92 protein-coding genes, 12 tRNA genes and 3 rRNA genes are annotated in these 115,343 nt (G+C 36.9%); 39 read left to right on the top strand and 68 right to left on the bottom strand.

All coding sequences use genetic code 11. The features are described from left to right. Positions 1-28: 28 nt before the first annotated feature. The 20 genes from EG342_RS12610 to EG342_RS12515 form a co-directional block, all read right to left on the bottom strand. Positions 29-102: transfer RNA gene (locus tag EG342_RS12610), tRNA-Asp, on the bottom strand. A 33-nt stretch (positions 103-135) separates the two neighbouring features. Next, positions 136-209: transfer RNA gene (locus EG342_RS12605), tRNA-Asp, on the bottom strand. A gap of 125 nt (positions 210-334) precedes the next feature. Beyond that, on the bottom strand, positions 335-652 hold the full coding sequence (trxA, locus tag EG342_RS12600; protein ID WP_047380983.1) for a thioredoxin: 318 nt from the start codon (positions 650-652) through the stop codon (positions 335-337). 83 nt (positions 653-735) lie between these two features. Beyond that, on the bottom strand, positions 736-1,911 hold the full coding sequence (locus EG342_RS12595) for a cysteine desulfurase family protein (RefSeq protein WP_103293521.1): 1,176 nt from the start codon (positions 1,909-1,911) through the stop codon (positions 736-738). Between the two features lie 2 nt (positions 1,912-1,913). Continuing rightward, positions 1,914-2,381, bottom strand: coding sequence for a hypothetical protein (locus EG342_RS12590; RefSeq protein ID WP_103293522.1), 468 nt, complete (start codon positions 2,379-2,381; stop codon positions 1,914-1,916). A gap of 24 nt (positions 2,382-2,405) precedes the next feature. Continuing rightward, positions 2,406-2,993, bottom strand: a complete 588-nt coding sequence (locus tag EG342_RS12585; protein WP_103293523.1) for an HAD family hydrolase — start codon at positions 2,991-2,993, stop codon at positions 2,406-2,408. A 2-nt stretch (positions 2,994-2,995) separates the two neighbouring features. Continuing rightward, positions 2,996-3,721: an SDR family NAD(P)-dependent oxidoreductase gene (locus tag EG342_RS12580; protein WP_103293524.1), complete on the bottom strand. Its 726-nt coding sequence runs from the start codon at positions 3,719-3,721 to the stop codon at positions 2,996-2,998. Further along, entirely contained in the window at positions 3,721-5,040 is a 1,320-nt protein-coding gene (locus tag EG342_RS12575; RefSeq protein WP_103293525.1) for an FAD-binding oxidoreductase, read from the bottom strand. The genes EG342_RS12580 and EG342_RS12575 overlap by 1 nt, the downstream gene beginning before the upstream one ends. Further along, positions 5,037-5,924 carry a decaprenyl-phosphate phosphoribosyltransferase gene (locus EG342_RS12570; protein WP_103293526.1) on the bottom strand — a complete coding sequence of 296 codons (888 nt, stop codon included), beginning with the start codon at positions 5,922-5,924 and terminating at the stop codon, positions 5,037-5,039. The genes EG342_RS12575 and EG342_RS12570 overlap by 4 nt, the downstream gene beginning before the upstream one ends. A gap of 107 nt (positions 5,925-6,031) precedes the next feature. Then, entirely contained in the window at positions 6,032-6,721 is a 690-nt protein-coding gene (locus tag EG342_RS12565; protein ID WP_103293527.1) for an OmpA family protein, read from the bottom strand. 25 nt (positions 6,722-6,746) lie between these two features. Next, positions 6,747-7,238 (bottom strand): lipocalin family protein, encoded by a 492-nt coding sequence (locus EG342_RS12560; RefSeq protein ID WP_103293528.1) that lies wholly within the window; start codon positions 7,236-7,238, stop codon positions 6,747-6,749. Between the two features lie 125 nt (positions 7,239-7,363). Further along, entirely contained in the window at positions 7,364-9,052 is a 1,689-nt protein-coding gene (locus EG342_RS12555) for a S8 family serine peptidase (protein WP_103293529.1), read from the bottom strand. Positions 9,053-9,133: 81 nt separating this feature from the next. Continuing rightward, entirely contained in the window at positions 9,134-9,754 is a 621-nt protein-coding gene (locus tag EG342_RS12550; RefSeq protein ID WP_394338003.1) for a WbqC family protein, read from the bottom strand. Positions 9,755-9,811: 57 nt separating this feature from the next. Then, positions 9,812-11,458 (bottom strand): signal peptidase I, encoded by a 1,647-nt coding sequence (lepB, locus tag EG342_RS12545; protein WP_103293530.1) that lies wholly within the window; start codon positions 11,456-11,458, stop codon positions 9,812-9,814. Between the two features lie 129 nt (positions 11,459-11,587). Then, positions 11,588-12,289: a 4-hydroxy-tetrahydrodipicolinate reductase gene (dapB, locus tag EG342_RS12540; protein WP_103293531.1), complete on the bottom strand. Its 702-nt coding sequence runs from the start codon at positions 12,287-12,289 to the stop codon at positions 11,588-11,590. Between the two features lie 61 nt (positions 12,290-12,350). Further along, complete coding sequence (locus tag EG342_RS12535) at positions 12,351-12,989, bottom strand: DUF5683 domain-containing protein (protein WP_103293532.1); 639 nt, start codon at positions 12,987-12,989, stop codon at positions 12,351-12,353. Next, positions 12,989-13,879, bottom strand: a complete 891-nt coding sequence (locus tag EG342_RS12530) for a ParB/RepB/Spo0J family partition protein (RefSeq protein ID WP_103293533.1) — start codon at positions 13,877-13,879, stop codon at positions 12,989-12,991. The genes EG342_RS12535 and EG342_RS12530 overlap by 1 nt, the downstream gene beginning before the upstream one ends. A gap of 69 nt (positions 13,880-13,948) precedes the next feature. Further along, entirely contained in the window at positions 13,949-14,722 is a 774-nt protein-coding gene (locus EG342_RS12525) for a ParA family protein (protein ID WP_103293534.1), read from the bottom strand. A gap of 165 nt (positions 14,723-14,887) precedes the next feature. After that, complete coding sequence (locus EG342_RS12520; RefSeq protein WP_103293535.1) at positions 14,888-15,736, bottom strand: energy transducer TonB; 849 nt, start codon at positions 15,734-15,736, stop codon at positions 14,888-14,890. Positions 15,737-16,023: 287 nt separating this feature from the next. Then, entirely contained in the window at positions 16,024-17,310 is a 1,287-nt protein-coding gene (locus EG342_RS12515; RefSeq protein ID WP_103293536.1) for an adenylosuccinate synthase, read from the bottom strand. Between the two features lie 412 nt (positions 17,311-17,722). On the opposite strand from EG342_RS12515, the gene EG342_RS12510 reads away from it, so the two are divergent. The 3 genes from EG342_RS12510 (at position 17,723) to EG342_RS12500 (ending at position 19,876) form a co-directional block, all read left to right on the top strand. After that, positions 17,723-18,307, top strand: a complete 585-nt coding sequence (locus EG342_RS12510) for a hypothetical protein (RefSeq protein WP_103293537.1) — start codon at positions 17,723-17,725, stop codon at positions 18,305-18,307. A gap of 19 nt (positions 18,308-18,326) precedes the next feature. Next, positions 18,327-19,259: an alpha/beta fold hydrolase gene (locus EG342_RS12505; RefSeq protein WP_103293538.1), complete on the top strand. Its 933-nt coding sequence runs from the start codon at positions 18,327-18,329 to the stop codon at positions 19,257-19,259. A 98-nt stretch (positions 19,260-19,357) separates the two neighbouring features. Further along, entirely contained in the window at positions 19,358-19,876 is a 519-nt protein-coding gene (locus tag EG342_RS12500; protein ID WP_103293539.1) for a HEAT repeat domain-containing protein, read from the top strand. 120 nt (positions 19,877-19,996) lie between these two features. Here the strand turns inward: EG342_RS12500 and EG342_RS12495 are convergent, their stop codons facing one another. Next, complete coding sequence (locus tag EG342_RS12495; RefSeq protein ID WP_103293540.1) at positions 19,997-21,586, bottom strand: ABC-F family ATP-binding cassette domain-containing protein; 1,590 nt, start codon at positions 21,584-21,586, stop codon at positions 19,997-19,999. 195 nt (positions 21,587-21,781) lie between these two features. Between EG342_RS12495 and EG342_RS12490 the strand changes: the two genes are divergently transcribed. The 5 genes from EG342_RS12490 to EG342_RS12470 all read left to right on the top strand — a co-directional run bounded on the left by EG342_RS12490 (position 21,782) and on the right by EG342_RS12470 (position 25,472). Continuing rightward, on the top strand, positions 21,782-22,336 hold the full coding sequence (locus tag EG342_RS12490) for a phosphoribosyltransferase (RefSeq protein WP_103293541.1): 555 nt from the start codon (positions 21,782-21,784) through the stop codon (positions 22,334-22,336). Between the two features lie 151 nt (positions 22,337-22,487). Beyond that, positions 22,488-23,066, top strand: coding sequence for an adenylate kinase (locus EG342_RS12485; protein ID WP_103293606.1), 579 nt, complete (start codon positions 22,488-22,490; stop codon positions 23,064-23,066). A gap of 63 nt (positions 23,067-23,129) precedes the next feature. After that, positions 23,130-24,113, top strand: a complete 984-nt coding sequence (gene obgE, locus EG342_RS12480) for a GTPase ObgE (RefSeq protein WP_103293542.1) — start codon at positions 23,130-23,132, stop codon at positions 24,111-24,113. 153 nt (positions 24,114-24,266) lie between these two features. Further along, a complete protein-coding gene (locus EG342_RS12475) occupies positions 24,267-24,755 on the top strand; it encodes a DUF6438 domain-containing protein (RefSeq protein ID WP_103293543.1) in 489 nt (162 codons plus the stop codon). Positions 24,756-24,851: 96 nt separating this feature from the next. Next, entirely contained in the window at positions 24,852-25,472 is a 621-nt protein-coding gene (locus tag EG342_RS12470; RefSeq protein WP_103293544.1) for a porin family protein, read from the top strand. Between the two features lie 140 nt (positions 25,473-25,612). Here EG342_RS12470 and EG342_RS12465 read toward each other — a convergent pair whose 3' ends face one another. From EG342_RS12465 to EG342_RS12455, 3 genes are all read right to left on the bottom strand, one after another. Continuing rightward, positions 25,613-26,779, bottom strand: coding sequence for an autotransporter outer membrane beta-barrel domain-containing protein (locus EG342_RS12465; RefSeq protein ID WP_103293545.1), 1,167 nt, complete (start codon positions 26,777-26,779; stop codon positions 25,613-25,615). A gap of 95 nt (positions 26,780-26,874) precedes the next feature. Then, positions 26,875-28,677, bottom strand: a complete 1,803-nt coding sequence (locus EG342_RS12460) for a 3-coathanger stack domain-containing protein (RefSeq protein WP_103293546.1) — start codon at positions 28,675-28,677, stop codon at positions 26,875-26,877. Between the two features lie 20 nt (positions 28,678-28,697). Beyond that, complete coding sequence (locus EG342_RS12455; RefSeq protein ID WP_103293547.1) at positions 28,698-29,867, bottom strand: hypothetical protein; 1,170 nt, start codon at positions 29,865-29,867, stop codon at positions 28,698-28,700. Positions 29,868-30,140: 273 nt separating this feature from the next. Between EG342_RS12455 and EG342_RS12450 the strand changes: the two genes are divergently transcribed. Then, positions 30,141-31,445 (top strand): DEAD/DEAH box helicase, encoded by a 1,305-nt coding sequence (locus EG342_RS12450; protein WP_103293548.1) that lies wholly within the window; start codon positions 30,141-30,143, stop codon positions 31,443-31,445. A 59-nt stretch (positions 31,446-31,504) separates the two neighbouring features. Here EG342_RS12450 and EG342_RS12445 read toward each other — a convergent pair whose 3' ends face one another. From EG342_RS12445 to EG342_RS12415, 7 genes are all read right to left on the bottom strand, one after another. Then, a complete protein-coding gene (locus tag EG342_RS12445; protein WP_103293549.1) occupies positions 31,505-32,266 on the bottom strand; it encodes a TatD family hydrolase in 762 nt (253 codons plus the stop codon). Between the two features lie 4 nt (positions 32,267-32,270). Then, positions 32,271-32,804: a DUF4269 domain-containing protein gene (locus EG342_RS12440; protein ID WP_103293550.1), complete on the bottom strand. Its 534-nt coding sequence runs from the start codon at positions 32,802-32,804 to the stop codon at positions 32,271-32,273. Continuing rightward, positions 32,805-33,755 (bottom strand): GSCFA domain-containing protein, encoded by a 951-nt coding sequence (locus EG342_RS12435; RefSeq protein ID WP_103293551.1) that lies wholly within the window; start codon positions 33,753-33,755, stop codon positions 32,805-32,807. A gap of 76 nt (positions 33,756-33,831) precedes the next feature. Then, positions 33,832-34,803, bottom strand: coding sequence for a polyprenyl synthetase family protein (locus tag EG342_RS12430; RefSeq protein WP_103293552.1), 972 nt, complete (start codon positions 34,801-34,803; stop codon positions 33,832-33,834). 105 nt (positions 34,804-34,908) lie between these two features. Continuing rightward, positions 34,909-36,051, bottom strand: a complete 1,143-nt coding sequence (locus EG342_RS12425; protein ID WP_103293553.1) for an inorganic phosphate transporter — start codon at positions 36,049-36,051, stop codon at positions 34,909-34,911. A 13-nt stretch (positions 36,052-36,064) separates the two neighbouring features. After that, positions 36,065-36,703 carry a DUF47 domain-containing protein gene (locus EG342_RS12420; protein WP_103293554.1) on the bottom strand — a complete coding sequence of 213 codons (639 nt, stop codon included), beginning with the start codon at positions 36,701-36,703 and terminating at the stop codon, positions 36,065-36,067. 151 nt (positions 36,704-36,854) lie between these two features. After that, on the bottom strand, positions 36,855-38,558 hold the full coding sequence (locus EG342_RS12415) for a DEAD/DEAH box helicase (RefSeq protein WP_103293555.1): 1,704 nt from the start codon (positions 38,556-38,558) through the stop codon (positions 36,855-36,857). A gap of 227 nt (positions 38,559-38,785) precedes the next feature. Between EG342_RS12415 and EG342_RS12410 the strand changes: the two genes are divergently transcribed. The 7 genes from EG342_RS12410 (at position 38,786) to EG342_RS12380 (ending at position 46,722) form a co-directional block, all read left to right on the top strand. Then, positions 38,786-40,096, top strand: coding sequence for a TolC family protein (locus EG342_RS12410; protein WP_103293556.1), 1,311 nt, complete (start codon positions 38,786-38,788; stop codon positions 40,094-40,096). 3 nt (positions 40,097-40,099) lie between these two features. Then, entirely contained in the window at positions 40,100-41,371 is a 1,272-nt protein-coding gene (locus EG342_RS12405) for an efflux RND transporter periplasmic adaptor subunit (RefSeq protein ID WP_103293557.1), read from the top strand. Between the two features lie 85 nt (positions 41,372-41,456). Then, a complete protein-coding gene (locus tag EG342_RS12400; RefSeq protein ID WP_103293558.1) occupies positions 41,457-42,206 on the top strand; it encodes an ABC transporter ATP-binding protein in 750 nt (249 codons plus the stop codon). Between the two features lie 26 nt (positions 42,207-42,232). After that, positions 42,233-43,462, top strand: a complete 1,230-nt coding sequence (locus EG342_RS12395; protein ID WP_103293559.1) for an ABC transporter permease — start codon at positions 42,233-42,235, stop codon at positions 43,460-43,462. 83 nt (positions 43,463-43,545) lie between these two features. Then, positions 43,546-44,211 carry a DUF2461 domain-containing protein gene (locus tag EG342_RS12390; RefSeq protein ID WP_103293560.1) on the top strand — a complete coding sequence of 222 codons (666 nt, stop codon included), beginning with the start codon at positions 43,546-43,548 and terminating at the stop codon, positions 44,209-44,211. 231 nt (positions 44,212-44,442) lie between these two features. Beyond that, positions 44,443-45,237 (top strand): FkbM family methyltransferase, encoded by a 795-nt coding sequence (locus EG342_RS12385; RefSeq protein WP_103293561.1) that lies wholly within the window; start codon positions 44,443-44,445, stop codon positions 45,235-45,237. 9 nt (positions 45,238-45,246) lie between these two features. Then, positions 45,247-46,722: a lipopolysaccharide biosynthesis protein gene (locus tag EG342_RS12380; protein WP_103293562.1), complete on the top strand. Its 1,476-nt coding sequence runs from the start codon at positions 45,247-45,249 to the stop codon at positions 46,720-46,722. Between the two features lie 42 nt (positions 46,723-46,764). On the opposite strand, the gene EG342_RS12375 is transcribed toward EG342_RS12380, so the two are convergent. The 4 genes from EG342_RS12375 to EG342_RS12360 form a co-directional block, all read right to left on the bottom strand. After that, on the bottom strand, positions 46,765-47,811 hold the full coding sequence (locus EG342_RS12375; RefSeq protein WP_103293563.1) for a hypothetical protein: 1,047 nt from the start codon (positions 47,809-47,811) through the stop codon (positions 46,765-46,767). 150 nt (positions 47,812-47,961) lie between these two features. Continuing rightward, entirely contained in the window at positions 47,962-48,816 is an 855-nt protein-coding gene (locus EG342_RS12370; RefSeq protein WP_103293564.1) for a glycosyltransferase family 2 protein, read from the bottom strand. Between the two features lie 74 nt (positions 48,817-48,890). Next, on the bottom strand, positions 48,891-50,291 hold the full coding sequence (aspA, locus tag EG342_RS12365; RefSeq protein ID WP_103293565.1) for an aspartate ammonia-lyase: 1,401 nt from the start codon (positions 50,289-50,291) through the stop codon (positions 48,891-48,893). A 72-nt stretch (positions 50,292-50,363) separates the two neighbouring features. Continuing rightward, a complete protein-coding gene (locus tag EG342_RS12360; RefSeq protein ID WP_103293566.1) occupies positions 50,364-51,389 on the bottom strand; it encodes an N-acetylmuramoyl-L-alanine amidase in 1,026 nt (341 codons plus the stop codon). A gap of 135 nt (positions 51,390-51,524) precedes the next feature. On the opposite strand from EG342_RS12360, the gene EG342_RS12355 reads away from it, so the two are divergent. The 10 genes from EG342_RS12355 to EG342_RS12310 all read left to right on the top strand — a co-directional run bounded on the left by EG342_RS12355 (position 51,525) and on the right by EG342_RS12310 (position 57,643). Further along, positions 51,525-51,609, top strand: a tRNA-Ser gene (locus EG342_RS12355). A 14-nt stretch (positions 51,610-51,623) separates the two neighbouring features. Further along, positions 51,624-51,698, top strand: a tRNA-Pro gene (locus tag EG342_RS12350). A 31-nt stretch (positions 51,699-51,729) separates the two neighbouring features. Continuing rightward, positions 51,730-51,803, top strand: a tRNA-Arg gene (locus tag EG342_RS12345). A 292-nt stretch (positions 51,804-52,095) separates the two neighbouring features. Beyond that, positions 52,096-52,944 carry an AraC family transcriptional regulator gene (locus EG342_RS12340; protein ID WP_103293567.1) on the top strand — a complete coding sequence of 283 codons (849 nt, stop codon included), beginning with the start codon at positions 52,096-52,098 and terminating at the stop codon, positions 52,942-52,944. 171 nt (positions 52,945-53,115) lie between these two features. Further along, positions 53,116-54,036 carry an alpha/beta hydrolase gene (locus EG342_RS12335; RefSeq protein ID WP_103293607.1) on the top strand — a complete coding sequence of 307 codons (921 nt, stop codon included), beginning with the start codon at positions 53,116-53,118 and terminating at the stop codon, positions 54,034-54,036. A 77-nt stretch (positions 54,037-54,113) separates the two neighbouring features. After that, positions 54,114-55,040 carry an alpha/beta hydrolase gene (locus EG342_RS12330; protein ID WP_103293568.1) on the top strand — a complete coding sequence of 309 codons (927 nt, stop codon included), beginning with the start codon at positions 54,114-54,116 and terminating at the stop codon, positions 55,038-55,040. Positions 55,041-55,096: 56 nt separating this feature from the next. Beyond that, positions 55,097-55,504, top strand: a complete 408-nt coding sequence (locus EG342_RS12325) for a cupin domain-containing protein (protein WP_103293608.1) — start codon at positions 55,097-55,099, stop codon at positions 55,502-55,504. A gap of 9 nt (positions 55,505-55,513) precedes the next feature. Then, positions 55,514-56,152, top strand: a complete 639-nt coding sequence (locus EG342_RS12320) for an SDR family oxidoreductase (protein ID WP_103293569.1) — start codon at positions 55,514-55,516, stop codon at positions 56,150-56,152. Between the two features lie 256 nt (positions 56,153-56,408). Next, positions 56,409-56,597 carry a hypothetical protein gene (locus EG342_RS12315; protein WP_123868090.1) on the top strand — a complete coding sequence of 63 codons (189 nt, stop codon included), beginning with the start codon at positions 56,409-56,411 and terminating at the stop codon, positions 56,595-56,597. A gap of 227 nt (positions 56,598-56,824) precedes the next feature. Further along, positions 56,825-57,643 (top strand): 5'-nucleotidase, lipoprotein e(P4) family, encoded by an 819-nt coding sequence (locus tag EG342_RS12310; RefSeq protein ID WP_103293570.1) that lies wholly within the window; start codon positions 56,825-56,827, stop codon positions 57,641-57,643. Between the two features lie 115 nt (positions 57,644-57,758). On the opposite strand, the gene EG342_RS12305 is transcribed toward EG342_RS12310, so the two are convergent. The 6 genes from EG342_RS12305 to EG342_RS12280 all read right to left on the bottom strand — a co-directional run bounded on the left by EG342_RS12305 (position 57,759) and on the right by EG342_RS12280 (position 61,788). Then, positions 57,759-58,073 carry a transposase gene (locus EG342_RS12305; RefSeq protein WP_103293571.1) on the bottom strand — a complete coding sequence of 105 codons (315 nt, stop codon included), beginning with the start codon at positions 58,071-58,073 and terminating at the stop codon, positions 57,759-57,761. An 18-nt stretch (positions 58,074-58,091) separates the two neighbouring features. After that, a complete protein-coding gene (locus tag EG342_RS12300; protein WP_103293572.1) occupies positions 58,092-58,538 on the bottom strand; it encodes a transposase in 447 nt (148 codons plus the stop codon). A 161-nt stretch (positions 58,539-58,699) separates the two neighbouring features. Next, positions 58,700-59,536, bottom strand: a complete 837-nt coding sequence (locus EG342_RS12295) for a helix-turn-helix domain-containing protein (RefSeq protein ID WP_103293573.1) — start codon at positions 59,534-59,536, stop codon at positions 58,700-58,702. 95 nt (positions 59,537-59,631) lie between these two features. Beyond that, a complete protein-coding gene (locus EG342_RS12290; protein WP_103293574.1) occupies positions 59,632-60,459 on the bottom strand; it encodes an AraC family transcriptional regulator in 828 nt (275 codons plus the stop codon). Positions 60,460-60,553: 94 nt separating this feature from the next. Then, entirely contained in the window at positions 60,554-61,417 is an 864-nt protein-coding gene (locus EG342_RS12285) for a helix-turn-helix domain-containing protein (RefSeq protein WP_103293575.1), read from the bottom strand. 167 nt (positions 61,418-61,584) lie between these two features. After that, positions 61,585-61,788, bottom strand: a complete 204-nt coding sequence (locus tag EG342_RS12280; protein WP_123868089.1) for a hypothetical protein — start codon at positions 61,786-61,788, stop codon at positions 61,585-61,587. Positions 61,789-62,364: 576 nt separating this feature from the next. Between EG342_RS12280 and EG342_RS12275 the strand changes: the two genes are divergently transcribed. From EG342_RS12275 to EG342_RS12265, 3 genes are all read left to right on the top strand, one after another. Then, positions 62,365-63,210: a helix-turn-helix domain-containing protein gene (locus tag EG342_RS12275; RefSeq protein WP_103293576.1), complete on the top strand. Its 846-nt coding sequence runs from the start codon at positions 62,365-62,367 to the stop codon at positions 63,208-63,210. Between the two features lie 298 nt (positions 63,211-63,508). After that, a complete protein-coding gene (locus EG342_RS12270) occupies positions 63,509-64,975 on the top strand; it encodes a DUF11 domain-containing protein (RefSeq protein ID WP_103293577.1) in 1,467 nt (488 codons plus the stop codon). A gap of 20 nt (positions 64,976-64,995) precedes the next feature. After that, complete coding sequence (locus EG342_RS12265) at positions 64,996-65,541, top strand: hypothetical protein (protein ID WP_103293578.1); 546 nt, start codon at positions 64,996-64,998, stop codon at positions 65,539-65,541. 337 nt (positions 65,542-65,878) lie between these two features. Here the strand turns inward: EG342_RS12265 and EG342_RS12260 are convergent, their stop codons facing one another. Together EG342_RS12260 and EG342_RS12255 are read right to left on the bottom strand one after the other, a co-directional pair. Continuing rightward, positions 65,879-66,400 (bottom strand): thermonuclease family protein, encoded by a 522-nt coding sequence (locus EG342_RS12260; RefSeq protein WP_103293579.1) that lies wholly within the window; start codon positions 66,398-66,400, stop codon positions 65,879-65,881. Positions 66,401-66,554: 154 nt separating this feature from the next. Then, the gene (locus EG342_RS12255) at positions 66,555-67,052 is read right to left on the bottom strand and encodes a hypothetical protein (protein ID WP_103293580.1); all 498 of its coding nucleotides are present in this window, start codon (positions 67,050-67,052) and stop codon (positions 66,555-66,557) included. A gap of 288 nt (positions 67,053-67,340) precedes the next feature. Here EG342_RS12255 and EG342_RS12250 point away from each other — a divergent pair. From EG342_RS12250 to EG342_RS12230, 5 genes are all read left to right on the top strand, one after another. Next, positions 67,341-67,415: transfer RNA gene (locus EG342_RS12250), tRNA-Pro, on the top strand. A gap of 30 nt (positions 67,416-67,445) precedes the next feature. Further along, positions 67,446-67,522, top strand: a tRNA-Arg gene (locus tag EG342_RS12245). Positions 67,523-67,608: 86 nt separating this feature from the next. Further along, positions 67,609-67,683, top strand: a tRNA-Pro gene (locus EG342_RS12240). A gap of 31 nt (positions 67,684-67,714) precedes the next feature. Further along, a tRNA-Arg gene (locus EG342_RS12235) sits at positions 67,715-67,788 on the top strand. 52 nt (positions 67,789-67,840) lie between these two features. Beyond that, positions 67,841-68,113: a GIY-YIG nuclease family protein gene (locus EG342_RS12230; RefSeq protein ID WP_103293581.1), complete on the top strand. Its 273-nt coding sequence runs from the start codon at positions 67,841-67,843 to the stop codon at positions 68,111-68,113. Positions 68,114-68,782: 669 nt separating this feature from the next. On the opposite strand, the gene EG342_RS12225 is transcribed toward EG342_RS12230, so the two are convergent. Together EG342_RS12225 and EG342_RS12220 are read right to left on the bottom strand one after the other, a co-directional pair. Beyond that, entirely contained in the window at positions 68,783-69,694 is a 912-nt protein-coding gene (locus tag EG342_RS12225) for a helix-turn-helix domain-containing protein (protein ID WP_103293609.1), read from the bottom strand. A gap of 40 nt (positions 69,695-69,734) precedes the next feature. After that, positions 69,735-70,670, bottom strand: coding sequence for an NAD-dependent epimerase/dehydratase family protein (locus EG342_RS12220; protein ID WP_103293610.1), 936 nt, complete (start codon positions 70,668-70,670; stop codon positions 69,735-69,737). A 255-nt stretch (positions 70,671-70,925) separates the two neighbouring features. Here EG342_RS12220 and EG342_RS12215 point away from each other — a divergent pair, with 255 nt between their 5' ends. After that, a complete protein-coding gene (locus tag EG342_RS12215) occupies positions 70,926-71,342 on the top strand; it encodes an EamA family transporter (RefSeq protein ID WP_103293582.1) in 417 nt (138 codons plus the stop codon). A 317-nt stretch (positions 71,343-71,659) separates the two neighbouring features. Here EG342_RS12215 and EG342_RS12210 read toward each other — a convergent pair whose 3' ends face one another. From EG342_RS12210 to EG342_RS12170, 9 genes are all read right to left on the bottom strand, one after another. Then, positions 71,660-72,292, bottom strand: a complete 633-nt coding sequence (locus EG342_RS12210; RefSeq protein WP_103293583.1) for an MgtC/SapB family protein — start codon at positions 72,290-72,292, stop codon at positions 71,660-71,662. 149 nt (positions 72,293-72,441) lie between these two features. Further along, complete coding sequence (locus tag EG342_RS12205; RefSeq protein WP_103293584.1) at positions 72,442-73,290, bottom strand: SH3 domain-containing protein; 849 nt, start codon at positions 73,288-73,290, stop codon at positions 72,442-72,444. A gap of 21 nt (positions 73,291-73,311) precedes the next feature. Beyond that, positions 73,312-74,139, bottom strand: a complete 828-nt coding sequence (gene prmA / locus EG342_RS12200; RefSeq protein ID WP_103293585.1) for a 50S ribosomal protein L11 methyltransferase — start codon at positions 74,137-74,139, stop codon at positions 73,312-73,314. Between the two features lie 219 nt (positions 74,140-74,358). Beyond that, a complete protein-coding gene (locus tag EG342_RS12195) occupies positions 74,359-75,072 on the bottom strand; it encodes a 3-ketoacyl-ACP reductase (RefSeq protein WP_103293586.1) in 714 nt (237 codons plus the stop codon). 297 nt (positions 75,073-75,369) lie between these two features. Beyond that, a complete protein-coding gene (locus EG342_RS12190; protein ID WP_103293611.1) occupies positions 75,370-76,935 on the bottom strand; it encodes a calcineurin-like phosphoesterase C-terminal domain-containing protein in 1,566 nt (521 codons plus the stop codon). A gap of 60 nt (positions 76,936-76,995) precedes the next feature. After that, positions 76,996-78,441, bottom strand: a complete 1,446-nt coding sequence (locus EG342_RS12185; RefSeq protein WP_103293587.1) for a SusD/RagB family nutrient-binding outer membrane lipoprotein — start codon at positions 78,439-78,441, stop codon at positions 76,996-76,998. Positions 78,442-78,451: 10 nt separating this feature from the next. After that, positions 78,452-81,424 carry a SusC/RagA family TonB-linked outer membrane protein gene (locus tag EG342_RS12180; RefSeq protein WP_103293588.1) on the bottom strand — a complete coding sequence of 991 codons (2,973 nt, stop codon included), beginning with the start codon at positions 81,422-81,424 and terminating at the stop codon, positions 78,452-78,454. A gap of 419 nt (positions 81,425-81,843) precedes the next feature. Then, positions 81,844-82,590: a glycerophosphodiester phosphodiesterase gene (locus tag EG342_RS12175; protein WP_103293589.1), complete on the bottom strand. Its 747-nt coding sequence runs from the start codon at positions 82,588-82,590 to the stop codon at positions 81,844-81,846. Between the two features lie 157 nt (positions 82,591-82,747). Next, positions 82,748-85,846 carry a TonB-dependent receptor gene (locus tag EG342_RS12170; protein WP_103293590.1) on the bottom strand — a complete coding sequence of 1,033 codons (3,099 nt, stop codon included), beginning with the start codon at positions 85,844-85,846 and terminating at the stop codon, positions 82,748-82,750. Positions 85,847-86,237: 391 nt separating this feature from the next. On the opposite strand from EG342_RS12170, the gene ligA reads away from it, so the two are divergent. The 3 genes from ligA to EG342_RS12155 all read left to right on the top strand — a co-directional run bounded on the left by ligA (position 86,238) and on the right by EG342_RS12155 (position 93,831). Beyond that, positions 86,238-88,244 (top strand): NAD-dependent DNA ligase LigA, encoded by a 2,007-nt coding sequence (ligA, locus tag EG342_RS12165; RefSeq protein ID WP_103293591.1) that lies wholly within the window; start codon positions 86,238-86,240, stop codon positions 88,242-88,244. 100 nt (positions 88,245-88,344) lie between these two features. Next, positions 88,345-90,942 (top strand): T9SS type A sorting domain-containing protein, encoded by a 2,598-nt coding sequence (locus EG342_RS12160; RefSeq protein WP_103293592.1) that lies wholly within the window; start codon positions 88,345-88,347, stop codon positions 90,940-90,942. Positions 90,943-91,212: 270 nt separating this feature from the next. Continuing rightward, entirely contained in the window at positions 91,213-93,831 is a 2,619-nt protein-coding gene (locus EG342_RS12155) for a DUF7619 domain-containing protein (protein WP_103293593.1), read from the top strand. Positions 93,832-93,972: 141 nt separating this feature from the next. On the opposite strand, the gene EG342_RS12150 is transcribed toward EG342_RS12155, so the two are convergent. From EG342_RS12150 to EG342_RS12085, 14 genes are all read right to left on the bottom strand, one after another. Continuing rightward, positions 93,973-94,146: a hypothetical protein gene (locus tag EG342_RS12150; protein WP_246008781.1), complete on the bottom strand. Its 174-nt coding sequence runs from the start codon at positions 94,144-94,146 to the stop codon at positions 93,973-93,975. Positions 94,147-94,208: 62 nt separating this feature from the next. Further along, positions 94,209-95,924: an ATP-binding protein gene (locus EG342_RS12145; protein ID WP_103293594.1), complete on the bottom strand. Its 1,716-nt coding sequence runs from the start codon at positions 95,922-95,924 to the stop codon at positions 94,209-94,211. 84 nt (positions 95,925-96,008) lie between these two features. Continuing rightward, positions 96,009-97,118, bottom strand: a complete 1,110-nt coding sequence (locus EG342_RS12140; protein WP_103293612.1) for a histidine kinase — start codon at positions 97,116-97,118, stop codon at positions 96,009-96,011. Between the two features lie 289 nt (positions 97,119-97,407). Beyond that, positions 97,408-98,493 (bottom strand): porin, encoded by a 1,086-nt coding sequence (locus tag EG342_RS12135; protein ID WP_103293595.1) that lies wholly within the window; start codon positions 98,491-98,493, stop codon positions 97,408-97,410. Between the two features lie 53 nt (positions 98,494-98,546). After that, the gene (gene kdpC / locus EG342_RS12130) at positions 98,547-99,104 is read right to left on the bottom strand and encodes a K(+)-transporting ATPase subunit C (RefSeq protein ID WP_103293596.1); all 558 of its coding nucleotides are present in this window, start codon (positions 99,102-99,104) and stop codon (positions 98,547-98,549) included. An 11-nt stretch (positions 99,105-99,115) separates the two neighbouring features. After that, the gene (gene kdpB, locus EG342_RS12125; protein WP_103293613.1) at positions 99,116-101,155 is read right to left on the bottom strand and encodes a potassium-transporting ATPase subunit KdpB; all 2,040 of its coding nucleotides are present in this window, start codon (positions 101,153-101,155) and stop codon (positions 99,116-99,118) included. A 177-nt stretch (positions 101,156-101,332) separates the two neighbouring features. Beyond that, the gene (gene kdpA, locus EG342_RS12120; RefSeq protein WP_103293597.1) at positions 101,333-103,027 is read right to left on the bottom strand and encodes a potassium-transporting ATPase subunit KdpA; all 1,695 of its coding nucleotides are present in this window, start codon (positions 103,025-103,027) and stop codon (positions 101,333-101,335) included. Between the two features lie 439 nt (positions 103,028-103,466). Next, positions 103,467-104,789, bottom strand: a complete 1,323-nt coding sequence (locus tag EG342_RS12110) for a sigma-54-dependent transcriptional regulator (RefSeq protein ID WP_103293598.1) — start codon at positions 104,787-104,789, stop codon at positions 103,467-103,469. Positions 104,790-105,601: 812 nt separating this feature from the next. Then, positions 105,602-105,709: ribosomal RNA gene (gene rrf / locus EG342_RS12105) — 5S ribosomal RNA — on the bottom strand. Positions 105,710-105,851: 142 nt separating this feature from the next. Continuing rightward, a 23S ribosomal RNA gene (locus tag EG342_RS12100) occupies positions 105,852-108,618 on the bottom strand. Positions 108,619-108,821: 203 nt separating this feature from the next. After that, positions 108,822-108,894 (bottom strand) — tRNA-OTHER (locus tag EG342_RS25160). 52 nt (positions 108,895-108,946) lie between these two features. Further along, positions 108,947-109,020: transfer RNA gene (locus tag EG342_RS12095), tRNA-Ala, on the bottom strand. Between the two features lie 90 nt (positions 109,021-109,110). Beyond that, positions 109,111-109,184 (bottom strand) — tRNA-Ile (locus EG342_RS12090). A 197-nt stretch (positions 109,185-109,381) separates the two neighbouring features. After that, positions 109,382-110,898: ribosomal RNA gene (locus EG342_RS12085) — 16S ribosomal RNA — on the bottom strand. Together the 16S, 23S and 5S rRNA genes with 3 tRNA genes alongside form the textbook arrangement of a ribosomal RNA operon. A gap of 1,544 nt (positions 110,899-112,442) precedes the next feature. On the opposite strand from EG342_RS12085, the gene EG342_RS12080 reads away from it, so the two are divergent. After that, positions 112,443-115,310: a M16 family metallopeptidase gene (locus tag EG342_RS12080; protein ID WP_103294379.1), complete on the top strand. Its 2,868-nt coding sequence runs from the start codon at positions 112,443-112,445 to the stop codon at positions 115,308-115,310. Positions 115,311-115,343: the final 33 nt, after the last annotated feature.

The raw sequence follows: 115,343 nt of genomic DNA, 5'->3' as shown, positions 1-115,343 counted from the left end.
TTTTAAAAAGAAATTGAGAAAACTTCTGCGATCCGGACGGGACTCGAACCCGCGACCTCCGCCGTGACAGGGCGGCATTCTAACCAGCTGAACTACCGGATCTCAATTTTTTAAAAGTAATTGATAAACTTTATGCGATCCGGACGGGACTCGAACCCGCGACCTCCGCCGTGACAGGGCGGCATTCTAACCAGCTGAACTACCGGATCATTTTTTTAAAGAACGTCGTTTCTTTTTCGTGGTTGCAAAATTACATCTTTTTTTGTTATCTGCAAATTATTTTAGAAAAAATGCCTCCCAATACTGGAAGGCATTCATTATCAAACTTATTTTTTTACAAGTGAGCGCTTAATTTTTCAGCGATTACCTCTTTTGGAGCTACACCTACTAATTTATCTACTACTTCTCCGTTCTTAAAAATAAGAACTGTAGGAATATTTCTGATACCATACTGCATAGAAATTTCCTGGTTGTTGTCTACATCTACTTTTCCTACTATTGCTTTTCCTTCAAAATCTGAAGCTACTTCTTCGATGATTGGTCCCAATGTTCTACACGGTCCGCACCATACTGCCCAGAAGTCTACCAATACTGGTTTGTCTGATTTTAATACTGTATCCTGGAATGAGCTGTCTGTAATTTCTAAAGCCATTTTTGTTTCTTTTATTTTAATTAATATTATATTCTCGTTTAATCTTTTTGAGTATTCAAAATTACGATTTTTACATCATAAGCCTATCTATGCTCAACATTAGTTTTTTCTATAGCAAAATCCTTTGAAATTTCTTTCAACACATCCACCAACGAATCAATCTCTGATTTTGTCGTCATATGGCTGAAAGAGATACGTAATGGCGTACAATGATCCATTTCATCTTCAGAAAGAACCATCATCATCACCATCGAAGGTTTAGAAGCTCCCGAAGAGCACGCGCTTCCCTGAGAAATAGCAATTCCTTTCATATCCAGCTGAAGTCCGATTAACGGATTTTTATAAGGTAATAAAGCACTTAATACCGTATAAAGACTATTTTCCTTCTCAGCACTACGTCCGTTGAATTTTATTCCTTCAATTTCAGCAGAAAGTCTTTCGATAGCATAGTCTTTAATCTCCTGCATATGGTTCGTATATTCTTCCATATGATTCAGAGAAAGCTCTAATGCCTTTCCAAGTCCTACAATTCCGGCAACATTTTCCGTACCTGCTCTTAAGCTTCTTTCCTGTGGTCCTCCGGTAATAATTCCTTTTAACCCTGTTGCTTTTCTGATGAAAGCAAAACCGGAACCTTTAGGCCCATGAAACTTATGAGCACTGCAAGAAGCAAAATCCACCGGAATATCAGAAAGATCAAGGTTCATATGAGCCATGGTCTGTACGGTATCCGAATGGAAAAGCGCTTTGTATTGCTTGCATAATTCGGCTACCTTTTTAATATTGATAATATTTCCGATTTCGTTATTGGCATGCATTAAGCTTACCAATGTTTTTTTATCTGAAGCTTTTAATAATTCTTCTAATTTATCAAGTTCAATATCTCCTTTTTCATTGGGACGGATGTAGTTTACTTCTACGCCCTTTCTGCTTTTCATATCCAAAATACTTTCGGAAACACATTTATGTTCCAAAGGAGAACTGATGATCCTTTCTACCCCAAGATGTTCTACAGAGGATTTAATGATCATATTGTTTGATTCTGTTCCACAGGAAGTGAAAATGATCTCAGCAGGAGTTACATGAAGATAGTCTGCAACCTGTCTTCTTACATTTTCAATAAGGATTTTTGCTTCCTGGCCAAAACTATGGGTTGAAGACGGATTTCCGAAATTCATCTTCATCGTGCCCACCATTGCATCTATAACTTCATCTGCAAGCGGAGTGGTTGCGGCATTATCTAAATATATTTTATCCATTATTATTTTGAATATTTTAATTGTACGGAGGTAAATTGGTAATCAGCAGGAACGGCAAACATAAACCGGGGATTAGAAATCACCTGAATTTCCATTCCACCGGAGGGTGGTCCGGCCGGAACTTCTACATACAGGACATTGTCTTTTACGGATACACTCTTGATCTGTGAAATACTATGACTTCCTGATCTGAAACTGCCCAAATTGTATAAAACTACTTTCTTGTCTTTAGGAAATTTCGGATAATTGGATGCAGGATCTTTTCCTTCTTCTATAAGCTGAAAGCCACTATTGGCAACAGCAAGATATTCTTTTTCGTCTTTAATGATTCTAAAGCCGCTTTCCTCTGTTCCTCCCTGCCCCTGAGACACAAGAAGTTCTGCATTTTTCTGCATAACCGATGGTTTTTGAGATGATGTACTTGCACAACTCATTAGAATTGCTGCACATACTGTTAACAGGCTTTTCATTTTCTACAATTTTATCACCCAAAATTAGTGAAAAAATTGGTAATGTCCTTCATTTGCCCATTTCAACATTGGCCGATCGCCTGAAGTATCGCCAAATGCAATAATTTTATCGTACTTAGAATCGTTGATTTCTTCTTTTATTCTTACCAGTTTTTCTTTCCCGTTACAATTTTTACCCACGAAGTTTCCCGTGAAAACACCGTTCTTAAACTCTGCCCGTGTAGAAACGAGGTGCATTTTTAATTCTTCGGCAAAGGGCTTAACCCAGATATCGAGTGAAGCAGTAACTAATAAGCTTTGTGTATTATTCCTATCGATATTTTTTATAAAGTCTAATGCATTCTCCCTGACAATTTTAGGATAATGATGTTCAAAAAACTGTTTAGACTTCAATTCAATTTTCTCCTGAGTCTGTCCTTTCAGAATCGACCCGATGAAACTTTTTTTCACTTTTTCAGTTTCAGCCAGCTTCAGTTTTAATAAGATAAAGAGGGGAACATGTTTCAAAAATTGTATCCGATATCTTGTAGAATCGTAAAACTTGAGATACATAAACATTGTATCCTTATACGTTAAGGTTCCGTCAAAATCAAAACAATACAATTTTTTCATTTTTAAAGCTTTAATTTTTTGAATATAAATTCAGGGATATTTCTGATAATCATCATGATAATATTCCAAATTGGCAAAACATATGCCACATTTTTTTGCTTTTTGAAAGCTTTGTAAATGCAGGCAGCAGCTTGCTTTGGGGTTGCAGTTAATTTAGGATTTAAAGGTAAGCCTTCTGTCATTTTGGTTGCCATAAATCCCGGTTTTATGGTAAGAACATGTACTTTTTTGTCAAAAAGATAGTTTCTCAACCCACTCAGATATGCTGTAAAAGCGGCCTTTGCACTTCCATAAATAAAATTACTTTGTCTTCCTCTGTCTCCTGCCACCGACGAAAGTCCGATAATGGTTCCTGATCTGCGGCTTTCAAATTTCTGCGCAAAATAATTCATCACGGGTACCAGCTTCGAATAATTGATATCAATAATACGTTCTGTATTCCTGTTATCATAAAGACCTTCTTCTGTTCCTTCGCCCAAATATCCTACGGCACAAAATAATACATTTGAATTGATATAATCAAATCTGTTGTAATCAATTTCTTTCGTCAGATCGAGTTCAACGACTTCCGCTTGTTGTAAAAATTTCACATCAATATGTCTTGCGAACCTTTCAGTGGTTTCTTTATTTGAGGTAAAAAGATAGATTTTTTCAAATTTTTCTCCTTCCTGAAGTGCTTTTTCCACAAAAGCCTGTGCCACTTCAGATGTACTTCCCAGAACTATCATTATGAGTTGTTATTTATGATTCTTTTGTGCTGTAAAGACACAAATTTAGAACTTTGAATATTTTTCAGGTAATTCGTCAGAGACGATCTGCTCATGCTATCTTTGGTAAGATAAATTCTGCCACCAAATTCCTGAACGATGCTATCAAGCTGATCTACCAGCTTTTTTAATTTCGAATTCACTTTAAAATCCAATGCCAATGTATATCCTTCAACCGGAAATGAATTGTACGCTTGAGGATTATTTTTCCCGAAAAGTTTTAAAACAGCCAGGAACGATCCGTTTCCACTTTTGGCAATCGTTTCAAGAATTCTTTTCATCCCTTCTTTTCCGGCTTCCTTGGGAATAACCATCTGGTATTGAATAAATCCCGATTTTCCGTAGATTTTATTCCAGTCATTAATAGCATCCAGCGGATAGAAGAAAGTTTCGTAATCTATAAAATTCTTTACTTCCTTTTTGGCTTGTTTTTTATAGTACAACCAGTTGAAAATCTTCACTGTCAACGCATTCAAAACAAATCCCGGAAAATAAAAAGGAACTGTAGGTTGTAATTTTTTCTTTAACCTTAAAGGTGTTTTTCCTAAATTCTGTGGAAGTTCATGTTGAAAAGCATGTTCTCCTCTCATCAGAATACTTCTTCCGATATTCTGACCTTTCTGAAGACAATCAATCCAGGCCACCGTATACGTCCAGCTTTCACTTTCCTCAAACAGTCTGAAAATTTCATCAAGATTATCTGCTTTAATACTTTCCTGACGAATGTATGCAGATTCAATATTTTTAAGCTTAAATTTTGCGGTAAGAATAATTCCGGTAAGCCCCATACCACCAATGGTAGCCCAGAACTTCTCTGCATTTTCTTCCCGGGAGCAGGTAATAATTTCCCCACTCTCAGTCATTAATTTAAATTCAATCACATACTCCGAAAAACACCCTTCAGCATGATGATTTTTGCCATGAACATCGGAAGCAATCGCTCCTCCAACAGAAATAAATTTCGTTCCGGGAGTGACATATAGAAAATAGCCTTGCTGAACCGATATTTCAAGCACATCAGAAAGCAATACTCCTGATTCGCACTCTATAATTCCGTTCAAACGGTCAAAACTTATGAATTTATTTAATTTTTTAGTAGAAAATATAGTTTCTCCCAACGAAGCATCTCCGTAGCATCTTCCATTTCCTCTTGCAATAATTTCGTTGTGATTGAGTACAAATTCTTTTATCTTTTTGAAGCTGTCCTCCGATCTCATTTCCTTTTCTACGACCGGGTAATTACCCCAGTTTGTAACTTTCTGTGTGAAATTTGGCTTCATTTTTTAAAGTAAATTTGAATTAAAAATGCGGCAACCCAAAGTAATAAGGTAACCTGTATGTACCGATCTCTGTAAACAATTTTGGTAGGAGATTCGGTTCTGTTGTAAACTAAGGTTTGCTGCAGGTATCTTAAAAGCGCAAATACAACAAAAACCACTGTGTAAAATACTCTTTCATGAAATCTTGCCTGAACTTCGGGTGACAGAGTAAACATCAGATAGCAAACTATAGCAAGCGTGATAGAGATGGATAAAGCAATATCAGCAAACTGAACATTATATCCATCCAACGCTTTTCTTGTTTTTCCTGAAACCTGTGCGTTGATAAGTTCTCCTCTTCTCTTTCCTATTGCCAATACCAAAGCCAGCACAAAAGTAAGTAAGATAGCCCATTGTGAAATACTGATTCCGGTAATGTAACCTCCCGCCAATACTCTTAGTACAAATCCTATCGCAATGATAAAAATATCGATAATAGGAACATGCTTCAGCCTGAAAGTATAGGCAAGATTCATGACCACATAGAAACCAATGATGGTAGCAAACTTCCATAAAAACTCATGGAAATACAATTGGGCAAAGAATACCAGCGCAATATCTGCAATAACCAATCCGATGAGAATTGCGATTGCTTTTGATTTTGAAATCGCTCCGCTCGCCAACGGGCGTCTTCTTTTCTCAGGATGTTTCCTGTCTGCTTCAATGTCATTATAATCATTAAGAATATAAACAACACTTGCAGCAAGCGAGAAGATGATAAAAGCAAAGATACTTTTGGTCAGTAAATCTAAGTTGGTAATATTACCAGAAAAAAATAGAGGGACAAATACAAACAGGTTTTTCACCCATTGCTCCACCCGGAGCAGCTTAAAATATTTCTTCATTTATGTTATTTCAAATACAAAAATAATAAATTCAAAATTTCCAGCATAAAAATACAAAAAAAACCGCCGGGGCGGTCTTTTACGAAAATATTTATATGTTAAATTAATTACTGCCCTTGCTTGGCATCATTAATCATTTTTTCATTGGCTGTAATAGCGAACTCAACTCTTCTGTTTTTAGCTCTTCCTTCGTCAGTATCATTGGTTGCAACCGGCATATTTTTACCTTCACCTTTCGTGTACATTCTGCTACCTGCAAGTCCTTTTCCTACTAAATATGCTTTTACAGCATCCGCTCTTCTTTGAGAAAGCGCCATATTGTAAGCATCTTTACCTACACTGTCTGTATACCCGTAGATGTTGATATTGGTATCCGGGTTATCATTTAATACTTTAGCTAATTTATCTAAGTTAGTTTGTGCAGTAGAAGTAAGGTTTGAAGAATCAAAAGCAAAGTTTACAATACTTTCGTTCATTGTAACTTTAATACCGTCTCCTACTCTTTCTACCTGAGCTCCAGGTAATGTTTCTTTAATATCTTTAGCCTGCTTATCCATTTTGTTACCGATAACGTTACCTGCAACTCCACCGATAATACCGCCTAATACCGCTCCAATCGCTCCATTTCCTCCTCTACCTACGTTATTTCCAAGGATACCTCCAAGTACAGCTCCTGAAGCTACACCTACAGCAGTACCTCTTTGCTGGTTATTTGAATTCTGAACCGCCTCACAACTTGTCAATAATAATGCTGATGACAAGAAAAGTGCTGCTACATATGTTTTAGTAAATTTCATTTTTTTTATCTTTTATGTTGATTAATTATTTCATTCCAGTTCTTTCGAAGTTGTAAACAACTTTTACATTTCCACCTTCAAAAGGAACATCCTGCTGAAGTGAAAATTGATCTTGAGCCTGATTGATTAATGTTAAAGTATAACCTGCGATATTTTGCTTAGCTTTCGTGCCTTGCATCACTTTTTTAAACATAAAAGTATTACCGCCTTTTACTTCAAATTTGATTGGCTGTGTAATTGCCGGACAACTTCCTCCTCCATTTAATGTATAAGCGCCCGTCCAGTTATTAGGAATAAGTCTCCAATGACTTCCTACAAAACACTGAGCATCTGCTCCTTCGTCAAAAGGTTTAATTTTAAATCCTTTATCGTAATCTATGCTTACAATCTGCCAGTCACCTTTCATTTTAAGAAAGTCTGCCTTTTGATTCTGAGATGTGGCTGCGTTATTCACCGAGGAACAAGACACTGCAAAAAGTGATGTTCCTAACATCCCTGCAAGTAGTAACTTTTTCATTTTGTTGTTTATTATTTTGTTACAATAAAGTTACAAAAAACCGTGCCAAAATTGAAAATAAAAAATAAAAAAGTCCGAAAAAATTCGGACTTTCTATAGTTTCTCCTTAAACACAGGAAGATAACCTATTTTTTAACAGCCTTTTTTGTGGATTTCGAAGGCTTAACTTTTCCTGAAGCTTCTGCTTTACCGTTATAGAAGTGAGTATAAGCATATTCTGCTGCCTTTTTCAAATCGATTACTCCTCCTGCCTGTGAATAATCTGTAAACCCGTTTGTTGCATTTGCATTGCTTGATTTCACAAGTGATTCAATGATCTGATACGGTTTAAGATTTGGCATATAGGCTAGCAATACCGCTGCACCTCCGGCAACAACCGGTGATGCCATAGAGGTTCCCTGAAGGTATTTGTATTCGTTTTTAGGAACTGTAGAATAAATTTCTTCTCCCGGAGCGAAAACATTAACCATTTTTTTATTATAGTTTGAGAATCCAGCTCTTAAAGCATCATTTTTATTGGTGCTAGCTCCTACTACAAGAACGTTCGTAACAAATGGTTTGTCATCGGTAACGTTTTTAAAGTTGGTAGGATAAGCCAAATGCTCTGCTACATCTTCGTTTTCATTACCTGCTGCTTTTACCAGAAGAACTCCTTTATCTTCTGCATATTTGAATGCATCCCATACCACATTTTTACCTGGCGAAACAGGTTTTCCAAAGCTCATATTCAATACTTTCGCACCGTTATCTACGGCATATCTGATCGCATTCGCAACATCTTTATCTCTTTCATCCCCATTTGGAACTGTTCTTACAGACATGATTTTAGCTACTTTAGAAGCGACACCATACTGAACTTCTTTTCCTTGAGGAAGTCCTGCAATAATACCTGCCACATGAGTCCCATGTACTGCATCCGGACCTTCATAATGGTTGTTTCCGTAATTTTTTTCAGAATAGTCATCATAGTTGTCTCCTACGATTTCTTTTCTCGGATCATAGCTTAAGTCATATTGTTTTGATTGAGGAGTATAGTAATCAATGGCTTCTTTCATCTGATCTTTAATCGCTTTTTCAAAATCAGCTGATGACTTTCCTTTGAATTCCGGACTTTGTGATACTTGCCCTAAAACCTGCAAAGCAATCGCATCTTTTTGATCAGATGGAGCTTTAATAGCAGAAATTGTTTCCGCAGTTACCGGTTTTCCTCCTAATAATTTTACCATATTAGGAATCACCTCATTAATCATTGTATAAGTCTGAAGGCCTTGTTTTGCCTCAATACTTTTTTTATTAAAAAGCTCTTTAGCTTTCATGTACATTGCAAATTCCTCGGACATTTTAGCCTGATTCGCCTTATTTTTTGCAGAATCATCTCCTTCGAAAACAGGTTTATATTTTGCAACAACTCTTGTTACCTCCATGTTATCGATATCGATGTCTCCGTTTTTACCACCGATAAAGTTCCATCCGTGTACGTCATCGATATATCCGTTTCCATCATCATCTTTGCCATTACCTGGTATTTCATTTGGATTGGACCAAACATTATTAACCAAACCTGGGTGGTCTACCTGTACTCCGCTATCTAAAACCCCAACAACAACTGTTTTAGGTTTCAACCCTTTAGATTCAAGATATTTATATGCATTTGCGGTATTTACGCCATATACTTTTGTAGTAGAAAAGTCTTTATGATACCAAGTCATCAGATCTTTATCTTCTTTTGGATCAATGCTCTTTGCTTTAGACTCCTGAGCATAAGAGAAACTAAAACCTGCTAAAAAAACAGCAGCTAATAATACCTTTTTCATATGTTGATATTTATTTTTATAAGATGAAACAAAACTGCCAACTTTATCTATTTATACTAAGCAACAGTGGCAATTTCCAAATTATTTTAATTTAATACTTTTTATATAAGTAAGAGATTCGGGGCCTTTGTTACAAATAAGATCCAACACCGACAAATCTTCCAAAAACCCAAGCTTATCTGAGAAAGTCTGATAATATTCCTCCATTTTAAATTCTGAAGGTTTTTTTGCAGAAAATTTTTCTCTGAAATCAATACTTTCAGGATTTTTGATATATTCTTCATTCAAAGAGTGTGCCTTTTCCGTTTTCAGTATTTGTTGGATGACATCTAACCCTTTAAGGTTAAAATCAAGAAGAAACTTTTCTTTCAAATCGAACATTTTTCTGAATTTATCTTCATAATATTCGAAATAAGGGGAACTCTGATAGGCTGTTTTAATTGATTTCCAATGAAGGATTCTCCAATCTTCACTGTAAGAAATCTCAATATCTTTAAATTCTCTTTTCCCGTTATGATTCATAGGAATAATCAGAGATAGCTTTCCATTGGCTCCATAGATGTTTGCTCTGTTTCTATAGGTCTGTTTTGGAAAGTTTTCAAACTGTTCAAATACAATTTCGTTTTCAGCATCTAAAAATGGTGAAAACCATGAAACCGGGGGCATATAAAAAACCGGTAATAATACATTCTTCATATTCATAATGCAAAAATGAAGTATTTTTTCAAATACTTCATTCTATTTTAAGTTTAATTTTATCTATAATTCGTCTTCAGTTTTTTTCTTTCTGAATAGTTTCACGAAATACTCCCATCCGAAGAACAGTATCAAAATCATTGCTGCAATCCACCAGTAAGAAGTTTTGTTGGCTTCTCCTGTATTCGTTGCTTTAAACATTCTTTCCCAACGGATTTTGAACGGAGCCTGATACGTAGAGCTATTGTCTGCGAATGCTCCCTGAAGGCTCATCCATGTAAACATTGGTTTACCAACGATATTCTCTTCAGGAACAAAACCAAAAAATCTGGCATCTAACGAAGCATCTCTGTTATCCCCTACCATCATATAATAGTCTTGCTGGATGGTATATTGATTCGCTTCTTTTCCATTGATAAAGATTTTCCCGTCTTTCTTTTCTAAACTATTGTGTTCGTACTCAGAAATAACCCATTGGTACATTGGAAGTGTTTCAGCATTAATGGCTACTACATCTCCTTTTTTAGGTATTCTTAGTGGGCCATACCAATCCTGGTTCCAAGGTTTGTTGATCGGGAATATAGATTGTGTTGTATCAATTTTTGTTTTGGCTTCATCTCTATAATATACAGCTGCTTCTCCTTTTGGTGAAACTTCTTCCTTCATGTCAATTACCTGAGGAAGAGCTTTAATCTCTTTCGCTGTTTTATCAGTCAATCCCTGGAAGCCATATAAGTATCCATTATTGGTCTGTACTTCCTGTACCGGTAAAAATCCATAGGTATTATATAATGCAGGAATATCCAATTGACTTCCTGTAGTCACCGTATATCTGTGCTGTACTTCCTGATCCCCTAAAACAGTTTCCGGTTTACCGTTCACGAAAAGTCTTCCGGCTCTCATTTCAAATGTGTCTCCTGCTGTAGCTACACATCTCTTTACATAAGGATCCTTTCTGTCGATAGCTGTATGCACGGAATCCTGAGGATAGTTGAACACCACTACATCATTCTTCTGAGGCTTATTAAATTGTAAAATTCTTGTATAAGGTAATTTAACTCCATCTACATAAGATTTAGGATCGTCTTTCGGATTTCCTTTTTGTCCCGTATCCATAATTGTTCCCTGAAGGAAAGGAATTGCCAGCGGACGCATCGGAAGTCTGTAACCATAGCTCCATTTGTTTACGAAAAGGAAATCACCTACCAGTAAAGTTCTTTCCATGGAACCTGTAGGAATCCCGAACGGCTGGGTTACAAAAACGTGAATAATAGTTGCAAATACTACGGCAAAGGTAATAGACCCCAAAAAGGTATCTTTCTTTTTTGCATTTTTTTCTTCGTCAGTAAGAAACAGTTCGTTGGCATTTTCATCTTCCAGCTCTACATCTTTAGAATAGTTCACTGTTGCCATATAAATAAATGGCAGAATCACGGTAAGAATCTGATCTTTGAAAAGAGTCTTCCCGAACTTTTTCATTAAATAAAGATGAAAAACAGACATCATAATTGGCCCTACAATCGGGAGATAGGACAAGATTGCCCACCATTTAGGATGTTTGGTTTCTTTCAGAATAATGAAATAATTATAAAAAGGTATAAATGCAAATAAAGGGCTGTACCCCATTTTTTTGAACAACTTCCATGTTGAAATCCCCATTAATATGGATAAAACGAGGACGTACACTGTATAAGTTAAAAAATAATTCATAAATTTTTTGTGCCTATTCTAAATATATAAATGACAAATGATGAGTAATAAATGATTAAAGCGTTCTGCTACAATTTACTATTCATCATTTCCTGTTATTGGTATGCAATTTAAAGAATTTGTTACAAATTAAAGCCCTAAAACATCTTTCATTTCGAAGTTTCCTTTTTTATCTTTAATCCATTCTGCTGCAACTACAGCTCCTAATGCAAAACCGTTTCTGTTGAAAGCGGTATGTTTGATCTCAATCTCATCTACTTCGCTTCTGTAGAAAACGCTATGAGTTCCCGGAACTTCATCTTCACGGATCGCAAAAATCCCCAGTTGCTTATTTTGAGTTTCATCCAGCTTCCATGCATCAAATTTTGAATTGTTTTTGATAATTCCTTCAGCAATAGAAATGGCGGTTCCGCTCGGTGCATCTTTTTTATGGATGTGGTGAATTTCTTCCAACTGGCAAGAATATTCATCAACATTTTTCATTAAAGCAGCTAACTTTTCGTTTAAAGCAAAAAATAAATTTACGCCTAAACTAAAATTTGACCCATATAAAAATGCAGTACCATTTTCAACAGTAAGCTTTTCTATTTCTTCTTTTTGTTCCAGCCAGCCTGTTGTTCCGCAGATTACAGGGATTTTATTTTCAAGGCAGGCTTTGATATTATTAAACGCAGCTTCCGGTAAAGAAAACTCAATAACAACATCCGGATTATTCAGATTTTCAGTAGTTGGTGTTTCCTTCAGGCGGGCAACCACTTCATGACCTCTTTTCTGTGCGATCTCATCAATGATCTTGCCCATTTTGCCGTACCCAACTAATGCTATTTTCATATGTTTTTATGCTATTTTAATCACACAGAGATTGGAATTGCCTGTGTATTTTGTTTGTTTTTTAAAATCTATAACTTAAACTGAATCCCGTCTTTGGGGCATCATACCCATACTGATCCTGAATAACAGAAGGTTTAAAGGTAAGATCAGGGTCATGACGACTTTCGTAAAGATGAGCATCTACCACGGCATCTACAATATTAAGGATATAGATTAATCCGGTAATAGCAATAGCGTAGTCTCTCTGTCTTTTGGCTCTGTCCTGTACATTTCCTAGTGCTTTTTTGTCTAACCATGGACGGCTGTCTACGAATTCATTAGGAGTACCGTTCAGTTTTGCAACGTAGTATTCACGGTACTTCTTATACTGATTATCATTCCAGATTGCAATACCGACTCCTGCTCCTACAGCACCCCAAACAATAGGAATTTTCCAATATTTTTTATTGTAAAACTGTCCTAATCCCGGAAAAACTGCAGAATACAGTCCAGCCCTGGTAGGATTCAATTTAATTGTTTTCCTGGTTGGGCCGTTGGCTTTTTCCAGATCAGCAATAATTTTGGTTTCGGTTTTTCCAGGTTTTACTTTGGGACCTTCTTCTTTAAGAGAGGTCTCCACATGAACAGTATCGATAGGACTGACTTGTGAGTAAGCCAGTGCCGTGATACACAGGAAAAATGTGAAAAGTATTTTCTTCATTATTTAATATGGGATAAAATATACTCCAGCTCTTCTTCATTTTTAAAGTCCAGAACAATTTTACCTTTTTTACCATTTCCAGAAGCTTTAATCTCCACTTTTACATCCAGGATGTCGGAAATCGTCTTCTGAGCTCTTTTATAGTTATTCGAAAGCTCGGCATTCACTTTTTTAGCGGCCTGAGACTTTGGATTCTTCAATGCAGCAGCTGCCTGCTCGGCTTGTCGAACGTTTAATTTCTCTTTGATGATCAGACCAAACAAAATCTGCTGATCTTCTTCACTTTCAAGGCTGATGATTGCTCTACCGTGTCCGGCAGAAATTTCACCACTTCTTATGGCATTCTGAATATCCGGATTCAATCGTAATAAACGGATTGAATTAGTGATGGTACTTCTATCTTTTCCTATTCTCTGACTCAGATTTTCCTGGGTAAGACCAATTTCTTCCAAAAGTCTGTGATAAGTCAAAGCAATTTCGATCGCATCAAGATCTTCTCTCTGAATATTTTCAACAAGAGCCATCTCAAGAAGCTCCTGATCATTAACTAAACGGATATAAGCCGGAATAGTCGTTAATCCGGCAATTTTAGTTGCTCTATAACGTCTTTCTCCTGATATAATTTCAAACTTTTCACCATCCTTTCTTAAGGTAATCGGCTGGATTACACCTAAGTTTTTAATAGACTGTGCAAGTTCGTTTAATGCTTTTTCATCAAAATAAGTTCTCGGCTGCGTCGGGTTCGGATAGATATCTTCAAGGGCTACTTCTACAATATTTCCCACAAATTTATCTGCTCCTTCATCAGTAGCGGAATTAACAGATGCTTTTGATTCTGCACTTAAAATGGCTCCCAAGCCACGTCCCATAGCTCTTTTTTTGTCCTTCATAGATATAATTGATAAATGATGTTTGTTAAGTGATGACTAGCATTCACTTATTGGCCATTTATTATTAATTTAATTCTTTACTAAATTTTCGTTCTTCAAAAGAACTTCTTCTGCCAGTTGAATATACTGAACAGCTCCTTTGCTCTCAGCATCATAATTCAAGATGCTTTCTCCGAAACTTGGTGCTTCACTTAATCTTACGTTTCTGCTGATGATGGTTTCAAAAACCATTTCAGGGAAATGCAAATTCACTTCTTCCACCACCTGGTTGGATAGTCTTAACCTGCTGTCATACATCGTCAAAAGAAGACCTTCTATTCCAAGGTCCTTATTGTGAATCTTCTGAACATTTTTAACAGTGTTCAAAAGCTTACCTAATCCTTCTAATGCAAAGTATTCACATTGGATAGGAATAATTACAGAGTCTGCCGCTGTTAAAGCATTCACTGTAATAAGACCTAAACTCGGTGCACAATCGATAATGATATAATCGTAATCATCTCTTACGGTAGCAAGTGCTTTTTTCAGCATGTATTCACGATCTTCTTTATCTACCAATTCAATTTCTGCAGCGACTAAGTCGATGTGTGATGGTATAATATCCAGGTTGGGAGTCGCAGTTCTTTTGATACAGACTCTTGTTTCCGCACTGTGTTCAAGCAGATTATATGTAGAATATTGAACATCTTCCACACCCAGACCTGACGTCGCATTCGCCTGGGGGTCAGCATCGATGAGTAATATTCTTTTTTCTAATATTCCTAACGCTGCTGCCAAATTTACGGCGGTGGTAGTTTTACCAACACCTCCTTTTTGATTAGCAATACCTATGATTTTCGCCATTACTTAGAACTTTAAGTTTCAAAAATACACTTTTTTCTTTGCTCTCGGTGGGTGACGAAAATCAAAATTGAGTTAAAATATTGTTAATAAGCATTTTAACCGTTAAAAAAATTATCCACAAAAAAAATTCTTTGTGGATAACTATTTAAATTTTGTTTTTCAGTATTAATTATCAAACTTCATTGAGATTGGAAATTTGAAGTAACTTCTTACTGATTCGCCTTTTTTATTTTTGGCAGCAATCCATTTTCCTTTGTTGGAAATCAATTTAATTGTTCTGATTGCTTCGTTATTAAAATCGGCATTGGTGCCATTAGCTTTTACCCCTGAAATCGTTCCGTCTGTTTCTACGATGAAGGTAACTGAAGTTTTCATGACGTCTCCGGATTCAAATCCTGAACTATCAAAATTGTTCATCACCTTATTTCTGAATGAGTCTATACCTCCTGAAAAATTGGCTTCAACACTAAGCTCTGTTTCGATTTTTTTAGGATCTGTAACTTCAACTTTCGGTTCCGGTTTCGCAGTAGGTATTCCCTCTCCTCCAATTGCTCTGGGAACAATCGGAATATAAGTATCCTTTGTAGTTTCTTTACCTTCTGATGTTTGTGTACTTGCCACTGCATTTGTTTTATCTACTGCTTCTATTTTCTCATTGATAGGATGAGCTGTTGGCTCAGGCAGTCTATCATCATAAGTTTTTACACTAGGAGGTGGAGTTACAGGCATTATGGTTTCAATTGGTGGTATCACCTCTGGTGTATCCACATTTTTAATGTCAATTGGCCCAAAATCACAAGAAATAATTTGTTTTGTAATACTTGGTCCTTTTAATGCAGAGATCACAAACGGTGTAATTGATACTGCAGCCATTAAACTTACTCCCACAAAAAGTGCTTTGGTTAAAATTCTATCTGATTCGTTTCTTAATGCGTAAGCACCATATTCTTTGTTGCGGTGCTCAAAAAGAACTTCGTTGAAACGAAATTCCTGGTTTTGATTCTGTTGTTTCATCACTATACTCTTTAAACTGTTAAAAAATGATTATTAGTTTGTTAGTTCTTATCGATAAGCAATGTTTCAATATCAAAAGATCTGCCATAATTTTACGAAAACAACATAATATTAGAAAATTTTATGATAAAGTTTAAAATTTAACATTTTTAATTGGAAGTGTACACAAGAAAAAGAGTTATTTCTTTTTGAGCCTTGTAAGGTTTAAAACCTTGACAAGGCCCTGTAAAACAAAAAAAGAGACCATCAAAACTGACAGTCTCTTTCTATTTTATTTTCTAAGAATATTAGAATAGTTCTTTTCTGATGATGTTCTGACTTCTTTCAGGACCTACAGAAACTAAATAAACATTGATTCCTAAGTATTTCTCGATAAACTCGATGTATTTCTGAGCATTATCAGGAAGTTCATCATAGCTTCTCGCTTTTGTGATATCTTCCTCCCAACCTGGTAAATCCTGGTAGATTGGCTCGTAATTGTATAGTTTTTCTGTTGACGAAGTAAAGTAATCGATAATTTTTCCGTCTTCAGTTTTGTAATGGGTAACGATTTTAAGGTTTTCAATTCCTGTAAGAACGTCAAGTTTCGTAATCACAAGATTATTGATCCCGTTGATCATACAAGCATGCTTTAAAGAAACAAGGTCTAACCAACCTGTTCTTCTCGGTCTTCCTGTAGTTGCTCCGAATTCACCACCGATCTGTCTGATTTTCTCACCCAGTTCGTTATCCAATTCAGATGGGAAAGGTCCATTTCCTACTCTTGTACAGTATGCTTTCGCCACACCGATAAGATTTTGTAGTGAAGTTGGTGGCACCCCTGCTCCTGAACAAACTCCACCTGTAGATGGAGAGGATGAAGTTACATACGGATAAGTACCGAAATCAATATCAAGCATTAACGCCTGAGCTCCTTCAAATAAAACGTTTTTACCGTCTCTGATGGCTTCGTTTAGCTCTAATTCAGTATCAACAATTCTGTCCTGAAGTTGTTTTCCGATTTCTAAATATTCGTTATAGATCTCTTCAACATCTAAAGTTGGTTTTCCGTAATATTTTTCAAAAAGAGAATTCTTAACTTTTAAGTTTTTCTCAATTTTATCTCTTAAAATCTCAGGGTTTAACAGATCAACCATTCTTATTCCTACTCTTGCGATTTTATCTTCATAGCAAGGTCCGATTCCTTTTTTGGTTGTTCCGATCTGAGTTCCTCCGTGTTCCTCTTCACGGTAAGTATCCAAAAGGATGTGGTAAGGCATAATCACATGCGCTCTTCTGCTGATAAAAATGTGGTCTGTTCTCAAGTTTTTGCTCTCGATCTGACCAACTTCTCTAATGAAAGACTTAGGGTTTACCACTACTCCGTTTGCAATGATACATTTCCCTTTGCATTGAAGAACTCCTGAAGGAAGAAGGTGTAGAACGAATTTTTCTTCACCAACATACACCGTGTGACCAGCGTTGTCTCCTCCCTGGAAACGCACTACATAGTCCGATTTTGCTGATAAAACATCCGTTATTTTTCCTTTGCCTTCATCTCCGTACTGAAGACCTACAACTACATAAGTTGACATATTGTACTTTTGTTTTTAGATTCGTGCAAAATTACTTTTAAAAAAAATGACGACCAAATTATAGGGGATATTTATTTTGAGTTGGGATGAAAATCATGAGATTATAAAGTTTTTTATTCACATTTAACTACCATAAAAGAAAGGCAAAAAGAATTTTCCTTCCCTATTTCATAATTTCACTGAGTTACTTTATTGAGCTTTCATAGCACCTCAAAAATAAATACCATATCAAATCAAACATGCAGTTTGAAACAAAATTTCTAAACAGAGTTTCTATATGGAAAATAGAGAATCACAAAGGAGAAATATCTACTAATAATTTTCGAAAAATTAAACTCGAAGAATTCTTAAGATAAATTTCATATCCAAACTTGTGCAAAATGAATTATATTTACTTTCAAAAACCATAAATATGAAACTTAAAGTACTCATCTTATTTCTGATAGGTCCGATATTTCCATTACAGGCACAGAGTAAAGTGAATGATTATTTGCATATTCCGGGCCCATTACAACTTGCACAAAAAACATATAATTTAGCCTGGAGCTCCCATCCCAACGAGAACTACTTTAAACAGGAATATGTAAGCTCTGATGAAAATATCAACAAGTATAACAGTATGGTTCTTATTGATTTTGTAAAGGGGGATTTTACCATTACAGACATTGTTGATCAAAAAGTAAGTGAATTGGAAAAAATGAAAAAAATCAATCCGATTGTTAATTATCAGGTTCTTGAGAACAACGGAGAATACATTTTAGATTTTCTGATTAGTGAAAACTCACAAGACGGTAAAGACATTTTGATTGCAGAGAGGAATGTTTACCGGTATAAAGCCATCACAAAAAATAATAATAAAGGTATCCTGCTTTTTGCAGTAAGTGAACGGGGATACAAAGAAAATATGGATCAATTTTTGAATAATTTGAAAAAGAACCCATCCAAACTAATTGAAACCGTTGGAAATTATCAACTCCCAGACATTGAGATAAAATAATATAAAATCCACAATTTCTATGACTTCATCTCCAAAATCAGCCTACCTACCTTCCAACGTTAATACTCATTCCAGGCTTTTCTTCACTTTGTTTTCCCCGGAAACCGTAAAAGCAACTTTATTAATTGTTCATGGAATGCAGGAACACAGCGGAAGATATGCAGACATTGCAGATTATTTTTGCAATCACGGAATCGCAGTATTGACATATGATCATCTGGGACATGGAAGATCAGTAAAAAAGAACAGAGACATCGGTTTTTTCCAGCTTAATAAACCTGATCAACGACTTATTGCCGACGCTGAAATGATGGCAGATTACCTAGCAGGAAAACATCCGGATGTTCCCCATTTTATTCTTGGTCACTCTATGGGATCTTTTATCACGCGTTGTCTTCTTCAAAAATCAAATAATAAATTTGCAGGGGCAATTATTACAGGTACCGGAGGGCCCCTAGCAGGCATTGGTATATTAAAAGGTTATTTATCTTTGGCTAATATCTTTGCTCCTCATCACCGGACTTTTTTGAATTCTGTTTTCACGAAAGTTAATAACAAGCGTTTTAAAAAAGATAAAAATTTCAGCAATACAAGCTGGCTCAGTATTAATCCTAAAAACAGAAGAGATTTTGAACGAGATGACCTTTGTGGCATTCCGTTTACCAATAATGCTTTTTATACTTTGTTTACTATTTATAAAAGAGCTACGTCAAGAAATTGGTCTGCATCTATTCGTCCATCTTTTCCTTTTTTATTTGTAAGTGGACAAGATGATCCGATAGGAGATTTTGGTAAAGGTGTAACCTCTACTGTTGACAACTTAAAGGCTGATGGCTTTCAGGATACGGATATTCGTCTATTTTCCGGTATGCGGCATGAGATTATGAATGAAGAAATAAGGGAGGAAGTACTTAGTGAAATTTACAAATGGATGCTAAAATATTGTAAATAGGTACTTTGAGACAGCTTTTCCAACAACGATTCAAGAGTGTTATATTTTTTCAAAAGGAATTTCTAAATTAGAACGTTGGAAAAATCAAAATTAACACCATGATGATAGAAGAACTTATTAAAGACAAAGCAACCAAATCAAAAGAAAAGGTTGACATCATCAGCAAATGGATTATGGCCACCTCGTTACCTGTGGATGAACTCATTGCGTTTGCTGAAAAATCAAAAGATCCGGTAAAAGCGACCTGTATTGAGGCTTTAGAATATGCCACCAAACAAAATCCTGATCTTGCAGATGAAACGGTATTCACTTTTGTAACTCATACTCTTACTGAAAAAGCACCGAGAATAAAATGGGAAAGCGCAAAGGTAATAGGGAATACAGCTCATTTATTTCCTAAAAAGCTGGATCAGGCAATCGCTCACCTTGTTGCAAATACCGAACATGAAGGAACTGTCGTTCGCTGGAGTGCAGCTTTTGCTTTGAGTGAAATTTTAAAAATGAAAACAGCACATAATACAAGTCTTCTTCCTACTCTTGAAAGCATCAGTGAAAAAGAGGAAAAGAATAGTATTAAGAAGATTTACCTTGATGCGATCAAGAAAACAAAAAAATAATCCACATATAAACAATCCCGTAGTCTTTAACAGGATTGTTTATAGGTTTTGGCTAAAGCCAATGGAAAGGGCGGGCTAAAGCCCACCCCTATTGAATTCCTATTCTGAATTCATAGTATTTCAGGATAAAATTAAATCCCTGTCAATTCCAATTTCTTCCAAAAAGGTTTCATCATGGGAAATAACCAGCAGTGTTCCATGATAATCTTTAATTGAATTTGTCAGAATTTCTACATTTTGTAAATCAAGGTTATTGGTAGGTTCATCGAGAATAATCATATCCGGGGTCTTATTGCTGATAGAAAGGCTGCATAAAAGTAATCTCAGACGTTCTCCTCCGCTTAGAAAACTGCATTTTTTGTCCCAGGTTTCTTTACCAAATAAAAATCTGGACAACAATGTTTTGACTTCTGATTCCAGCAATGCGGCATCGTTAAAGGTTTGAGCAAAATCATACACTGTTGAATCCTGATCTATCAAAGAATATTCCTGATCGATATAAATAGAATTAAATTCTGCTTTGCTTAATTTACCTTCAGAAGGGTTCAAACTTCCCAGCAATAGCTTTATTAAAGTAGTCTTTCCGGATCCGTTTGAGCCTTTAATAGAAATTCGGTCACTGCTAAGAATCTCAAAATTCAGATTATTTTTCCAAAGGTTTTCGTTATGATATTTAAAATTGAGATCTTCCGCATTAATTAAAATCTTACCTGAATGTAAGTTTGAATCATTAAAGTTCACTTTCATCTGATCTGAATTCCTTAATGAAGAACGTAAATCCCGAAGATCTCCTGAAATTCCACTAATTTTCTCGGCATGAACTCCTTTTAATTTTGAGGCATTTTTCTCTGCATTATTACGAAGGGTATTCATCATAATCCTGGCAACGCCTGATTTCTCTTGTTTCTGTTTTCCTCGTGCATCCAGCTTTTGTTTACGCTCTATCGTGTCCCGTTCTTTTTCTTTGGCTTTCTTTAAAGCTCTTTCCTTAGCATGAATATCATTATGCAGCGCCTCCTCTTCTACTTCTTTTTGTTCCACATAGAAATCATAATTACCACCATAGGTAGTGATTCCCTGGTTACTCAATTCAAAAATGGTATCGATAAGATTCAACAGAGCTCTGTCGTGACTTACCACGATCACTGTGGATGTCGTTTTCTCAATAAGATCATAGAGTAATTTTCGTCCTTCCAAATCGAGATGATTGGTCGGTTCATCCAAAATAATAATATCAGGCTGATTAATCTGAACACCTGCCAGAAAAACTTTTGTCTTTTGGCCGCCGCTTAATCCATCCAGCTTTTGGATGAGTTCAAAATTATCGAGTCCCCAGTATTGCAGTACACTTTGAGATCGTTCTTCAATATCCCAGTCATCATTCAGGGTTTCAAAATATTTTTCATCGACTTCACCATCGGTTATTTTTTCCAGTGCAAAAAGCTTCTGATCAATTCTCAGACATTCTGCAATTGTCAGATGATTAAAGTTTCCGAACATTTGAGGGACATAGAAAATTTCGCCCTGCGTATTGATAATGCCTTCTAAAGGTTGTATTTCATGAGCAATTATTTTCAGCAACGTAGATTTTCCCACGCCGTTGCTTCCTACCAATGCGGATTTTGTATGAGGTTGTATTGATAAATTGTAATGATTAAATAGCAGATCTCCTCCCGGAAACCCAAAGGATATATTTTGTAGCAAAATCATGATTTCTTTCTTAATAATGGTTAAACACCAGTAACTCGTCGGTTACCGTTCTATTGAATCTGAAAGAAATTATATCCTACATGTCTGTATTTATGGGTTTTGAAAGAACAAAGATAGTACAAATCCGGGATTAAACACAAAAAGATTTTATTCAAAAATCAAAAATCCGTAACTTTGCCTCCTACTAAAAATTTTATGGATAGCATTAGAGTTCACGACAAAAATTTCGTTCCTTATTTAACGGATGCCGAAATTCAGGAAATTGTAAAAGAGACAGCGTTAAGAATTTATGAAGATTACAAGGATGAAGTTCCTGTTTTCATTGGTGTTTTGAATGGAGTAATCATGTTCTTCTCAGATCTTTTAAAATATTACCCGGGTGAATGCGAAATTGCTTTCATTCAAATGAGTTCTTATGTAGGAACTGAATCTACGGGGATTGTATATCAGAAAATGGAACTGACTAAAGAGGTAAAAGATCGTCACATTATTCTTGTAGAGGATATCGTTGATACAGGAAACACGGTGGAAAGTCTTTTTAAATATTTCAAAGAAACCCAACGTCCTAAATCTGTAAAACTGGCAAGTTTCTTATTGAAACCTGAGATTTACCAAAAAGATTTCAAGTTGGATTATATTGGAAAGGAAATTCCAAATAAGTTTGTTCTTGGTTATGGATTGGATTATGATGAATTGGGAAGAAACCTACCTAATTTATACCAATTGGAAGACGGACAAATCAACCACTAAAACGGCTATTAGCTTCTAGCTTCTGGCTATTAGCTTTTAAATAAATATCTAAAAAAGTAAAATATTAACTAAAAAAAGCTAAAAGCGAAAGCAGGTTGCCCAAAGCCAAGTGCCGGAAGCGCATGCCAAATGCCGGAAGCGAATCAACATTATGATAAACATTGTTCTGTTCGGCCCTCCAGGAAGTGGAAAAGGAACACAAGCTCAAAATCTAATCGAGAAATTCAATTTAAAACAGGTTTCAACAGGTGATCTTTTCAGATACAACATGAAAAATGACACTGAACTTGGGAAACTGGCTAAATCATACATCGATAAGGGAGAATTGGTTCCGGATCAGGTAACAACAGATATGCTGATTGACGAAATCAGAAAACCTACCGATACCAACGGGTTTATTTTTGACGGATATCCAAGAACAACTGCTCAGACAGAAGCATTGGAAAAAATCGTTAAAGAGGAACTGAATGATGAGATAGACATCTGTCTTTCTTTGATCGTGGAGGATAAAATTTTGGTTGAAAGACTTCTGAAAAGAGGTGAAACCAGCGGAAGATCAGACGACAGCAATGTAGAGATCATCGAAAACAGAATTAAAGAATATTATACTAAAACAGCAGAAGTAGCCGAGCTTTATAAGCAACAGGGGAAATATGTAGAGGTAAACGGTGTAGGTGAAATTAATGAAATTTCCCAAAAACTTTTCGCTGAAGTAGAGAAAATTAAATAATCGAGATTCGGACTATGGAATTCACATTTTATCCCATAGCTTGCAACTCGCAACACAAACTATATGTCTAACTTTGTAGATTACGTAAAAATCCATTGTAAAAGCGGGCACGGAGGGGCAGGTTCTGCACACCTTCGCCGTGAAAAGTATATTCCTAAAGGAGGTCCGGACGGAGGTGACGGAGGTCGCGGCGGACACGTCATTATGAGAGGAAATGCTCAGGAATGGACTTTACTTCCGCTTCGATACACCCGTCACATAAAAGCTGAACGTGGTGAAAACGGAGCGAAAAACCAGCTGACCGGAGCTGACGGTTCTGATATTTATATCGATGTTCCCATCGGGAGTATTGCTAAAAATGAAGACGGTGAAATTATCGGAGAAATCCTTGAAGACAAGCAGGAAATTATTCTGATGCAAGGTGGAAAAGGTGGAAAAGGAAACGAACATTTCAAATCCTCTACCAATCAGACTCCAAGATATGCCCAACCCGGTATGGACGGTGAAGAAGGCTATATTGTTTTCGAGCTTAAAATTTTGGCGGATGTAGGACTTGTTGGGTTTCCAAATGCTGGAAAATCTACACTTTTAGCATCTGTTTCTGCGGCAAAACCTAAGATTGCCAATTATGCCTTTACTACTTTAACGCCCAATCTTGGTATTGTAGATTACAGAAATTACAAATCATTTGTGATGGCTGATATTCCGGGTATCATTGAAGGAGCTGCTGAAGGAAAAGGTTTAGGACACAGATTCTTAAGACATATTGAAAGAAACTCTATCCTTTTATTCTTAATTCCGGCAGATTCTGAAGATCATTATCAGGAGTTTAAAATTCTTGAAAATGAATTAAAGGAGTACAATCCGGAACTTATGGATAAGGATTTCATTATTTCCGTTTCCAAATCTGATCTTCTGGATGATGAATTGAAAAATGAGATTGCCGCTGAGTTCCCTGAGAACAAGCAGCCTTTATTCTTTTCAGGAGTTACCGGAGAAGGCCTTGTGGAATTGAAAGATGCGATCTGGAAACAATTGCACGGATAAAAGATATATCAGAAACAGAATATCAAAAAAATAGACAACCTCAGATTTATTCTGAGGTTTTTTGATTAAAATAATCTCGAGTAAAGATTGGAAAAGGCGATTAAAAGGAACCTTTTGGAACAATTATTGAGAGAATCTCCGAAATTGTAAACTATGAAATATTTACTAAGTCTTTTTGCATTTGTATTCTTATTTTCATGCACTTCTCAAAAAGCAGATTCAAAATATTCTAAAATTGAATATCAGACAACGCCCTGTTTTGGGTTCTGCCCTGTATTTAAAATAACTATCAATCCGGACCGAACTGCAATTTTCGAAGCAGAACATTTTAATTTTAATCATAAACCTTCGAAAGATGAGTTTTCAAATCCTCGTGAAGGAACTTTTACAGGAACAATCAAGGAAGCGGATTATCATAAATTAATCAACCTTTTAAATGGTTTGGATGTAAAAAGTTTAAATGATAAGTATGGTAAAAGAAACATCACCGACCTTTCTACTTCTTATTTAAGAATTAATTTTAATGACGGTACTTCCAAAAATGTGGAAGATTACGGAAAACGAGGCAGTGAAAAGCTCTCTGAAGTGTATCATTTTATTGAAGACCTGAGAAAAAACCAGCAGTGGACTAAGGTGAAATAAGCCTTATCAAAATATTTAGATTATCTTTGTACAACTATAATTCCTTCAAATGAAGGAATTTTTTTATAAAAATTATTAACCATTCAAAAAACAAACATGAAGAAGAACATTTTTTTCGTTTTACTGGTAGCTGCTTCCACTTTTATTAATGCCCAAAGTACTCCTATGAGTTTTGGAGTAAAGGGAGGATATACTTTATCAAGCATGAAATATTTTGGAGAAAAACTGGATTCAAAATCTTATTTCTATGCAGGTATTCTTGCTGAAAAGCCTATATCATCTAAATTCAGCGTACAGGCAGAGGTGCTTTATACTCAATTAGGTGGTAAAGATTCGTATCCCGGGGTACAATTGGTTGGTAATGAAATTGTAAGTGTAGGTGATATGAAATTTGATTATAAGCTTAATCAGATCCAGGTTCCGATTTCAGCAAAATATTATTTTATCCCTAATTTCTCAGCTTCTGTCGGGATGAACTTCGGATTTAATATTTCCAGTAAGATAACAACTGACACTATTTTTGGAGAGATGAGCGGAGAATCGGATGGGATAAAGACATTGAACCTTTTCCCTTTCCTTGGTGCTGAATATAAAATTACTGAAAAGTTTTTTGTAGATGCCCGATATAATTTCAATTTCTTTGAAGCTAACAAAGAGAATGCTGTACCTACAAAAATCGGCTTTTTACAGGCAGGTGTAGGATACAGGTTTAAATAAAATTTAAAACTTTTAAATAAAAATAAATGGCTGCCCATACCGGACAGCCATTCTCTTTACAATTAAAATAATATATATCAAATGTTCAAAAGATCTTTTTACCTGTGAGATCATTTGAAAACAGCCATTGATTATGTATGTTATTTCACTTTCTTTTCCAGAGCTTCTATTCTTTTTTGCTGCTCAAGGGTATAAAGTGTAAGTTCTTCAATTTTTTTAAGAAGAAGGATATTCATTTCTTTCAGCTCAATACCATTTTTAATAGCTTCGTCTGTTGTAGGAACTTCCGGTAGGTGTCCGTTTTTATCAATAAACTGAGCAAGGTCGTTTAATGGCATCAGTTTATAATCTTTTGCAAAAACATAATCTGCCCATCCATTGCTGGCAGCAATATCCACTTTTACTTTCTCGGTTCTGATTCCGTCTTTTACGAATAATTTATACTTTTGCCCATCTGTTGCAACTCCATCAGCCGGAAGCTGATTGGTAAATTGTCCGATACCGATCGTTCCGTTGTTTCCGACAATCCAGTTTCCGATGTTCAGTTCATTGGAAGGGCTTGTTCCAACCGCTGCAATATTATTTCCAATATAAATATTACTGTTAGCATTATTCACTAGTGGCGCAATATTGGCTCCTATTACAACATTATAATTGGCATTTACGGTTCTCAGAAATGAGTTATGTCCCATTATAGTATTATAAGACCCGTTATTGATATCCATTAATGCACTGTTTCCTATTGCAGTATTTCCTACCAAAGGAACTGAAGCAGTACTTCCCCAGGTACGCATTGCTGAAAATCCAACCGCCGTATTATATTCACCTGCAATCATACCGCCTAAGGTGTTATGACCAACGGCTACGTTATTGCTTGCACCCACTGAATTTTGCATAGAATTAATACCCAAGGCAGTATTCAAAGATCCGGTCGTACTTTTCGTCATTGTATTATAACCTAGCGCCGTATTTGATGATCCCGTTGTATTAGAGCTCATCGAACCTAATCCTACCGCTACGTTAGCATAATTAACCCCTCCTGCATTATTGGATGGAACTTCATTCCCACCTCCAATATATAAATTGTAAGCCCAGGTTTGTGAGTGAACATCAAAAAACACAAGTCTTCCATTAGGTGACAATTTCATTTTCTCAGCGCCGTTAATTTTAAAAACTAAGGGCTGATTATCAGTAGTTCCGATAAAATTGGAAGCTGGATTTGTTCCTGCATTTCCAGTAATATTCCATGATTGAGCATTTGCCTGAAGGCCAAAAATAGCGGCCATTAAGATGATAGTTTTTTTCATGTTTTATAAAGGTAATTTTTAATATCTTAATTTAAAATGATAAGATAGAGCCCATCTTTTTACCTGACTTTATCTTTGATTTGATCCACCTTTGGTTATTGAACAATAATTTTCTTAGAAGTACTTGTTCCGTTATCCAGCTTAATAACCAACAGATAAGAAGATTTTGGTAATTTTTCTACAGGTATTGTTGTATCTTTTCCATCCAGAACAACTTTTCCTGAAAGATCATAAAGCATCCAACCTGCAACCTTATTTCTACCTGAATCTATTTTAACTATTGTAGAAGCAGGATTTGGATAAATCTTCACATCAGAGAACGTCGTATTAAGATTTGTTTTGGCAAAATTGGGTTCCATAGCACCTACTGTTCTTTCTTTAAGGAAAGCTGAAATAGTACATGGGCTGATATAAGCCTTAAATACTCCATTCGTAACTGCATTAACGCTGAATCCAGGTAATAAATCAACATTTAAACCAGCTTTATAGTCTACAGTCAGATTATCGTTAATAGCCGAGGAGGCAAAAATAGATTTTCCTGCCTGGTAGATTTGAGATGATGTTACCGGTGTCGTAATAGTTAAAACATCTGGACAAGGGTTAACAGCATCACTTGATGAAGGGATCAATTGAGGAAAAGAAAATCCGTTACTTGTTCCTGCCGGCGGAGTGATTGTGCTTAATGGGTTTACAGTAGGACTCCAGACATTTGGAGTATTAATAACTCCCCAGGAATATGAAGTTGGTGGAAAGGTGGAATCGGACCCAAAAGATACTTTATAAAACCCAAATCCATCATCCTGTTGTTTAGTATTATATATCAGATAAATTTTCCCGTTTGTTGCTCTTTGCATACTCGCAGTAGTTCCGTTAAGCGGGAAAATATATTGAGAACTTGTATTGGCAGCTCCCACTAGGCTTCCAGTAGTAATGTTATACATAGATAGCCCAGACCATCCAATAATGCCAGCAGGGTAAAGACATAAACAAGCTTGAGCACCGATAAAATATACAATATTACTATCCGGAGAAAATTCTGCACTGTTTGGAGTACCACTTGCGTCATTATAGGATCCTATAAAATTATTATTGGCTACAATATTAACTGAATTAGTCACACTTCCTGTTGTATTATTAAAATCGGACAGCCACATCGCATTATACTTTCTCGTTAAAAGCTTTTTAGAATCAGGAGATATTTTAATAAAAGTACCATATTCCTTTCCAATACTTACTACAGGAGTGGTATTCAATCCACTGGCATCTAATTTATAGGATAATATATTACCGTTATTAGCAGTTACGATCCAATAAGAATTCCCATCACTCCCAAATGTAGAAGTCAAAGCATTTGTCAGGGAATTGCTAAACAATATGTTATTTTTTGAGATCACTTTACCTAAGCCGCCGTTTAAAGACATATCTACAATAGCATACCTAAGCCCATAATTGGTTGCAGGGTTCGGAGTAGGAACTGTAGTCTGGTCCTTTAGATTTCTGTCTCCATTAATATAAAACACATAATATTTTGAATTTGAGCCTGGCAAAGGTACAATCACAGAAGATTGGTCTGATGGATTTCCAATAGAAGTGTATTCATAAGAAATGGCCCCAAACAAATGGTCTCCGCCATCCATAATACCATTGTTTTTGTTATAAACATTATATCCATTAGAATAAAAAAGTAAATTTCCTGTATTTTTATCACTGATTACTGAGCTGGCATATCTTATATATGGATTTAGTCCTGTGGTTTGAATGAATCCGTTTGGCGCAACATTCGTATCAAAACGCCAGTTATTACTCCCAAATCTCCAGTTGTCATTTTCGTGTTGAGCCTGAAGAAGACCACCACCTATAAGTGCTAGAACGAATAAAAAAATATTTTTGGTTTTCATATATTAAAAGTATTGGATTACTATAATGAATTGACTTTACTTTTCAATGCTTCAATTTCTTCTTTCTGAGTTTTTAGCTCTTTATTCTGATCAATTAAATGCAAGGTAAGTTCCTCTACTTTCTTTAAAAGTAAAATATTCATTTCCTTTAATTCAATACCGTTTTTGATTGCTTCTTCCGTCGTAGGAACTTCCGGCAAGTGTCCATTTTTATTAATGAACTGCGCTAAATCATTTAATGGCATCAGTTGATAATCTTTTTCAAAGACATAATCTGCCCATCCGTTACTTGCAGCAATATCCACTTTTACTTTCTCGGTCCTGATTCCGTCTTTTACGAATAATTTATATTTCTGCCCATCCGTAGAAATCCCGTTTGTAGGTAATTGAGTAGTAAATTGCCCAATACCAATTGTTCCATTATTTCCGACAATCCAGTTTCCTATATTCAGTTCTTTTTCCGGAGAGGTCGTATTATATGGAGTGATAAGATTTCCTATGAAAATATTACCACTTCCGGAAGTAATGACTTTCGCATTAGAATATCCTACATTGATATTATCGGATCCGTTTGCCAGAGCTCTGAAAGAGTCTCCTCCTATTATGGTATTATAGTGTCCACTATTGATATATCTCAATGCACTTGCACCCAATGCAGTATTAAAATCACCACTTAAGCTTCCAGAGCCCATTGCCGAAATTCCTACTGCAACATTGCTATTTCCTGTTTGAAAATATTCTAGCGCATTCATTCCCAAAGCCGTATTATAATTTCCGGACACGCTGTTTCTCATAGAATTAAATCCTACTGCTACATTAAATGATCCATTACTAAATAAAGAAAGGGCATTATTTCCTAACGCTAAATTTCCACCTCCGACTGTAAGTTGGGTAAGGGCTCCCATTCCGAATACCGCATTGTTACTTGTAGGTGAATTATCCATTCCACCACCGAAATATAAATTTTTGTCCCACACTTGCCCTGCTGATGCGATGTTGTGGAAAATGAATCTTCCTTCCGGATTGATTCTCATTTTTTCGGTATTATTTGTTTTAAAAACCAAAGACTGGTTGTCTGTTGTCCCAATAAAGTTGGTTCCGGGAGTTGTACCTGCATTTCCGGTAAGATTCCATTGAGCGTTAGCGTGCATACCGGTTATGGCAGCAAGTAGAATGACGATCTTTTTCATGGTTATTTTTTTAGTTGTTCCTCAAATATACGCCTTACCTACCATAATTCCTTATTTAATTAGATTAAAAAATTATAAAGTTTCTATGCCGGTTATTTTAGCTCATAAAGAGACTAAATTGAAAACAATCTACAAAAAGCATAACCATTTATTTTTAAGTACATTAAACTAGATTAACTCCACTTCAATTTCTTAAAAATATTTAGATTACCTTTGCAAAATGTAATTCTTTCAGACTGAAGGAATTTTTATTTAAATTTTAAAATAATTCATTTGAATTTTACAGACTTAAACTTAATAGAACCTATTGCTAAGGCAATCCAGGAACAAGGATATACTAATCCCACCCCTATCCAGGAAAGATCTATTCCTGATATTTTACAAGGCAGAGACTTTTTAGGCTGTGCCCAAACCGGAACCGGCAAAACAGCAGCCTTTTCCATTCCTATTCTACAGAACTTATCTAAAAATAAAATTCCAAATAAGCATATAAAAGCTTTAATCCTTACGCCAACGAGAGAATTGGCTATTCAGATTGAAGAAAATATTAATGCATACGGAAAATATCTTCCCCTAAAACAACTTGTTATTTTTGGAGGAGTAAAACAAGGAAGCCAGGAAGCTGCCCTTAGAAAAGGAGTTGACATTCTAGTCGCTACTCCCGGAAGACTTCTTGACTTTATCGCTCAGGGAATTATCAGTCTTAGGAATCTTGAAATATTTGTCCTTGATGAAGCAGACAGAATGCTTGATATGGGCTTTGTACATGATGTTAAAAGAGTTATTAAGCTTTTACCACAAAGAAGACAGACTTTATTCTTTTCGGCGACAATGCCGGCGGAAATCCAGAAGCTGGCTAATTCCATTCTGAATAATCCTGTAAAAGTGGAAGTGACACCTGTTTCTTCTACTGCAGAGACCATCAAACAATCGGTTTATTTCGTAGAAAAAGATAATAAACTGAACCTGCTTTCTCATATCCTTCAAAACGATATCTCAGATTCAGTATTGGTGTTCTCAAGAACAAAGCATGGTGCGGATAAAATTGCAAGAAAGCTTCAGAAAGACAATATTTCTGCAGAAGCAATTCATGGAAATAAATCTCAGAACGCAAGACAGAATGCTTTGAATAATTTCAAATCAGGAAAAACAAGAGTATTGGTAGCTACCGATATTGCAGCAAGAGGTATTGATATTGATGAATTAAAGTTCGTGATCAACTTTGAATTATCTGATGTTTCTGAAACCTATGTACACCGAATCGGAAGAACGGGAAGAGCAGGTTCCGAAGGTTCTTCAATCTCTTTCGTTGACGGGCTTGATCTTCTTAATTTAAAAAATACCGAAAAGCTTATCGGGAAGAAGATCCCTATTGTGAAAGATCACCCGTTCCATACTGATGATCTGGTTGCACAGAAAAGAGATTCTAATAATAAACCTATGGGTGCAGGTTCGGAAAAGCCAAGATCCTCAAACAATTCAAGGCCTAATCAAAATAATAAGACAAAGCCATCTGGAGCAACTCCTTCAGTTGGATTTAAAAAGCCTAAGAACAAGAATTTTACAAGAAAAAAATAAAGACAAACCCTTTTCAATAGCTGAAAAGGGTTTTATTTTATCATTAATTGTGCGGCGAACTATTTAAAAATATTTTTCGCATTTTCTGTAGTGATACGGTCTATTTCAGAAAAATCTTTCCCATAGATATTAACCAGTTTTCCGGCCACCAAATCGAGATAAGAACTTTCGTTTCTTTTCCCCCGGTGCGGAACCGGAGCCAGATAAGGAGAGTCTGTTTCAAGGACTATCTTATCTAAAGGAATTTCCTGAAGAAACTGGTCTATTTTTCCATTTTTAAAGGTAACTACTCCACCAATACCTAAAATAAAATTAAGGTCAATAGCATGCTTTGCCTGCTCAAGATTCCCTGAAAAACAATGAAAAATTCCTCGTAACTTAGGATGTTTCTTTTTTTCCAGCACCTCAAATGTTTCGTCAAAGCTTTCTCTGGTATGGATAACGATTGGAAGATCTTTTTCTATCGCCCAGTCAATCTGCTGTTCAAAAGCTTTTACCTGTATGTCTAAGGTTGTTTTATCCCAATACAAATCAATACCAATCTCTCCTATTGCCGGAAAATGTCTTTGATCCAGATAGTTTTTAACAATTTCAAGTTCTTTTTCCCATGATTCCGGTTTTACATAGCAAGGATGCAATCCCATCATCGAAAAAATCTGTCCCGGATACTCCGTTTCCAGTTGTAACATTTTCTCATGAGATTCGGAATCAATCGCAGGAAGGTAAAATTCTGTAATTCCTTTATCTAAAGCTCTCTGAATCGATTCCTTTCTGTCTTCATCAAATTCTTCTGCGTATAAATGGGTATGTGTATCAATCATTTTCTTATAATTTCAATAGATCTTCGTAAGGATTTTCAAGATCCAGCAACATTCCGAATGCCGGCTCTGTCTTAATTCCCTGCTTTTTAAGCTCTATTATTTTTTGTTTAAATTCTTCTCCTTTTTCCTGTAATATCTTGTACTCTGCAATCATATGAAGATATGCGTTTTGCCGTGTTGTAGGTTTATTCTGTCCAAAAATTTCAACAGGAAACTCATCCAGTAAAAAGTTCAAAACAATGCTTTTCTCGCCGTTTACCATAATGTTTTCCACCTTCACATCTGTATCATGATCATATGGTATTAATCTACTGAAGGCAATATCATCTAAAAAATCTTCTTCAAATCTAAGATCTACTTCGCAGATGATATCCAGATCACTACTTTCAATATCTATTTCTATTGGAATGGTTCCGGCCAATAACGGAGAATAAGGTTCTAATTTTTCTAAAACTTTATATTTTGTAAGAACTTCATACGCTCTTTTTTGTCTTTCATTACCATTTTTCAAATAGTCAATCTTAGTAAAATCGATCATTTAAAATATTTTATGCTTTACTTTTTCGCGCTGGGCTTCAATTCTCTGATCCAACTTTTCTCTAAATTCGATAAACTTAGGATCTTTCTTATCATTTGTTTTATGCTCCAGGGCTTTAATGATTTTAAAATTTTCTTTGATAAAATCTTTGGTTTCATCAGAAAAATAGGCATCTCCGAACTTATCAAAAATATAATTGACAGCCTGGGTACTTGGATGAATCATGTCTTCTTTGTAAAAACGATAATCCCTCAGATCGTCCATCAATATTTCATAGACCGGCAGATAGTGACAATCTTCAAACATTGAAATGGATTCGTGTATGGCCGTTATTAATTTGGATTTACTTAGTTGATTTTCTACCATCCCGTCTTTGGTATGGCGCACCGGCGAAACTGTAAATAATATTTGCACCCCTTCTTTAGAGATATCTTTAAGATCCAAAATAGTATTATAAATGGACTCTGTAAGTTCCTGATGTGAAAGCAGTCTTTTTTCAAAAAACTTCTGCGGAATCTTATGGCAGTTGGCGACCAGCTTTTTCTTTGGGGTAAACTCATAAATAAAAGAGCTCCCGTAGGTGACGATAATCCAGTCTGCTTCCTGAAGAAAGGCATTTCCTTCTTCAATCGCTCCATTAATTTTATCTAAAGTCTGATGAATATACCGGGTATCAAAACTCGAATGGTGATCCAGTGAAATATATTCTTCGTTATAGATAATTAAATCTTCTTCTTCATAAAAGGCCGAATCATGAAGTATTTTCACCTCATTATAGATCGAAAAAGGGTTGAAAATCGTTCCAAAAGGGTTATTTAGAGTCTGAAGTTGTCCCTGTTGTAACAAATCCGTCATTTCGGAAGCAAAACATGATCCTATTGAAAATACTTTATCTTCAATCTCAATCTTTTTTTCGGATGCGGGAATATTGACTTCGGTTCTGAATTTCATTGGTGAAGGATTAGGATCCAGGTCATAAGGCTTAGACTATTTCCACATCCCAAGCCCTACTTCCTAATTACCTTATTTAACTTTCTCTTCTCAACAAATAATTTGCCAGCTCGATAAACGGTCTTTTCTTTTCTTCCGGAATATTAATCTTCTGAAGGTAGCTCTGACCAATTTCGTTATGCTTTTCAATTAAACGGAGTGCTTTTTCATCTACTTTTGTTCTTCTGAAGATCTTTTCAACACCGTAGATTTTATCAATATTATCGGTCTTTTTAGCATACCAGTAGTCAAGTTCTTTTCTCTCTTCTTCTGTTGCATGTTCTCTTGCCAATAAATAAAGAACGGTTTTCTTGTTTTCGTAGATATCGCCGGCATGTTTTTTTCCGAACTGTGCCTGATCTCCGAATACATCAAGATAATCATCCATAATCTGGAAAGCAATTCCGATATGTTTTCCAAAGTTGAAAATCGCTTTAGCGTCTTTAAAATCAGCTCTTGCAATCAAGGCTCCGATTTCAAAAGAAGAAGCACTCAACACTCCGGTTTTATACGTAATCATTCTGATGTAGTCATCAAAGGTCACATTCTCCTGAGTCTCAAAATTGATATCATACTGCTGTCCTTCACATAATAGAAGGCCTGTATGGGTGAAAATTCTGATACATGCTTTAAAAATTTCAGGTTCAAGATCTTCAAAAAATTTATAAGCTTTAAGCATCAGTCCGTCTCCGGAAAGAATCCCTACATTGAGTCCATGTAAAGTATGGATGGTAGGTTTGTTTCTTCTTAAAGGCGCCTCATCCATGATATCATCATGAATCAGGGTGAAATTATGGAAAAACTCTATAGCTAATGCGGGTTTTATAGCCTCTTTAAGGTCTCCTCCGAACAGATCACATGCCATCAGCACCATAATAGGACGAAGACGTTTTCCACCGTGGGAAATGATGTAATTCATCGGCTCATATAGTTCCGTTGGTTTATCTTTAAAGGTGTACTTATTGATGCCGTCCCCAACAAGTTGCTGGTATCTGTCTAAAAATTCCATAAAATCTTATAATTTGAACAAAAATACAATTTTTCAAGGCTTTATAAAACAAAAAACTTTGCCCAAATGGACAAAGTTTGTATAATAAGTTCTAAATTTTTTCTTTTAAAAAATAAAGGTTACCACAAGATAAGTGATTGCCGCTACGATAGCTGAAATCGGAATTGTTAATACCCAAGCCCAAAGTAAGCTTACTGTAATTCCCCATCTAACTGCTGAAATCCTTTTCGTTAATCCTACTCCGATGATAGAACCTGTAATCGTATGTGTTGTAGATACAGGGATACCAAAGTGGTCTGTGATAAATAATGTGATTGCTCCTGCAGTTTCTGCACTTACACCTTCTAATGAAGTTACTTTTGTAATCTTAGTACCCATTGTTTTGATGATCTTCCAACCACCACTCATTGTACCTAAAGCAATTGCAATAAATGAAACTAAAGGAACCCAGATATAGTGTTGAGCAAAATAATCAAAACGTCCTGCAGAAGGAATATTCAGATACTGAGCATCCTGAAGCATATTAACGTGATAATAAATTACCGCTGCTCCAATAATTCCCATTACTTTCTGAGCATCATTCAAACCATGTCCTAAGCTGAACAAAGCTGAAGAAACCAGCTGCAATCTTTTGAAAGATTTGTCTGCCTTGTGTGGGTTTGATCTTTTATAAAGGTGTACAATAATCAATGTGATAATAATGGAGATAATCATCCCTATAATCGGTGCCATGAAAATGAACAGGAAGATAGGAATAACTTTATCAAACTTTACCACACCCTGATGAGTCACCTGGGTGAAAGCCTCTTTAATAGTTTCCCACATCCCAAGCTCCGGCTGTGCTGCAGCCACATCATGATAATCCATCATGAAAGCATGCATAAGAGCAGCCCCTAAGAAACCTCCAATCAATGTATGTGATGATGAGGAAGGAATCCCGAACCACCATGTCAGAAGGTTCCAGGCAATAGCAGCTATAAGACCGGAAAATATAACTTCAAGAGTGATAAAATTCTCATTAACTGTTTTGGCAATTGTATTACCAATTTTAAATTCTCCAATAATATACGCAGCGATAAAGAAAGCTGCAAAGTTCCAGAGCGCTGCCCATAGTACAGCCTGGAATGGAGTTAAAACTTTTGTAGAAACGATAGTCGCAATTGAGTTGGCAGCATCATGGAAACCATTGATGTAATCGAAAATCAACGCCAACACAATAATAACTACAAGTAAAATCGGAAATTCCATTTTTTGCTGTGTATTAGGCGTATTTAATCATGATGTTCTCAATCGTGTTGGCAACATCTTCTGCTTTATCGGTTACAATTTCAAGATAGTTCAATACAGAAGAAACTTTGATGATATTGATCGCATCATTCGTTTCAAATAATTCTACCATTGAGTTGGAAAGCAAATCATCTGCAATATTCTCAATAGAGTTTACTTTAATACAAGCTTCTTTTACCTGCTCCATGTTTTTGAATCCTTTAAGATTCTTCATTGCATTCTGAATTTCAAGACATGCTTTGTGGATCAATAAAGAGAAGTCTGAATAAGCCTTCATCTCCGGAGATTTGTACAAGAAAATATATTTTGTAGAAGCGTAGATATAATCAGCGATATCATCCAATCCTGTTGCCAGAGTGTGAATATCTTCACGATCGAAAGGAGTAATGAAGTTTTTTCCCAGTTCTATGAAGATCTCATGCGTAAGTTCATCATTTTTGTGTTCGAAATCACTCATTTTCTTCAACATTGAATCGTCATTAAGATCGAAATCCTTGATTCCAGTGTTGAATTCCTCAGACATTGCAACTAGGTTTTCAGTTACCTTTTCAAAAAGTACAAAGAAGATTTTATCTTTTGGTTGAAAAGCGTGGAAAATATTACCAATTCCCATTTTTTAGTATTTATAATTCGTGTGCAAATTTCCTAAAAAAGGATTGTACGTGAAACTATATGACATTAAGTTTTGTTAACATTCGCTTATCCACTGAATATCAAATGAAAAAACCGGCATTAATGCCGGTTTTGTATAGTATAAGAAGAGATTAGTTAGCTACTTCAGCTCTCATATCTTTTCCTTTAAATTTCATCGATTGAATACTGCTCAAGACATTGTCTTTAAACGATTTTTCAACTTCGAAGAAAGAGAATTTCTCTAGAATTTCAATATCACCGATTTCAGCTCTTTTTTTGCCTTTTCCAACAGCAGTTGCCTTATTGATAATATCCAAAACATCAAGCTTTTTCAATTGATCTTTCTTTCCAAGATTAAAGAAGAATCTTACCATATTCTCATCTTTTCTTCTTGGCTTTCCACCACGATCTCTATCTCTTCCACGATCTCCTCTGTCTCTGTCACGTCCGCGATCTCTGTCTCTACTATCACGCCCACGATCTCTTCTGGAGAAATCATCATCTCTGCTGCTCAGTTTCTGTTCAGCAAGATCATTTTTATCTTTGTAATAAAGAGCAAGATCTTTCAATTGGAACTGGAGCAACTGGTGCACCAATTCTTCTTTGGTAAATTTGCTTAGATCTGGAATTAAACTATCATCAAATTCGAAAAGATCTTCGTGCTCCGTCAATAATTTTTCGAATACACCTCCTACCTGAGCTTTGATAATATCTTCACCTGTAGGAATGAATTTTTCGATAATGTCAATTTTTGTCGTAGACTTAATCTGCTTCAGCTTTCTGCTTTCTTCAGGCTTGATTAAAGCCATAGAAATACCGTCTTTTCCAGCTCTACCTGTTCTTCCGCTTCTGTGTACGAATACTTCAGGATCATCAGGTAAAGAGAAGTGAATAACGTGAGTCAGAGAGTTTACATCCAATCCTCTTGCTGCCACGTCTGTCGCTACAAGAATATCAATGTTTTTCAATCTGAATTTCTTCATTACCGTATCTCTCTGTGCCTGAGAAAGGTCTCCGTGAAGTGCATCAGCGGCATAACCGTTCTGCATCAAGAAATCGGCAACCTCCTGAGTTTCCATTCTTGTTCTACAGAAAATAATGGAATACTGGTTAGGGTTGGCATCGATTAATCTTTTCAATGCTTCTTTTTTCTGACGATACCCTACTACATAGTATTCGTGAGTAATGTTCTTCTTCACTTCGTTGATAGAACCTACTGAAATACGATGTGGCTTAGTAAGGTAATTTTTGGAAATTCTTTCCACCTCCTTGTTCATCGTTGCCGAGAATAAGAAAGTTTGTTTTGTTTCCGGAGTTTCGCTTAGAATGGTTTCCAATTCGTCTTTGAATCCCATTGAAAGCATTTCATCAGCTTCGTCTAATACTAACCAATGAATCGCAGAAAAGTCAAGTGCTTTTCTGTTGATAAGATCAATTACTCTTCCCGGAGTTCCCACAATAATTTGCGGTTTATCCTTCAAAGATCTCATCTGCTCTACAATACTACTTCCACCATAAACCGCAGTAGTTTTGATGTCTTTCATGTACTTAGAGTAATTCTTTATGTCCTTCGAAATCTGAAGACATAATTCCCGTGTCGGACAAAGCACCAATAATTGGATTTTGCGACTCGTATCGTCAATCATATCCAAAATCGGAAGCGAAAACGCTGCTGTTTTGCCTGTCCCTGTCTGCGCAAGTGCGATCAAGTCGCGAATATCTGAAAGAATAAAAGGGATAGTCTGTTTTTGGATTTCTGTTGGGCTTTCGTAGCCCAGTTCGCCAATTGCCTTAAGGATATCAGGACTTAAATTGGTTTCCGTAAATAAATTCATTAACTATTTTAAAATTTTTGCAAAGATACAATAAATATTTGACTTGTTTTTGAATAAAGTTTTAAATATACAAACTTAAATTCAGAATCTTTTAATATATTTTTAATTTTTAAAAAATTAAATCTAAAAAAACAAGCTTTGGGTTAAAAACTTGTTAAACATTGTTTTTTTTTATTAAATTGGATTGATTTTTTCTGTATTATTTATGAATTTTCAAAAATAAAGCCATGAAACGCAAATTTTTCTTTTTGATTTTCTCATTCATAACGCTCGGAACATTTGCACAGACAACCAATTATCCAACCCAATGGACTCTGGAAAATTGTATTGAATATGCAAAAGAGAATAATATTTCCATCAATTCTCTGAAGCTGTCAAAAAACTCGGCTGAACAAGATCTTCTTCAGGCCAAAGATGCTAAATATCCAAACCTTAACGGAACGGTTTCCCAAGGACTTGTTGCGCTAAATGGAGGCAACGGACTTCAGCTCAACAGTGCGCAATCACAAAATATCGGAGCCAATTCATCCATGACCCTTTATCATGCCGGATATATTAAAAACAATGAAGCTTCCAAAAACCTGTTGGTTCAAATGGCAGACCTTTCAGTACAGGAAGCTCAAAATAATATTACCCTCAGCATCACCCAGGCATTTTTGAGCATTCTGATGACACAGGAAAACATCATCTCCTTGGAAAATGTACTGAAAACTACACAAACTCAATTGAAACAGGGAGATCAGTTTTATAAAGCCGGAAATATTTCAAAATTAAATTTTCTTCAGATTCAGGCGCAGGTAGCACAAGATGAATATAATTTAATATCTGCTCAAAATACCTTAAGAACCAATGCTGTTAATTTAAAACAATTGTTACAGCTTCCTTCCAACTACAATTTTCAAATTACTCCTCCCGATAGCATCCTGGTAAATGACCAACTGCAATCTCTGCAGGAAGTACAAAGCCAGGCACAAAATCAACGTCCTGAAATAAAATATAGCGAATTGAATGTAGAAAACTCCAACACAGCTCTGAAAATCGCAAAAGCTTCTATACAACCGACCCTTAACCTTACTGGCAATATCTCCACCAACTATTCTTACGGAAACGGAAGCTACTTTAATCAGTTGGGTGACAATTTTTATATGCCAATCGGTTTGAGTCTGGGAATCCCGATATATAATAACAGAATCTACAAAACACAAATTGAGAAATCGAAAATCGCCATTGACCAGGCTAATCTGGATCTGCTAAACACCAGGACAATTCTCAATCAACAGGTTGAACAATCATATATCAGCCTCCAGAACTCTTTGTCACAATATGATTCAGCATCAAAGCAAATGGATCTCAACAAACAAAGCTATGACATCGTAAATGCCCAAATGAAAATAGGCAGCATTGATTATGTACAGCTTCAACAACAGAGATTACTCTACATCCAGTCGGTTCAAAATTATCTGCAGGCCAAATACACTGCAGTTCTCAATAAACAGATCTACGAATTTTATGCAGGTAACCCTATAAATCTAAAGTAAGCTATGAAAGCAAAGAATAAAAAATGGTTGTACTGGATTGTGGGCGGCATCATTATGCTTGGTGCAGTCTGGTTTTTCTTCATCAGAGAAAAAGAAATAAAAATCCAATTGGAAACAGTGAAGCCTGAAATGGGAGAAATTTCAAATTCCATTACCGCTACGGGAACAATTCAGCCGGTAGATACTGTTGCTGTAGGTACACAGGTTTCAGGAATCATTAAAAGTATTTATGTGGACTTTAATTCTACTGTTAAAAAAGGACAGCTTTTGGCTACTTTGGATCCGGATCTGCTTTCATTCCAGTCGGAACAGTACAAAGCTAACTTACAAAATGCCAAAAGCAATCTTGCTTACAATGAGATTAATATCAACCGGCAGTCACAGCTTTATAAGGTAGGAGCTATCAGCAAGGCAGATTATGACCTGGCCACCAACCAGTACAATGCAGCAAAAGCTCAGGTAGGCTCTGTAGCAGCTCAGCTTTCTACGGCAAATAAAAACCTGTCGCTCACCAACATTTATTCTCCGATAGACGGAACCATCCTCAACAGAAATGTAAGTGAAGGACAAACGGTAGCTTCAAGCTTTAGTACACCTACCCTTTTCAGCATTGCAAAAGATCTTACCAAAATGAGGGTTCGGGCCTCCGTAGACGAAGCGGACATCGGCAATGTAAAAGTAGGCCAGAAAGTATCCTTTACTGTTGATGCATTTCCGGACGAAACATTTGATGGCGAAGTTTCAGAAGTTCGTCTTCACCCGACGGTTTCATCAAATGTTGTGAATTATACGACGATTATTAATGCAGACAATTCAGGTTTAAAATTAAAACCCGGGATGACGGCAAATATTACCATCTTCACTCAGGTTTTAGAAAATGTAATGAAAATTCCTGCTGCCGCGACCAGTTTCAGGCCAGACAGCTTGGTTGTCCAAAAATATAAAGTCAATTCCCCTTTTGCCAATGGCAAAAAACATGAGAAAGGACAATGGAAGAAACAAAACAAAAGAAATACCCAAAATAAAAAAGAGGAAGCCGGCGTATGGATTATTGCCAAGGACAGCACCATCTCCCGCAAAAAGATAAAAACAGGAATGGACAACGATACCGAAATTCAGGTGATTTCCGGTTTAGATAAAAACGATAATATTATTACCGGTTACAAGCTTCTTTCTAAAAAATCATCCGGTGGACAGGCGAAAAGTCCTTTCATGCCTCAAAGAAGAGGTGGTGGTAACAACAAAAACAGTGGCGGCGGCGGTGGCCCACGGTAAAAATAATTTTCAACCCTTTTGAATATTGTTGGAAATAAGAATCATTCACTTTTTATTTTCAACTTTCAATTAATTACTAAAGGTTATGGCTGAAAAAATTCTGGAGATTACAGATCTGAAAAGAGAATTCAGAATGGGCGAAGAAATTGTCCATGCACTGAAAGGAGTAACCTTTTCTGTTGAAAAAGGTGAGTTTGTAACCATTATGGGAAGCAGTGGCTCAGGAAAATCTACCCTTCTCAATATTATAGGCTGTCTGGACAAACCTTCAGGTGGAGATTATATCCTTGATGGAGTTAATATCAAAAATCTTGATCGTGACGAACTGGCTGTCCTGAGAAATCAGAAAATAGGTTTTGTATTTCAGGCGTATAATCTTCTTCCGAGAACAACTGCAAAAGAAAATGTAGAACTTCCTCTTTTGTACAATGCGAAGGTCTCTACGGAAGAGCGTCATGAAAGAGCTTTACGTGCTTTAGCTGCTGTAAAACTTGAAAGCAGAGTTGACCACCTTCCCAATCAGATGTCCGGTGGGCAGCAACAAAGGGTTGCGATCGCCCGTGCACTGGTGAATGAACCCGTAATGATTCTGGCAGACGAAGCTACAGGAAATCTGGACACAAGAACTTCTTATGAAATCATGGCTCTCATGCAGGATTTAAACCGACAGGGGCGAACAATCGTTTTCGTGACCCATGAACCCGACATTGCTACTTTCAGCAGCAGAACGGTCACCTTACGTGATGGAAAGGTAATTAAAGACGTTATGAATGACAATATAAAGTCTGCTATAGATGCATTGGAAAACCTTCCGGTTAATGATGATTACAAATAGTTTTTAATTAAACAAAAACAATTGCAATGAACCTTTCAAACCTCTTCAGAATCGCCTGGAAAGCCCTTTTAAGAAACAAGCTGCGTGCATTTCTTACCATGCTCGGAATCATTATCGGTGTTGCGTCCGTCATTGCTATGACTGCTATTGGTGAAGGTTCAAAAAAAAGTATCAGCGACCAGCTTTCTTCCATGGGATCCAATATGATTACCATTCGTCCTTCCAGTAATGTGAATGTTTCAGGTGGCGCAAGGATTGGAGCTTCAGGGTTGCAAACATTGAAACCCCAAGATGCTGATGCTATTTCCAAAGGAGCGCCGGATGTTTCTTATGTATCGCCTGCCGTACAAACCAACGGACAATCTATCAGTGGTCCCAATAACTGGCCTACTCAGCTACAGGGCGTAAATGAAGATTATTTCAGCATCAGAGACTGGGGTATTGCGTCTGGTAATCTTTTCACTAAAAAGGATGTAACATCTTCAAATAAAGTCTGTCTTTTGGGGCAAACGGTGTATACCAATCTATTTCCCAACGGTGAAGATCCTGTGGGAAGCATTATCAGGTTTAACAAAGTTCCGATGAAAGTGATTGGCATTCTGTCTCCAAAAGGCTCCAACGCTTTCGGGCAGGATCAGGATGATGTGATTATCGCTCCCTTCAATACGGTTCAAAGAAGATTTTTAGGAATCACTTATGTGCAGACAATTTATGCTGCCTCTACAAATGAAAACACTTCTCAACAGGCTACAGATCAGGTTTCTGAAATTTTAAGAAAGCAGCACAAACTTCCGGTTGACGGGAGTAATGATGATTTCAGTGTAAGAACTCAGGCTGAACTTATTTCTACCATGAGTTCTACCAGCCAGCTTTTAACCGTCCTTTTATCGGCCATAGCAGGTATTTCTTTAATTGTAGGCGGAATCGGGATTATGAATATTATGTATGTTTCCGTAACAGAAAGAACAAAAGAAATCGGGCTCAGAATGTCGATCGGAGCCAGAGGAAAAGATATTCTGTATCAATTTCTGATTGAGGCCGTCATGATCAGTATCACGGGTGGTATTATTGGAGTCGCTCTCGGAATTCTGTCTTCAGAACTGGTCACTTTTTTCTTATCCTGGCCTACATTTATAACAGAGTCTTCGATTATCATTTCATTCATCGTTTGTGCTGTGACAGGAGTCTTTTTCGGGTACTACCCTGCTCTGAAAGCTTCGAAACTGGACCCGATCGAGGCATTGAGATATGAATAGTTTTTTGTAATTTTGATAGAGGTTCGGGATTTCGGAATAATGAAATCAGCAACCGGGAAACTTAACAAATACCAAACAACAATATGTCAGCCAGCATTTCTTCCAAAACATTTGATTTTTTAAAAAAGTTGAATAAAAACAACAATCGGGAATGGTTTAATGAAAATAAGAATCTCTACACTGAATCTCAGGGAAATGTCATTGCCTTTTTGGATGATTTGATTAAAGAAATGTCCGGGTTTGATGAGGAACTTGCAAAAATTGACAGTAAAAAAGCACTATTCAGAATTTACAGAGACACAAGATTTTCAAAGGATAAAATTCCTTACAAAACCAACTTTGGAGCTTCTTTAGGGATGGGAAAAGGCAATCAGAAAGGAGGATATTATCTTCATTTGGAACCCGGAAAATCTTTTCTGGCAGGCGGAATTTATATGCCTGAATCTGCTGTATTAAAGCAAGTACGCAAAGAAATATCTCTTTATGGAAATGATTTTCTTACCATTTTAAACCAAAAAGATTTCAAGAAACATTTCCCCGAACTTGACCAGGATGATAAACTAAAAAAGGTTCCTCAGGGTTTTGAAAAAGAAGATCCCATGGCTGAATATCTGAAGCTTAAAAATTTCATTGTTTTATATCACCTGAAAGATGAAGAAGTTTTGGACAAAAATGCCATAAAAAATTTGTCAAAAATCTTTAAGCTTATGAAACCATTCAATGATTTTTTGAATACTCCCTTTCTTTGATTTCCTTGCTCATCAAAAAAATAGGTGAATAATTAATTTTTCGCAAGCAGTACAAACAAACTATTTCTGAGTAAAATAATATGATCTAAAAACCCTTAACTTGTTACAACTCATTTTTCCGGGAAACACCCTCAAAACGTTATCTATTGATTTTCAATTTATTATATTTAACATTTTTTAAGATAAGTTTTGCATTTTTGTTTATCTTTGCTGTTCGTCAAAAAGTTAAGGATGTCTTTATACCAGAAAATTGCAGAAAAACTACAATATATAAGTCCGAGTTTTTATAAAAAAAGATATTTTAAGACCTTAAACCATCTTAATAAAGATAATTTTTCGGAACGCAATGTAGAGCCGGAATTGGTATGGATCAAAGAGTATTTACCCAAAAATGCTGTAATACTGGACATTGGGGCAAACGTCGGAACTTTTCTTTATCAATTGGAAAACAAGCTGGATCATGAGCATATTTATGCTTTCGAACCCAATAAAAAGCTATATCTAAGATTGAAGAGATTATTTCCTGCCATGCGGGTACTTCCTCTGGCACTTTCTGACGAGAATACGATGGCGGAATTTAAAGTTCCTGTGATCAACGGAAAAACGGTTGCATCCCGCGGAACATTAAATACTGATTACAAAGAAAAGGGCGAAGAAAAAAGCTATACTGAACAGGTAAAGGTTATAAAACTGGACGACTGGGCAGCGATAGAACATTTCAGCAGACTCGATTTTATCAAAATTGATGTGGAAGGAAATGAAATAAAAACCCTTTACGGTGCTCAGGAAACCATCAAACAGTTCTTACCAACTTTAATGGTTGAAATGGAGCAAAGACACCACCAAACACCTATCTGGAATGAGATCTCTGAAGTAAAAAGCTGGGGATATGAAGCGAAATACCTTAACAGAAACAGCTTCAACCTGGAAAGTCTTACCGAAGATATTATATCACAAAATACAAACGACGAAAAAAATAAAACTCAGTACATCAACAATATTATTTTTATACCTAAAAAACCTTAAAACAACTTTATGAGTGTAGTAGCGAGACAAGGCTTCAAATATTCCATTATCGGTTATATTGGTTTTTTGCTGGGCACAGTTTCTGCAATTTTCATTTTCCCGAATGATTTTGAATTTTACGGAAAACTCCGCTATATCCTTCCTACTGCTGAAATGTTGGTTCCGTTTGTGGTGTTGGGAATTTCTTATTCGAATGTGAAATTTTTTCATAAGGTAGAGAAAGACGGCAAAAAACAGAATATGTTATCGTTGTCACTAGCCACTGTTTTCATCAACTTTCTCATATTTACAGTTGTATTTTTTGTGCTCCCCTACTTTTATCCGAAATTCAGGCATTCCGAAGCATGGAAGATGAAAGAGATGATTCTTCCTCTAATTTTAATCCTTTCGTTCTGCGCGATTTTTAATAAATACACCTCCAATTATAAAAGAATTGTCGTTTCCAATATTTTTGACAATCTGTTTCCTAAAATAGCCAATCTTGGGGCATTTTGTCTGTTTTATTATTTTGCCTTATCACAAAAAATTGCAGCTGCTTTCTTTTTCGCAATATTTGCACTGATGCTTTTGGGATATATTTACTATACCAATAAACTTGAAAAGATCCACCTCGATTTTAATACGGATTATTTCAGGAAAAATAATTTCTGGAAAGAATTTTTCAACTACAGTTTCTTTGGATTCCTGGGAACTTTTGGAAATTATCTGGCCATCAACAGCTTTATGATCGGGGAATTCATGGGTATGGAAGAGGTTGGAATCTATTCCGTTCTCTATGCTTTGATCTCGTTAATTTCTATTCCACAATTGGGATTATTTAATATTTCGGCTCCCATCATCAACAAAACCCTTGCAGACGGAGATATGGAAGAGCTGGACAGGTTTCATAAAAAAACGTCTTTATCTTTATATTTTTTAGGTGCTGTATTGTTCTCGTGCATCATGGTCGGATTCCCTTATCTTACTCAATTTATGCCTAAAAACGGAACGATGTTGAGAGAGTACGAGCCGGTGGTCTGGATCTGGGGATCTGCAGTGTTGATAGACCTTGCAACCGGTTTCAATGGTAATATCATTTCACTTTCAAAATATTACAGATTCAACATCCTTGTTATGCTTTTATTAGCAGGATTAACGATTGGATTGAATTATTATTTTATTAAAAACACACAGCTTAAACTCATAGGAATTGCTTTATCCACGGCAATTTCATTATCTATTTACAATGTTATCAAAATCATTTTCAATTACATTGTTTTCAAGGTTTCTCCCTTGAGCATTGAAATGATCTTTGTTTCCATTATCTGCACTCTGGCAATAACGGTAGCGATTGTACTGCCAAATTTCGATAGTAATTTAATCAACCTGATCTACAAGCCTTCGGTCGTTTTGATACTGATCTACATCGGAAATTACTTCACAAAGATATTTCCTCTGGAAGATTATTTGAATATGAGATTTATTAAGAGTATTTTTAAATTTTAAGATATAAGAAGACGATAAAAAGACAAAAACAAATCTGCTATTTTAAGTAGAGATAAGGCTGCTCAACAGTTTTTCCAGTTTTTTCTGCACTTCATCTCTTCCATAATATTTTTGAAAATCATATCCTTGAATCGAAAGTTCGGTTAGTTGTTCAAAGACATTTTCTTTTTCAGCAACAATAAAATCAAGTTCAGACTGATAATTTCCAGGAAAAACAGCTAGTTTTCCGTACCCTATTGCATCACCAAGGTTACCGGTCATCTTGGTTATTCCGTAGGTTTCTTTTATACTAAAGAATTCTGTTTCCTGTTGGATCGGACACCAAAGAACATCTGCTTTCTGCATCCATTTTTCAAAATCTTTATTGGAAACTCTTTCAGAAAAATAAGTAATAGACCTATTTGAAGGTAATTTTGCAGATAAATTTTCCAGTGCTTTTAATTCACTGTCTTTTGCCTTTCCAAGAAATACAAAATCACAATTCTGATCAGAATTTAATTGTTCAATGGTTTTAAAAATATATTGGTAATCTCTTCTTTTTTGTGAAACACCACCCGGAATAACCACTACCAGTTTATCATTTTCAGATTTTTTAAAATCTCTTGTATAAAAGAGCGGAAGAAATTGATATTTTCCGGAAAGGAGCATTTCATCCAAAACAAACAGAGAAGTGGCTCCCTGATACACTTGAGAAGAATAAAACAATCCTTCTTTCCACCAAAGCTTCAACCTGTACATCATATCTCCTTTGAAAATACTTTTCATCAGATCGGATTTTGAGGCTTTTATAAAATTAAGGTTATGGGCAATAATTGCTGTATTGTATCTTTTGGTAATGGCGAAAAAGGTATTAAAAAAGCGATGAACAGTACCAATAATAATCAGATCGTAGTGCTTGGTTTTCAACTGATCCAAAATCATAGAACTGTCTGACAGAAATACAGATTCATCATTGTGACGGATCTGATCTTTAATTTTTTTTGAAAAATAATAGTCTACCTGAAAATTGTGAGATCCTCCCATAACATCTATGAATGCCTGTGCAATTTCTGCGTGTGTGTCTATTTCAATGTAGGCTATTTTTTTCACTGATTTATTGAATTGATTTTTAGATTTTGGCTAAAGCCAATTGATTTTTAATTTTTGATTTAACGGGCTTCCTTCATGAACTTCGTTCGTAAGCTTCCAGCTTATGCTCAGGATCATAGCCCGTTGCTATTCATGGTTTATCAGATTTAATTACATCTTCAGCCATTTTTTCTTCAACATTTTCCAACGTTGATCATTGACTACTTTTTGTTCTTCTTTTGAAATTTTCAATTCCAGTTTTTCTGATCTGCATCTTTCATAAGATTGAATGATATCAAAGAAAAATGCTGGTGATTTGCTCTTCATTGCTTCCTTTGAAGAGGCAATATAAGCCAGAAATCTGTTCAATCCCAGGAAATAGAAGTATCTTCCATAATAATCTGCAGGTTTTATGGTATAATCGGCTCCTTTTACTTTAATAAGCTTTACATGAAGTTCCGGTATTACAACTTCTTTCCAACCTAAATTTTCAAGTAAAATGGCATCTAAATTATCCCAGCCCAATGTTTCTCTTAAGCCGCCCATTTTAAGAAAGCATTCTTTACGATAGGCTTTCATGGGACCTCTTACATGATGTTTATTGGAATTTCCTTCATATACCCAGTTTCCGTCTTTCTCAACATACAACAATCCTCCGACAAGTCCATATTCTGGGTGATTTACAAAAGCATGGTCTATGGTTTCAAGATAGTTTTCCGGAAGAATAATATCGGCATCAAATTTACAGATGATATCAAACTCATCCAATGTCTGTGTCTGCAATCCATTCTTAAAAGCATGCACAACTTTGGATCCCGGCTGGTGTTCAGATTTTTGAAGATTAATGGTTTCAAAACGAAAATCAAGTTCTGTATATTTCCTGATCACTTCAGGGGTTTTATCTTTAGAACCGTCATTGACAACCACTATTTTAAAATCACTATGGGTTTGTTGTAATAAAGAATCCAGAGTGAATGATAGGTTCTGTTCTTCGTTATGGGCAGGAATTATGATTAAAAACCTCACGAATTATGGTATAAATGATGAATAATAAGTGATAAATGACAAAAAGCTGCCATTTACCACTTACTGTTTTTTTATTACTTGTTATGCGGTTTCAGCATGTTTTTAGGATCAAGAATTTCATCCAGTTTCTCCTGAGAAAGAATTCCTTTCTCCAAAACCAGGTTGTAAACGCTTTTTCCCGTTTCCAATGCTTCTTTAGCAATCAGGGTAGATTGTTTATATCCGATATACGGGTTCAATGCTGTTACAATACCAATGCTGTGTTTTACCATATTCAGGCACACTTCCTTATTGGCAGTAATTCCGATGATGCACTTATCATGAAGGGTATTCATGGCGTTGCAAAGGAAGTTGATATTTTCCATGATAGCATGAGAAAGTACCGGCTCCATTACGTTAAGCTGCAATTGTCCAGCTTCTGCGGCAAAGGTTACGGTAAGATCATTTCCAATAACTTTATAGCAAACCTGATTCACGACTTCCGGAATTACAGGATTTACTTTCCCCGGCATAATCGATGATCCAGGCTGCATTGGAGGAAGATTGATTTCAAAAAGACCGGCTCTTGGCCCTGAAGAAAGTAACCTTAAATCGTTACAGATTTTCGAAAGCTTCACGGCAAGACGCTTCATTGCGGAAGAATAAATTACATAAGATCCTGTATCAGGTGTTGCTTCTACCAAATCCGGTGCAGAAATAATCGGAAAGCCTGTAATCTGCGCTAAGTTTTTAGCACAAAGAGTGGCATATCCAATCGGTGCATTCAATCCTGTTCCGATTGCCGTTGCGCCCATATTCACTTCTACGAAAAGGCTTGCATTGTTATTCAGTTTGGAAATATCTTCTTCCAGTGTCGCTGCAAAAGCTTCAAATTCCTGCCCCAACGTCATTGGAACAGCATCCTGAAGTTGCGTACGTCCCATCTTAATAACATCCTGGAACTCCTGTCCTTTTGCACGGAAAGCTGTGATAAGTTTCTCAAGTTTTTCTACCAAACCGATGTTCATCTGCAACAATCCCATTTTAATGGCCGTAGGATAAGCATCGTTTGTAGATTGTGAAAGGTTGATATGGTCATTCGGTGAACAGAATTCATATTCTCCTTTATTTTTACCAAGCTTTTCCAATACTACATTAGCAATTACTTCATTCGCATTCATATTGATGGAAGTACCTGCCCCACCCTGGATCATATCTACCGGGAATTGCTCATGATATTTTCCTCCAATAATTTCATCGCAAGCTTCTGCTATTTTGAAATACAGACTCTCTTCAAGAAGTCCTAATTCATAATTGGTTTTTGCGGCAGCTTTTTTTACAAAAGCCAGGCCTTTAATAAAATCCGGATATGAAGACAAAAGCTGTCCCGAGATTTTGAAATTGTTGATTGCTCTTTGCGTCTGAACCCCATAATAAGCATCTACCGGAACGTTCAGTTCTCCCAATAGATCGCTTTCTTTTCTGAAATTTTCCATTACAGATATTTTACTGTTTTTGATCGTTTAAAGATAGCAAAAACGCATCTAAACGATGCGCTTTAATTTGAATTATTTTGTTGGATATTTTTGATTCAAAGCTTGCAGTATTGCCCATGTTTCGGCATCCATCATTCCGTCATAATTCTGAGGACGATAATGGTACTGGAATGCTTCAATTGTTTTCTTGGTTGCATCATCCCATTTTCCGCCAGCTTCTACTCCATATCCGAATTTTTGTAACGCAGTTTGGATAAGGAAAACAAAAGACGGCTCGTTATATCTTGTCGTGAAATCTTCTTGTGCAATCGCAAAAAAGTTTTGTTTAACCGCTTCATCGTACCACATACCGATCTGATATTCATCGTATAATTTTTTCCATGGGAACATTGGTCCCGGATCCTGCTTTCTTGTTGGGGCAATATCAGCATGTGCCAGAACATTGGTGGCAGGAATCTGATATCTTATAACAATATCCTTTGCCAATGCTGCTACTTTTCTTATCTGCTCGTCGCTAAATGGCGCAAAAGTCCTTTTACCGGCAGCATCTGTAGTATAACCAGCATTTACGATTTCAATTCCGATAGAGGTATCATTAAGATTTTTGTCGCTTCTCCAAGAGCTTACGCCAGCGTGATAAGCCCGCTTATTTTCATCTACAAGCTGATAAATTTCGTTATCGCCCATATTATTAACCAGATAATGTGCACTTACAGCCTGCTGGGTAAGAACTGTAATAGATTTATCATCCGGAATTGCTGTATAATGTAATATCAGATAGCGTTGTCTGAAATTTTGCGCAACGGCAGGGAAATAGGTTTTCACTACTTTATAACCTCCGGGTTTTGCGGATACAATAGAACCATAACTGGCCGTATTATCATTTTTTGTTGGGTCTGCTATATTGGTAGTAAAAAAGTCTACTCCATGATCCGATACAACTTTTGGTTTTGGAGCCTCTGGAGTTTGAGTTTTAACTGCTGTTTTTGGCTGTACCACGGGAGTTTTCGGCTTGTATGTATTTTTTTTCACATTTTGCTGGGAAGTACATGAAAAAACGATTGTGCTTAATCCGATGATATATAATGTTTTACGCATCAGTTTGGTTTTTGAATGATTTATTACCTCAAAAATACACAAATTTTTCTTGAAATTTATTTGGTAAATAAAGAAATCTATTCTATATTTGCACTCGCAATAACAGAACAACGATCATTAAAAAATAAACAAAAAGGAGGGTTGCCAGAGTGGTTAATGGAGCAGTTTGCTAAACTGTCGACGCGAAAGTGTCGCAAGGGTTCGAATCCCTTACCCTCCGCTCTCTTATATATTCGGGGCGTAGCGTAGTCCGGTCATCGCGCCTGGTTTGGGACCAGGAGGTCGCAGGTTCGAATCCTGCCGCCCCGACTGTTTTAGTAATTTTCTCAAAATTACAAATGGGTGCGTAGCTCAGCTGGATAGAGCATCTGCCTTCTAAGCAGACGGTCAAAGGTTCGAATCCTTTCGCGCTCACTAAAAACCTCATCATTTTTTATGGTGAGGTTTTTTGTTTTATATACATTTCTTAAAATCTAAAAATTTATTGCTAATACAAACGAGATAGAACATCCCGATCTATAATAGGGACGATCAAAGGTTCGAATCCTTTCGCTCACTTAAGGAGACGACTATTTGGTATTTGCCTCTTTTTTTTGCCCATAAATTACCTTATCAGTAAAATGTTTCATTCTTGCAGTAAAATGTTTCTTTAAATCCATTCACCTATTTTCTAATTTTGTACATTTAACAATCACTGAGTTTTGTAATGGACAAAATATATAACATACCATCTTTCCTGAAATACATCAATGTTAAAGGCACTAGCAGTGATACAATACAGGTTGTTCATTATGATGAACATCCCGATATTTTACTGAAATCACTTCCTTCTGAAATCGACTTTTATTTACTGGCACTGAAAGACAAAATCGAAGTACAGTCACCCGTTGAGAGTATGTCCGATGGTTATCTTTATCTTGATAAACCCGGTAATAAAATTGAATGGGATTTGAAAAATTCATTTTCCGGTTATGCGATTTTTATCAGCGAAAAACTCCTCAATAAGGTGGTTAAGGATATTTCATTTGCCAACTATGAAAGACATGAAGCCTTGTTTCTGACATCTGAAGAAAAGGAAACTTTGTATGATTTGTTTTCAAAATCTTACAAAGAGTATCAAAAAGAAAACTTTTCTAAAGAAGTATTGATTTCTTATGCTTCACTTATTATTTCATATACACAAATTTACTATGAACGTCAATTTGAAGCCCGAAGTAAAATATACAATAAAGTCGTTGCCGATTTTTACCAACAATTAGATATGTGTTTACATAATCCAAATGGATTGTCAGAGCTCCCGTCCGTTAGTTACTTTGCAGAAAAGGCAAACCTATCTACTAATTATTTTGGAGATTTGATTAAACATTTCACAGGTACTTCGCCTATTGACCATATCCATGAAGGAATTATACAATTAGCAAAGAACAAATTACGAACTACTAAGCTTTCAATAAGTGAAATTGCATATAGCCTGGGATTTGATTATCCAACCTACTTCGCAAGATTTTTTCGTCAAAAAACCGGTATATCTCCAAAAGTATTCAGAAACCAATGATAAACTATAAATATCCCTACTATACAAAGCAACCAATTATAGGGTTGCTTTTTTATTTTGCAAATCCGTAAAATGTTTCATTCTTAAAGTGATATGTTTTCGTTTACGACGTGCTGGTTGGAGTAAATTTGTTATATCAAAATGAATAACAACATTTTAAAAACCAATAGTATGTCACAGCAAAAAATCAATTTCAAAAACAGCAACAACGGAAACATTACAATGTCAGCCGTTATCAATTTCCCTGAAGGATTTAACGAAAACCAGAAATATCCTGTCATTGTGGTTTCACATCCCGGTGGTGGTGTTAAGGAGCAGGCATCAGGACTATATGCAAAAAAACTAGCAGAGCAAGGCTTTGTAAGCATAGCTTATGATGCGTCATATCAAGGAGAAAGCACCGGAGAACCACGCCAGTTGGAAAATCCGTATATCCGTACAGAAGATGTAAGTGCGGTAATAGATTACTTAACAACATTACCCTACATTGACCAGGAAAATATCGGTGCAATGGGAATTTGTGCTGGTGCCGGCTATACCGCCAATGCAGCTATCAATGACCATCGTATCAAAGCTGTAGGAATGGTAAGTGCAGTTAATATCGGTTCAATGTTCCGTAACGGCTGGGAAAACAATATAAAAGATGCAGATGCAATGCCTTATTTATTGGCGGGGGCTAATGCAAGAACAGCAGAAACAAAAGGCGAAGAGCAAACAATGCCTTTGGCTCCGATGAAAGAGGAAGATGCACCGAACGAAGAATTAAGAGAGGCTTGGGAATACTACCACACCAACCGTTGTCAATACCCTACAGCACCGGGCTGGACAACGCTGAGAAGCCTTACGCAAATCATCACTTACGATGCGTATAATAAAGCAGAAGCATTCTTTACACAACCTTTATTGGTAATTGTGGGAAGTAATGCAGGCAGTGCATGGATGAGTGAAGACCTGGTTTCTCGTGCAGCTTCTACTGACAAAACCAAATATGTAGTAGAGGGAGCCAATCATATGACCTTGTATGATGGCGAAAATGAAGTGAATGAAGCGGTTGGCCAATTGGTTCCGTTCTTCGAGAAAAACCTTGCATAATTACTACAACCTTTTAAGAAAAGCCGGACGTGTTTGGCAAACATCTTCCGGCTTTTTTAATCTTAAACAATAGAACAATGAGTACGAAAACGATAAAATTCAAGAATATAGCCTGGGACAATGCAGGAATTTTGCACTTCCCGACAGATTTTGACAAAAACAAAAAATATGCAGCAGTGGTAACAATGCACCCGATTGGAAGCTGTAAAGAACAAACGGCAGGTAATGTGTATGGTAAGGCATTGGCAGAAGCAGGATTTGTGGTACTTGCATTTGATGCTTCTTTTCAGGGTGAAAGCGGTGGTACACCGAGATACATTGAAAACCCGTATCAGCGCACAGATGATGTGCGTTATGCTATTGATTATCTCGAAACGCTGCCTTATGTAGATGCTGACAAAATCGGCATTCTGGGTGTTTGTGGTGGTGGAGCCTATTCACTGAACATTGCAATGACCGAACGACGTATCAAAGCGGTTGTATCTATTACAGGGGTTAATTTCGGTCGCTTGCTGCGTGACGGCTTTGCAGGCGGAAGCCCGATGGAAGTGCTCAACAATGTAGCTGCCCAACGTTCTGCGGAAGCAAAAGGCGGGGATTTACTGACCATCAATATGCTTCCAGATAGCGTAGCAGCAGGAAAAGAAGCAGGTATAGAAGATATAGATATATTGGAAGCAACCGATTATTATAAAACTTCCCGGGGACAAACAAAAGGCGGAGCGACTAGTGCCGTATATTCCCGTATGAGTATAGGAATGGGTTGGGATGCGTTCTACCTGTCTGAAACTTTACTGACACAACCTATCCTTGTGGTAATCGGTGACAAGCCCGGAGGTTTCGGGGCGTTTAGGGACGGATATGAAATTATACGTCGTGCAGCTTCCACAAAAAAGGATCTTGTAGTGGTCAAAGGCTTTTCGCACTATGATTTGTATGACCAGCCAGAACCTGTAAAACAGGCATTGGAGAAAGCAATTCCCTTCTTCAAAGAAAATCTTTAAAATATAATGCCAATGCCCCGTTTCGGTAAGCATTGGCATTTAAAATTGAAAATAAAATGGCAACGTATACAGAAAAAGAAATCGCAGCAATGGGGTTTGTCCCTGCGCAGCAGGAATATTTTACAGGCAAAGCGTGGTTGAAAAACTATGTGTTCCCGGATGATAAAACTGATGCCTACATAGGCGAGGTGCTATTTGAACCCGGCACACGCAATAACTGGCATACACACGGAAGCAATCAGATTTTACTGGTACGTGAAGGCATCTGCTACTATCAGGAAGAGGGCAAGCCTGTACAAAAAATAAAAGCAGGGGATTTTGTAAACATCATGCCTGGCATTAAACATTGGCACGGTGCATCTCCAGATGAAGTAATGATACATACGGCTATTGGCATCAATGCCGAAAAGGGATTGGTAAACTGGATGGAGCCTGTGACGGATAAAGAATATAACGAAGGCTAAAATATAAAAATGAAAACAATGAAAGCATTGGTATTAGGTGCAAATGGAGCAATTGCACAACATGTTATCACATTTCTTGCCACTAAGGAGAATATAGAATTAACCTTGTTTGCAAGAAATGCCGACCCTATAAAACATTTTGAAACATCAGCAACAATCATTGAAGGCGATGTATTAAACACAAATGATTTGAACGAAGCAATCAAAGGGCAGGATATTGTTTATGCCAACCTTGCGGGAGCAGTAGATAAAATGGCAAAAGAAATTGTTTCTGCAATGGATGCCCATCATGTGAAGCGTTTAATATTCGTAACCTCATTGGGCATTTATAAAGAAGTGGCTGGTAAGTTCGGTCAGTGGAATGAAAGAATGATTGGTTCTGACTTAATTCCTTACCGCAAAGCGGCTGACATTATTGAAAAATCGGATTTGGACTATACGATTGTTCGTCCGTCCTGGCTGACCAACGCTGATGAAACAGATTATGAAACCACACAAAAAGGCGAACCATTCAAAGGTACGGAAGTGGCAAGAAAGGCAGTAGCAGCCTATATTACTGGCATTATTGAGCATCCTGAAAAAGATATAAAATCAAGCGTGGGTGTCAATAAGCCGGGTGTTTATGGCGATAAGCCGGCTTTTTACTAATTCCAATTTGGAGTCTGTTCAATGGCGTGCCATTCTAATCAATAAGTAAAAGAATGTACCATACTTTCGCGCTTAATAAAAACCTCATCATTTTTTATGGTGAGGTTTTTTGTTTTATTCATTTCTTAAAATGCGAATACATGCAAGATACATCTGATCATTCTCAAATCAAGACAAAACAAAAAAAATTCACATTTATAATGAAATAAACAAAGATTTTTTATATTTGAATCACTAAAACTAAAAAACAAATAACATGAAAGCATTCAAAAAGCAACACAACACTCTTAAGAGAAATGAAATGAAAATTATTTTAGCAGGTGGTTTACCTCCCGTATGTAATCCAATGAATTGTAATAATCAATGTATATCTTTTGGTTTAGAAGGAGGTATTTGTGATTCTACCGGCCTATGTTCATGCGGTCCTTTCTCAATTAACTCTTAAACAATCGAAGTTCAATTTTAACACTGAAAAATAAACAAGCCTTGCAATTCTCATTGTGAGGTTTGTCGCTTATAATCGTCCCGCTCAACTAAAAACATTTAGTTTCCAGATTTCTAATTCTGCTCCATTTATTACACGGTACTTCAATCATCAAACTTAAATAGCGTCGAGAAATACTTGCTATAAAAATCAAATTGTTATAATTTTGTAGCTCTTATTTTATTTCAATGAAAAATTTTAACTTCATTATCGCAAGCTGTTTCTTTGTTTTGATGACATCATGCAAAACAGCGGCTCCAACGGCTTCTGCTAATAATGCTCCTTACCAGAACCTGGGACACAACGGAAAAATATATTCGGCTTTTTATCAGCAACGGGCAGCTGAGTATAAAGCTCTTTGTCTGCAGGCTTATAATATTGCCAAACTCCGTCTGGATGAGGCCTTAGCTCAAAAATCAGATAAGCCTTTGGCTATTGTTTCGGATATTGATGAGACTTTTTTAGACAATTCTTATTATGCTGTTGAGCGTTCAAAAATGGGAAAGAATTATGATCAGAAAACATGGGAAGAATGGACTGCCAAAGGCATTGCAACACCTCTTACCGGCGCACAGGAATTCTACCAGTATGCCGCAAAAAAAGGAGTTCAGGTTTTTTACATTACCAACCGCGTAGAACAGGAACGTGCAGGAACCATGAAAAATTTGAAGAAATACGATTTCCCTCTTCAAAATGAAGCCAACCTTATTCTTCGTTCAAAAGAAAGCAGCAAAGAAAACCGACGCAACGACGTTGCTAAAAATTATAATATTGTTTTGTTATTAGGTGATAACCTAGCCGATTTCGCCAGTATATTTGACAAAAAAACGGAGACAGAACGATCAGCAGCTGTGAAAAATTCGGCTAATGAATTTGGTAAAAAATTCATCATCATTCCAAATACCGGTTATGGAGACTGGGAGTCTTCATTTTATCAGTACAAATACGATTATACAGATCAACAGAAAGATTCTATGATGTATGATGCAGTGAAAGCAACTCCTTAATAATTTTAAGAATCCCTCAGGGACCATATCAATAAAACCTTACTATTTTTAGTGAGGTTTTTGTTTTGGATTCATTTAGATTGTTTTACCATTTGTATAAAAACAGATGATTTCCTTACACTTTTATCGATCTTTTCCATTTGGTAATGGTATTCCGGCTAAGGGAAAAAACTCCTGCCAATTCAAGGTTATTCAGGTTATGTTTTTTCTGATAGGTAAGGATTTTTTTTACAGCCTTTTTATTGTAAGCCTTATATTTCTGATTTTCAGGATGAGCTCCAAATAATATGGAGTTTAAGTTGATCACATCGAGGATTTCCAATTTATCTTTGCTCAAAATCTTACTGCAATACTTCTCCTTATGAGGTAGCTTTTTTTTAATGAGATCGTTATAAATTCTTTTATAATCGGGTTCGTTTATATTTTTCATTCTAACTCATTACATATTTCACAATTCAGAAGAAGACCGGTTTTCAGAGTATTTTAAGCTCCATTTATTTAAGGTAGATTTGGGGATTCTGTATTCTGTGATCACCTGATTTTTGGTCATTTCTCCACTTTCAATCTGCTCCAGGATAAAACTTATCAACTCCCGGCTATAGATATTCTTTCTGAAAACAGGTAAAGATGATGAGCTTTTCGTTTCTTTTGAATTCGATTTTGCGGATAACGGTGCATAAAGAATGAGATGATGCGAATACAGCCTGAAAAAATCATATTCAAGGAGTTTGCACCATCTGAGTAAGTGGTCTGTTGAGATATTCTGACTATCATACATGAGTCTGATTTCCGTTATCGGTAACTTAAAAAAATTAGAAATACGGTCTTCATTAATTTCCAGCTCTTCTACTTTTATTTTGATTAATTTCCCAATGTGGATCTCTTTAAAGTTCATTCGATATCGGATTTATTCATTATTAACTACGGCTCTTTCAAAAATAAGTTTAATGGCAGTTTTTAGAATATCAGATATTATTCAAATACTTTAGGATTTTATATCAACAAGGAAATTAAAACGGATTACCAGTGATCTTTAATTGAAAAAGAAAAATATAGTTACATTCCCGTTTCGCGAAATCGTTTCGGGTAAAATCCTGTTTTTCTATAGATATAAGCAGAAAAAAAAGGGATGGAGTGAAAACCCAGGTCAAGCGAGATCTCCTTAATGGTTTGACTGGTTCCTAAAAGCATTCTCTTCGCTTCCAGCACTACTCTTGAATCGATTATATCTTTGGCAGTCTGCCCCGTTTCACCTTTCACCAAAATATTAAGATAATTGGGTGTTACCGCTAGTTTGTCTGCATAAAACTTCACGGATTTTGATTCCGGAAAATGAGCCTCAATTAAGCGGGAGAAATTAGAAACGATGGGAGAAATTTTAACTTGATCAACCTCATCAATACTATTTTCATTAACCATATGACTGATCAGATTAATAATCAATTGAGTTCTCAGGCTGATTATTTTAGAACGAATGGTTTTATCCTGAATTTCCTGATTAAGCAAAATAAATTCATTGCGCAATTTATTGGATTGGCTCTCGGAAAGGGTAACAATAGGCAAATTATTAAGATGTTGCGAAGAGAATTTTGTCCCGAATAAATTCATTTCTACAAATTTCCTTGAAACAATAAGCTTATGTCCAACCGCAATTTCCGTCTTCCACGAATGGATCTGGCCGGGAAATGATATATGAATCTGATGATCTGACTCGTGATATTCTAAAAAGTCAACAGAGTGCACCCCTTTACATTTTTCAAAAAAAATAAATACATAGGAATCAGGAGAGCGAAAATTAGACATTTCACTTGCTCCTGCCACAGGAATATAGGTAATATGGTCTGTAATCTGATCTTCCCACTCAAGATCTTTTTCTATGTATATCTTATTCACCTTGGAGTCCTTATTTTTTTGTGAAAAACAATTTTTATGCCTATCCGGCGTGTGAATAATTTTAAAATCAGCTAATTTTCAATATAAAATTAATTTCAGACCTGTTTTCGATAAGCTGTGGGAGATACTCCTACGTATTTTTTAAAATATCTTGAGAAATGAACATAGTTTTGGAAGCTGTAATCGTAGGCAATATTGATAAGCAAATCATCAGAAGTAATGATCTCTTTCTTGATAACCGGAATAACGACCATATCGATCACTACAGAAGCTGTTTTCTTCAGGTGTTTTTTACAAAGTACATTCAAGTAATTGGGTGTGATTCCCAGATGGCCCGCATAGAAATTTACAGTTCTTTCTTCTTTAAAATATTTCCTGATTAAAACAATAAACATAAATAATACGGGATGTTGATCATATACCTGAAAATCCCCGGAGGTTTTTCGTATTTCCCTACTGAGACTTTGCAGGATAATTTTTGTTTTTGCATAAATAATATACTGCATCACACATGAATGCTCAAGAGTTTCAAATGCGATATCTCTGCATTCTTTTTCAAGTAAAGCAAATGTCTCTTTGGAAATATTAATAACAGGCAATTTCTGATAAACAATGGCCGGAATCTGTACACCTCCCATCAATTCTGCATATTTATGCTTAGATATAATAATGAGATGAAAATAAGTAGGCTCCGTAAACGTCAATCCATGCATTTGTCCCGGAAATACCATATGAACATGCCTTTTTTGTATAGGATGCTTTTCTGATCCAATGGTGTGAATCCCCTTCCCTTTTTTAAACAAAAAAATAGACAGAAAATCATCTTTCAGGACCGTTCCTATTTTACGAATATCCTGATCGCTGCACTCGACATATATAATATCGTTTGCTTCACTACCCTTTCCTGATAATAATTGTTTCATTTTAAAAAATTTTGATTGTACAGGCTATGACCATACGATTGACCAATGCCTTTACATAGTCAACATGTTATATTAAAAACCCGGTTATAATTTTTTACCCGATCTTACTCTTATGGTATTTTAATAAAAAATCACGGGGAGACATTCCCGTATTGTTGCTAAAAAAAACCGAAAATCCGGACAGGTCTTTAAATCCAAGATCAAACGCAATCTCCTTAATGGATTTATTAGAATTAATCAGTAATGTTTTAATTTCAAGTATCAATTCATTATTGATGATGGATGAAGCCGTTTTATTAAAATATCGTTTGCAGATAATGTTAAGATAATTGGGACTTAATGACATTTTATCTGCATAAAACTTCACATTCTTTTCTGCTCTGAAATGCAGTATGACCAATTTAAAGAATTCTGCAAGCTTTTTAGTGGCCGCATTTTCATCATCAATGAAGAAAAGCCTGCAGGCTTCTTTACTAATCATTAAAGTAAGTATTCTTATCCTCGGCAGTACAATTTCCCAGATATTTTCATTGTGCTGAAGCTCATGATAAATGTTCTGAAATTCGTAAAGAATCCTGTAAAATATCTCGGAGGAAAGCTTAAAGCTGGGATGCTTCATATAGAAAGAAAAAGGAAACATCAGATAGTTACCAAAAGTATCAAGTATTTGCCTGGAAACAACAAACCGATAAGCTTTAATACAGTTTTCATAATTACACTGATGAATCTGCCCTGGAAAAACGAGGTGCATCTGGAATTCTTTCAGTGGAAATTCAACAAGATCAATGGTGTGCGTGCCATCTGCTTTTTCGAATAAAATAACGGTAAAATAATCAGTATTCACTTCTTTCTCAAACAGGCAATTATCAATTAATTCTTGATACAATACTCCATTATAGGCATTAAGATTATACTGAAAGCTGTCTGAGACAGATTGATGATGTATTTTTTCATCCATAAAAAAGTGATTGATAAAATAATTAGACAAAAAAATATTCAAAAGAAAAATGGGGTAACAAAACAGATCATATCATCTGCTGAAATCGTACGTTGTGTGTTTTTAGAATCGTAGATGAATCACTTCGCTCTCTGGAATCTGTATTGACGCAGAGAGAGAGTATGCAATTACACCATCCTGAGCGACATTGCACTGATTATCTTTGGTTTTAGCTGATCACCAATAAGATTTACATCTGTTTTCTGAGAATCTTCTGTTATCTCTGAAGTGGCATTAAGAGTCTTCACATCTATGTCAACCTGAACTTTGTTAAAAGTCATCGACATTACGAGCAGCAGTGGAGACAGTATTATTTTTATTAAATTTTGCATACTATTTCATTTTACCAGATTGATTTATTTGAATCTCTGCATTGAGGTCAATTCAAATAGACAATCGATTTATATTGCAAAATTAGCAAGCAATCGTTCTTTGATTATTATATATATTATTCATCAATTTATTCAAATCATAACATCGTTTGTCATTTTTATAATAAAAATTAACGATTTTATAAAAACATTTACAATCAAGTCTTCTATTTCATTGGTGAATCACAATCGATTCCAGACCATCAGCCTTTTATTTTTTTGATTATCTCCAGTTACAAAAACCATTTATCTATAAATTCTATAAGTAATTAAATAATTCCATATCTATTCCCGAAAAACTAATCATTTATTTTTACAATCCAAATCTTCCGACACTACGTTCTACAGGTAAACATTTGAAAAGCCCGGCTTTGCATATTCCTATGAAACCCCTGATTATTAAAATTCTTTATCAGCTTACATCATAGCATTATTCTTATGTAGATCCTGAACTGCGCTATCTTATAACGATTGCACTGAAAGTGAATTATTCAATTCAAATGATACTTTCCGGAAAAAAAATGTAAAAAATATTCTATGCAGACATTTAAATATCTTCAGGAAACACTACAGTCATCATCTGAGGTTTTATATTTTAAAACAATAGGAAATACCCATCAGTATTATGATTTTATCACTTACGATTACTTTATTCTTATGCTTTTTGAAAAAGGTAACGGTCTCAATGTTATGGATGAGGTATCTTACAAAATCAATCCTTTTCAGATGCATCTTTACTTTCCGGAACAAACATTATTCTATCAGTTAAGTCCGGATGCTATTGTTCACGAAATACATATTTCTAATGAGCTTTTCAGATTAGTAAGCCAACATCTGAAACATTCTTTTGCGTATTATAAAAAAAATCCGGTAATCAATCTGACTCCTGAGGTGTTCAGTAAAATCGTAAAAGAATGCATCGGAATCCGGGATGAGCTTAGTATGGAACTAGGAATACAGCAAATCATTAAATACCGCCTACATATTATTTCAATGATGATCAGCAGAGAAATTTATGACCATCTGCCAGGGAACGACGGCCAGCCTCCCCTACTTCTTAAAAAATTTCTAAAGCTGGTTATTCTTCATCATAAAGAAAACCGTTCAGTTACGTTTTATTCGGAACAACTTGGTATCACCTCCAATTATCTGACTATTCTATGTAGAAAGTATTACTCCAGCACCGCTACTGCAGTCATCAACGGAGAAGTCATACAGGGCATAAAATCATATCTGGCTAATACGCGAATTCCCATTAAAGAAATCGCCTTAGAATATAGCTTCTATGAAATGTCTACATTTTCCAGTTTTTTCAAAAAACATACAGGAATGCCGCCTTCAGGATATCGGGAAAAACATTTTGTATCGCGGACTTTAATATAAGTCATTCGAGACCTGTAAGTCATAAATATCTTAACAACGCTCAATATTTTTCTCTGATGAAAATCCTGAACACCGGGATTTTCATTTTTTCTTAAAACAAATCTACAATAATTCCACATATACCTATTATTCAAATAGTTGCATATTTTATAATTTCTATTAACAGCCCTAAAAGATGGTATAAAATCCATAACAATCTGGATAATTTGCTAGCATGTATCCACAAAACAATCCGATACTTTTGTCACGTTTTAAAACAATCATCAATAGATTCCTCTACTAAATTCATTTACCAATTATGGATAGAAAAATACCGATTCTTCTCTTGTTATCAATAGGTTCTTTATTCCCTTTATTTGGCCAAACAGCTCCCAATCTGGAATTTGCAACTGCATCAGGTGACGGAAATCCTACCGGAAATGGGCCGGTGACTTCTACTGTCATTAGCTTTAATAAAAATACGAATAACCCCGGCGGAGATACATTTTCTTTGTACGCTCCCCAGTTAAAAGCAACATTCACTATTTCCAATATGCAGTATAACTCAGCGGCCAGTATCGGATCTGCGATTAACAATGCATCAGCACCTATTTTTCCGTTGTTAAATTCAATAGGAAGCCCTGCCAATAACAATTTCACTTCTTCCGGTGCCTCAACAGGAACGGGTATAAATACCGGGTTTAACAGAGGGATTGGCTTATTTGTCAATTCTTCAGTACTGTCCGGACAATCTACCAATGGTACTTATCAAATGGCTGATCTTGTTATTACATTCAACCGACCAGTTGATAATCCTATTCTTCATATAGGTGGCATGGGTGGTGTACAAGGTTCTATGGGGCTTACTGCAGGTTTTGAATACGTATCTTCAAATATTCCTGTAACATTCTCAAGGCTTTCCGGAAACTCAAATAATTTCATGGTAACCTCTACTACCATTCACAATACAGCCCCAACGCCTTCTACTTCAGGAGCCAATTCCGGATCAGGCTCAGTGCTGGTGACCGGGAAAGGGATTACAAGTCTTACTCTAAGGCTCACGATGCGTGGATCCGGGCAACAGGCTAATTGGCAAAGCGGAACCGGCGATCAGGTGATGATGGGAATCTCTTTATTGGAAAGTAATCTTTCAATAACAAAATCAGTAAACAACCCTACTCCTAAAAGCGGTACTAATGTCATTTTTACACTAACGGCTCAAAATAGCGGAGCATCAAATAACACCAATGTTAAAGTTACTGATCAGTTACCGGACGGTTACACTTTTATCAATGCTTCAACCGCTACCGGTTCTTACAATAATTCATCAGGGGTATGGACTATCGGAAATTTAAATGATGGAAGTTCAACCACCTTAGATATCACAACAAAAGTGAATTACGCCGGAAATTATACGAACACAGCAAATATTACGGGTGATATAAACGATCCGGACACTTCGAATAACAGTTCCTCATCAACACCAAATGTCCAAACCGTTTGTTACGAAGACAAAAACTCAGTCTCAGCAGGTATCAATTCTAAATTCGGAATAACAACATTAAAAAGAGCAGGAAATAATACATGGCCTACCACAAGAAATTCGGCGCATATGGTATTGGAGTCCAATAATAAAGGATTTGTAATCACTCGTATAGAAAAAGCTTCTTTAGGTAATATCACCAATCCTGTGGAAGGAATGATAGTGTATGACCTAACTGATAAATGTCTTAAAGTATTTGCAGATGGAGTATGGAGCTGCTTTTCAAAACCAACATGTCCATAATTAAAATCTTGTATTAATATATGAAAAAGCTACTTATCATTATATCTGCGGTGATATCACAGACCATATTTTCACAGGTAATCATTGGCGATACTACAGGCTCTGCATCCAATAAAACATCTGTTTTACTTGAATTTCCGAACGGACAAAATAAAGGAATTATACTTCCTTACACGCGCACTCTGCCCTCTTCTCCAACAGAAGGCACCCTTCTTCTTGATGCGGCGACCAATACCTCTTCAAGGATAAAATATTACAACGGATCATGGATTGATCTGAGCGGACAGGATGCTGATCTAACTTCAGTTCTTTCTGATCAACCCACAAACGCTCAGATTTTGGAAGAATCGAATGCAAAGGTGATTATCGGTTCCAACAATTCCACAGCCAGCGGAGTATTGGTGTTGGAATCTCAAACAAAGGCCCTCTTGCTTCCTTCAGCAGAAAGTACTGATGAGATTCCCAACCCTTCTCCCGGGATGATCATTTTCATTCGTAAAAACGGGGCTAAAAGGTTAGCTGTATTCAATGGAAACAAATGGTCTTACTGGATGGCCGGTAATTAGACTTTCTCACAATAAAAACACGAAGTTCAAATATACCAACCTCATTCACAGACACACAAATAATGAAAACAACCGGGAAAGAACATTGATCTTTTCCGGTTTGTTTTTTCCAATTTTATGGTAATTTCCATCAATCATTGGTATAAAAAAAGCAACATATTGAATGATTGGGACAACCTTTAAAACAACAGATCAAAGTACTTTTGTAAAAATCTGGATGTAATCGTTTTTAAGTTTTGATTAATACATAAGTTCCAGGTTTAATTACATTTATTTCATCATGATACCGGAGGGTCTGTCCTCCGGATTTTTTAGGATAAAATCCCTTCATCAAAAATTAAGCAGCTCCTTTAGTTTTTAATTGATCTTTAGCCAATTCATTTTTCTTATTTCTCAATTCCCGTTTCATTTTTCTGTATTCCCAGGGAGCAACGGCATGTACATCCTGCCATAGACCAATCTTTTCACGTTGGGCATTCTCCTGCAGTTTTCCTAATGAAGTATCTTTAGAATAGGAAAAATACCACCAACCCATACCCGCCTTAATCAACTCTTTAGAAAGGTATTTTCCGTTATCATAATATACTTTGGCAATGGAACGTCCGTAACGGTCTGTACTCGTTTCAGTAAAATTAATCATCTTTCCAAATACCTGAGAAGAGGTAAATTGTTTGGCACTTTTTCCGAATGGCTGCCCGCTTTCAGGACAATCGACTTCGGCCAGCCTGAGTTTTTTCTGTTGGTTTCCTTTTAAGAGGATGGTAATGGTATCCCCATCTGAAATTTTAATTACTTTTCCGGTAGTTTGAGAAAACATAAGTAGCGGAAAAAGTAAACACACAAGCATTAATCGTTTCATGAGGCAAAGATAAAGGTATGTAAACAAAATCCCAACCTCTCTATGAACGAAAGGTTGGGATTTATTATTGAATTGTTAAGGATTTATAACCCATAAACCTTTCAAAACTCAAGTTAAAATTGCAGTTAAAAACTGGTAGTTCAATATCATAAATTTAAAAACCTGAAGTCCATAGTAAGTTATTTAAAGTAAACCGACCAATGATAAAATCATCAGGATAGTCTTTAAATCCCATCATCTTTTTACAATTATTGACAACATCATTAGCTTTATATTCATTTAAAAATACTCCAAGGGTTCTTTCATCATCTAAATAAGTATCAATAGTACAAGCATGGCTAACCTGAAAAATATATTCTAAGTTCAACTCTTTTATAGACTTGCTTTTTTCAGTTATTATATCTTCTTTATGTAAATAGTCTCTTCCGATTTCCCCTACAACACCATCAAATCCATTTCGCCAGTGAATTTTGTTTAATTCATACTTTCTAGTAACCATTCCATCAGGATAGGTACTAAATCCAGGTAGCTCTAAAGCGATTATTTTTGATTTTTCGAGCATTTCCATATCATCAAAATACCCTAAAAACTTGAAAGCCGTGTGAGTTTCATCTCTATAAATATGCTCGAGTCCATATACAAAGTAATTCATAGTAGTAGTTTTTCGTTAACAGGGTTAATTTTAAAAGTATCTGCTCCAATACAAGGGTGAAAATTGTTTTTGAAATAAAGTTTTTTTAAAGTGGAGATCAATACTTAAAAATTTTTTTTTCTTTTCTTAAATAAGATAAGTCAATGGTTATGAATTGGGTAAAGTTAATAAAAAAGTCGTCACGAAAAATTAATTAAAAATTATCCTATAATTTATTTTTTTATTCCAAAAAGTATTGTACCTTTGCAACCGCAAAAACGAAGTAAAATTCGTTATTGATGGCCATCTCGGGGCGTAGCGTAGTCCGGTCATCGCGCCTGGTTTGGGACCAGGAGGTCGCAGGTTCGAATCCTGCCGCCCCGACTGTTTAGTAATTTTCTCAAAATTACAAATGGGTGCGTAGCTCAGCTGGATAGAGCATCTGCCTTCTAAGCAGACGGTCAAAGGTTCGAATCCTTTCGCGCTCACCAAAAGGCTCACAGTTTTTGTGGGTTTTTTTGTTTCAAAAACATTGTATTTTACAGTTGTAAAAATATCATTGTTATGATGACTGCCTCGGGGCGTAGCGTAGTCCGGTCATCGCGCCTGGTTTGGGACCAGGAGGTCGCAGGTTCGAATCCTGCCGCCCCGACTGTTTTAGTAATTTTCTCAAAATTACAAATGGGTGCGTAGCTCAGCTGGATAGAGCATCTGCCTTCTAAGCAGACGGTCAAAGGTTCGAATCCTTTCGCGCTCACTAAAAACCTCATCATTTTTTATGGTGAGGTTTTTTGTTTTACATTAGCCTAATGTGTTACTGTTATATCCTTTATTCAAAATCCTTAAATAAATATTATATCGGACATTCTTGTGAAGACCTACAAGAAAGGTTAAGAAAGCATATGTCAGATCACAAAGGATTTACTGCAAAAGTTAAAGACTGGATTATAATTTATACAGAAGAATTTAGCTCAAAAAAAGACGCATACAAGAGAGAACGAGAAGTGAAATCATGGAAAAGTAAAGCTAAAATCCTAAAACTTATTGATAATACAAGCGAGATAGAGCATCCCGATCTATAATCGGGACGGTCAAAGGTTCGAATCCTTTCGCGCTCACTAAAAACCTCATCATATTTTTATAGTGAGGTTTTTTGTTTTATGTACATTTCTTAAAATCTAAAAATTTATTGATAATACAAGCGAGATAGAGCATCCCGATTTATAATCGGGACGGTCAAAGGTTCGAATCCTTTCGCGATCACTAAAAACCTCATCATTTTTTATGGTGAGGTTTTTTGTTTTACATTCATTTCTTAAAATCTAAAAATTTACTGCTAATACAGGTAAGATAGAGCATCCCGATTTATAATCGGGACGGTCAAAGGTTCGAATCCTTTCGCGCTCACTAAAAACCTCATCATTTTTATGGTGAGGTTTTTTGTTTTATATGTATTTCTTAAAATCTATAAATTTATCGCTAATAAAGGTAAGATAGAGCATCCCGATTTATAATCGGGACGGTCAAAGGTTCGAATCCTTTCGCGCTCACTAAAAACCTCATCATATTTTTATGGTGAGGTTTTTTGTTTTATGTACATTTTTTAAAATCTAAAAATTTACTGCTAATAAAGGTAAGATAGAGCATCCCAATTTATTATCGGGACGGTCAAAGGTTCGAATCCTTCTGCGATCAATGAAAGCACTCGTAACTTTTGTAAATCTTTTTTACAGCAATAGAAAATCAACAAATCAATTAAATGTTGCTCTAAATTCCAATGGAGACAAAGAAGTACGGTTTTTAAATAACCTGTGAAAAGATTGTGGATGCTCAAATCCCAATTGATAAGCAATTTCTGAAACCGACATTTCCGTCGCAGACAGCATTTCTTTTGCTTTATCGATCAGTCGGTTCTGGATATGCTGTTGCGTGGTTTGCCCTGTTTGTACCCGAAGCATATCACTGAGGTAATTTGCGCTCAGGTTCAATTGATCTGCTATAAATTGGACAGTCGGAATACCGGTAAGAATCAGTTGATCATTCTTAAAATAATCATCCAACAGAGCTTCCAGCTTTGAAAGCAGGTCACTATTAACCTTTTTTCTGGTTAAAAACTGGCGGTTATAAAAGCGATCACAATATTTCAGCAGCAAATCCAGATTAGACACTATTAAGTCCTGGGTAAAGGAATCCATATTGGCATGTATTTCCTGCTCTACATTACCAATAATATCCATGATGGATCGTTCTTCTTTTTCTGAAAGGTATAACGCTTCATTGGAAGAATAAGAAAAGTATCCGTATTCTTTAATCTTTGTTGCCAAAGAATGACCGTATAAAAAATCAGGATGCACCATCAAAACAAATCCCTTTACATCATTCAGAAGAATATCTTCAAATTGCAATACCTGATGAGGAGCAATAAAATACATGATCCCTTCATCAAAATCGTAATACTGCTGCCCATATCTGCACTTTCCTCCCGCACAATCCTTTTTTAAGGTAACAACATAAAAGTCGGTTGTTATGGTATTGAGAATTGTTTCCTGCTCCAGTTTCACCTCATCGAAACTGAATACACTGATCAACGGATTTGAAGGCTTCTTCAATCCCAGAAAGGTGTGCAGTGCATGAATCGATGAAACTTTCTCCGGAGTTTTCATAGGTTGGCTTTCGGATGTATTCATCACTAATTTACTGATTTTATTTTTCTTGAAGCTGCTCATTTTTAATCTGATTAATTCCCTCCTTATAGGTTGTCACCTTAAATTCCGGGAACCTGCTTCTGAATTTTGAATCATCAAAAATATTGTCATGCTCATATCTGGGCAGCAATTCTAATAATTCTTTTAATTTTTCATTAAATAAAGCTCCCATTTTAAAGACAAATTTAGGAATGACCGAATACTTCAGATCCTTTCCATAGATTCCGGATGCTATTCTGATAAATTCCTGATAAGTTGGGTGACTTTTATCGACAGGAAGATGCCAGGTTTGCCCAAATGCATCTGGAGTATTTCCTATCAGTGCTGTTGCGCGGCTGGCATCAGGAGTCCATATTAAACTTCTTTTTTTTGTAATACTTAATGGCACCCTCAGTTTTTTACGGTCTCTGATATTATTAAAAATCAAGGTATTGGTAATGCTTTGCGTCTTACCGGGGCCATAAAATTCGGGTGCCCGACAGATAACCGCTTCAATCTCTCCCAATTGCATTGCTTTTAAGACCATTTCTGTCATTCGTTTTCTTACTCTTCCCTTTCTCCCAACCGGAGCAAAAATGGTATTTTCGGTTAAAATTCTGTCATCCTGAGGATACATATAAGTGTTATCAAAGAACACAAGTTTGGTTCCGTTAATTCTACAGGCTTCTATCACATTTTTCACAATCAAAGGAAACTGCTTCTCCCAAAGGTCAGAACTTATCGGAAGACCTAATGTAAAATAGGCGATCTCAGTATCTTTAAGTGCTTCAATGGCTTTTTCACGGATGGATAAATCTGCCGGGAACAATTCGTCAGTATCGTTTACTTTTTTTGCATCTCTGCTGACAATGCGAATAGCAGAGGTAAAATTTCTTTTTAATTCTCTTGCCAGCTCTTCACCAATCTGTCCGTTGGCTCCTAATATTGTTTGCATATTATTTTTAATAAGGTTAAACATATTATTTTTTGGTATTACAAAGTTCAGAAGAATTAAACCAAAGAAGGTATCTCAATTAAGGGAGGTTGTAACAGAATCTCTGTTTTCCAAATGAAGATATATCATTCCCTTTTAATTTTATAAAATCTATAGTTTTTATTCCTAACTTTAATTAACTAATAGTATGGTTCCAATCAACTATTCGGACGACTAATAATGGTACAGATCAATAATTTTTAAAACTTAAAAAATATGTGGTGGGTATACGCAATTCTTTCAGCTTTTTTCGCTTCACTGACAGCAATTTTCGCTAAAATCGGAATAACAGGAGTGAGCTCAAACCTTGCTACCGCTATCAGAAGTATCATCATTTTACTGGTTGCATGGGGAATCGTATTTGCCCGAAGTGAATATAAAGGAATTCCGGCACTTTCCCGCCATAATCTTATTTATATCGTTATTTCCGGTGTTGCAACAGGCCTTTCCTGGATATTTTATTTTAAAGCATTACAAATAGGTAAAGTAACACAGGTAGCTCCTGTAGATAAATTGAGTGTTGCTTTAACCATTGTGTTATCGGTAATTTTTCTCGGCGAATCTTTAACCTTAAAAACAGCTATAGGAGCTGTCCTGATCATCATAGGAACTGTCATCCTTATTTTTGAGTAGATCAAATCGTCATCCACAAAACTCTGCGATACGTTTCATGGAGTGAAAATTCCGGTTCACTGTCCAATTTTGCGGTGTCAGCTTAACTTTCACCTTCACAGCTAAGAATTCCTAGTAGATTTACATTGTAAACAGAGATCAATAGAGAAGTTAGTTTAATTGATTTAATCAAACATTGATTAAGGGTCAATAAAAATCTTTTTTGTGCACTGTAAATTCCTTATAGCCATCTAATGGCTAAACTATACACTTAATCATGTTTGGTAGGGTTGGTTGATACCAATCCTATTTTTTTTGCTAAATATCGAAAGTATTCTTTAAAATTTAAATTCTTCAATCGTCTTATCATTAAGCAAAACTTTTGCACAGCTTGCATGATTTTGAGCAGCTCCCTGAACAAGCCATACAATGGTAAATTTTTCACCGCTTCTCATCTGCTTTCCTCTTCTGGACTGTAAATGATGTTCTTTAAAAATATTTTCATATTTCTCCACGGCATCTTCATGATAAGGAAGGGTCACCTGGTAGGTATAGCGGGTACTTATCCTATCGATAACATTCTGAACGTACTTGAATACAATAAGCAATAAAAACACTGCCACAGAACCAATAATAGCTTCAGTATAATATCCGGCTCCTATCGTCATTCCTAAGGAGGCACAAATCCATATGGTAACAGCGGTTGTCAATCCCGAAACCCTGTTTTCTTCTTTAAAGATAACTCCTGCTCCTACAAAACCAATTCCTGTAATAATATTGGCAGCGATACGATCCGGGCTGGATCCCGCGCCAAGACTCGCAGAAAGCATCGTAAACATACAGGAACCCAAAGTTACCAAAATCATGGTTCTCAAACCAGCCGACTTCAGCTGATATTCTCTTTCAATCCCAATGATACCTCCTACAAAAATGGAAAATATAATCGGTAGCAAATCGTCAATAAAGCTCATCTGTTCGTTTTTTATCTCATGTAAAAATAAAATCTTTCCACTTGATTTGCAAATTAACATTTTACTTCCCAAGCCTTTACAAGAAAGACTTTGAGGCACAAAAAAACCACTGCATTATACAGTGGTCTAAAGTCTATTTATTTTAAAACTTATTTAAGTTTATACAAATTTCCGTTCCATAGATAGGTTTTGGAAGAGCGTTTTTTTGTTTCGCTATTCTTTTCATCTGTCTCAGCATCTTCTGTTTTAAGGATAAATGCATTGGGAATACCTCCTTTATCATTAGGAAAAACATAGGTTTCGCTATGATAGAACACTCCGGCATCACCAACATTCATTAATTGAGGAAGTGCAATTAATTTTTTATCTTTAAAAAGGATATATTGATCATATGTCGCAATACCACAAGCTTCGCCGGAAACCATTGCTTTTAAGGTAAATTCAACATTTTCCAGTTTGTGATTGCTTTCAATAGTAAAAGCAGCAGTATTAAGCTCTTCTCCTCTTCCGGTATTAAAATAAACCTCATCCAGCAGCGTATTTCCTTCCATCACTTTTACCCCTGCGATATTCTGTTTTTCGATGATATCGGCAAACTCTTTATTCTTCCGGTCCACGGTTTTTGAAAGTCCAAAAAGAAAAGCATAGCCATTTTTATTGCGATAGCCTACACAAAGATTGCCACCCCAAACATATCCTTCAGAAGTAACATCACCCTTTTGGTAGGAGATTTTATACCAATTGGCTTTCCTTTCCCCCAATTGCAAAACGGGAACGGCCTCCTCTTTCTTAAGAATCATTACCTGCTGGTTGGTAGATAAGGAATCTAAAATCTGAGCGTTAACACCAGGTTCCTTTCTGATTCTCGTCCAATCTGTAAAAATTTTCTGGGCTTTATTGTCTTCAAACCCAAAAACTCCGTCTGCATATACTTCATTTTCCTGAGCTGCAAAAAAGTGCAACGTCATTACAAATAAAGCTGTCCATAAAGTTTTCATATTTGTTATTTTGTTTTTGTATTATTTTTCAAGCAGAAGGCTTACCCACTCTTCACGTTGCAGCTGTTTTTTCAATTCAAGTCCGTTTTCTTTACAAACTTCAAGAATATCATCTACATCAAAGAAACATAGTCCTGAAAGCAATAATTTTCCACCTTTATTCAGTACAGAAACATAAGTCGGGATATCAGAAATAAGGATGTTCCTGTTGATATTGGCTAAGATAATATCATAATTTTCTTTTCCTAGGTTATCAGCAGTTCCCTGCTCGATATCAAGCTCAACACCGTTTCTAACCGAATTTTCTTTTGAGTTTTCTACGGACCATTCGTCGATATCAATCGCTTTAGTATCTCCTGCTCCCTGCTGTTTTGCATAAATCGCCAGCACAGAAGTTCCACATCCCATATCCAGCACTTTTTTACCGTTGAAATCGATGTCCATCATCTGCTGGATCATCAGGTGTGTTGTCGGATGATGTCCTGTCCCAAATGACATTTTAGGTTGGATAATAATTTCATGCATTCCCGGTACAGACTCATGGAATTCTGCTCTGATCAATACTTTATCATCGATATTGATGGGTTCAAAATTCTTTTCCCATTCTTCGTTCCAGTTGATATTAGGCATTTCCTTGAAACTGTATTCTATTTTCACGTCTTCATTTTGAAAAAGCGGTAAAGCTTTCAAGTCCTCTTCTTTAAATACATCTTTCTGAATATATCCTAAAATACCTTCCAGCTCTTCTGTGAAACTGTCAAAACCTATTTCGATAAGCTCTGCCATTAAAATTTCGTTCCATGGTTGAAGCGGAGAAATTTTGAAATCGAATTCTAAATAATTTTGCATGTGAATAATTTGTTGCAAAAATACTAATGTTATTATTGTTACAAAAATGGAAAGGATAAGTTTTGGCCAAAGCCGGGAATTCTTATGTGTTTTTATTGAATGATTCGTTTGAATTTTTAAGTTTTGGCTAAAGCCAATGGAAGGGGATTCAATAAGAAGAGCGGGCTAAAGCCCGCTCCCATTGATTGTATCTTACAACTGAAATCAATTTTCAATTTATTAAGGATTTGTAGAGAAAATAGAACCATTGGCAATTAATGCTCTTCTGTTCATTTTCAAAATATCTCTTACCCATTCTGCAAAATCTTCTGGCTGAAGTACTTTATCAGGGTTTCCGTCTGTAAGGCCTCCCTGGATAGACATATCTGAAGCAATGGTACTTGGAGTTAATGTAATCACACGGATGTTTTGTTTTCTCCATTCTGCCATCATAGATTGTGATAAAGAAACCACGGCTGCCTTGGAAGCTGCATATGCTGACATATTCGGGCCTCCTTTCAATCCGGCTGTAGAGGCTACATTGACGATATCACCTTCTCCTTTGGCTTTCATGAAGGGATGAACAGCTTTTGCAGCATAATATACTCCGAACAAATTGGTTTTAATGACCTGCTCCCAAGTTTCAGAAGGCATATCTTCTATGGTTCCGAAATCGCCGATTCCAGCATTATTAACCAGGATATCCACTCCGCCTAATTTTTCAGCTAAAGTTTCAATACCTGCTTTTACAGCAGCTTCATCATCAATACTGAATATGGCATAGGCTGAATTCACTCCCAGTTTTTGGATTTCTTCAACTGTATTTTTAAGATTTTCTTCGTTTCTTCCTGTGATGGCTACATTCACTCCTTCATGAGCTAAAGCTATTGCTACAGCTTTTCCTAAACCTCTTCCACCACCAGTTACGATGGCATTTTTTCCGTTTATATTCATAATCTAATACTTTTACGTCTTACAAAGTTACGAAAGAACATTTTTACAGAGTGGGGAGAACAGATATTTAATAGTTTTTTAATGACTATTCTATAAAGTCCTTTTCAATTTCTGACTTTATATTCAAAGTCTCAACATTTATTTTATTCTGAAAATAATACATTAACAGCAAAACCTGGATTCCCAGATTGCGGAGAGACTTTTAAATTAAAATTAAAAATAGACCGTAACAACAAAACCGGCTCAATACGAGCCGGTTCCAAAATCTAAAAAAAGTATAGTAAAAAATTAAAAGTCTTAAGGAATCTGGATAGAATTCTGTACTTCAAATTCTTCTGAAGCTGAAAACTCATTTCCATACCTATCTATAGCTCTTACCTCCACTTTATGTTTGCCCAAAGCTAATTTTTTAGGAAAATCTCCTTCCCAGATATGCTTTGACATCTCAGGATTGGAAGGTCTTCTACCGGTTAAAATTTTCTCCGTTGTATCCCATTTGAAGACAGAAAGGGCAAAATTTGGATCTATCGTTTCATCATACTCCATTTCTTCCCATTTCCCGTTGTCTATCCTGTATTCTACTTTGTCATTTTTACTTCCCATGAAGAAATTAGCCAATACTTTTGCCGATGTTTTTGATGGGAAAGGAATGACTTTCGGAACATATAATCTGATCTGATAATCTTCAGGTTTTCCGGCCGTTTTATACTTCACTTTATATTGGTTATCTGTGAAGCTGATGAACGAATATCCCTTGGCCGTGCCATCTCTCATGGTTGAAGTTGGCAATCCGATTTCATCCGGGGTACCGGAATACCAGTCGCCACAAGTGGTTCCCACATTGTACTCATGAAGATCTTTCATCCCTTTCCAGCCTTCTTTTTTACCATAAAAAATCTGTTGCTGAATATGGGTATGGGCAGATAAAAGTAATACATTTTGAAATGGATTCAGGAAATCAAATAATTTCTGACGGTCTGCATTTCTGAAACTGTCTTCATTTTTATGCTCCAACGGAATGTGGAATGATATAACGATCAGTTTATTTTTATCGACGAGTTTCAAATCGTTTTCAACGAACTGAAGCTGATCTTCACGAAAGCCACCCCAGTATCCTTTGCCATCTCTCGGATCTGGATACAAAATATCATCCAAAATAATGAAGTGTACATTTCCATAGTTAAATGAATAGTTAGCCGGACCAAAATTGGATTCAAAAGTTTCGTCTGATAAACGGTCTTCTTTGGCATCGTAATTCATATCGTGATTTCCCATTACGTTGTACCAGGGCAGTCCGACTTCTTTCATAACATCTGCATAGGGTTTCTGCAGGCTTAAGTTATCTCCTACAAGGTCTCCTAAACTGATTCCCAGTACTGCATTTTTCTTGGTATTTTTCACCTCGTTAACGATTCCTCTTTTGAAGTAATCAAGTTCTTTTTCGGTATAAGGCTGTGGGTCACCAAAAACCAGAATATCAAAATTTTTATTTTCATTCTGTTGGTAAAGCGGGAAATTCAGTTCCTTGGGAAGTTCTCCAGTGGGTGCCACTCCTTTATATTTAAAATCTGCCGGCGAACCTTTTGGTTTATGATGATAGTAAAACTGGGGCAGATTGTTGTTATTCAAAGCAGTTTGGTACCCTGAAGGTTTGATGACAAAAATGGTTTGATCCTCCTGAACCGGAAGACTGTACCGTCCGTTTTTATCTGTTAAAACCACCTGAACTCCGTTGGAAACGGCAACTCCTTCAATTCCTTTTTCGCGGTTTTCTTTCTTTTGATTCTTATTGCTGTCCTCGTATACATATCCTGAGACAGACGATTGTGAGAATGCCATTGCAGAAATCAGCAGACATGGCATCAAAAATTTTATTTTAGGACTCATCTTTATCTTTTATTTTTATTTTTAATTCTAAAAAAACTATTTACTCCACCACATTTTTACATTGATATTATCACCACCCATTTGCTGAACAGCTGCCTGATAGTTTGTGGTGTTCAGTACCTTTGGATTCGGTGGATACATTAACCTTTGAGGAAGATCGCCGTTATTTAGCAATCCTCCGTTGTTTGGTAATATCGGGAAGCCTGTTCTTCTTTTTTCAAACCATTGCTGCTGATCCACAAAGAAGAGTGCAATATATTTCTGAAGCATAATTTTCTTAATATCTGCATCGTACGCAACCTTAGGATTGTCGAAATAATTAGCCGGAACCACAGCTCCCCATTGCTCGATGGATGCTTTCACCCCATTTTCATAGAAAGTTTTTGCACTTCCAGTTATAATTCCTTTTAAAGCCAATTCTGAAAGGGTCAATTGAAGCTCAGCGTAAGGATAAACAAAAATCTTTAAGGGGGCTTTTGCCAGATTCTGGTTAAGATTTGATGGCTGGTAATTGAAGACTGTTCCGAAAGGATATCCTGAAGGAGCTCCTACGTAACCGATATTTACATTTTTTAAATCCTTAGCCTGAGTGAAAAACATAGCCATACGGGGATCATTATTTCCCTGTACAGTCTGAACAAAAAAATCTGAAGCCGCTCTTCCTGTTGTAAAATCCTGCGGTCTTGCAATAGGAGGCATTAACGGAGAGACTCCTGAAATATCTACCTTGGTTGCATCTGCATTACTTTGGAAAATAGGAAATACCGTCGGATTGTTTACAATTTCCTGGATTCTTTCTTTCACGTTCACTTCTCCATCCTTACTAAGAATCCTTGTCAAAAGTCTTAAAGAAAGAGAATTACAGAATTTCTTCCAATTGGCAATTCCATTAACATCACTATCGGATTTGTAAAAAAGGTCTCCACCGGAAAGCATTTTATTGGTAACAAAAAGTGAATTTGCGGTTTTTAAATCATTAAGTAAACTCACATAAATCTGTTTCTGTTGATCAAATTTAGGTTGTAAAATACCATCATCCAGTCTGGAAGCTTCGGAAAAAGGGACATCCCCGTAGGTATCGGTAAGATTAGAATAGATCCATGCATTTAATACCATCGAAATAGCCTGGTAATTTTTATCACCTTCAGCAATCGCAGCTTTTTTCAGATCATCGACCTGTTTCAGCCAGCGGTAAGAATTATTCCAAAAACCTGCGCCTGTATTTTCTGTGATGTAATAGCGGCTTAACGAATTTCCTTCATTGGGAAAGTCTAAGGAAACCTGCATGATATCAAAGGTAAAGTCATTGGCTCTGTTGTAGCCTACCGATGTCATATTATACTGTATTGGAACCAGTAATGAACTGGCCACAGGCTCATTAATTCTACTCGTATCTTTATTGATCTCATCAAGGCTTCTGTCACACGAAACAGTTGTACTTACAAGTGCGAGGAATGAACATATATAGATTAACTTTTTCATTTTTCTGATTTTAAAATTTTACATTTAACTGAATTCCGACTGTTCTGGCGGTAGGCAATTGCCCCATTTCCACCCCTGGTGTAATGGTAGAATCATCAAGGGTAGCGGCTTCCGGATCAAATAATGGGAACTTTGTCCACATCCAAAGGTTTCTTCCAAATAAGGCCAGTGTGATATCGGTCATTTTTAGAGATTCGGTTACTGATTTCGGGAATGAATAGGATATTCTTGCATCTCTTAACTTGATAAAAGAGGTATCAAATGAGTTGGTTTCCACGTTAGCTCTTCTGTAATAATCTCCATAGTAAGTTGAAACAGGAATTCCTTTTGTATTCGGAGAAAAAGTTCCGTCAGGATTCTGAACCACACCCTGACCTACGATCAAACCACCCGGGTTATCTCTGCCCTCAAGAGTATGTACAAGCTTACCCTGTTCAGACATTTTATGATGGGATTGTGAATAAGCCATTCCTTTATACTGCCCATCGAATGAGAAACTGACGGTGAAATTTTTATATTTAAATTCATTCTGCAGCCCGGCTCTCCATTTCGGATAGGCATTTCCTATTTTTTTCATTTCAGTTGGCTTTGCTGTCAAGCCATCACTACCGTAAATCACTTTGCCATCCGGTGAATACATCAGGCCGTAACCATACATATCTCCTAGAGAACCTCCTACTACGGCGTTATAATACACTACTCCTCCTACACTTGCCATGGTATAAGGTTGTCCCTGGAATTCGTCCGGAAGAGATATAATTTTATTTCTGTTCATCGACCAGTTGGCATTCACACTCCATGAGAAGTTTTTATTCTTGATCGGATATGCATTTAAAGTCAGTTCAATTCCTCTGTTTCTCAGTTCGCCTGAATTGATAATCCTTTTGTTGTAACCAGTTTCATACAAAACAGGAATTACAATGGACTGGTTTTTAGAATTGATCTGGTAAGCGGTAAAGTTTAAGGTTAATCTGTTTTTTAGAAGGGTAAAATCCATTCCTCCCTCAATATTGGTAATCATTTCCGGTTTAAGGTCCGGATTCGGATAGAGCAGAGGAGATTCTACAGAACCTGAAAAAACACTGTTTTCATAATACTTATCAAGCATATAGTTGTAAGTATCATTCCCTACTTTTGACCATGAAAGCCTCAGTTTCCAAAAGTTGAAATTATCTGATTTTACTTTAAAAAGATCCGACAAAATAAAAGATGAAGACACGGATGGATAAAAATAAGACCTGTTATGACTTGGAAGCGTACTGCTCCAGTCATTTCTGGCCGTTACATCCACGAAGATCATATCTTTATAACTGAAGTTGGCTAAAGCATACATACTGTTTACCTGATTATCATTAGGCTTTGGCAGTCTGTTGTCTAATGACGTTGCATTGGAAAGCTGGTAAAGCCCTGCCTTATTAAGCCCGATGGCGCGATAATCACTCAAAGTGGATTCATAGTACCTGATACTTCCTCCGGCAGAAGCCGTTACCCCAAAATCTCCGAATTTATTTTTGTAGGTTAATAAGAGATCATTATTCAAATCCAGGTATCTTATGTAGGATTCTCTGTAATATCCTTTCAGATAATTGGCAGAACTCCATGGTCTTCTTTGAGTACGCATTTCGTTACTCCACTCTAATCCTGATTTATAGGCTATTTCAAAGTTCTTTGCCAGCTGATAGCTGATATTTAGATTTCCTGTAAGAATCTTTTTATTGGAAGTATTTACATTTTCATAAGCAATAAGGTAAGGATTGTCGATATACGAGCTGAAAGGATGAATCTGATCGACCTGATCCTGCCCTTTTCTCCAGATTGGTTTATACCATTCAAGGTCCACATTCGGGTTCTGGAAAATCATGAAATAAGAGATCGACTGGTTATTATATCCTGTTGCCGGAAGGTTGTCGCTGGTAGTCTGGCTGAAATTGACTTTGGTGCCGATTTTTATTTTATTACTTAATTTATGATCTAAAGATATGGCTGCGTTCAACCTGTTAAAGCCCGTATTAGGCATCATCCATTCATTTTTCAGGTAAGAAAGTGATGTTCTGAACGCTGTTGTTTCATTAGAATGTGCTATTGATAAGCTGTTTGAATAGGTCGCTCCTGTTTGCCAGAAATCTTTAATATTATTTTTATAGGGTCTCCAAAGCTGTCTTTCCAGGCTTTGTCCTTCAATGGTTGGATCGTACTGAAAATAATACTGTCCGCCAAATTTCGGCCCGAAAGCGCTGCTGGTAGAACCGGTATTTACTCCATCCGGAGAAGCTCCGTAGGAATAGTAATAATTTCCGTTCTTATCTTTCTGTTGGGTTCCCTGACCGTATTCATACTGATAATCCGGCCATTTCAGGACTGTATCATAACTTGAGTAGGAGTTTAGGGTAACCTGAATTTGTCCCTTTTTAGTTTTTCCTGATTTTGTGGTAATCATAATGGCTCCCCTGGAACCTCTGGAACCATACAATGCAGATGCAGAAGGCCCTTTAAGGATACTTACAGATTCAATATCGTCAGGATTAATACTGTTGAAACTATCTCCATAGTCAATTGGCAAATCTCCTCCCGAACCTGCTCCGTACGCACTGGTACCGGTTCCTGTTTTTTTATCACTCAAAGGAACGCCGTCGACAACAATCAGTGCCCCATTATTTCCCATATTCATTGAGATGTCTCCACGAAGGGTGATACGGCTGGTTCCAAGAGGTCCGGCTCCGGCGGTCTGAATTTTCAAACCGGCCACTTTCCCTTCTAAAGATTGTGCCCAGTTGTTGTTCTGAGTCTGTAAAATTTCATCAGATTTAACGGTTTGGGTAGAATACCCTAAAGACTTGTCGTGCCTTTTGATTCCCAAAGCAGTTACTACCACCTCATCGAGTCCTTTAATCGTATCTTTTTTAGCTTTCTGCTGAGCTGTCAGATTGACGCTGATTAATCCTAACAGCGACAAAACCAATAGCTTTTGTGTCTCTTTACGCATTTCCTTTTTGTTTGCGCAAAATTAGAACGACAGTATGACTACGGTTTTAATATGATTTTAACATTTCTTAAATATTTATTAAATGGTATGTTAATTTTTTCTTAACAATATCAAACAAACAACTGGTTAATAACCTTTTAACCAATTAAGCATTTTTAATACCTTTTTACAGATTAATTGACGTATCTTTATTGTCTTCCCCTGAGATAATATAACAATAAAATCATAATTAAATGATTTTCAATCAATTAAAATCAATTCAAAATACTCTTTAGGTTATCACTTTTCAACAAAGCAAATTCCTATGCAAAAAATAACAGTCTGCCCCTTGGTAAGAGACAGACTGTTGTTTTTATTGTTTCAATAAATCTCCTATTTTCACTTGATGGAGGAAGGGATTTCTGATAAATTTTTGAAGACTATTTATTTTTTAGCTGTTCAGGAATATTGGTCGTTACAAATCCGATTCCCTGCTTTTTCAATTCATCATATACTGCAACGTCATTGACAGTCCATGCGTTGGTAATAAGACCTAATGCTTTACCTTCAGCAATCCATGTCGGATTTTTCTGGAAGACACTGTAGTGGTAATCCATTCCGTCCAATCCTTCTTTTTTGATTTGTTCCGGTGATAATTCTCCGTTCAGATATTGTACTTTGAAAGATGGAGCCAGTTTTTTAATCTCTTTACAGATGTTTAAGCTGAAAGAAATAAACTCACTTTGTGATTCCAGCTTCAGATCTTTAATCATTTTGATCGTCTTTGCGGTAATCTCATTTTCCAGTTCCGGAGTTTTAGCAGGCTTGATTTCCACAATCAGCTTTACTGACGGATCTTTTTTCCCTTGTTTTAAATAATCTTTTAATGTAGGGTATTTTTCACCGTTTGATAATTTCAAAGCTTCCAGTTCTTTAAAAGAAGTTTCAGAGATTTCCATTTTTCCATGGTGCTCATCGTGGTTGATGACCAAAACTCCGTCTTTTGACATTCTCACATCAAACTCGGAGCCGTATACTTTTAATTTCTGAGCATTCTCTAACGACTTAATCGAATTTTCAGTCGTAGGAGGCTCTGCCTGGAAATACCCTCTGTGGGCAATAATCTGGGTTTGTGCTTTCATCAATCCTGTACTTAAAACTGCTAAACCTAAGATAAAATTTTTCATAATATAATGTAGATAATTAAAACAAAGTTTTTAAACTTTTTGATAAAGGTAGTTATTAAAAAATGTAAATAACAAAAGACACAGAAGATTTTCAGGCTCAATTAAGGTTGAAATCAACTTTAAATCCTCACATTTCTATGATTATAAATTGGTTGGCTTAAAAGCTATACTTCGCACCAATCTGAATCTGATATGGATTCCCTGAAAGAGGGACTAAACCGTTACCGCTGATATTTTTATCGTATTCAAACTGTTTGGTTACCTGATTGAATCCTTTTATTCTGTATAAAGCGGTATTTCCGTATGATTCATTAACTCCCCAGCTTTTGTTCAGCAGGTTGGCTACGTTGAAAATATCTACAGAAAGTTCAAATGCACCAATTTTATCAAATTTAATTTTCTTAGCGATACGAACATCCCAAACTCCGTAGAATCCGTTTTTACCACCATTACGTTCTGCAATTTTACCATTGTAGTCTTTTACATAATCTTTCAATGCCTGCCCTACCTGCGGATCATCCAGAATAGATTGAGCAATATTCGGGAAGATATACGCCAGGTCATTGCTGTCTACAAAGTCACCATTAACGTTTCCTCCAGCAGTCATTGAGAAACGTGTTCCTCCGATTCCTGAATATCTGATTCCTAAAGTAAATCCTGCAATAGTTGGTGAGTTACCATAAATAACCACTTTATTACGGAACTGGTTGTCAGAATACGTCATTCTTAAGTCTCTCGGATCACTCTGAACCATTGTGGATAATGTTGCCGAGTTGGCTACGTTACCATTGTAGGAAGTATTGTCCTTAATATCAGACCAGGTATAACTTGCTGTGATCTCTCCATCTTTCCAGTAACGGTAGCTGGTATCCAATACAAATGAAAACTGATTGACTTTACCGTCGCTTACCAGCTCCAGCACTCTTCCGAAGTTATTATTGATTCTTCCTTGCTTCCAGTCTATTTTGCCATCAGCTGTTATTGTTTCTGCCGGAACAAATACTCCTCTGCCGCCTTCATTACCCAGAGTGAAAACCGGGTTGGCTTTCATATTTCTGTCATAGTAATAATAATTGTTTCTTCCCAATGCCATATATCCTGCAATTCCTGCTCTGAATCTTTCATTGAAGAAGTGGGTATAGGAAATATTCGCTTTGTAAACGATTGGAATTTTAGCATTTTCACCTGTATAGTTAATCGTTGGAATCTGTTTATCCGCCAGCGTAGGAACTGTGCTGTAATCATTTCTATAGCTGTTGAAATCCGGGACCGGAACATCTTTACCTGTCACATCTACCGTTGCCAAGTGCTTCCCATCAAATACAAGGTTATTGATGATCATATAATTGTTGATATCAGATGAGAATATCCCTGCTCCGAATTTTAAGAAATCCTTACTCAGTTCATTGATATTCCAATCAAACTGGAACCTTGGCTGGATCACAAATGATTTGATTTTATTATCCGTTCTGATTCCCATCTCGTCATATAACTTTTGATTGAACTCAGCTTTCGGATAGCCTCCGTAGTCTAATCTTAAACCGGCCATTAAATCAAGACCTTTTGCGATTTTTGTCTGGAATTGCCCGTACACCCCGATATTCCAGATATTTGATCTTACGGAAGGATCAGCTACTAAAGGTACTTCTCTGTAAAATCTATAAGGTTTGAGGTTTTCAAAATTGTAAAGATTACTTGAGTTTTTTACTCCATCTTCTTTAAAATGGAATCTTCCATTGACCTCACTTCCATATATCGATTTTGAAGTGGTATACATCAAATCTGCTCCAAAAGTATATTTTACTTTATCAGTGTTATAATATAGGTTATCTACAATCTGAAATACATTATTTTTAAAACTTTCCTGTGCAAAACGGTGACCTCCGATCTGAATATTGGTAGACCCTACTCCCGGAGACAGGATATTTTCAACAATAGCTCTTGGAACCGGTCTGCCCAACTCATCGTTCTGATAACTATTCTGGTAAGTATACAAATACTGGGCTTTCAACTCATTGGTCAAATTAGGCTTCAGATTTGATCTTAACGTTAGTAATAAACTGTTATCAAGGTTTTTATCATTTCCGTAAGACTCAAAGAAGTTGATGCTGGTATTATCACCCAATCCGTTTTTGTTAAGATCGTAGGTGAAGTTATTTCTTAAAGTTAATAAATGCTTCTCATTGATCTGCCAGTCTAAACGTAAAAATGCAGCATCAGAGTTTCTTAATTTATCAAAGCTTCCGAATTGCGGAGTGTTTCCTACGCCATATTTAGCCCTTGCAATATCGAGAAATTTATTAAGAGTGGCTGTCGTTGTATTCAACCTCAGCTCATCTTCTTTAGATCCGATATCGGCGATAAGTAATGGTCTTGAATCGAGCTGATGATCCCACGCTACGAAGAAATGTAATTTATTTTTAATAATAGGACCGCCTAATGAAAACCCGAACTGAGAAGTAGAGAAATCGTTCTGTCTTTTGGTTCCTTTGATATCATACGGGCTGGAAAGCCAGTTGGTTCTCAAATACTCCCAGGCACTTCCGGAAAATTTATTGGTTCCGGATTTGGTAACGGCACTTACAGTACCACCGCCACTTCTTCCTAATGTTACATCATATTGGTTGGTGGTGATTTTAAATTCCCGTACCGCTTCAATTGAAATTGAGAATGGCGCACCACTTCGGCTGGTTGTAGATCCCGCAGAAGTCGGATTTTTTGCAGTCATCCCGTCGATCGTAAAGTTGGTGGAAGAACCCAGCTGCCCGGAAAGATTTCCACCTTTTCCGCTCAAAGGAGATAATTCGGTAAGATTGGTAAAGTTTCTTCCGTTGACAGGAAGCATACTGATGTTCTTGGCAGAAATAGCGGTAGCTGCACCCAGGTTTCCGATTTTGTTTTTCAGGTTACCGGTAATTTTTACTTCTTCAATGTGCTTTTCGCCTCCCAAATCCATATTAACTGTAACCTGGTCGCCGAAATTGACATTGTAACCTTCTTTTTTATCATCATTAACAATAACCGTGTAAGGCCCACCCAAAGGAATTTCTTTAAAGATATACTCTCCTTTTGAATTGGTTTCCGTTTCGGTTCTGAATCCTGTGGACTCATTCACGATGGTTACTTTTACTTTTTCCTGAGCCGCAGTTCCCGGCCCGGTTACTTTTCCTACAATTGAAGCCTGCGTAGTCTGTGCATAAGCTATTGTTCCAAGCCCTAAAAACAACAACCCCAGTACAATCTTTACTTTTCTCATTGATTCAAATTAGATGTGCAAAGGTATCTTGAGTTTGGAAGCTATCTGTTTAAGGGAGTTTTAACATTTTTTTAATTAAACTGAAACGATATGTTAAATTAGTATAAACATCTGTTTTATTCTCTGTGTAACCAGTCGATTGAAGTATGTTACAGGTTCTTAATTTCCCTGTATGGTCTAATTGGGCTATTTTATACTTGATTTTTTTTAGCACAAATAGGTTCGTAAAGGCGTTAACATTCAGCTAAGAACTGATGCTTTACATTATTCAATAAAATGGTATTACAGCCAAAAAATTATAATATGCCTTCTTTGATTATTCCTTTCAGTTTAAAATTTTCGTCCTGAATTCACATTAGTTTAGTTATTTTTGCTTAAAAGATAGAAAGCAATGTCTGAAAACATTCAACAAAAAATAGAACAGCTCAGAAAAGAGCTTCACCAGCATAACGAAAATTATTACCTTCTGGATACTCCCACCATATCTGATTATGACTTTGATATGTTACTGGAAGAGCTTCAGGGTCTTGAAGCCAGCCATCCTGAATTTCATGATGAAAACTCACCGACAATGCGTGTAGGAGGCGGTATCACCAAAGTTTTTCCAACGATTCAGCATCGGTTCAGAATGTATTCTTTAGATAATTCATATGATTTTGATGATCTGGAAGACTGGGAAAAAAGAATTATTAAAACAATTGACGAGCCTGTAGAATTTGTTGCCGAGCTGAAGTATGACGGTGCTTCTATCTCAATTCTTTATGAAAACGGAAAACTGACCCAGGCAGTAACGCGTGGAGATGGTTTCCAGGGAGATGAGATTACTCCTAATGTTCGTACGATTTCGGATATTCCTTTAACTTTAAAGGGTGATTTCCCTGCTCAGTTTTTTATGCGTGGTGAGATCTATCTGACGAGAAAAAACTTTGACAAACTTAATAAACTTCGCGAAGAAGAAGGCCTTGATCCCTTCATGAATCCAAGAAATACGGCAAGCGGAAGTTTGAAAATGCAGGACAGTGGTGAGGTAAGAAAACGTGGATTGTCTTCTGTATTGTATCAGTTTATTTCAGAAGAAATTCCTGCAGAAACTCATTGGGAACTGCTTCAGAAGGCTCAAAGCTGGGGATTCAAAACCTCTCAGCAGGCGAAATTATGCAAAACACTGGATGAGGTTAAAGAATTTATCACGTTCTGGGATACAGAGCGTCACAATCTTCCTTTTGAAATTGACGGGATTGTTTTAAAAGTAAATTCACTGCAACAGCAAAGACAACTTGGATATACAGCAAAGTCGCCACGTTGGGCAATGGCTTATAAATTTAAAGCTGAAAAAGTAGAAACTGAGCTTCAAAGTGTTTCATATCAGGTGGGAAGAACGGGAGCTATTACACCTGTTGCCAACTTAAGACCTGTTTTACTGGCCGGAACTATTGTAAAAAGAGCATCTCTACACAACGAAGATATCATCAAAAAACTGGATCTGCATGAGCATGATTTTGTGTATGTAGAAAAAGGGGGTGAAATTATTCCGAAAATTGTTGGAGTAAATACAGATAAAAGAACGGAGGAAAGCAAAGAAATAGAATACATCAAGCATTGCCCCGAATGTGGAACTGAACTGGTGAAAATTGAAGACCAGGCGATCCATTTCTGCCCTAATGAACTTCACTGCCCGCCGCAGGTTGTGGGAAGAATGATTCACTATGTTTCCAGAAAGGCTTTGAATATTGAAAACCTCGGAAGTGAAACGATTGAGCAGCTTTACAGAGAAAGATTAATTGAGAATCCTGCCGACTTCTATGTTTTAACGAAGGAACAGCTTCTTCCGTTGGAAAGGATGGCTGAGAAATCTGCTCAAAATATCATCTCGGGAATTGAAAAATCGAAAGAAATTCCTTTTGAAAAAGTATTATATGGAATCGGAATCAAGCATGTGGGCGAGACCGTTGCCAAGAAACTGGTAAAGAACTTCCCTACGGTTGACGAGTTGAAAAATGCCACTGTTGAAGAGCTTTGTCAGGTAGAAGATATCGGAGCTAAAATCGCGGTAAGCATCGTTGATTTCTTCCAAAATTCAGAAAATATTCTGATGATCGAACGTTTAAAATCTTACGGGGTTCAGCTGGAAAAGGGTGAGAGTACCAATGAGGTTTTATCTAATGTTCTGGAAGGAAAAGCATTCCTTTTTACCGGAAAATTATCGCTGTTCACAAGAGAATCAGCAGAAGAGATGGTGGAGAAACATGGCGGAAAGAATATTTCTGCAGTTTCCAAAAACCTCAACTATCTGGTGGTAGGTGAAAAAGCAGGAAGCAAGCTGAAAAAGGCTCAGGATATTGGAACTATTGAAATTCTGGATGAGCAACAATTCCTGGATCTGATTGAGAAACATTAAAATATTTTAAACAATTATTAAATAAACCATTAAGATAACGTCTTAATGGTTTATTTTTGCCTGCTGTTTAAATAAAAAATAAACTTTAATAAACTAATACATGAAAAAACTCTACTTAATCCTTTTGGTGATTATGCTTTCGATGTGCCATGCACAGGCTATTAACATTCCTGATTCCTATCTCAAAAATAAATTACTTACTTATGGTACTGCAATTGACGCAGGTGGAAATTACATCAATCTTGATGCTAATAATGATGGTGAAATCCAATTAACGGAAGCGTCGCAAGTACGGAAATTTAATATTTATAATTTAACGGATGCCATTACCAGTTTATCCGGGCTTAATGAATTTCCCAATTTGTATGAAATAGAATTAACCAATCCAGATATCAATACATTTCATCTTATTTTCAATAATTTTCCTAATCTTCAAAGGTTAAAATTCTTTGGAGGGGTAACCGCTGATGTAACAATTCAAAATTGTAATTCCCTGTTTTCTATATATCTTGGTGCCCATGAGAATGTAGTTAGTATACAAAATACATCGGTACAGGAAATTAATTTACAGGCCATCAATGCAGTCAACATTACTTCATGCCCGAATATTAATAAATTTTCATTATCCGTATCTTCTATTGGATCATTGGACCTCAGCAACTTACCTTTATTGCAAGAAGTAAATATTACTGATAATACTTCATTATCAAATATCAATTTTTCCGGAAGTACCGGTTTAAAGAAAATTGTGGTTGCCCATAACCAGTTAAACAGCCTTACAATACCCAACCCATCTATCGTAAACTACCTTGATATTGTTGGAAATACATTTCAAAACTTCAATTTAACTCCTTATACATCTTTGGTAAGCTTTTTCGGTGTCAACAATCAGCTTGAAAGTCTGGATTTCAGTAACTGTTCTATGGTTTACGAAGTAAATGTTATGGATAATGCTTTACATTCTATAGTATTTAATAATAATGCCAATTTACAGTATCTGGATATCCGCAACAATCAAATAGAAGAAGCTTCTTTTAATCAAACACCTTGGTTAAAAGCATTGGCTGCTACAAATAATTCATTCAAAAATGTTGATTTAACACAGAATTTACAGCTTGTAGGATTTGATTTTACCAATAACACCGATTTGAAAACGTTGTTAATAAAGAACGGGAGAACAAACTACAGCGGTTTGGGACTCAATTTAACATTTGGGAATACTCCACAACTCAAATATCTATGCATTGATCCTATGGCCATAGGCGGAGCAAATGCCTTGTTAACCCAACAATATAACCAGCCGAACGTTGTTGTCAATTCCTACTGCTCATTTACTCCCGGAGGCACTTATTACACCGTGCAAGGAAGTACAAGATATGACATGAATGGGAATGGCTGTGACAGTAATGATCCCATAAAACCATTTCAAAAATTTAATGTTTTTAGTTATACTTCGGCACAAGGCCAAGGTACTTCAATATCCAACATCAGTGGTGCTCACTCATTCTTTCTTCCTTTTGGAACCACTGTCATAACACCTATTTTGGAAAACCCAGCCTATTTTACCATTACTCCGGCTACTGTAAATGTTAATTTCCCAACCCAGCCAAGTCCTGCAACACAAGACTTTTGTCTTACAGCCAATGGAAATCATAATGATCTGGAGATTGTTATAATTCCTGTTACAATAGCTACACCAGGCTTTGAATCGAAATATAAAATCGTTTACAAAAACAAAGGTACTGCGGCCCAATCCGGAAATATTGCCTTCAGTTATAATAATAGTGTAATGAATTACCTGACTGCAACAACTTCTCCTGATACTCAATCTGCCGGAACTTTAAATTGGAACTTTACGAATCTTCTTCCTTTTGAAACAAGAGAGATTACAGTAAAAGTTCAATTAAATACTCCTACGCAGATTCCTGCACTGAATAGTGGAGATATTTTATCTTATACCGCCAAAATCAACGGAGCTACTGATGAGGTTCCTGCTGATAATTATTTTGGATTAAATCAAAAAGTCGTTAACTCTTTTGACCCTAATGATAAAACGTGTCTTGAAGGAGCTTCAATTGCACAGTCTAAAGTTGGGGATTATGTACATTATGTAATCAGATTTGAAAATACAGGAACTGCCAATGCCAGAAACATTGTGGTAACAGATGAAATTGACACTTCAAAGTTTGACGTGTCTTCATTAGTCGCATTAAATGGCAGCCACAATTTTGTAACAAAAATAATAAATCCTAATGCGGTAGAATTTATCTTTGAAAACATTCAGCTTCCTTTTGATGATGCGAATAATGACGGATATATTTCATTTAAGATTAAAACAAAATCAACTTTAACAGCCGGAGACAGTTTCAGTAATACGGCGAAAATTTATTTCGATTATAATCACCCGATTATTACTAATACTGCAACGACAACGGTAGAAAATACATTAGCAACCACAGAAGTACAAAGCAATAAAGATCAACTGACCATTTATCCTAATCCGGTAAAAGATGTTCTGAATATTCAGTCTAAGAATGAAGTAAAGAAGGTTGAGATCTATGATGCTGCCGGAAGAATTGTCCTTTCAACGGGAGTATCACAGAAGTCTGTTGACGTTTCTGCTCTTCCAAAAGGAAATTATATGATTAAAATAATGACGAAGAATGCAATTTCTCATTTAAAATTTATCAAAGACTAAAAATTAGTATTCGAAAAATAGATAAAGCTGTGAAAATCACAGCTTTTTTTGTCCCTAGCAATAACGCTCGTAAAAACTATATTATTTTACCTATAATGTCAATACCAGACCCAATATTTGAAGTATATTCAATTATTAAAAACAATAACAAAAACATTAATAAAAGTAAAATTTACAATTAAAACAGAATAAAAATTAAAAATATTAAACATAAAAACAAAAATGTAAACAATTTTCATATATTTACATCAAACTAAATATCACCTAATCATGAAAAACATTTATCTTTTTGTGCTATTTTTAGCACATTTTGCAATTCATGCACAAATTGTTACCATTCCGGATCCAAAATTCAAAGCAAAATTACTCACAGCAAATACGGGAAATAATCCTTTTTCTTATGACCTCAATGGTAATCCAACCATAATAGACACCAATAATGACGGGGAAATCCAGGTAAGTGAGGCGCAAAATATTTCAAAGTTAACATTAGGCAGTACCCAAATTAATGACATAACAGGAATCAAGAGTTTTACCAATCTTGTATATTTTAACCTAACGGGAAATGCAGTACTTAACTCTGTCGATTTAAGCAACATGACGCAGCTAAAGGAGTTATATTCTTACAGCAATGCCCTTAATATATTGAATGTACAAGGTTGTAACCAGCTTGAGACTTTCTTTTTCTCTAATAACAGCGGTACTATTTCCAATCTAAGCTTTTTACAAAATCTTTCTCTAAAGAAGATTTCAATTTCGGCAAACGCACATTTGGGAAGTGCTGACATTTCGAACCTTACAACATTGGAAGATATTTATTTTGGAGAAAGCAGTAACGTTAATTTTACAAGTTTAGATCTGTCCAACAATATCAATCTGAAGAAATTATACATCATCAAACCCAACCTTACCTCACTTACATTCAATACATTAAGCAATCTTGAATACGTGAATATCCAAAAAACAAAAATAACCTCACTGGACTTCACCAATTCGCCATTGCTTGCTAATCTTGATATAGACAAAAACTCATTATTGAGCACACTTAATATTCAGAATAATAGTAATCTGAAATACATCACCATCTCAACATCTCCGTTGCTTACTTCTCTAAGTGTTCAAAACAACCCTAATTTATTAGGATTAACTGTAGGCGGAACAAGTATATCTTCGTTGAATCTGACAGGATTAACTGCTATGTTTAACTTGTCATTAGGAGATAACAAAATAACTTCGTTAGATGTTTCCCCTGCTACTAATCTCGTATTTTTATCCTTGGGTGAGGATTTTCTTACCAGTATTGATGCGAGCCAAAATCCGAAATTGGCATCAATAAGCGCGGTAGGGAATGCTCTTACTCATGTTAATGTCAAAAATGGGAAACCTACTCTGGACTATTCTGCCGGACCGAAATCATTCAGTCCCAATTTAGCCTATGTATGCTGTGATACTAAAAAAATACAGACGTTTTCTACTATGTTAGCGAACTACGGGCACAATAATGTGGAAATCAACAGCTATTGTTCTTTTGTTCCTGGAGGAACAGTCTATACCGTTCAGGGAAATACAAAGGTAGACGTTGACAATAATGGTTGTGACAGTACAGATCCGGGTAAAGCCTTCCAAAAATTCACTATTACCGATGGAACCAACTCAGGGACTTATATTGCCAACAATTCAGGAAATTATTCATTGGCAGTTCAGGCAGGAGCAAATGTCATTACACCGGTGCTTGAAAATCCGGCTTATTTTACTATTTCTCCAACAAGTATTACCGCAGATTTCCCTGCACAGGCCAGTCCTTTGATTCAAAATTTCTGTATGACACCTAACGGAACCCATAATGACCTGGAAATGGTAATTCTTCCGATTACTGCTGCAACTCCGGGCTTCCAAACGCAATATAAGCTTGTGTATAAAAATAAAGGAAATACTGTACAATCGGGAACTTTAGCATTCAATTACAATGACAGTATCTCAGATTATCAAGCTTCTACACTTACTCCGAACTCACAGTCTCCGGGAGTTTTAAACTGGAATTTCACCAATCTTCTTCCTTTTGAAAGCAAAGAAATTACGGTAACTATTAAATTAAATACCCCAACACAGACTCCGCCTTTGAGCGCAGGTGATATTCTGCATTATACAGCCCAAATCAACGGAGCAGCAACAGATGAAACGCCTGTGGATAATAGCTTTACACTCAACCGAACGGTAGTCAACTCTTTTGATCCTAATGATAAAACCTGTTTGGAAGGAGCTTCCATTGCTCAGGCTAAAGTCGGAGATTATGTACATTATTTAATCAGATTTGAAAATACAGGAACGGCCAATGCCAGAAGTGTTGTGATAAAAGATGAAATTGACACGACGAAATTCGATTTGGCTTCTCTTGTAGCCTTCAATGGAAGTCACGACTTCGTTACCAAAATTACAGGTCCGAACGTGGTTGAATTTATTTTTGAAAACATCCAGCTTCCTTTCGATGATGTCCATAATGACGGATATGTTTCATTTAAAATCAAAACAAAATCGACTTTAAATGCTGGAGATAGTTTCAGTAATACCGCGAAAATTTACTTCGACTATAACCATCCTATCATTACCAATACTGCGACAACATCTGTTGAAAGCATTTTAGCGACAACGGAGAGAAGTAAGGATAATACTCAATTTACGATCTATCCAAATCCAGTGAAAGATGTTCTGAATATTAAGTCTAAGGATGAAGTAATCAAAGCTGAAATCTACGATGGGGCGGGAAGAATTATCAACTCAACCCAGGTAAAAGGAAATTCAGTAAATGTTTCTGAACTTTCTAAAGGAAACTATATGATTAAAGTTTCCACGAAAAATAAAACAATGACCCAAAAGTTTATTAAGGATTAAACGAATGTCTGTTTAAAAAAGGCTGCAAAATAATTTTGCAGCCTTTTGTTTTTTATTATTAGTATTAATTTATTTCAATGACCTTTCTTTTAGCCATTCTTCGATATCCTGATTTGCTTTCTCTTCGGTGAGATAGGACTTCTATTTATATTCCTCTCTCGCTTTAGCAACTTTTTCCTTTTGAGAATCGTCAAGAATAGATTCGTTCTGATCTAATTCAAAATCCAAAAGCTTCTGAATTTCTTCAACAATTCGGACTTCTTTTAATTGGGTAATTCTGTTAATCAAATCAAGTTTTAAATCTGAGGTGCTCATCGTGTGTCAATTTAAATCAAATTTAAAAAAATTATTTGACTCTGGAAACCAACAACAAAACATCAAGAAACCGGCAATCTGAAATAAAACGTACTCCCATTATTCAAAGAACTTCTCACTCCGATCTCTCCGTTTTGTTTTTCAATAAAATTCTTGGAAATCGCCAGCCCGAGGCCTGTGCCATTCTGATGCTCACCGGGAACCTGAAAATAGCGGTCAAAAATCTGACGGTGGTATTTTTCATCAATACCGCTTCCCGTATCTATAATTTTAAACTGAATAAAAGAATCCCGTTTTTCCACTACAATCTGAATGCTTTCATCCTGAAAAGAATGCTTTACTGCATTGGTAAGAAAATTATTCATCACCCACACCGTTTTATCAAAATCAGCTGCTACAAAATCGGTGTCTTCCAGCAGATATTCGGTATTGATGGCTATATTTTTTTGTTCAGCCAGTTTTTCAACATTTTTCACTGCGGTCTGTACAATTTCCTTGGGAGAACATCGATCAACAGTCAATCGGATATTCCCCGATTCTACTTGTGAAAGATTAAGCAGCTCTCCGGTAATATCCAGCAATCGCTGTCCATCTTCGTTGATACTCTTTAAAAGTTCCTGCTGCTGCTCATTCAACTCTCCGAATTTCTGGTTTCCAAGCAACTGAACGCCCATCTTAATGGCTGATATCGGTGTTTTTAATTCATGAGAAATGGTGGCGATAAAATTTGTTTTAGCAAAATCAAGTTCTTTGAAAGGAGTAATATTTCGCAACAAAATTACCTTCCCGATATATTTCTTTTCCTTCTCTCCCGTTCTTGCAATATTGATGGGAATAATATCCTGTTCAAAATAATTCTCCTTATTGTCCCGAACAATCTTAATCGGATCTTTTACCGGATGATCAATATTTTTCAACAGTTCCCGCATCAGATCATTGTTGATCGCAACTTCATGAGCAGTTTTTCCTATAATTTCCTCTTTACGGAGATTGGTAATCTTTAGTGCTTCATCGTTGATCATGTAGATAAAATGGTTTTCATCCAGCCCAATCACCGCGTCGTGCATATTATTCACCAATGTTTCAATTCGCTTTTTCTCCATCAACTGCTTTGAAAGGCTGCTGCTTTCATATTCCTGAAGCTTTTCCGCCATCACATTAAATGATTCCGCAAGACTGTTAAACTCTTCGCTTCCTTTAAAATGAACCCTTTCATTATAATTTTTATTGGCAATCTGTCTGATACTGAAGGTTAGCTGGTTGATCGGTTCGGCAATAGTCTGTGGCAAATTAAAAAGCAGAACAAAAGCTATCAGAAAGCATACAGTTCCCAAACTTACAATCCAAAAAGTAGCATTAGTAGCGGTAATAATGGCGATATCACTTTTCCGTTCAATTCCTTTCATATTCAGGGACATAATCTTGGCCAGATCTTCCCGTATGAGTTTCTCTTTACTGGGTGCAGGTTCTTTCAGATAACTGTTAAAATGAAGATTAAGGTTCTGAGTGGCTTCTTTTTCACCGAATTCAGTAAGATTTTTTTCCTGTAACCGGTTATTTTTCTGAAAATCTGTTATGGCAATAGCGCTATCCGTACTTATATTATCCAAAGCAAGGAGCATATTTTTTGAAAACTCCAGACTATTGTAATTGGCGGTAAGGATCTTTTCAGTATCTGATTTTAATTTATTGATATATACAGAACCTATCACTGAAAGCAGCACAATCAGCAGAAATAGAAGGCCAACGCCTAAGGTGAGTTTTGTTTTAAGTTTCATATGAAGATACTTTTAAAAGACATATGCAATCGCGTCATCTTTATCGGTGTTTGTGTTTCCCAATCATTGCGATTTCATTACTTTTTAAGATAAAATAATAATATCTACCTGTCGTTCATTCAGTCTGTTCATGAGGGTATAAATCCAACTATATCCAAGCAGACGTTGCCAAAATTTCGCATGGGGTTTTCCAATGCAAACCGTGGTAATATTATGGTCAACTACATAGTCCAGAATTCCTTTATGGACGCTGTTTTCTTTCACCCGTATTACCTTTGCACCCAATTCCTGTGCTAAATTAAAATTATTAATCAAATACCGTTGTTTATCCAGTGCTATTTTTTCAGGATTTTCCGAGGGCTTTTGAATATAAAGAACTGTCCATGGGCTGTTATAATAACTCGCCAGTCGGGCTGTTTTCCTGATAATTGTTTTGGCAATCTTTTCATTACTGCTGATACAGGCCAGGAATTTTATGGGTTTAAAATTTTCTGTCTTGATTTCAGTTTCCACTTTTCGCTCGACATGGGTGGCTACTTCCTTTAATGCAAGTTCTCTCAATTGCAGAATATGTCCGCTCTGAAAAAAATTGCTAAGTGCTGTCTGTATTTTCTCTTTTTTATAGATTTTCCCTTCTTTCAATCGGGTAAGCAATTCATCAGCAGTAAGATCAATATTTACCACTTCATCAGCAAGAGCCAGGATTTTATCCGGAACGCGTTCAGTAACTTCTACTCCGGTGATTTTTTTGACTTCTTCATTCAGACTTTCAATATGCTGAATATTCATGGCACTGATCACGTTGATCCCGTTATCAAGAATCTCCAGAACATCCTGCCATCTTTTTTTATTTTTGGAGCCTTCCACATTGGTATGAGCCAGCTCATCCACAAGAACCACTTCAGGGTGTTCATTAATGATAGCCTGAAGATCCATTTCTTCCAGATTTTTACCTTTATAAAAGACCGATTTTCGTGCAATTTCAGGAATTCCTTCGGCAAGAGCCACCGTTTCTTCCCTGTCGTGGGTCTCTATATACCCAATTTTCACATCAATGCCGTTTCTTAAAAGGGAATGCGCTTCCTGAAGCATACGAAATGTCTTTCCTACGCCCGCGCTCATCCCGATATAAATCTTAAATTTCCCTTTCCGGGATTTCTGGATTAGTTCTAAAAAATGTTTCGCTGATGACATTGATTTTATTCTTTTTAATTTTATTTTAAACATTCTGTTAACCTTCGATTAGCAATTTTTCTAGGAAAAGTTTTCACTTTCAATCCAAAGGCTCAATATTATAACAGATTATTTTTTTAAACACTTAAGTTATTATAAGTTACCACTAACTGTTTTATATGAGATCACTTAAGTTATTGAAAATCTTCGATTTTCACCTTATGTGTACTTTTATCAATAACATTATCAGCTTACTTAAGTGTTCTAAAGTGTTTTAAATAAAACCTTTTGTGACTTTTGTGGTTTTAGATTAAAACCAAACCGCTAAACTTGTTGTAATAAAGAAGTTTCCTTTTCTGAACTCATCATTCTTTGCAAAAATGGCATCTTTGGACGTGAAACCTCTGGCTTCAGTACGGAATACTACATTTTTCAGCACTGCATAATCTACATTCAGTGAATATCCAAATGTTTGAAAACCGTTAGGAGTTCCTGTATTAATGATTACACCATGCTTATCATTGTAATATTCCAGTCTTCCTGCCAACGCCCATTTATTATCAAACTGATATTTCATCTGAACATTTGGACTGTACCAAATATTATATTGTTCACTGCCTTTCGCTTTCTGTTCTGCCCCGATATCAAATCCCAATAAGGCAGAAAATTGATCTGTCAACTGGAAACTCCCATAAAGATCGTGAAAATAACGCATCCTTTTATCTGTTTTAACTTTATCATTTCCAATAAACGAGCTGCTGTTTACTGTAATTTTATCAGTTGGTTTATAGGTAACCTGGTGGCCGAAAGAAATACCCTGATTGCCTTCCGGTTTTGCAATACGCTGCCATCCGTTCAGCACCAATCCGCTTAAAAACCATTTTCCACTATCTGATGTGTAAGAAATTTTTGCACCGGTCTCAAAATATGGAGAGTTTTCAGCAGCAAAACTTCTCGTAAGATTGATATTATCTCTTCCGATCGCACTCTCCCAACCAATGTGAGATGGCATGATCCCTGCATCAATCCACAGGTTTTTATTTTTTGATATTTTAAGCCCTATATTGGCCTCATTCACATATCTTAATCCATCTTGCTCTGCGGCCATATTATCCTGTGCATAAGCTCCGGCCATTAAAGCAAGATTAGCACGAAGATTATCAGTTTGATACGCTGCCTTCACCAAACCCAGATTAAGATTAACTTCATTATGTCTGTTGTATGAGTATAAAAAATTTTGACGAAGATGGTTGTTTGGATTATTAAAATCATAGGTATAAAAAAGTTCCGCATATGCTGAAAAGGTTACTTTGTTTCCTACTTTTAATGAATCTGATGACTGTGCTTTGGAAAGAAATGTTCCCAATACTGCACCTATAATTAGATATTTTTTCACGTTAATTTAGGGGATGTTAACACTGTCAAGGTTTAAAACCCTGACAGGGTTAGTTATTTTAATTGATCCAAAGCGATATTAAGCTTCAGTACATTGAGTTTTGACGGTCCGAAAAGGCCTAAGAGCGGTTTTTCGGTTTGTGTATTAATTAGATTTTTGATTTTCTCTTCTGAAAGATTTCTCACTTTAGCAATTCTTTTTGCCTGATATAAAGCTCCTTCCTTAGAAATATCCGGATCCAGGCCGCTTCCACTTGCCGTAGCCAATTCTACAGGTACTTTGGTATTTCCCATTTCAGGATTTTGCATCTTTAAAGTATCGATTCTTTTTTGTACAGTTTCCAGATATTCATCATTACTTGGTCCTTTATTACTTCCACCACTTCCTGCTGCATTATAATTTACTGTCGAAGGGCGACCATGGAAATACTTTTCTGATTTAAATTCCTGCCCGATATTGGCGTAAAATTTTTGCTCTTTATAATTAATGATTTCTGCATTTCCCTGAGTAGGTAGCACTTTTGAGCCTCCGTATACAATACCCAAATAAATTCCTACAACAACCAGCATTACCAAAGTCAGTCTGAATGCTGAAACAATATGATTTTTCATTTCTTTAAATTTTAATAGAATAAGCTGATTACCAGATCAATAATTTTGATCCCAATGAACGGAACAATTACACCGCCTAATCCATAGATTAATAGGTTTCTTCTTAATAAGGCACTCGCACCGATCGGTTTGTATGCCACCCCTTTCAAAGCCAGTGGAATCAGGAAAGGAATAATCACCGCATTGAAGATGACAGCTGATAGTATGGCTGTTTCCGGGCTGTGAAGATTCATAATATTCAACTTCTGAAGCGAAGGAATGAAGGTGATAAACAGAGCCGGGATAATCGCAAAATACTTGGCCACATCATTGGCGATACTAAATGTCGTCAACGTTCCTCTGGTCATCAGCAATTGTTTTCCGATTTCTACAATTTCAATCAGTTTGGTCGGGTCATTATCAAGGTCAACCATATTACCGGCTTCTTTTGCCGCCTGAGTTCCGCTGTTCATCGCTACTCCTACATCGGCCTGAGCCAGCGCCGGAGCATCATTCGTTCCATCTCCCATCATGGCTACCAGCTTCCCTTCCTGCTGTTCTTTTTTGATGTAGTTCATTTTATCTTCCGGTTTTGCTTCCGCGATAAAATCGTCTACTCCGGCTTTTTCGGCAATGAACTTTGCGGTCAGTGGGTTATCTCCGGTTACCATCACGGTCTTAACTCCCATCTTTCTCAACCGTTGAAAACGTTCCTGAATTCCGGTTTTAATGATATCCTGAAGTTCGATTACCCCCCAAACTTTTTCATTCACAGCTACAACTAAAGGAGTACCGCCGTTCTCAGCGATTTTGGTAACCGCATCTTGTGTTTCCTGTGGGAAGATATTCCCGGTTTTTTCAGTCAGTTTTTTAATAGTGTCGTAAGCTCCTTTTCTGATTCTGGTATCTTCAAAATCGATTCCTGAAGTTCTGGTTTCAGCAGTGAAATCAATATAAGTAGGATTGGGAACAAGTAAATCCTGTGGTTGTAAGCTGCTCAATTCAATAATTGATTTTCCTTCAGGAGTTTCATCGGCTACAGAACTCAGAGCCGAGGCTTTAATAAAATCTTCAAGCAAAATACCCTCTGCAGGGTGAAACTGTGTTGCTTTACGGTTTCCTATGGTAATTGTACCTGTTTTATCAAGTAAAAGGACATCAATGTCTCCAGCAGTTTCTACCGCTTTTCCACTTTTAGTAATTACATTCGCTCGTAACGCTCTGTCCATTCCTGCAATTCCGATTGCAGAGAGCAGACCTCCGATCGTTGTCGGAATAAGACAAACGAAAAGTGAAATAAATGCTGCAATAGTAATGGGAGTCTGCGCATAATCTGCAAAAGGCTTTAAAGTGAGGGTAACAATGATAAAGGTCAGGGTAAATCCTGCCAGCAATATGGTTAATGCGATTTCGTTAGGTGTTTTTTGTCTTGATGCGCCTTCTACAAGGGCAATCATTTTATCCAGGAAGGATTCTCCGGGTTTTGTGGTTACTTTTACCTTAATCCTGTCTGAAAGCACTTTCGTACCTCCTGTTACAGAGCTTTTGTCTCCTCCTGCTTCACGAATAACGGGAGCACTTTCTCCGGTAATAGCCGATTCATCAATAGTAGCCAGCCCTTCAATAATTTCTCCATCCATGGGGATCTGATCTCCGGTTTCACAAAGGAAAATATCTCCCAATTTCATTTCTGCAGACATTTTCAACACCGTTTCGATCTGAAATCCGGGTTTATTTTCAACCACCAGTTTGGCAGGTGTTTCTTCACGCGTTTTTCTAAGGGTATCGGCTTGTGCTTTTCCTCTGGCTTCCGCGATAGCTTCAGCAAAGTTGGCAAACAGAACCGTGAAAAATAAGATAATAAATACTAAAAAATTATAAGAGAAACTTCCTTGAGATGTATCGCCTGTTAAGCTAAACATGCTTACGACAAACATCACGACGGTTCCGATCTCCACCAGAAACATCACTGGATTTTTAAACATAATTTTCGGATTCAGTTTTACGAAAGACTGTTTAATTGCTTCGTTTACCAAATCTCTCTGAAATAATGTTTGTGATTGATTTTTCATTTTTTTGAAAGAGTTTATATTGAAACCAATAGTAACCATCAAGGCAAACTAAATATCAAGGAATAGAAGTAGATAATATTATGTAGTGAACGTTTCAGTAAGTTTTAGGCTAACTTCCTTAAACACTTCAGTTTCCTTAATGGTTGAATATTGATTTTAATTCTTAATGTTTACAATTTATTTTGAGAAATACTGGATTTGTTCTGGGATAGGCCCCAATGTCAAGGCAGGAAAGAAAGATAGAGCCGCAATAAGTAAGATGACCGCTAATGTCATGAAACCAAAGGTTCCCGTATCTGTTTTCAGGGTTCCTGAACTTTCCGGTATGAATTTTTTCTGAGCCAATAGTCCTGCAATCGCTACAGGCCCTATAATTGGAATAAATCTTGATAGCAGAAGTACAATTCCTGTTGAGATATTCCACCAGGGTGTATTATCTCCCAACCCTTCAAATCCGGAACCGTTGTTGGCGGAAGAAGAAGTAAACTCGTACAACATTTCACTAAATCCGTGAAACCCCGGGTTATTCAACGTTTTTGCTCCAAACTCAGGCAGATAAGCCGTTAAAGCAGTTCCTACAAGTATTAAGAAAGGATGAAACAAAGCCACAATCATGGCGATCTTCATTTCTTTTGCTTCAATCTTTTTACCCATAAATTCCGGTGTCCTTCCCACCATGAGACCACTGATGAATACAGCGAGAATGATGAAAATAAAATAATTCAGAATCCCAACGCCACAACCTCCGTAGAAACAGTTGATCATCATGGCCAGAAGCTCATTCATTCCGGAAAGTGGCATTGTACTGTCGTGCATTGAGTTCACTGAACCGGTAGAAATCACCGTTGTGGCAATACTCCAATATCCTGATGCTGCACTTCCAAAACGAATTTCCTTACCTTCCATAGCCCCCAGACTGCTGTCTGCTCCCATTTTGGTAATCAAAGGATTGCCTCCCGTTTCATTGATGATATTGGGAACTGTGAGTGCAAGGAAGCCGACGGTCATTACCGTAAAAATCACCCACGAAAGTTTTCTTTTATTCAAATAAAAACCTAATGCAAAAACCAATGCAAACGGAATGATCATCTGGGTAATCATTTCTGTCATATTCGTTATGTAATTGGGATTTTCAAGCGGGTGGGCAGAGTTGGCACCGAAGAAACCACCTCCGTTCGTTCCTAAATGTTTAATAGCAACAAAGCCAGCCACCGGTCCTCTCGAAACATCAATCTTTTGTCCTTCAAGAGTCGTGATATGATCTTTTCCTTCAAAAGTCATCGGAGTTCCGTTTACAGAAAGGATGAAAGCCACAACCACACTGATTGGAACTAGAATTCTGATCATCGATTTTATAAAATAATCATAGAAGTTCCCCAGCTCTGTAGTTGTTTTCTCTTTAAAAGCTTTAAAAAGAACTGCCATTGCAGCCATTCCGGTTGCCGCAGTCACGAATTGCAAAAACATCAGGTAAAGCTGGCTTAAATAACTAACTCCCGTTTCTCCCGAATAATGCTGCAAATTACAATTCACCAAAAATGAGATGGTTGTATTAAAAGCAAGATCGGGCGACATATTAGGATTTCCGTCAGGATTTAAAGGAAGCCAGGCCTGCGTAAGCAAAAGTACAAACCCAATAATGAACCAGACCAGATTAATCGCCAGCATGGCATACATATTCTGCTTCCAATTCATTTGGCGCATGGGATTAATTCCCGATATTGTATAGATTAACTTTTCAATAGGCCGAAAAACCGGATCCAGAAAAGTCTTTTTATATCCATAGACATTAGCAATATATTTACCTAAAAATATTCCGATAACTAATGTAATAGCAAACATGGCTATAATGCCTAAAATCTCTGTATTCATGATTATTTAAAATTTTTCAGGTTTTATTAAAACATAACAGATGTACACAAAGGCAAGGATTGAAAGGAAAAATAAACTCCACATAATCTTATATTCTATCAAAAAATTCAACTGATTTATATAAAAGCCAAAACAACACTGCAAATAGCAGTATCAAACTTATAAGCATCATATCTTTACAAATAAGGTTAGAATAGTTAATAATACATACGATACAATCAGCAGACTAAAAGTTGAATGCTCCCGTTTTTTAAACGTTTTTCTTGAAATTGTCATTTTTAAATATTTTATTCAAAGACTATATGCCAAAAGAAATTCCATTCTTGAAAAAAATGCAACAACACATTGAATAACAATTAATTAACACAAGACACAAAGCTCCTTAAAAACAGAAAAGCCTATCAAAATGATAGGCTCTTTATTAAAATGATAAAATGTTTTACTTTAATTCGTATTCATCGAGTTTACGGTACAATGTGGCTATTCCGATCTCCAATAACCGGGCTGCTTCAGCTTTGTTACCTTTAGTATACTGCAGTACTTTTTGTATATGGATTTTTTCCAGAGATCTAATACTCAAAGAATCACTTTCAACTACTGCTTTTTCAGAATAATGAGGGAGGCTCTCAGCATCAAGAATTTCATTTTCCATGAGAATCAAACTTCTTTCAACAGCATTCCTTAACTCCCGGATATTTCCCTTCCAGTCATTCTTTTCCAGTGCTTTGTAATAGTCCGGATTAACCTGAATGGATGACAAATGTAATTTATCGGAAAATAAATCAATAAAATTTTTGGCCAGAATTTTCAAATCCTCTTTTCTTTCCCTCAAAGCAGGAAGAGCAATTTCAAATACATTCAACCTAAAATAAAGGTCTTCCCTGAAGTTTCCTTGCTTAATCTCTTCTTCCAGATTTCTGTTTGTTGCAGCAATCAATCTAAAATCAGATTTAGAAACTTTGGTTTCCCCCATTTTTATAAACTCCCTGGTTTCCAGAACACGAAGCAATTTAGCCTGAAGTTCTATGGGCATTTCCCCGATTTCATCAAGGAATAAAGTTCCTCCGCTAGCTTCCTCAATCAAACCTTTTTTATCTTTAATAGCACCGGTAAAAGCACCCTGCTTATGTCCAAAAAGTTCACTCTCCAAAATTTCCTTACTGAATGCAGAACAATTGATGGCAACAAAATTATTTTTCTTCCTGTCACTTCCTTCATGAATAGCACTCGCAAACACTTCTTTTCCAGTACCCGTCTCACCCGTTAAAAGCACAGCAGCATCCGTTAATGCTACCTTTTCAGCAAGTTTCTTTGACTGTAAGATAGCCGGTGAATTCCCAATAATCCCACCAAAACCTTTTAATTTAGTTTGCGTAACTGTCCTGGATCTGTTATCTTTTACCTTTTCCAGTGCTTTATATACCAGAGGAATAATTTTCTCATTATCATCGCCCTTTACAAGGTAATCGTAAGCTCCATTCTTCATTGCCTGAACTGCATCCGTAATATTACCAAATGCTGTCATCAGAATGATTTCAAGATGAGGATATTTTGTTTTAATAGATTTCACCAACTCAACTCCAAAAGCATCAGGCAGTCGGACATCGCTTAATACGACATCGAAATCATACTGCTCCAACATCGTCATCGCTGAACGTGCTGTAGAAGCTTCTTTGACATTAAAATTTTCTTGGGAAAGGATCATTCCTAATAATTTAAGGAGTTTGATCTCATCATCGATGATCAGAATGTTTCCTGACATTGTAATTATATTTGGAAAACTTATACAAACTTATCAATTTTATTCCAGTAAAACCCACTTATAGGGGAAATTAATTTCATACACATTTCTTTTCAGGAGCTTGATCCTGCTATCCACTCATACTCCTCGCGCTATCGCTGCCATCCTGAACCTGGTCCACGGATCCAACGCTTGCTGCGGGGTATCCGTTGCTATCAGGGCTATTTGATGAGTAATGGGTAATAAGTAATGAGCAATCATGGCTCAACAATCAACAGGTACGTATACAATCTTTGCCATCTCGTAGAGATCTGAATAGCATTACCATAATTCTGCGGTTCTGTATAAGTTATCATCATCAATAGCGACGGGTTTAGCCCGTTGTACAAATAATCAATCCTTCCATCGGCTTTAGCCAAAACCTAGAAACCTTATCTACACGCATATCCGCAATCTTTGTCATCTCGCAGAGATCCAAGCAGCATTATTCAATTATTTAATTAGAATATAATGCTGCATATCTCTTTTCAACCGTCCAGATCCTTTCAGGATGACAAAACAGGTGCATATCAGGGAATAATAATGAGGATAACAAATTATTGAAGTCACCCTAATCTTATCATAACTTATATTATTGAAAATGAAGAATTGAAAGTTGAAGGGAGTAGAAAAAAGGTTGGGGATTGAAAGATTGAAAATAAAGTAACCCAGTGGTATATGGTAATTCAACATTACTTATCACTCATTACTCATTGCTCATTACCTATTCCTAGGGGTATATACCAAAAAAAAGTCTCATACATGACTGTATGAGACTTTTAAAATAAAATAAAAACTGGCGGCGGCCTACTCTCCCGCTTTCGCAGTACCATCGGCGCTGGTGGGCTTAACTTCTGTGTTCGGAATGGGAACAGGTGAGCCCCACCGCTAAAACCACCCTAAAGGTTGTATATAGCATCTGGCTTATTGCATAGGGCTCTTGGCTTGTTTGCCAATCACTTTTTGCTGTTTGCCTTTTGCATTTTAATCGATAAAAACTTTCACAAAGAGCTAACCTTGCTGCACTTTCGCAGTACCATATCAGGCTATAAATCTACGGGTAATTAGTACTACTCGGCTATGACATTACTGTCTTTACACCTATAGCCTATCAACGTGGTCATCTCCCACGACCCTTAAAAGATGTCTCATCTTGAGGCGAGTTTCGCACTTATATGCCTTCAGTGCTTATCTCTTCCAAACGTAGCTACTCAGCAGTGCACCTGGCGGTACAACTGATACACCAGAGGTTTGTTCAATTCGGTCCTCTCGTACTAGAATCAAGCCCTCTCAAACATCTAACGCCCGCAATAGATAGAGACCGAACTGTCTCACGACGTTCTGAACCCAGCTCGCGTGCCACTTTAATGGGCGAACAGCCCAACCCTTGGGACCTTCTCCAGCCCCAGGATGTGACGAGCCGACATCGAGGTGCCGAACCTCCCCGTCGATGTGAGCTCTTGGGGGAGACTAGCCTGTTATCCCCGGAGTACCTTTTATCCTATGAGCGATGGCCCTTCCATACGGAACCACCGGATCACTATGTCCTGCTTTCGCACCTGATCGACTTGTAGGTCTCACAGTCAAGCACCCTTATGCCATTACACTCTACGCACGGTTACCAAGCGTGCTGAGGGTACCTTTGAAAGCCTCCGTTACTCTTTTGGAGGCGACCACCCCAGTCAAACTACCCACCACGCAATGTCCTTCCCAAAGGAAGTTAGGCTCCAAGTAAGTAAAGGGTGGTATTTCAACGTTGGCTCCACAAACACTAGCGTGCCCGCTTCACAGCCTCCCACCTATCCTACACATTACTTACTCAAAGTCAATACGAAGTTATAGTAAAGGTTCACAGGGTCTTTTCGTCCCATTGCGGGTACTCGGCATCTTCACCGAGACTACAATTTCACAGAGCTCATGGTTGAGACAGTGCCCAGATCGTTACACCATTCGTGCAGGTCGGAACTTACCCGACAAGGAATTTCGCTACCTTAGGACCGTTATAGTTACGGCCGCCGTTTACTGGGGCTTCAGTTAATGCCTTCGGTTTAACCCTAAGCACCTTCCTTAACCTTCCAGCACCGGGCAGGTGTCAGACCCTATACTGCATCTTTCGATTTTGCAGAGTCCTGTGTTTTTGATAAACAGTCGCCTGGGCCTCTTTACTGCGGCCACCATTGCTGATGGCGTCTCTTCTCCCGAAGTTACGAGACTATTTTGCCTAGTTCCTTAACCATGATTCACTCTAGCACCTTAGGATTCTCTCCTCGACTACCTGTGTCGGTTTTGGTACGGGTTGCTTCACTTCGGCTTTTCTTGGAAGCACTTTCCCTACAGCAGCTTCGCCCGAAGGCTAGGCCTTGACTATTCCGTCAGTCTCCAGTAAGTACGGCACTCCGTCCCCTTTTTAGTGTGAGCAAGTATGGGAATATTAACCCATTGTCCATCCACTACCCCTTTCGGGTTCGCGTTAGGTCCCGACTAACCCTCAGCTGATTAGCATGGCTGAGGAAACCTTAGTCTTTCGGTGAGGGGGTTTCTCGCCCCCTTTATCGTTACTTATGCCTACATTTTCTTTTCTATCCGCTCCACAATACCTCACAGTACTGCTTCGGCGCAAATAGAATGCTCTCCTACCAGATGTATCCCTAAGATACAAATCCATAGCTTCGGTAATATGTTTATGCCCGATTATTATCCATGCCGGACCGCTCGACTAGTGAGCTGTTACGCACTCTTTAAATGAATGGCTGCTTCCAAGCCAACATCCTAGCTGTCAATGCAGTCCAACCGCGTTGCTTCAACTTAACATATATTTGGGGACCTTAGCTGTTGGTCTGGGTTCTTTCCCTCTCGGACATGGACCTTAGCACCCATGCCCTCACTGCCGTAGAACATTTATTAGCATTCGGAGTTTGTCAGGAATTGGTAGGATTTGACTCCCCCGCATCCAATCAGTAGCTCTACCTCTAATAAACTTATATACGACGCTGCACCTAAATGCATTTCGGAGAGTACGAGCTATCTCCCAGTTTGATTGGCCTTTCACCCCTACCCACAGGTCATCCGAAGACTTTTCAACGTCAACCGGTTCGGTCCTCCACTCTGTGTTACCAGAGCTTCAACCTGCCCATGGGTAGATCACAAGGTTTCGCGTCTAATCCTACTAACTATACGCCCTATTCAGACTCGCTTTCGCTCCGGCTCCGGTACTTAATACCTTAACCTCGCTAGTAAAATTAACTCGTAGGCTCATTATGCAAAAGGCACGCCGTCACACCATATAGGTGCTCCGACCGCTTGTAGGCGTACGGTTTCAGGTTCTATTTCACCCTTCTATTCGAAGTGCTTTTCACCTTTCCTTCACAGTACTTGTTCACTATCGGTCTTTCAGGAGTATTTAGCCTTGGAGGATGGTCCCCCCATATTCAGACAGGATTTCACGTGTCCCGCCCTACTCATTTATCACTCAAATATGCCTTTCATATACGGGGCTATCACCCTCTACGGCCGTTCTTTCCAGAACATTCTATTAAACATATATCAGCTTTTGGGCTAATCCGCTTTCGCTCGCCACTACTTACGGAATCTCTTCGATTTCTTTTCCTCCGGGTACTTAGATGTTTCAGTTCTCCGGGTTTGCTCTCTAAATAAATTTAGAGTGACATGTCTTCAACATGCCGGGTTGCCCCATTCGGACATCTGCGGATCAATTCGTGTGTGCCAATCCCCGCAGCTTTTCGCAGCTTACCACGTCCTTCGTCGCCTCTGAAAGCCTAGGCATCCGCCATACGCCCTTAACGATTTCTTTCCTAATATTAAATTAGTTCAGTATTTTTTGATAAAATTTAATTTATCGATATTTTTATAAACTCGGCACTCGAAAGTGCTCGGTTATCTCTTTGTGATGTCTTTACCGTTAATGTCAATGATCTTAATGTCTTCTTGTCAGCTTAATGAACAGATATTGTTTTTGGCTCTATCCGTAACTTTTAAATTAAGCTTTCAAAACTGTGGAGAATAAGGGAGTCGAACCCTTGACCTTCCCGATGAATCGGGACGCTCTAGCCCCTATCGGCTAAAATCCTGTGTTTTATTTTATAAATATCTTCTATTCTTGTTACATTACTGTAACTATGTGGAGAATAAGGGAGTCGAACCCTTGACCTCCTGCGTGCAAGGCAGGCGCTCTAGCCAGCTGAGCTAATTCCCCTCTAGTCGAGTGTAGGAGTAGTAGGGTTTGAGCCTTTGAGCATTAAACTCATATTCTCGTATACTCTAAAACTCTTGTACTCAAAATTAGTAGTCTCGGGCAGGCTCGAACTGCCGACCTCTACATTATCAGTGTAGCGCTCTAACCAGCTGAGCTACGAGACTTTGTTATGAGTAATGAATGATGAGTAATAAGTAATTCCTTCTTCCTCTGCATTGCTCAATCTCTTTCCCTAATACTAATTTCTAGTGGGTGTTGTATTTTTTTATATAATCAACCAAACAAAAAACTAAAGCTTTACTTTAAGTAAGTACTTGTATCCTAAGATACTAATTTTGTTTATCGTCTAAAAGACGCTCTAAAATGAGATGTTCCAGCCGCACCTTCCGGTACGGCTACCTTGTTACGACTTAGCCCTAGTTACCTGTTTTACCCTAGGCAGCTCCTATTACGGTCACCGACTTCAGGTACCCCAGACTTCCATGGCTTGACGGGCGGTGTGTACAAGGCCCGGGAACGTATTCACCGCGCCATGGCTGATGCGCGATTACTAGCGATTCCAGCTTCATAGAGTCGAGTTGCAGACTCCAATCCGAACTGAGACCAGCTTTCGAGATTTGCATCACATCGCTGTGTAGCTGCCCTCTGTACTGGCCATTGTATTACGTGTGTGGCCCAAGGCGTAAGGGCCGTGATGATTTGACGTCATCCCCACCTTCCTCTCTACTTGCGTAGGCAGTCTCACTAGAGTCCCCAACTTAATGATGGCAACTAGTGACAGGGGTTGCGCTCGTTGCAGGACTTAACCTAACACCTCACGGCACGAGCTGACGACAACCATGCAGCACCTTGAAAAATGTCCGAAGAAAAGTCTATTTCTAAACCTGTCATTTCCCATTTAAGCCTTGGTAAGGTTCCTCGCGTATCATCGAATTAAACCACATAATCCACCGCTTGTGCGGGCCCCCGTCAATTCCTTTGAGTTTCATTCTTGCGAACGTACTCCCCAGGTGGCTAACTTATCACTTTCGCTTAGTCTCTGAACCCGAAAGCCCAAAAACGAGTTAGCATCGTTTACGGCGTGGACTACCAGGGTATCTAATCCTGTTCGCTCCCCACGCTTTCGTCCATCAGCGTCAGTTGTTGCTTAGTAACCTGCCTTCGCAATTGGTGTTCTAAGTAATATCTATGCATTTCACCGCTACACTACTTATTCCAGCTACTTCAACAACACTCAAGACCTGCAGTATCAATGGCAGTTTCACAGTTAAGCTGTGAGATTTCACCACTGACTTACAGATCCGCCTACGGACCCTTTAAACCCAATAAATCCGGATAACGCTTGCACCCTCCGTATTACCGCGGCTGCTGGCACGGAGTTAGCCGGTGCTTATTCGTATAGTACCTTCAGCTACTCTCACGAGAGTAGGTTTATCCCTATACAAAAGAAGTTTACAACCCATAGGGCCGTCGTCCTTCACGCGGGATGGCTGGATCAGGCTCTCACCCATTGTCCAATATTCCTCACTGCTGCCTCCCGTAGGAGTCTGGTCCGTGTCTCAGTACCAGTGTGGGGGATCACCCTCTCAGGCCCCCTAAAGATCGTAGACTTGGTGAGCCGTTACCTCACCAACTATCTAATCTTGCGCGTGCCCATCTCTATCCACCGGAGTTTTCAATATCAAATGATGCCATTCAATATATTATGGGGTATTAATCTTCCTTTCGAAAGGCTATCCCCCAGATAAAGGCAGGTTGCACACGTGTTCCGCACCCGTACGCCGCTCTCAAGATTCCGAAGAATCTCTACCGCTCGGCTTGCATGTGTTAGGCCTCCCGCTAGCGTTCATCCTGAGCCAGGATCAAACTCTCCATTGTATGTTTGTCTGACTCACTCAAAGTTTTTTAACGCTTTAGTTTTTCCTTACTTGGTTGTTATATTATATTTCAATGAACTTCTTGTCTTTCGCTTTTCAACGAAGCACTCTCTTCTGTCAGTGGCGCTCCGTATTTGCGAGTGCAAAAGTAAAACTTTATTTCTTAATGACCAAATGTTTTTGAAGAAAATTTTAAAGTTTATTTTGTAACCTTAATTCCTCTCTAACCCTCAATCTATCTACTCCTGCGCTCCCTTAATTGGGACTGCAAAGATACTAACTTTATTTTAACTCGCAACCTTTTTTATTAAAAAGTAAAAGTTTTTTTTCGTCTCGTTTCTTTCGTAGATCTTAATGTTTCTGCTTATCTAAAAGCCCTTCTGCGCTTACTGAATATCTTTCGTTTTTCAGTGGGGCAAAGATAGAAACTTCATCTATACCACGCAACTTTATTTAACATAAAATTTACTTTTTCGTAATATTTAAAGGTAAAGTACTGGTAGGCAAGAAGAAAAATTTTAAACAAATGTTTGAAGGATCAGATGGAAGTGTCAGAGCGTTGGAGAGTGGGAGGGAAAATGAGGGTCTGGGGAGTTTTCTATTATGAGTAATGGGTAATGGGTAATGGGTAATGGAAGATATGCCATATATATAATGTGGTGCAGTTTTCAAAAATCATTTTGAAATACGTTTGGGCTAAAGCCAGGGGAATATGATTTATTTATTTGAGTGGGCTAAAGCCCACTCCTATTGATGATGGAACGCTTTATTAATATTATTTTATGTTTATATGGCATTATATTCATTGTTGTCACTATTGTTTTGATCTAACCCAATAGTTGTCATCCTGGAAGGATCCAGGTTCTGGAAATAAAGTACAACGGGCTAAAGCCCGTTACTATTGATGATGATGGAGGTCTACATTCATAATTAAGATGACAGAATTGTAGATAACGCTGTCTGGATCCCTGCGAGATAACACAAGAGAGTGTATATCGGGAAGTAATAATGAGGATAACAAATTGAAGTCGCCCTAATCTTATCATAACTTGTATTATTGAAAATGGAGAATGGAAAGTAGAGAGTTGAAAGAAAATAAAGCAACCAAGTAGTATTAGGGAATGCAGCATTACTTATTACTTATCACTTATTACTCATTACTTATACCCCTAGCCCCGATAGCAACGGGTACCCCGCAGCAAGCGATGGATCCTTCGGCTACGCTCAGGATGACAGAGCGCGGGCGCGAGGAGTATGAGTGGATAGCGGGATGAAGCTCCTGAATGGGTTTGAGAGTGAGTTCGAGAGTGAGAGAGTTGGAGAGTTTAAGGGTTTGTGGATTTGAAAATAAAATTATGAGAGCCGCGAGTATGAATGAAATGATTGCTCCTTCCCTATTCTTTTGTAAAGAGGTGATTATTTCTGACGATTCAACTTTTCAACTATAATAATAGATGTAATAGTGATAAAAAACGGATCGGTTTTTTTTTGATTGCTTACATTTGTACAGCATTCCGGATTCTAAGGAATGAAATGAGTTTATATATGATAGACATAAAATATAAAGAAACAGTTCATACAGATCTAAACCACTACGAATATACCACGGTAAATCACGATGAAAATAAAGTAAGAATCTATACCTTAAAAAATGGCTTAAAGGTTTTTCTTGCCCAGAATTTTGATGCTCCCAGAATACAGACTTTTATTCCTGTAAGAACAGGAAGTAACAATGACCCGGCAGATAATACGGGACTGGCTCATTATCTTGAGCACATGATGTTTAAGGGAACTTCCAGGATAGGAACTCAAAACTGGGAAAAGGAAAGTAAACTTATTGAGCAGATTTCTGCATTATATGAGGATCACAAAGCTGAGCAGGATCCTGAAAAAAAGAGAGAAATCTATAAAAAGATAGACCAGATTTCTCAGGAAGCCAGTCAGTATGCTATCGCTAATGAATATGATAAAGCAATCTCGTCACTGGGAGCCAGCGGAACGAATGCGCATACCTGGTTTGATGAGACGGTTTATAAAAACAATATTCCCAACAATGAGCTGGAAAAATGGCTCAAAGTAGAAAAGGAAAGATTTTCAGAGATTGTACTTCGACTTTTCCATACTGAGTTGGAATCTGTATATGAAGAGTTCAACAGAGCACAGGATAATGATACAAGGCTGGTTAATTATGAATTAATGGATGCTCTTTTCCCGACCCACCCTAACGGACAGCAAACAACATTAGGTAAACCGGAGCATTTGAAAAACCCATCGATGAAAGCTATTCATAAGTATTTTGACGAATATTATGTTCCTAATAATTATGCAATGGTATTGGTTGGTGATCTTAATTTTGAGGAAACAATCAAGTTGATTGATCAGTATTTTGGTTCTCTACCTTATAAAGAGCTTCCTAAAAAGACACCGGTTATTGAAGAGCCTATTACTAAAGTAGTGCAAAGAACTGTAAAAAGCCCGACGACACCGAGAGTTCAACTGGCTTGGAGAACTGACAGCTATGGAACCCGCGAGGCCATGCTTGCTGATGTAGTTGCTAATATTCTGAGTAACAGAGGTGAGGCCGGTTTGCTGGATCTTCACATTAATCAAACTCAAAAAATGCTTTGGGCACAGGCATTCTCTGTAGGCTTAAAACAGTATGGATACTTCTCTATCGTTGGTGTTCCTAAGGAAACACAGACTTTGGAGGAAGCTACAGAAATGATTCTTGGAGAAATTGAGCTTATTAAAAAAGGTGATTTTCCGGACTGGATGCTTCAGGCGATCATCAATGATTTTAAGCTTCAGCGAATGAAAGGTCTTGAAACAGCCGAAGGACTGGCGACTACTCTTTACGACACTTATATAAAAGGAAGAACCTGGGAACAGGAACTGAATGAGATGGACGAGTATGCCAGCTTTACCAAAGAAGATGTGGTAGATTTTGCCAATGCTTTCTTTAAAGAAAATTATGTGGTTGTGAATAAAGAAAAAGGAGTAAATGACCGATTGATCCGTGTTGAAAATCCTGGTATTACCCCTATTAAAATTAACCGTGAAGCCCAGTCTGAGTTTCTAAGTGAAATAATACTGGAGAAAACTGAAGATATACAACCTGAGTTTATCAATTACCAAAAAGAGATCGCTACGGATGATGTGAAAGGGAAAAGAGTAAGCTTTGTTAAAAATAAATACAATGATCTTGCCCAGGTATATTTTATTTTTCCTTTTGGAAGTGATCATGACAGAGATTTGGGTATTTCAACTCAACTGCTTCAATATCTGGGAACTGAAGATCTTTCTCCCGAAGATTTAAAAAAGGAGTTCTTTAAAATTGGCGTAAGCAATGATTTTAAAACTACCCACGATCAATTGCTGATCTCATTAAGCGGCCTGGAAGAAAATATTGAAAAGGGAATTTCACTTTTGCAGCATTGGATGTATCATGTAATCCCCGACCAGAAAATTTACGACGAGTTTGTAGGTACTGTACTGGAAAACCGTCAGGCTGTTAAGAAAGATAAAAACCGCATTATGACGGCTCTGACCAATTATACTAAATTGGGAAAAGATTCTCGTTTCACCAACGTGATCTATAAGGAAGAGCTTGAAAATTCTAAACCTGAAGTTTTTACAGACCGCATACAACAACTTTTCAAATATCCTTATCAGATCTTCTTTTACGGAAAAGATTTTGAAGGTTTCAAAGAATATATTGGTCAGTATACTGAACCCGAAAGCCTGGTGATTCCTGAGCCGAAGAAATATACTGAACCGGATACGGGAGGAAATGTGTATTTTATCAATTACGATATGGTTCAGATGGAAATGAGTAAAATCGGAAAAGGGCATCTGGTGAATCCGCTTCATTTTGGAAAGGTTAATGTTTTTAATGAATATTTTGGAAGAGGATTGTCGTCTATTGTTTTCCAGGAAATTCGTGAAAGTAAAAGTCTTGCCTATTCAGCTTATGTTTCCTATGCTGCCAATTCTGAGTTGAATCATCCTGATTATATTACAACATACATCGGAACGCAACCTGATAAACTGATGATTGCTGTGGATACCATGAATGAGCTGATGGCAGAACTTCCGGAAGTACCTACTCAGTTTGAAAATGCAAAAAATGCAGCTTTAAAGCAGATTGCTTCAACAAGAGTTACCCGAAATAATGTATTTTTCAATACTTTAAGGTTAAAGAAACTCAATATTCATCATGATTTCCGAAAGGACATCTATGAGCAGATTCAAAGTCTGTCATTTGAAGATATAAAACAGTTTTATCAAACGGAAATAAAACCGGTTCACTTTAATACTGCCATTATCGGTAAAAAAGAAAACCTGAATATGGAAGCTGTGAATAAAATGGGAACATTTACAGAAGTAAGTTTAAAAGATATTTTTGGACATTAAAAATAAAACCGCTCAACGAAACTGTTGAGCGGT

The organism is Chryseobacterium lactis (assembly GCF_003815875.1).
GTDB lineage: Bacteria > Bacteroidota > Bacteroidia > Flavobacteriales > Weeksellaceae > Chryseobacterium > Chryseobacterium lactis.
The sequence above is the reverse complement of the archived record's forward strand: the minus strand, read 5'-3'. Positions and strand labels throughout refer to the sequence as shown.

Bases quoted from the DNA above. Each gene is read 5' to 3' on its own strand.
- EG342_RS12500 (WP_103293539.1), top strand. From the start codon at position 19,358: ATGATGATAGAAGAACTTATTAAAGACAAAGCAACCAAATCAAAAGAA.
- EG342_RS12290 (WP_103293574.1), bottom strand. From the start codon at position 60,459: ATGAAACAATTATTATCAGGAAAGGGTAGTGAAGCAAACGATATTATA.
- EG342_RS12360 (WP_103293566.1), bottom strand. From the start codon at position 51,389: ATGCGTAAAACATTATATATCATCGGATTAAGCACAATCGTTTTTTCA.
- EG342_RS12225 (WP_103293609.1), bottom strand. From the start codon at position 69,694: ATGAAAACTCCGGAGAAAGTTTCATCGATTCATGCACTGCACACCTTT.
- EG342_RS12285 (WP_103293575.1), bottom strand. From the start codon at position 61,417: ATGGATGAAAAAATACATCATCAATCTGTCTCAGACAGCTTTCAGTAT.
- EG342_RS12110 (WP_103293598.1), bottom strand. From the start codon at position 104,789: ATGTCAGGAAACATTCTGATCATCGATGATGAGATCAAACTCCTTAAA.
- EG342_RS12585 (WP_103293523.1), bottom strand. From the start codon at position 2,993: ATGAAAAAATTGTATTGTTTTGATTTTGACGGAACCTTAACGTATAAG.
- dapB (WP_103293531.1), bottom strand. From the start codon at position 12,289: ATGAAAATAGCATTAGTTGGGTACGGCAAAATGGGCAAGATCATTGAT.
- EG342_RS12490 (WP_103293541.1), top strand. From the start codon at position 21,782: ATGGATAGCATTAGAGTTCACGACAAAAATTTCGTTCCTTATTTAACG.
- EG342_RS12385 (WP_103293561.1), top strand. From the start codon at position 44,443: ATGTCTTTATACCAGAAAATTGCAGAAAAACTACAATATATAAGTCCG.
- EG342_RS12415 (WP_103293555.1), bottom strand. From the start codon at position 38,558: ATGAATTTATTTACGGAAACCAATTTAAGTCCTGATATCCTTAAGGCA.
- EG342_RS12160 (WP_103293592.1), top strand. From the start codon at position 88,345: ATGAAAAAACTCTACTTAATCCTTTTGGTGATTATGCTTTCGATGTGC.
- lepB (WP_103293530.1), bottom strand. From the start codon at position 11,458: ATGAATTATTTTTTAACTTATACAGTGTACGTCCTCGTTTTATCCATA.
- EG342_RS12320 (WP_103293569.1), top strand. From the start codon at position 55,514: ATGAAAACAATGAAAGCATTGGTATTAGGTGCAAATGGAGCAATTGCA.
- EG342_RS12330 (WP_103293568.1), top strand. From the start codon at position 54,114: ATGAGTACGAAAACGATAAAATTCAAGAATATAGCCTGGGACAATGCA.
- EG342_RS12215 (WP_103293582.1), top strand. From the start codon at position 70,926: ATGTGGTGGGTATACGCAATTCTTTCAGCTTTTTTCGCTTCACTGACA.
- EG342_RS12570 (WP_103293526.1), bottom strand. From the start codon at position 5,924: ATGAAGAAATATTTTAAGCTGCTCCGGGTGGAGCAATGGGTGAAAAAC.
- EG342_RS12435 (WP_103293551.1), bottom strand. From the start codon at position 33,755: ATGAAATTCAGAACCGAAGTCAATATTCCCGCATCCGAAAAAAAGATT.
- EG342_RS12590 (WP_103293522.1), bottom strand. From the start codon at position 2,381: ATGAAAAGCCTGTTAACAGTATGTGCAGCAATTCTAATGAGTTGTGCA.
- EG342_RS12155 (WP_103293593.1), top strand. From the start codon at position 91,213: ATGAAAAACATTTATCTTTTTGTGCTATTTTTAGCACATTTTGCAATT.
- EG342_RS12575 (WP_103293525.1), bottom strand. From the start codon at position 5,040: ATGAAGCCAAATTTCACACAGAAAGTTACAAACTGGGGTAATTACCCG.
- EG342_RS12230 (WP_103293581.1), top strand. From the start codon at position 67,841: ATGTGTTACTGTTATATCCTTTATTCAAAATCCTTAAATAAATATTAT.
- trxA (WP_047380983.1), bottom strand. From the start codon at position 652: ATGGCTTTAGAAATTACAGACAGCTCATTCCAGGATACAGTATTAAAA.
- EG342_RS12425 (WP_103293553.1), bottom strand. From the start codon at position 36,051: ATGGAATTTCCGATTTTACTTGTAGTTATTATTGTGTTGGCGTTGATT.
- EG342_RS12595 (WP_103293521.1), bottom strand. From the start codon at position 1,911: ATGGATAAAATATATTTAGATAATGCCGCAACCACTCCGCTTGCAGAT.
- EG342_RS12195 (WP_103293586.1), bottom strand. From the start codon at position 75,072: ATGAATATAAACGGAAAAAATGCCATCGTAACTGGTGGTGGAAGAGGT.
- EG342_RS12420 (WP_103293554.1), bottom strand. From the start codon at position 36,703: ATGGGAATTGGTAATATTTTCCACGCTTTTCAACCAAAAGATAAAATC.
- EG342_RS12475 (WP_103293543.1), top strand. From the start codon at position 24,267: ATGAAATATTTACTAAGTCTTTTTGCATTTGTATTCTTATTTTCATGC.
- EG342_RS12080 (WP_103294379.1), top strand. From the start codon at position 112,443: ATGATAGACATAAAATATAAAGAAACAGTTCATACAGATCTAAACCAC.
- aspA (WP_103293565.1), bottom strand. From the start codon at position 50,291: ATGGAAAATTTCAGAAAAGAAAGCGATCTATTGGGAGAACTGAACGTT.
- EG342_RS12275 (WP_103293576.1), top strand. From the start codon at position 62,365: ATGCAGACATTTAAATATCTTCAGGAAACACTACAGTCATCATCTGAG.
- EG342_RS12335 (WP_103293607.1), top strand. From the start codon at position 53,116: ATGTCACAGCAAAAAATCAATTTCAAAAACAGCAACAACGGAAACATT.
- EG342_RS12260 (WP_103293579.1), bottom strand. From the start codon at position 66,400: ATGAAACGATTAATGCTTGTGTGTTTACTTTTTCCGCTACTTATGTTT.
- EG342_RS12410 (WP_103293556.1), top strand. From the start codon at position 38,786: ATGAAACGCAAATTTTTCTTTTTGATTTTCTCATTCATAACGCTCGGA.
- kdpB (WP_103293613.1), bottom strand. From the start codon at position 101,155: ATGAAAAATCAATCACAAACATTATTTCAGAGAGATTTGGTAAACGAA.
- EG342_RS12140 (WP_103293612.1), bottom strand. From the start codon at position 97,118: ATGTCATCAGCGAAACATTTTTTAGAACTAATCCAGAAATCCCGGAAA.
- EG342_RS12210 (WP_103293583.1), bottom strand. From the start codon at position 72,292: ATGAGCTTTATTGACGATTTGCTACCGATTATATTTTCCATTTTTGTA.
- EG342_RS12565 (WP_103293527.1), bottom strand. From the start codon at position 6,721: ATGAAATTTACTAAAACATATGTAGCAGCACTTTTCTTGTCATCAGCA.
- EG342_RS12440 (WP_103293550.1), bottom strand. From the start codon at position 32,804: ATGATCGATTTTACTAAGATTGACTATTTGAAAAATGGTAATGAAAGA.
- prmA (WP_103293585.1), bottom strand. From the start codon at position 74,139: ATGCAAAATTATTTAGAATTCGATTTCAAAATTTCTCCGCTTCAACCA.
- EG342_RS12510 (WP_103293537.1), top strand. From the start codon at position 17,723: ATGAAACTTAAAGTACTCATCTTATTTCTGATAGGTCCGATATTTCCA.
- EG342_RS12270 (WP_103293577.1), top strand. From the start codon at position 63,509: ATGGATAGAAAAATACCGATTCTTCTCTTGTTATCAATAGGTTCTTTA.
- EG342_RS12400 (WP_103293558.1), top strand. From the start codon at position 41,457: ATGGCTGAAAAAATTCTGGAGATTACAGATCTGAAAAGAGAATTCAGA.
- EG342_RS12170 (WP_103293590.1), bottom strand. From the start codon at position 85,846: ATGAGAAAAGTAAAGATTGTACTGGGGTTGTTGTTTTTAGGGCTTGGA.
- EG342_RS12560 (WP_103293528.1), bottom strand. From the start codon at position 7,238: ATGAAAAAGTTACTACTTGCAGGGATGTTAGGAACATCACTTTTTGCA.
- EG342_RS12380 (WP_103293562.1), top strand. From the start codon at position 45,247: ATGAGTGTAGTAGCGAGACAAGGCTTCAAATATTCCATTATCGGTTAT.
- EG342_RS12485 (WP_103293606.1), top strand. From the start codon at position 22,488: ATGATAAACATTGTTCTGTTCGGCCCTCCAGGAAGTGGAAAAGGAACA.
- EG342_RS12180 (WP_103293588.1), bottom strand. From the start codon at position 81,424: ATGCGTAAAGAGACACAAAAGCTATTGGTTTTGTCGCTGTTAGGATTA.
- EG342_RS12175 (WP_103293589.1), bottom strand. From the start codon at position 82,590: ATGAAAAATTTTATCTTAGGTTTAGCAGTTTTAAGTACAGGATTGATG.
- EG342_RS12505 (WP_103293538.1), top strand. From the start codon at position 18,327: ATGACTTCATCTCCAAAATCAGCCTACCTACCTTCCAACGTTAATACT.
- EG342_RS12580 (WP_103293524.1), bottom strand. From the start codon at position 3,721: ATGATAGTTCTGGGAAGTACATCTGAAGTGGCACAGGCTTTTGTGGAA.
- EG342_RS12325 (WP_103293608.1), top strand. From the start codon at position 55,097: ATGGCAACGTATACAGAAAAAGAAATCGCAGCAATGGGGTTTGTCCCT.
- EG342_RS12390 (WP_103293560.1), top strand. From the start codon at position 43,546: ATGTCAGCCAGCATTTCTTCCAAAACATTTGATTTTTTAAAAAAGTTG.
- EG342_RS12555 (WP_103293529.1), bottom strand. From the start codon at position 9,052: ATGAAAAAGGTATTATTAGCTGCTGTTTTTTTAGCAGGTTTTAGTTTC.
- EG342_RS12495 (WP_103293540.1), bottom strand. From the start codon at position 21,586: ATGATTTTGCTACAAAATATATCCTTTGGGTTTCCGGGAGGAGATCTG.
- EG342_RS12205 (WP_103293584.1), bottom strand. From the start codon at position 73,290: ATGAAAACTTTATGGACAGCTTTATTTGTAATGACGTTGCACTTTTTT.
- EG342_RS12395 (WP_103293559.1), top strand. From the start codon at position 42,233: ATGAACCTTTCAAACCTCTTCAGAATCGCCTGGAAAGCCCTTTTAAGA.
- EG342_RS12445 (WP_103293549.1), bottom strand. From the start codon at position 32,266: ATGATTGATACACATACCCATTTATACGCAGAAGAATTTGATGAAGAC.
- EG342_RS12470 (WP_103293544.1), top strand. From the start codon at position 24,852: ATGAAGAAGAACATTTTTTTCGTTTTACTGGTAGCTGCTTCCACTTTT.
- EG342_RS12525 (WP_103293534.1), bottom strand. From the start codon at position 14,722: ATGGCGAAAATCATAGGTATTGCTAATCAAAAAGGAGGTGTTGGTAAA.
- EG342_RS12315 (WP_123868090.1), top strand. From the start codon at position 56,409: ATGAAAGCATTCAAAAAGCAACACAACACTCTTAAGAGAAATGAAATG.
- EG342_RS12145 (WP_103293594.1), bottom strand. From the start codon at position 95,924: ATGAAACTTAAAACAAAACTCACCTTAGGCGTTGGCCTTCTATTTCTG.
- EG342_RS12515 (WP_103293536.1), bottom strand. From the start codon at position 17,310: ATGTCAACTTATGTAGTTGTAGGTCTTCAGTACGGAGATGAAGGCAAA.
- obgE (WP_103293542.1), top strand. From the start codon at position 23,130: ATGTCTAACTTTGTAGATTACGTAAAAATCCATTGTAAAAGCGGGCAC.
- EG342_RS12430 (WP_103293552.1), bottom strand. From the start codon at position 34,803: ATGGAATTTTTAGACAGATACCAGCAACTTGTTGGGGACGGCATCAAT.
- kdpC (WP_103293596.1), bottom strand. From the start codon at position 99,104: ATGAAAAATCATATTGTTTCAGCATTCAGACTGACTTTGGTAATGCTG.
- EG342_RS12280 (WP_123868089.1), bottom strand. From the start codon at position 61,788: ATGCAAAATTTAATAAAAATAATACTGTCTCCACTGCTGCTCGTAATG.
- EG342_RS12405 (WP_103293557.1), top strand. From the start codon at position 40,100: ATGAAAGCAAAGAATAAAAAATGGTTGTACTGGATTGTGGGCGGCATC.
- EG342_RS12150 (WP_246008781.1), bottom strand. From the start codon at position 94,146: ATGAGCACCTCAGATTTAAAACTTGATTTGATTAACAGAATTACCCAA.
- EG342_RS12550 (WP_394338003.1), bottom strand. From the start codon at position 9,754: ATGAATATGAAGAATGTATTATTACCGGTTTTTTATATGCCCCCGGTT.
- EG342_RS12185 (WP_103293587.1), bottom strand. From the start codon at position 78,441: ATGAAAAAGTTAATCTATATATGTTCATTCCTCGCACTTGTAAGTACA.
- kdpA (WP_103293597.1), bottom strand. From the start codon at position 103,027: ATGAATACAGAGATTTTAGGCATTATAGCCATGTTTGCTATTACATTA.
- EG342_RS12305 (WP_103293571.1), bottom strand. From the start codon at position 58,073: ATGAAAAATATAAACGAACCCGATTATAAAAGAATTTATAACGATCTC.
- EG342_RS12255 (WP_103293580.1), bottom strand. From the start codon at position 67,052: ATGAATTACTTTGTATATGGACTCGAGCATATTTATAGAGATGAAACT.
- EG342_RS12310 (WP_103293570.1), top strand. From the start codon at position 56,825: ATGAAAAATTTTAACTTCATTATCGCAAGCTGTTTCTTTGTTTTGATG.
- EG342_RS12535 (WP_103293532.1), bottom strand. From the start codon at position 12,989: ATGAAGAAAATACTTTTCACATTTTTCCTGTGTATCACGGCACTGGCT.
- EG342_RS12460 (WP_103293546.1), bottom strand. From the start codon at position 28,677: ATGAAAACCAAAAATATTTTTTTATTCGTTCTAGCACTTATAGGTGGT.
- EG342_RS12455 (WP_103293547.1), bottom strand. From the start codon at position 29,867: ATGAAAAAGATCGTCATTCTACTTGCTGCCATAACCGGTATGCACGCT.
- EG342_RS12520 (WP_103293535.1), bottom strand. From the start codon at position 15,736: ATGAAACAACAGAATCAAAACCAGGAATTTCGTTTCAACGAAGTTCTT.
- EG342_RS12300 (WP_103293572.1), bottom strand. From the start codon at position 58,538: ATGAACTTTAAAGAGATCCACATTGGGAAATTAATCAAAATAAAAGTA.
- EG342_RS12220 (WP_103293610.1), bottom strand. From the start codon at position 70,670: ATGCAAACAATATTAGGAGCCAACGGACAGATTGGTGAAGAGCTGGCA.
- ligA (WP_103293591.1), top strand. From the start codon at position 86,238: ATGTCTGAAAACATTCAACAAAAAATAGAACAGCTCAGAAAAGAGCTT.
- EG342_RS12190 (WP_103293611.1), bottom strand. From the start codon at position 76,935: ATGCCATGTCTGCTGATTTCTGCAATGGCATTCTCACAATCGTCTGTC.
- EG342_RS12265 (WP_103293578.1), top strand. From the start codon at position 64,996: ATGAAAAAGCTACTTATCATTATATCTGCGGTGATATCACAGACCATA.
- EG342_RS12530 (WP_103293533.1), bottom strand. From the start codon at position 13,879: ATGAAGGACAAAAAAAGAGCTATGGGACGTGGCTTGGGAGCCATTTTA.
- EG342_RS12340 (WP_103293567.1), top strand. From the start codon at position 52,096: ATGGACAAAATATATAACATACCATCTTTCCTGAAATACATCAATGTT.
- EG342_RS12465 (WP_103293545.1), bottom strand. From the start codon at position 26,779: ATGAAAAAAACTATCATCTTAATGGCCGCTATTTTTGGCCTTCAGGCA.